Source organism: Aeromonas intestinalis, from assembly GCF_054052485.1.
Map to the genome: position 1 here is coordinate 1 of NZ_JBSTYK010000009.1, position 112,792 is coordinate 112,792.

99 protein-coding genes, 2 tRNA genes and 1 riboswitch (1 of these 102 cut by a window edge) are annotated in these 112,792 nt (G+C 62.3%); of the genes, 42 read left to right on the forward strand and 59 right to left on the reverse strand.

The annotated features are described in order from the left end of the window. Nucleotides 1-115 precede the first annotated feature (115 nt). Complete coding sequence (locus tag ACW5W7_RS12735; RefSeq protein WP_456501951.1) at nucleotides 116-1,255, forward strand: M20 family metallopeptidase; 1,140 nt, start codon at nucleotides 116-118, stop codon at nucleotides 1,253-1,255. A 138-nt stretch (nucleotides 1,256-1,393) separates the two neighbouring features. Here the strand turns inward: ACW5W7_RS12735 and ACW5W7_RS12740 are convergent, their stop codons facing one another. From ACW5W7_RS12740 to ACW5W7_RS12750, 3 genes are all read right to left on the reverse strand, one after another. Beyond that, a complete protein-coding gene (locus ACW5W7_RS12740) occupies nucleotides 1,394-2,065 on the reverse strand; it encodes a Dph6-related ATP pyrophosphatase (protein ID WP_456501952.1) in 672 nt (223 codons plus the stop codon). A gap of 116 nt (nucleotides 2,066-2,181) precedes the next feature. Beyond that, nucleotides 2,182-3,525: an anaerobic C4-dicarboxylate transporter gene (locus ACW5W7_RS12745; RefSeq protein WP_456501953.1), complete on the reverse strand. Its 1,344-nt coding sequence runs from the start codon at nucleotides 3,523-3,525 to the stop codon at nucleotides 2,182-2,184. A gap of 366 nt (nucleotides 3,526-3,891) precedes the next feature. Then, entirely contained in the window at nucleotides 3,892-4,488 is a 597-nt protein-coding gene (locus ACW5W7_RS12750; protein ID WP_456501954.1) for a TetR/AcrR family transcriptional regulator, read from the reverse strand. A 251-nt stretch (nucleotides 4,489-4,739) separates the two neighbouring features. Here ACW5W7_RS12750 and ACW5W7_RS12755 point away from each other — a divergent pair, with 251 nt between their 5' ends. The 3 genes from ACW5W7_RS12755 (at nucleotide 4,740) to ACW5W7_RS12765 (ending at nucleotide 7,834) form a co-directional block, all read left to right on the forward strand. Further along, nucleotides 4,740-5,831, forward strand: coding sequence for an alkene reductase (locus tag ACW5W7_RS12755; RefSeq protein WP_456501955.1), 1,092 nt, complete (start codon nucleotides 4,740-4,742; stop codon nucleotides 5,829-5,831). Nucleotides 5,832-5,926: 95 nt separating this feature from the next. Further along, a complete protein-coding gene (locus ACW5W7_RS12760; RefSeq protein ID WP_456501956.1) occupies nucleotides 5,927-6,712 on the forward strand; it encodes an SDR family NAD(P)-dependent oxidoreductase in 786 nt (261 codons plus the stop codon). Nucleotides 6,713-6,829: 117 nt separating this feature from the next. Further along, nucleotides 6,830-7,834 (forward strand): NADP-dependent oxidoreductase, encoded by a 1,005-nt coding sequence (locus tag ACW5W7_RS12765; RefSeq protein WP_456501957.1) that lies wholly within the window; start codon nucleotides 6,830-6,832, stop codon nucleotides 7,832-7,834. 86 nt (nucleotides 7,835-7,920) lie between these two features. On the opposite strand, the gene asnS is transcribed toward ACW5W7_RS12765, so the two are convergent. Continuing rightward, complete coding sequence (asnS, locus tag ACW5W7_RS12770; protein WP_434666642.1) at nucleotides 7,921-9,321, reverse strand: asparagine--tRNA ligase; 1,401 nt, start codon at nucleotides 9,319-9,321, stop codon at nucleotides 7,921-7,923. A 196-nt stretch (nucleotides 9,322-9,517) separates the two neighbouring features. Between asnS and ACW5W7_RS12775 the strand changes: the two genes are divergently transcribed. After that, entirely contained in the window at nucleotides 9,518-9,862 is a 345-nt protein-coding gene (locus ACW5W7_RS12775) for a hypothetical protein (RefSeq protein ID WP_434666645.1), read from the forward strand. Between the two features lie 29 nt (nucleotides 9,863-9,891). Here the strand turns inward: ACW5W7_RS12775 and ACW5W7_RS12780 are convergent, their stop codons facing one another. Together ACW5W7_RS12780 and bioA are read right to left on the reverse strand one after the other, a co-directional pair. Further along, the gene (locus ACW5W7_RS12780) at nucleotides 9,892-10,737 is read right to left on the reverse strand and encodes a HAMP domain-containing protein (protein ID WP_456501958.1); all 846 of its coding nucleotides are present in this window, start codon (nucleotides 10,735-10,737) and stop codon (nucleotides 9,892-9,894) included. Nucleotides 10,738-10,867: 130 nt separating this feature from the next. Then, nucleotides 10,868-12,142 (reverse strand): adenosylmethionine--8-amino-7-oxononanoate transaminase, encoded by a 1,275-nt coding sequence (bioA, locus tag ACW5W7_RS12785; RefSeq protein ID WP_456501959.1) that lies wholly within the window; start codon nucleotides 12,140-12,142, stop codon nucleotides 10,868-10,870. Between the two features lie 198 nt (nucleotides 12,143-12,340). Here bioA and bioB point away from each other — a divergent pair, with 198 nt between their 5' ends. The 5 genes from bioB to htpX all read left to right on the forward strand — a co-directional run bounded on the left by bioB (nucleotide 12,341) and on the right by htpX (nucleotide 17,450). Further along, on the forward strand, nucleotides 12,341-13,462 hold the full coding sequence (gene bioB, locus ACW5W7_RS12790) for a biotin synthase BioB (protein WP_456501960.1): 1,122 nt from the start codon (nucleotides 12,341-12,343) through the stop codon (nucleotides 13,460-13,462). After that, the gene (bioF, locus tag ACW5W7_RS12795; protein WP_456501961.1) at nucleotides 13,459-14,655 is read left to right on the forward strand and encodes an 8-amino-7-oxononanoate synthase; all 1,197 of its coding nucleotides are present in this window, start codon (nucleotides 13,459-13,461) and stop codon (nucleotides 14,653-14,655) included. The genes bioB and bioF overlap by 4 nt, the downstream gene beginning before the upstream one ends. Further along, a complete protein-coding gene (locus ACW5W7_RS12800) occupies nucleotides 14,648-15,613 on the forward strand; it encodes a methyltransferase domain-containing protein (protein ID WP_456501962.1) in 966 nt (321 codons plus the stop codon). Before bioF ends, ACW5W7_RS12800 begins: the two co-directional genes overlap by 8 nt. 172 nt (nucleotides 15,614-15,785) lie before the next feature. Then, entirely contained in the window at nucleotides 15,786-16,466 is a 681-nt protein-coding gene (gene bioD, locus ACW5W7_RS12805; RefSeq protein ID WP_456501963.1) for a dethiobiotin synthase, read from the forward strand. Between the two features lie 111 nt (nucleotides 16,467-16,577). Next, nucleotides 16,578-17,450, forward strand: coding sequence for a protease HtpX (gene htpX / locus ACW5W7_RS12810; protein ID WP_349921564.1), 873 nt, complete (start codon nucleotides 16,578-16,580; stop codon nucleotides 17,448-17,450). Nucleotides 17,451-17,558: 108 nt separating this feature from the next. Here htpX and ACW5W7_RS12815 read toward each other — a convergent pair whose 3' ends face one another. Further along, a complete protein-coding gene (locus ACW5W7_RS12815; RefSeq protein ID WP_456501964.1) occupies nucleotides 17,559-19,373 on the reverse strand; it encodes an MOSC N-terminal beta barrel domain-containing protein in 1,815 nt (604 codons plus the stop codon). 257 nt (nucleotides 19,374-19,630) lie between these two features. Next, nucleotides 19,631-22,129 carry a penicillin acylase family protein gene (locus ACW5W7_RS12820; protein ID WP_456501965.1) on the reverse strand — a complete coding sequence of 833 codons (2,499 nt, stop codon included), beginning with the start codon at nucleotides 22,127-22,129 and terminating at the stop codon, nucleotides 19,631-19,633. A gap of 184 nt (nucleotides 22,130-22,313) precedes the next feature. On the opposite strand from ACW5W7_RS12820, the gene ACW5W7_RS12825 reads away from it, so the two are divergent. Next, nucleotides 22,314-23,438: a helix-turn-helix domain-containing protein gene (locus ACW5W7_RS12825; RefSeq protein ID WP_456501966.1), complete on the forward strand. Its 1,125-nt coding sequence runs from the start codon at nucleotides 22,314-22,316 to the stop codon at nucleotides 23,436-23,438. A 73-nt stretch (nucleotides 23,439-23,511) separates the two neighbouring features. Here ACW5W7_RS12825 and ACW5W7_RS12830 read toward each other — a convergent pair whose 3' ends face one another. The 6 genes from ACW5W7_RS12830 to ACW5W7_RS12855 form a co-directional block, all read right to left on the reverse strand. Beyond that, the gene (locus tag ACW5W7_RS12830) at nucleotides 23,512-23,727 is read right to left on the reverse strand and encodes a YdcH family protein (RefSeq protein ID WP_108536732.1); all 216 of its coding nucleotides are present in this window, start codon (nucleotides 23,725-23,727) and stop codon (nucleotides 23,512-23,514) included. A gap of 287 nt (nucleotides 23,728-24,014) precedes the next feature. After that, entirely contained in the window at nucleotides 24,015-24,605 is a 591-nt protein-coding gene (locus tag ACW5W7_RS12835; protein ID WP_434668380.1) for a hypothetical protein, read from the reverse strand. Nucleotides 24,606-24,616: 11 nt separating this feature from the next. Then, nucleotides 24,617-25,975, reverse strand: a complete 1,359-nt coding sequence (locus tag ACW5W7_RS12840; protein ID WP_349921568.1) for an MATE family efflux transporter — start codon at nucleotides 25,973-25,975, stop codon at nucleotides 24,617-24,619. Between the two features lie 129 nt (nucleotides 25,976-26,104). Beyond that, the gene (locus ACW5W7_RS12845) at nucleotides 26,105-27,928 is read right to left on the reverse strand and encodes a SulP family inorganic anion transporter (protein WP_456501967.1); all 1,824 of its coding nucleotides are present in this window, start codon (nucleotides 27,926-27,928) and stop codon (nucleotides 26,105-26,107) included. Between the two features lie 70 nt (nucleotides 27,929-27,998). Beyond that, nucleotides 27,999-28,583, reverse strand: coding sequence for a nucleotidyltransferase family protein (locus tag ACW5W7_RS12850; RefSeq protein ID WP_456501968.1), 585 nt, complete (start codon nucleotides 28,581-28,583; stop codon nucleotides 27,999-28,001). Continuing rightward, on the reverse strand, nucleotides 28,573-28,830 hold the full coding sequence (locus ACW5W7_RS12855) for a GNAT family N-acetyltransferase (RefSeq protein WP_349921571.1): 258 nt from the start codon (nucleotides 28,828-28,830) through the stop codon (nucleotides 28,573-28,575). Before ACW5W7_RS12855 ends, ACW5W7_RS12850 begins: the two co-directional genes overlap by 11 nt. A 174-nt stretch (nucleotides 28,831-29,004) precedes the next feature. Between ACW5W7_RS12855 and cysM the strand changes: the two genes are divergently transcribed. After that, nucleotides 29,005-29,901, forward strand: coding sequence for a cysteine synthase CysM (cysM, locus tag ACW5W7_RS12860; RefSeq protein WP_456501969.1), 897 nt, complete (start codon nucleotides 29,005-29,007; stop codon nucleotides 29,899-29,901). A gap of 76 nt (nucleotides 29,902-29,977) precedes the next feature. Here the strand turns inward: cysM and ACW5W7_RS12865 are convergent, their stop codons facing one another. Genes ACW5W7_RS12865 through ACW5W7_RS12880 form a run of 4 tightly spaced genes read right to left on the reverse strand, consistent with a single transcriptional unit; the run spans nucleotide 29,978 to nucleotide 33,730 of the window. Next, on the reverse strand, nucleotides 29,978-31,162 hold the full coding sequence (locus tag ACW5W7_RS12865) for an iron-containing alcohol dehydrogenase (protein ID WP_456501970.1): 1,185 nt from the start codon (nucleotides 31,160-31,162) through the stop codon (nucleotides 29,978-29,980). Nucleotides 31,163-31,216: 54 nt separating this feature from the next. After that, complete coding sequence (locus tag ACW5W7_RS12870) at nucleotides 31,217-31,720, reverse strand: SCP2 sterol-binding domain-containing protein (protein WP_456501971.1); 504 nt, start codon at nucleotides 31,718-31,720, stop codon at nucleotides 31,217-31,219. After that, nucleotides 31,710-32,288 (reverse strand): TetR/AcrR family transcriptional regulator, encoded by a 579-nt coding sequence (locus ACW5W7_RS12875; protein ID WP_456501972.1) that lies wholly within the window; start codon nucleotides 32,286-32,288, stop codon nucleotides 31,710-31,712. The genes ACW5W7_RS12870 and ACW5W7_RS12875 overlap by 11 nt, the downstream gene beginning before the upstream one ends. Nucleotides 32,289-32,296: 8 nt before the next feature. Continuing rightward, nucleotides 32,297-33,730 (reverse strand): coniferyl aldehyde dehydrogenase, encoded by a 1,434-nt coding sequence (locus tag ACW5W7_RS12880; RefSeq protein WP_456501973.1) that lies wholly within the window; start codon nucleotides 33,728-33,730, stop codon nucleotides 32,297-32,299. Nucleotides 33,731-33,941: 211 nt separating this feature from the next. On the opposite strand from ACW5W7_RS12880, the gene ACW5W7_RS12885 reads away from it, so the two are divergent. Beyond that, on the forward strand, nucleotides 33,942-34,235 hold the full coding sequence (locus ACW5W7_RS12885; protein ID WP_456501974.1) for a hypothetical protein: 294 nt from the start codon (nucleotides 33,942-33,944) through the stop codon (nucleotides 34,233-34,235). Nucleotides 34,236-34,284: 49 nt separating this feature from the next. Here ACW5W7_RS12885 and ACW5W7_RS12890 read toward each other — a convergent pair whose 3' ends face one another. The 8 genes from ACW5W7_RS12890 to ACW5W7_RS12925 all read right to left on the reverse strand — a co-directional run bounded on the left by ACW5W7_RS12890 (nucleotide 34,285) and on the right by ACW5W7_RS12925 (nucleotide 42,351). Further along, a complete protein-coding gene (locus tag ACW5W7_RS12890; protein WP_456501975.1) occupies nucleotides 34,285-34,740 on the reverse strand; it encodes a C40 family peptidase in 456 nt (151 codons plus the stop codon). A 129-nt stretch (nucleotides 34,741-34,869) separates the two neighbouring features. Then, entirely contained in the window at nucleotides 34,870-35,790 is a 921-nt protein-coding gene (locus tag ACW5W7_RS12895) for a LysR substrate-binding domain-containing protein (protein WP_434666695.1), read from the reverse strand. A 303-nt stretch (nucleotides 35,791-36,093) separates the two neighbouring features. Next, nucleotides 36,094-37,059, reverse strand: coding sequence for an alpha-L-glutamate ligase-like protein (locus ACW5W7_RS12900; RefSeq protein WP_349921580.1), 966 nt, complete (start codon nucleotides 37,057-37,059; stop codon nucleotides 36,094-36,096). 3 nt (nucleotides 37,060-37,062) lie between these two features. Beyond that, the gene (locus ACW5W7_RS12905) at nucleotides 37,063-38,601 is read right to left on the reverse strand and encodes an inactive transglutaminase family protein (RefSeq protein ID WP_456501976.1); all 1,539 of its coding nucleotides are present in this window, start codon (nucleotides 38,599-38,601) and stop codon (nucleotides 37,063-37,065) included. A gap of 3 nt (nucleotides 38,602-38,604) precedes the next feature. Next, nucleotides 38,605-39,393, reverse strand: a complete 789-nt coding sequence (locus tag ACW5W7_RS12910) for an ATP-dependent zinc protease family protein (protein WP_456501977.1) — start codon at nucleotides 39,391-39,393, stop codon at nucleotides 38,605-38,607. Between the two features lie 52 nt (nucleotides 39,394-39,445). Then, the gene (gene cmoB / locus ACW5W7_RS12915; RefSeq protein ID WP_456501978.1) at nucleotides 39,446-40,423 is read right to left on the reverse strand and encodes a tRNA 5-methoxyuridine(34)/uridine 5-oxyacetic acid(34) synthase CmoB; all 978 of its coding nucleotides are present in this window, start codon (nucleotides 40,421-40,423) and stop codon (nucleotides 39,446-39,448) included. Nucleotides 40,424-40,426: 3 nt separating this feature from the next. Then, entirely contained in the window at nucleotides 40,427-41,164 is a 738-nt protein-coding gene (gene cmoA / locus ACW5W7_RS12920; protein ID WP_456501979.1) for a carboxy-S-adenosyl-L-methionine synthase CmoA, read from the reverse strand. A 326-nt stretch (nucleotides 41,165-41,490) separates the two neighbouring features. Then, entirely contained in the window at nucleotides 41,491-42,351 is an 861-nt protein-coding gene (locus tag ACW5W7_RS12925) for a DUF72 domain-containing protein (protein WP_456501980.1), read from the reverse strand. Between the two features lie 413 nt (nucleotides 42,352-42,764). On the opposite strand from ACW5W7_RS12925, the gene aspS reads away from it, so the two are divergent. The 4 genes from aspS (at nucleotide 42,765) to ACW5W7_RS12945 (ending at nucleotide 47,453) form a co-directional block, all read left to right on the forward strand. Beyond that, nucleotides 42,765-44,549: an aspartate--tRNA ligase gene (aspS, locus tag ACW5W7_RS12930; protein WP_456501981.1), complete on the forward strand. Its 1,785-nt coding sequence runs from the start codon at nucleotides 42,765-42,767 to the stop codon at nucleotides 44,547-44,549. 74 nt (nucleotides 44,550-44,623) lie between these two features. Beyond that, a complete protein-coding gene (locus ACW5W7_RS12935) occupies nucleotides 44,624-45,364 on the forward strand; it encodes a YebC/PmpR family DNA-binding transcriptional regulator (protein WP_434666708.1) in 741 nt (246 codons plus the stop codon). 236 nt (nucleotides 45,365-45,600) lie between these two features. Next, nucleotides 45,601-47,217: a phosphoethanolamine transferase gene (locus ACW5W7_RS12940; RefSeq protein WP_456501982.1), complete on the forward strand. Its 1,617-nt coding sequence runs from the start codon at nucleotides 45,601-45,603 to the stop codon at nucleotides 47,215-47,217. 26 nt (nucleotides 47,218-47,243) lie between these two features. Next, nucleotides 47,244-47,453, forward strand: coding sequence for a hypothetical protein (locus ACW5W7_RS12945; RefSeq protein ID WP_456501983.1), 210 nt, complete (start codon nucleotides 47,244-47,246; stop codon nucleotides 47,451-47,453). Nucleotides 47,454-47,531: 78 nt separating this feature from the next. On the opposite strand, the gene nagC is transcribed toward ACW5W7_RS12945, so the two are convergent. Genes nagC through nagB form a run of 3 tightly spaced genes read right to left on the reverse strand, consistent with a single transcriptional unit; the run spans nucleotide 47,532 to nucleotide 50,706 of the window. Further along, entirely contained in the window at nucleotides 47,532-48,746 is a 1,215-nt protein-coding gene (gene nagC / locus ACW5W7_RS12950; RefSeq protein ID WP_349921588.1) for a DNA-binding transcriptional regulator NagC, read from the reverse strand. Between the two features lie 4 nt (nucleotides 48,747-48,750). After that, complete coding sequence (gene nagA / locus ACW5W7_RS12955) at nucleotides 48,751-49,896, reverse strand: N-acetylglucosamine-6-phosphate deacetylase (protein WP_456501984.1); 1,146 nt, start codon at nucleotides 49,894-49,896, stop codon at nucleotides 48,751-48,753. Between the two features lie 9 nt (nucleotides 49,897-49,905). Further along, the gene (gene nagB / locus ACW5W7_RS12960; protein ID WP_349921590.1) at nucleotides 49,906-50,706 is read right to left on the reverse strand and encodes a glucosamine-6-phosphate deaminase; all 801 of its coding nucleotides are present in this window, start codon (nucleotides 50,704-50,706) and stop codon (nucleotides 49,906-49,908) included. Between the two features lie 268 nt (nucleotides 50,707-50,974). Here nagB and nagE point away from each other — a divergent pair, with 268 nt between their 5' ends. The 3 genes from nagE (at nucleotide 50,975) to glnS (ending at nucleotide 57,213) form a co-directional block, all read left to right on the forward strand. Continuing rightward, a complete protein-coding gene (nagE, locus tag ACW5W7_RS12965; RefSeq protein ID WP_349921591.1) occupies nucleotides 50,975-52,429 on the forward strand; it encodes an N-acetylglucosamine-specific PTS transporter subunit IIBC in 1,455 nt (484 codons plus the stop codon). Nucleotides 52,430-52,550: 121 nt separating this feature from the next. After that, nucleotides 52,551-55,214 (forward strand): beta-N-acetylhexosaminidase, encoded by a 2,664-nt coding sequence (locus ACW5W7_RS12970; RefSeq protein ID WP_456501985.1) that lies wholly within the window; start codon nucleotides 52,551-52,553, stop codon nucleotides 55,212-55,214. Between the two features lie 337 nt (nucleotides 55,215-55,551). After that, a complete protein-coding gene (glnS, locus tag ACW5W7_RS12975) occupies nucleotides 55,552-57,213 on the forward strand; it encodes a glutamine--tRNA ligase (protein WP_456501986.1) in 1,662 nt (553 codons plus the stop codon). A gap of 98 nt (nucleotides 57,214-57,311) precedes the next feature. Here glnS and fur read toward each other — a convergent pair whose 3' ends face one another. Then, nucleotides 57,312-57,740, reverse strand: a complete 429-nt coding sequence (gene fur, locus ACW5W7_RS12980) for a ferric iron uptake transcriptional regulator (protein WP_349921594.1) — start codon at nucleotides 57,738-57,740, stop codon at nucleotides 57,312-57,314. Between the two features lie 244 nt (nucleotides 57,741-57,984). On the opposite strand from fur, the gene ACW5W7_RS12985 reads away from it, so the two are divergent. After that, complete coding sequence (locus ACW5W7_RS12985) at nucleotides 57,985-58,470, forward strand: DUF4442 domain-containing protein (protein WP_456501987.1); 486 nt, start codon at nucleotides 57,985-57,987, stop codon at nucleotides 58,468-58,470. A 58-nt stretch (nucleotides 58,471-58,528) separates the two neighbouring features. Here the strand turns inward: ACW5W7_RS12985 and fldA are convergent, their stop codons facing one another. The 4 genes from fldA to ACW5W7_RS13005 are packed head-to-tail and all read right to left on the reverse strand — an operon-like array spanning nucleotide 58,529 to nucleotide 60,452. Continuing rightward, nucleotides 58,529-59,053, reverse strand: coding sequence for a flavodoxin FldA (gene fldA, locus ACW5W7_RS12990; protein ID WP_349921596.1), 525 nt, complete (start codon nucleotides 59,051-59,053; stop codon nucleotides 58,529-58,531). Between the two features lie 40 nt (nucleotides 59,054-59,093). Then, nucleotides 59,094-59,390: a LexA regulated protein gene (gene ybfE, locus ACW5W7_RS12995; RefSeq protein ID WP_005309699.1), complete on the reverse strand. Its 297-nt coding sequence runs from the start codon at nucleotides 59,388-59,390 to the stop codon at nucleotides 59,094-59,096. Between the two features lie 20 nt (nucleotides 59,391-59,410). Next, nucleotides 59,411-59,632, reverse strand: a complete 222-nt coding sequence (locus tag ACW5W7_RS13000) for a DUF2788 domain-containing protein (RefSeq protein WP_100860450.1) — start codon at nucleotides 59,630-59,632, stop codon at nucleotides 59,411-59,413. A 55-nt stretch (nucleotides 59,633-59,687) separates the two neighbouring features. Continuing rightward, complete coding sequence (locus ACW5W7_RS13005; RefSeq protein WP_456502066.1) at nucleotides 59,688-60,452, reverse strand: alpha/beta fold hydrolase; 765 nt, start codon at nucleotides 60,450-60,452, stop codon at nucleotides 59,688-59,690. Nucleotides 60,453-60,742: 290 nt separating this feature from the next. On the opposite strand from ACW5W7_RS13005, the gene seqA reads away from it, so the two are divergent. After that, nucleotides 60,743-61,255, forward strand: a complete 513-nt coding sequence (seqA, locus tag ACW5W7_RS13010; protein WP_456501988.1) for a replication initiation negative regulator SeqA — start codon at nucleotides 60,743-60,745, stop codon at nucleotides 61,253-61,255. 57 nt (nucleotides 61,256-61,312) lie between these two features. Continuing rightward, complete coding sequence (pgm, locus tag ACW5W7_RS13015) at nucleotides 61,313-62,962, forward strand: phosphoglucomutase (alpha-D-glucose-1,6-bisphosphate-dependent) (protein ID WP_456501989.1); 1,650 nt, start codon at nucleotides 61,313-61,315, stop codon at nucleotides 62,960-62,962. Nucleotides 62,963-63,032: 70 nt separating this feature from the next. Here the strand turns inward: pgm and ACW5W7_RS13020 are convergent, their stop codons facing one another. After that, nucleotides 63,033-63,914, reverse strand: coding sequence for a DMT family transporter (locus ACW5W7_RS13020; RefSeq protein WP_349921599.1), 882 nt, complete (start codon nucleotides 63,912-63,914; stop codon nucleotides 63,033-63,035). A gap of 94 nt (nucleotides 63,915-64,008) precedes the next feature. Here ACW5W7_RS13020 and ACW5W7_RS13025 point away from each other — a divergent pair, with 94 nt between their 5' ends. Beyond that, complete coding sequence (locus ACW5W7_RS13025; protein WP_456502067.1) at nucleotides 64,009-64,491, forward strand: MarR family winged helix-turn-helix transcriptional regulator; 483 nt, start codon at nucleotides 64,009-64,011, stop codon at nucleotides 64,489-64,491. A gap of 40 nt (nucleotides 64,492-64,531) precedes the next feature. On the opposite strand, the gene mltB is transcribed toward ACW5W7_RS13025, so the two are convergent. From mltB to ACW5W7_RS13075, 10 genes are all read right to left on the reverse strand, one after another. Then, nucleotides 64,532-65,635 carry a lytic murein transglycosylase B gene (mltB, locus tag ACW5W7_RS13030; RefSeq protein ID WP_456501990.1) on the reverse strand — a complete coding sequence of 368 codons (1,104 nt, stop codon included), beginning with the start codon at nucleotides 65,633-65,635 and terminating at the stop codon, nucleotides 64,532-64,534. A 95-nt stretch (nucleotides 65,636-65,730) separates the two neighbouring features. Beyond that, nucleotides 65,731-66,336 (reverse strand): CDP-alcohol phosphatidyltransferase family protein, encoded by a 606-nt coding sequence (locus ACW5W7_RS13035; RefSeq protein ID WP_456501991.1) that lies wholly within the window; start codon nucleotides 66,334-66,336, stop codon nucleotides 65,731-65,733. 2 nt (nucleotides 66,337-66,338) lie between these two features. After that, a complete protein-coding gene (locus ACW5W7_RS13040; RefSeq protein WP_456501992.1) occupies nucleotides 66,339-67,004 on the reverse strand; it encodes an ATP-binding cassette domain-containing protein in 666 nt (221 codons plus the stop codon). 2 nt (nucleotides 67,005-67,006) lie between these two features. Then, nucleotides 67,007-68,632: an ABC transporter permease gene (locus ACW5W7_RS13045; RefSeq protein ID WP_456501993.1), complete on the reverse strand. Its 1,626-nt coding sequence runs from the start codon at nucleotides 68,630-68,632 to the stop codon at nucleotides 67,007-67,009. A gap of 43 nt (nucleotides 68,633-68,675) precedes the next feature. Continuing rightward, nucleotides 68,676-69,863: an ABC transporter substrate-binding protein gene (locus tag ACW5W7_RS13050; RefSeq protein WP_456501994.1), complete on the reverse strand. Its 1,188-nt coding sequence runs from the start codon at nucleotides 69,861-69,863 to the stop codon at nucleotides 68,676-68,678. A gap of 21 nt (nucleotides 69,864-69,884) precedes the next feature. Continuing rightward, entirely contained in the window at nucleotides 69,885-72,050 is a 2,166-nt protein-coding gene (locus ACW5W7_RS13055) for an FAD-dependent oxidoreductase (RefSeq protein ID WP_456501995.1), read from the reverse strand. After that, nucleotides 72,047-72,682 (reverse strand): carboxymuconolactone decarboxylase family protein, encoded by a 636-nt coding sequence (locus ACW5W7_RS13060; protein ID WP_456501996.1) that lies wholly within the window; start codon nucleotides 72,680-72,682, stop codon nucleotides 72,047-72,049. Before ACW5W7_RS13060 ends, ACW5W7_RS13055 begins: the two co-directional genes overlap by 4 nt. Nucleotides 72,683-72,689: 7 nt before the next feature. Beyond that, entirely contained in the window at nucleotides 72,690-73,376 is a 687-nt protein-coding gene (locus ACW5W7_RS13065; RefSeq protein ID WP_456501997.1) for a DUF1499 domain-containing protein, read from the reverse strand. Between the two features lie 266 nt (nucleotides 73,377-73,642). Next, entirely contained in the window at nucleotides 73,643-73,921 is a 279-nt protein-coding gene (locus ACW5W7_RS13070; RefSeq protein ID WP_349921608.1) for a peptidylprolyl isomerase, read from the reverse strand. Nucleotides 73,922-74,052: 131 nt separating this feature from the next. After that, nucleotides 74,053-74,427, reverse strand: a complete 375-nt coding sequence (locus tag ACW5W7_RS13075; RefSeq protein WP_456501998.1) for a hypothetical protein — start codon at nucleotides 74,425-74,427, stop codon at nucleotides 74,053-74,055. A 542-nt stretch (nucleotides 74,428-74,969) separates the two neighbouring features. Here ACW5W7_RS13075 and tamA point away from each other — a divergent pair. Both tamA and tamB read left to right on the forward strand, forming a co-directional pair. Then, complete coding sequence (gene tamA, locus ACW5W7_RS13080; RefSeq protein ID WP_456501999.1) at nucleotides 74,970-76,742, forward strand: autotransporter assembly complex protein TamA; 1,773 nt, start codon at nucleotides 74,970-74,972, stop codon at nucleotides 76,740-76,742. Nucleotides 76,743-76,863: 121 nt separating this feature from the next. Further along, nucleotides 76,864-80,706, forward strand: coding sequence for an autotransporter assembly complex protein TamB (gene tamB, locus ACW5W7_RS13085; RefSeq protein ID WP_456502000.1), 3,843 nt, complete (start codon nucleotides 76,864-76,866; stop codon nucleotides 80,704-80,706). Between the two features lie 124 nt (nucleotides 80,707-80,830). On the opposite strand, the gene ACW5W7_RS13090 is transcribed toward tamB, so the two are convergent. Both ACW5W7_RS13090 and ACW5W7_RS13095 read right to left on the reverse strand, forming a co-directional pair. After that, a tRNA-Tyr gene (locus ACW5W7_RS13090) sits at nucleotides 80,831-80,915 on the reverse strand. A 50-nt stretch (nucleotides 80,916-80,965) separates the two neighbouring features. Then, a tRNA-Tyr gene (locus tag ACW5W7_RS13095) sits at nucleotides 80,966-81,050 on the reverse strand. A gap of 126 nt (nucleotides 81,051-81,176) precedes the next feature. Here ACW5W7_RS13095 and ACW5W7_RS13100 point away from each other — a divergent pair. Continuing rightward, on the forward strand, nucleotides 81,177-81,701 hold the full coding sequence (locus ACW5W7_RS13100; protein ID WP_456502001.1) for a VC2046/SO_2500 family protein: 525 nt from the start codon (nucleotides 81,177-81,179) through the stop codon (nucleotides 81,699-81,701). A gap of 76 nt (nucleotides 81,702-81,777) precedes the next feature. On the opposite strand, the gene hpf is transcribed toward ACW5W7_RS13100, so the two are convergent. Next, nucleotides 81,778-82,116, reverse strand: a complete 339-nt coding sequence (hpf, locus tag ACW5W7_RS13105; RefSeq protein ID WP_349921614.1) for a ribosome hibernation-promoting factor, HPF/YfiA family — start codon at nucleotides 82,114-82,116, stop codon at nucleotides 81,778-81,780. Nucleotides 82,117-82,504: 388 nt separating this feature from the next. On the opposite strand from hpf, the gene ACW5W7_RS13110 reads away from it, so the two are divergent. The 5 genes from ACW5W7_RS13110 (at nucleotide 82,505) to yciA (ending at nucleotide 89,862) form a co-directional block, all read left to right on the forward strand. Then, complete coding sequence (locus tag ACW5W7_RS13110) at nucleotides 82,505-85,006, forward strand: putative bifunctional diguanylate cyclase/phosphodiesterase (RefSeq protein ID WP_456502002.1); 2,502 nt, start codon at nucleotides 82,505-82,507, stop codon at nucleotides 85,004-85,006. A gap of 100 nt (nucleotides 85,007-85,106) precedes the next feature. Beyond that, complete coding sequence (locus ACW5W7_RS13115; protein WP_349921616.1) at nucleotides 85,107-87,023, forward strand: transglycosylase SLT domain-containing protein; 1,917 nt, start codon at nucleotides 85,107-85,109, stop codon at nucleotides 87,021-87,023. 179 nt (nucleotides 87,024-87,202) lie between these two features. Continuing rightward, nucleotides 87,203-88,201 (forward strand): LacI family DNA-binding transcriptional regulator, encoded by a 999-nt coding sequence (locus ACW5W7_RS13120; protein ID WP_349921617.1) that lies wholly within the window; start codon nucleotides 87,203-87,205, stop codon nucleotides 88,199-88,201. A 247-nt stretch (nucleotides 88,202-88,448) separates the two neighbouring features. Beyond that, a complete protein-coding gene (locus ACW5W7_RS13125) occupies nucleotides 88,449-89,258 on the forward strand; it encodes an NAD-dependent epimerase/dehydratase family protein (RefSeq protein ID WP_456502003.1) in 810 nt (269 codons plus the stop codon). 205 nt (nucleotides 89,259-89,463) lie between these two features. Continuing rightward, nucleotides 89,464-89,862 carry an acyl-CoA thioester hydrolase YciA gene (gene yciA, locus ACW5W7_RS13130; protein ID WP_349921619.1) on the forward strand — a complete coding sequence of 133 codons (399 nt, stop codon included), beginning with the start codon at nucleotides 89,464-89,466 and terminating at the stop codon, nucleotides 89,860-89,862. Nucleotides 89,863-89,868: 6 nt separating this feature from the next. Here yciA and ACW5W7_RS13135 read toward each other — a convergent pair whose 3' ends face one another. Beyond that, complete coding sequence (locus tag ACW5W7_RS13135) at nucleotides 89,869-90,093, reverse strand: hypothetical protein (RefSeq protein ID WP_349921620.1); 225 nt, start codon at nucleotides 90,091-90,093, stop codon at nucleotides 89,869-89,871. A gap of 111 nt (nucleotides 90,094-90,204) precedes the next feature. Between ACW5W7_RS13135 and ACW5W7_RS13140 the strand changes: the two genes are divergently transcribed. After that, nucleotides 90,205-91,050: an endonuclease/exonuclease/phosphatase family protein gene (locus ACW5W7_RS13140; RefSeq protein WP_349921621.1), complete on the forward strand. Its 846-nt coding sequence runs from the start codon at nucleotides 90,205-90,207 to the stop codon at nucleotides 91,048-91,050. Between the two features lie 69 nt (nucleotides 91,051-91,119). On the opposite strand, the gene ACW5W7_RS13145 is transcribed toward ACW5W7_RS13140, so the two are convergent. Both ACW5W7_RS13145 and gloB read right to left on the reverse strand, forming a co-directional pair. Next, nucleotides 91,120-92,667 (reverse strand): LysM peptidoglycan-binding domain-containing protein, encoded by a 1,548-nt coding sequence (locus ACW5W7_RS13145; protein WP_456502004.1) that lies wholly within the window; start codon nucleotides 92,665-92,667, stop codon nucleotides 91,120-91,122. 68 nt (nucleotides 92,668-92,735) lie between these two features. Next, nucleotides 92,736-93,500, reverse strand: a complete 765-nt coding sequence (gene gloB, locus ACW5W7_RS13150) for a hydroxyacylglutathione hydrolase (protein ID WP_434666780.1) — start codon at nucleotides 93,498-93,500, stop codon at nucleotides 92,736-92,738. Nucleotides 93,501-93,581: 81 nt separating this feature from the next. Here gloB and ACW5W7_RS13155 point away from each other — a divergent pair, with 81 nt between their 5' ends. Continuing rightward, entirely contained in the window at nucleotides 93,582-94,304 is a 723-nt protein-coding gene (locus tag ACW5W7_RS13155; RefSeq protein ID WP_434666783.1) for a methyltransferase domain-containing protein, read from the forward strand. Between the two features lie 46 nt (nucleotides 94,305-94,350). Here the strand turns inward: ACW5W7_RS13155 and rnhA are convergent, their stop codons facing one another. After that, nucleotides 94,351-94,815, reverse strand: coding sequence for a ribonuclease HI (rnhA, locus tag ACW5W7_RS13160; protein WP_349921625.1), 465 nt, complete (start codon nucleotides 94,813-94,815; stop codon nucleotides 94,351-94,353). A 75-nt stretch (nucleotides 94,816-94,890) separates the two neighbouring features. On the opposite strand from rnhA, the gene dnaQ reads away from it, so the two are divergent. Both dnaQ and ACW5W7_RS13170 read left to right on the forward strand, forming a co-directional pair. Then, nucleotides 94,891-95,625 (forward strand): DNA polymerase III subunit epsilon, encoded by a 735-nt coding sequence (gene dnaQ, locus ACW5W7_RS13165; protein ID WP_349921626.1) that lies wholly within the window; start codon nucleotides 94,891-94,893, stop codon nucleotides 95,623-95,625. Next, complete coding sequence (locus tag ACW5W7_RS13170) at nucleotides 95,622-96,866, forward strand: TIGR03503 family protein (protein ID WP_456502005.1); 1,245 nt, start codon at nucleotides 95,622-95,624, stop codon at nucleotides 96,864-96,866. The genes dnaQ and ACW5W7_RS13170 overlap by 4 nt, the downstream gene beginning before the upstream one ends. 60 nt (nucleotides 96,867-96,926) lie before the next feature. On the opposite strand, the gene ACW5W7_RS13175 is transcribed toward ACW5W7_RS13170, so the two are convergent. Both ACW5W7_RS13175 and fadE read right to left on the reverse strand, forming a co-directional pair. Then, nucleotides 96,927-98,444 carry an HD domain-containing phosphohydrolase gene (locus ACW5W7_RS13175; protein ID WP_456502006.1) on the reverse strand — a complete coding sequence of 506 codons (1,518 nt, stop codon included), beginning with the start codon at nucleotides 98,442-98,444 and terminating at the stop codon, nucleotides 96,927-96,929. Between the two features lie 178 nt (nucleotides 98,445-98,622). After that, nucleotides 98,623-101,079: an acyl-CoA dehydrogenase FadE gene (gene fadE / locus ACW5W7_RS13180; RefSeq protein WP_456502007.1), complete on the reverse strand. Its 2,457-nt coding sequence runs from the start codon at nucleotides 101,077-101,079 to the stop codon at nucleotides 98,623-98,625. Between the two features lie 250 nt (nucleotides 101,080-101,329). Between fadE and lpcA the strand changes: the two genes are divergently transcribed. The 3 genes from lpcA to ACW5W7_RS13195 all read left to right on the forward strand — a co-directional run bounded on the left by lpcA (nucleotide 101,330) and on the right by ACW5W7_RS13195 (nucleotide 103,462). Further along, nucleotides 101,330-101,908: a D-sedoheptulose 7-phosphate isomerase gene (gene lpcA, locus ACW5W7_RS13185; RefSeq protein WP_434666881.1), complete on the forward strand. Its 579-nt coding sequence runs from the start codon at nucleotides 101,330-101,332 to the stop codon at nucleotides 101,906-101,908. A 116-nt stretch (nucleotides 101,909-102,024) separates the two neighbouring features. After that, on the forward strand, nucleotides 102,025-102,822 hold the full coding sequence (locus ACW5W7_RS13190; RefSeq protein ID WP_349921631.1) for a class II glutamine amidotransferase: 798 nt from the start codon (nucleotides 102,025-102,027) through the stop codon (nucleotides 102,820-102,822). 304 nt (nucleotides 102,823-103,126) lie between these two features. Further along, on the forward strand, nucleotides 103,127-103,462 hold the full coding sequence (locus ACW5W7_RS13195; RefSeq protein ID WP_456502008.1) for an Hpt domain-containing protein: 336 nt from the start codon (nucleotides 103,127-103,129) through the stop codon (nucleotides 103,460-103,462). 15 nt (nucleotides 103,463-103,477) lie between these two features. Here ACW5W7_RS13195 and ACW5W7_RS13200 read toward each other — a convergent pair whose 3' ends face one another. Then, nucleotides 103,478-104,401: a gluconeogenesis factor YvcK family protein gene (locus ACW5W7_RS13200; protein ID WP_456502009.1), complete on the reverse strand. Its 924-nt coding sequence runs from the start codon at nucleotides 104,399-104,401 to the stop codon at nucleotides 103,478-103,480. 108 nt (nucleotides 104,402-104,509) lie between these two features. Between ACW5W7_RS13200 and ACW5W7_RS13205 the strand changes: the two genes are divergently transcribed. Together ACW5W7_RS13205 and ACW5W7_RS13210 are read left to right on the forward strand one after the other, a co-directional pair. After that, the gene (locus ACW5W7_RS13205) at nucleotides 104,510-105,694 is read left to right on the forward strand and encodes an FIST signal transduction protein (protein ID WP_349922411.1); all 1,185 of its coding nucleotides are present in this window, start codon (nucleotides 104,510-104,512) and stop codon (nucleotides 105,692-105,694) included. Nucleotides 105,695-105,717: 23 nt separating this feature from the next. Beyond that, a complete protein-coding gene (locus ACW5W7_RS13210) occupies nucleotides 105,718-107,799 on the forward strand; it encodes an ATP-binding protein (RefSeq protein WP_456502010.1) in 2,082 nt (693 codons plus the stop codon). A 254-nt stretch (nucleotides 107,800-108,053) separates the two neighbouring features. On the opposite strand, the gene ACW5W7_RS13215 is transcribed toward ACW5W7_RS13210, so the two are convergent. The 4 genes from ACW5W7_RS13215 to narQ form a co-directional block, all read right to left on the reverse strand. Beyond that, the gene (locus ACW5W7_RS13215) at nucleotides 108,054-108,629 is read right to left on the reverse strand and encodes an LON peptidase substrate-binding domain-containing protein (protein ID WP_456502011.1); all 576 of its coding nucleotides are present in this window, start codon (nucleotides 108,627-108,629) and stop codon (nucleotides 108,054-108,056) included. Nucleotides 108,630-108,937: 308 nt separating this feature from the next. Beyond that, on the reverse strand, nucleotides 108,938-109,363 hold the full coding sequence (locus tag ACW5W7_RS13220; RefSeq protein ID WP_456502012.1) for a globin domain-containing protein: 426 nt from the start codon (nucleotides 109,361-109,363) through the stop codon (nucleotides 108,938-108,940). A 216-nt stretch (nucleotides 109,364-109,579) separates the two neighbouring features. Further along, nucleotides 109,580-110,218 (reverse strand): two-component system response regulator NarL, encoded by a 639-nt coding sequence (gene narL / locus ACW5W7_RS13225; RefSeq protein WP_349921637.1) that lies wholly within the window; start codon nucleotides 110,216-110,218, stop codon nucleotides 109,580-109,582. Beyond that, complete coding sequence (gene narQ, locus ACW5W7_RS13230) at nucleotides 110,218-111,930, reverse strand: nitrate/nitrite two-component system sensor histidine kinase NarQ (RefSeq protein ID WP_456502013.1); 1,713 nt, start codon at nucleotides 111,928-111,930, stop codon at nucleotides 110,218-110,220. The genes narL and narQ overlap by 1 nt, the downstream gene beginning before the upstream one ends. 78 nt (nucleotides 111,931-112,008) lie before the next feature. Continuing rightward, nucleotides 112,009-112,149: riboswitch (molybdenum cofactor riboswitch) on the forward strand. Here narQ and moaA point away from each other — a divergent pair. Further along, nucleotides 112,137-112,792: the 5' portion of a GTP 3',8-cyclase MoaA gene (gene moaA, locus ACW5W7_RS13235; RefSeq protein WP_456502014.1), read on the forward strand. Its footprint extends 340 nt past the window's final position; 656 of the gene's 996 nt are visible here — the first part of the coding sequence; it begins with the start codon at nucleotides 112,137-112,139; the stop codon falls past the right edge of the window. Its footprint overlaps the riboswitch before it by 13 nt.

Sequence of the window (112,792 nt, forward strand, 5' to 3'; positions counted from 1 at the left end):
CGGGCAACTAATTTTTCTGTTTTTTTTGAAATCCGGGGGCGGCGGGGGGGGCGGCCCGCTCTTTTCACTCGGCTGTTGGCTGGGGAGCCTGCCTTCCCATCCCATGGAGACGATGATGACAAACATTCACAACGATTTTTCCCTGGACGACTATCTGGCGAACCTTGCGCCGCTGATCAACCTCGATTGCGGCACCCGCACCCCGGCCGGGGTGGCCAGGGTCGCCGACATCATGACGGAGAAGTACCAGGCCATCGGCTGGCAGGTGGTGCGCCACCAGTTTGCCGACGAGTGCGGCCCTTGTCTTGAGATCACCAATGCCCCCGGCGCTACCCTCTATGACGTCATGCTGGTGGGCCACATGGACACCGTCTTCCCGGAAGGCACCGCCGCCAAGCGACCCCTCAAGGTCGAGGGAGATCAGGCCTTCGGCCCCGGCGTGTCGGACATGAAGAGCGGCCTGCTCTCCACCTGGTATGCCTTGCAGAGCATGGATCCCGATGTGCTGGCCAAGTTGAAGGTGCTGGTCTGCTGCAACTGCGACGAGGAGATAGGCTCTCCCTGGTCCAAGGATTGGTTGGTGGAGAAGGCAAAGCAGAGCGCCTGCGTACTGGTGGCCGAGGCGGCCCGCCCGAGCGGGGATCTCATCAGCGCCCGCAAGGGCAACGCCAAGTACCGCATCCGCTTCCACGGCAAGGCCTCCCACGCGGGCTCGGCCCTGGCGGAGGGCGTCTCCGCCATCACCGAGCTGGCTCACTGGGTGCTCGCCATCAACGAGCAGGTGAACATGGAGACGGGCACCACCATGAACGTGGGGGTGATACAGGGCGGGACCGGGGTCAACGTGGTGCCGGACTTTGCCGAGGCCATCGTCGACCTGCGCTTCTGGAGCAATGAAGAGGCCGCCGCCGTGCACGACCGGCTCGGTTTCATGGCCAAGAACCCCTTCCTCGCGGGTTGCCGGGTCGAGGTGGAGCGCCAGACTTTCAAGCCGGCCATGCGCCCGAGCGCGGATACCCAGGCGCTGATGACGCTGGTGGAGGCGGCTGGTCAGGAGGAGGGGATCCCCTTCAACTGGCTGGAGGCCGGTGGCGGCTCGGATGCGAATTTCACCGCCGCGGCCGGGGTGCCCTCCCTTGACGGCTTTGGCCCCATGGGGGGCGGCTTCCACTCACAGAGCGAGTTTCTGCTGCTGGGCAGCATAGAGCCGCGCATTCGTCTGCTTAAGCGCGTACTTGCCAAATTAGCGCGCTAAAAAACAACGTGAAGGCAGTGTAAACGGGAGGCTCAGGCCTCCCGTTTTTTATGTATTCCGGATGGTCCGGCGCTGTGCTCACCGGCCCGGTCACTCGCGCCTGGCTGACCAGATGGCTGACGCCTAACTGACTAATACCTAACTGACTAGATGGCTAGCGCCATCTTCTGCCAGATAGGCGAGATGATCCTGCCTGTGTATCTGCCAACCGTCGAGGGCGAGGGGGGCGGCAAAGCCAGGCCCGTCCGTCACCATGGTGTGATATTCCCCCTGCTCGCCGCAGGCATCGAAACCCTGCGCCGCGGCCAGCTGCTGCAACTCGGTGAGGGTGGCGGCGTCCAGCACGCGCCCCACCCAGGCTGGCGCCAGCACCCTGGTATCGACGCAGGAGAGGTGGGCGCAAATGCCGCGCTCATGCAAGTCCGCCAGCAGGGCCTTTCTGGGCTTTTGCCAGAGCGGGGTATGCACCGCGAGACCGAGCGGCTGGCAACGGGCACGGATCCAGTTCTCGGCGCCATTGACCCGGTCGATATCGCCGGTGACCACGCCTTCTATCGCCCACTCTCGTTGCAAGTCGGCCAGCGCCTGCTCGTAACTCTGCTCGAAGGGGGCCGTGATGGTCACCAGCCGGTGGGGCAGGCCCAGCGCTTCGGCCTGACGGCGCACCAGGGGCAGGGGATGGGCGAGGAACCGGGGATTGGGTGGGCCGAAGGTGATCAGGGCAACCACCTGATGGCCCTGCTCGCGGGCATGGCAGAGCGCCTGCATGGCATCCTTGCCGCCACTCCAGAGTACGATGACGCGGGACATGGGCTCTCCTTGGAAGATGAAAGGAGGGCATGCTAACCCGCCGCGACCCCTTGGCAAAGCGCCGGAAAGCAGACAGGCCCCCGCAATGGGGGCCTGTCTGGTCGAGGGATGCGCGATTACAGCAGCACGCTGGTGAGCAGATAGCCCAGGGTACAGGAGGTGGCGACCCCGATGAGGCCCGGAATGATGAAGCTGTGGTTGATGATGAACTTGCCGATGCGGGTGGTGCCGGAGCGGTCGAAGCCGATGCAGGCCAGATCGCTTGGGTAGGTCGGCAGCACGAAGTAGCCGTAGCTCGCCGGCAGGAAGGCGATCAGCAGCTTGGGCTCGACCCCGAGCGCCAGCCCCATGGGGGCGATGGCGGTGAGGGCGGCGGCCTGGCTGTTCACCAGCTTGGAGATGAGGAACAGCACCAGGGCATAGGTCCAGGGCTGGGCCTGTACCACGTGGGCCAGGGTCTCTTTGAGCAGCGGCATGTGGGCCTGGAAGAAGGTCTCGCTCATCCAGGCGACCCCGAAGACCGAGAAGATGGCGACCATGCCCGCCTTGAACACGGCGCCGTTGGAGATGTCACCGGGCTTGACCTTGCAGCGCATCAGGATGAGGGCGCCGGCGATCAGCATCATCATCTGGATCACCAGGTTCATGGAGAGGGGGCCCGTCTTGCCCTTGATCTCGAACACCGGGCGCAGGGAGGCATCGGCCCCCAGCACCACCACGGCGGCGATGGCGGCGAAGAAGATCCAGGTCGACCAGTAGGCCTCTTTCGGGAACTTGGTGTTGAGCAGGGTCTCGCCGCCACCGTAGATGAACTCACGCTGCTGCGGATCCTTGATCTTGGCCTGGAACTCCTCGTCCTTGTCCAGATCCTTGCCGCGGCGCAGGCTCCAGAGGGCGGCGACGATGACCCCGGCCAGGGAGGAGGGGATGGCGATCATCAGGATGTCCAGCAGACCGTAGGCCTGACCGATGCCATGACCGGCCGCCAGGATGGAGACCATGGAGACCACGGCCACCGACACCGGCGAGGCGCAGATCGCCATCTGGGAGGCAACGGAAGCCACTGCCATGGGGCGCTCCGGCCGGATATTCTTCTGCAGCGCTATGTCGGCGATGATGGGGAACATGGTGTAGACCACGTGGCCGGTACCGCACAGGAAGGTGAGGGTCCAGGTGGTGAGGGGGGCCAAAATGGTGATGTACTGGGGGTGGCGACGCAGCAGCCGCTCGGCCACCTGCATCATCAGGTTGAGGCCGCCTGCGGTCTGCAGGGTGGCGGCGCAGCCGATGACCGCGAGTATGGTCAGCATCACCTGTACCGGCGGCTCACCCGGGGTGAGGCCGAACACGAAGGTCAGCAGGAACAGACCTATGCCACTGATGAGACCTAGTCCCATGCCCCCGAAACGGGTACCCAGCAGCAAACAGCCGAGTACCACCATAAATTCCATGAAGATCATTCCATTACCTCGTGTGATTCAATCCATGCAGGCGCAGCGCCCAGGACGACATTGTCTGTTGTTATTTAGCCCTAAAGGGTTAGTGGTTATTCTGCCTACTCAAAAGGGGTAAAAAATTGAGGTGGTTCAATAACCCATGTTTTTCCGATTTAAGTGCATAAAAACTACGGACAAGGGGTTGGCAGGGGGGTGAAGACTCGGTGGGAAACCGATGCCTGCCCCCGTCAGGCGTGCCTTGTGGCCGCGAGCGGGGCGTCAACCGGAGGAGGTGTGGCTGGGCGGGGTTACTGGGTTCAGTGTGGTGGGGGATTCGCTGGCATCGATGGCAAGGACCATCCCTGGCCCCGCGGATGTGGGTTCTGTGGCCTAGGCGTTGGGATTGGCAGAGGGGTCGTCTTGGGCTATCTGCGACAACAGGGCGGCGGCGCAGGTATCCAGGATCTCGTCGGCCAATGGCGACGCATCCGGGCAGGCTCGTGACAGCACGATGGCGCCGATCATCTGTGTCATCAGGGTTATCCCCCTGGCCCGGCTCGCCTCGGCGTCATGCTCGTCACTCGCATCGCCCAACCCCGCTATGCTGGTCAGCCAGGACTCAATGCCCGACTCGAAGGCCGCCTTGACTTGCGCCGGCTGGCGCGCCGCATCGGCGCACAGGGCGGCCATGATGCAGCCTTCCCCCGGGGTGTCGCGGTGCGCCCGTGAGAGGTAGTGGCTGACAAAGGAGGGGGAGTCCAGGGTACGGGCTTTCTCGGCGCTCTGCTCGAAGGCGCAGCTGGCCGCCTCTGCCATCAGATCCGCCTTGGCGGGGAAATGCTTGTAAAACCCCCCATGGGTAAAACCGGCGGCGGCCATCAGATCCGCAACCCCCACGCCATCGTAACCACGCTCCCGAAACAACCTGGCGGCAGTCTGAACAATGTGTGCCCGGTTCGCCTGTGCCTGTGCCTTGGTGACTCTCATGGCTGCTCATCTCTCTGAATCATGCAACTGGTAAGGCATCCAATATACATTGATGTCGTTCATCATCAAAATGCTTGACTGCAAAGATGATGATCGTCATCTTAAATGCGTTAGGCCTGCCCAAGGAAGAAAGGGGCGAGATAGGGCTCACTGCACCATCATGGATACGGCCTGATCGGTATCTGCGGGACTTGTCCGGGTGCCGACCCCCTTCCACACCCGAGTTTGCGTCCATAAGACAGAGGCGAGACATGACAGACAAGACACTCTTTGAGACTTATCCCCTTGGCCCCATCACCCTCGCCAACCGCATCGTGATGGCGCCGCTGACCCGCAACCGCGCCGGTGCCGGTTTGGTGCCGAGCGAATTTGCCGCTACCTACTACAGCCAGCGGGCCTCGGCGGGCTTGCTGATTGCCGAGGCGACCCAGGTCTCGGCCCAGGCTCAGGGCTACCAGGATACGCCCGGGCTCTACACCCAGGCGCAGATCGCCGGTTGGCGCAAGGTGACCGAGGCGGTGCATGCCAAGGGGGGAAAGATCTTCGTGCAGCTCTGGCACGTCGGCCGTGTCTCCCACGTCGACTTGCAGCCACTGGGAGCAGCCCCTGTGGCCCCTTCGGCCTTGCGTGCCGAGACCAAGACCTTCGTCAACAACGCCTTCGTCGATGTCTCCACTCCAAGGGCGCTGACACTTGAGGAGATCCCCGCCATCGTGGAGGACTTCCGCCAGGCTGCCGCCAACGCCATGGCTGCCGGTTTTGACGGGGTCGAGGTGCATGGCGCCAACGGTTACCTGCTGGAGCAGTTTCTCAAGGACGGTGCCAATCAACGCACCGACGCCTATGGCGGCTCCATCGAGAAGCGAGCGCGTCTGCTGCTCGAGGTCACCGCTGCGGTAGCCAACGAGATAGGGGCGGATCGCACCGGGGTGCGCATCTCCCCCGTGTCGCCCGCCAACGGTATCTCCTGCAGCGAGCCCCAGCCGCAATATGACTATCTGGTGGCGCGACTCAGCGAGCTTGGCATTGTCTATCTGCACGTGATCGAGGGGGCAACCGGTGGTCCCCGCGACATAGCGCCATTCGATTTTGCGGCCCTGCGCCAGCGCTTCAAGCAGACCTATCTGGCCAATAACGGCTATGACCTGACGCTGGCCAACACTCACCTCGCGCATGGCAAGGCGGACTTGTTTGCCTTTGGCCGCCCCTTTATCAGCAATCCGGATCTGGTGGCCCGTTTGCAGGCAGGATCCCCCCTTGCCGAGATAAGACCAGAGACCCTCTATGGCGGTGGCGCCGAGGGGTATATCGATTATCCGGCCCTGACCGGGGTCAGCGTCTGATGACGGGTTGGCGGGGCGGCCGCAACAGGGCGCCTCGCCACTCGTTTGTCTCGCCAGACTCTGGCGGCCATTCCCATTATCAAGAGAGAAATACCATGACTATTCGTCCCACTGTACTGGTTACGGGCGCCTCCAGCGGCATCGGCGCCACCTATGCCGATCGCTTCGCGCAGCGCGGTCACGATCTGGTGCTGGTCGCCCGGGACCAGGCCAGACTGGAAACCCTGGCCGCCCGTTTGCGTCAGGAGTACGGGGTTGTCGTCGATCTGCTGCCCGCCGATCTGACCCAATCATCGCAGTTGGCCATTGTCGAGGCTCGCCTGCGCGACGACCCCCGCATCGGTATCCTGATCAACAATGCCGGGGCTGGCCAGTCCGGCCACTTCCTCGATCAGAGCGCCGAGCGCGTCGAGCAACTGGTGACCCTCAACACGACGGCCCTGGCACGACTGGCCGCCGCCATCGCCCCCAGACTGGCGCAAGCAGGCACGGGGAGCATAGTGAACATCGGCTCCGTGGTCGGGTTGGCGCCGGAGTTTGGCATGACGCTCTATGGGGCGACCAAGGCCTTCGTGCTCTATCTCTCCCAGGGCATGAGTCAGGAGCTTTCCCCCCGCGGCGTCTATGTGCAGGCCGTATTGCCGGCGGCGACACGGACCGAGATCTGGACGCGCTCCGGCATCGATCCCGACACCCTGCCGGAGGTGATGGAGGTGGGTGAGCTGGTCGATGCGGCCTTGGTCGGCTTCGATCGCCGGGAGGTGGTTACCATACCGCCGCTACAGGACGAGAGTCGATGGGAGGCGTTCGAGGGGGTTCGCAAGGGGCTCTTCTCCGGTATTCGCCAGGCGCATGCCGCCGCCCGTTATCAATCAAGTTGACCATGGCAAGTAGTGAGGAGGAGCCAGTCTGCGCTGACGCCTCCCCACCCTGTCTTGTGGTCCTCATGGCACGGTCCGCCCAACATCTGACATGCCCTTCCCCTTTTCGGTAACAAGATGATGAAAGCATTTGTATTCAAGGGTTATGGCCCAGCGGCCCACCCTGACTTTGCGACTCTGCCACGTCCACCTGTCGGCCCGGGCGAGATCCTGGTGCAGGTACATGCCGTGGGCCTGAACCCCATCGACAACATGATCCCGAAAGGGACCTTCAAACCCCTCCTCAAGTTTGAACTACCCGCTGTGTTTGGCAGCGATCTTGCCGGCGTCGTGGTGGAGACCGGTGATCGGGTGACCCGGTTCAAGCCGGGTGACGAGGTCTATGCCAGCCTCTTCGATCTGGGCATGGGGGCGCTGGCCGAGTATGCCCTGGTGCCTGAACATGCCGCGGCCCTGAAGCCGGGCAACCTCGACTTTGTGCAGGCGGCTTCCATCCCCATGGTGGGTCTGACGGCATGGCAGGCCTTCATGGAGCACGAGCAGATCAAGGCGGGCCAGAAGGTATTCATCCCGGCAGGATCGGGAGGGATTGGATCCTTTGCCATCCAGCTGGCCAGGCACCTGGGTGCCAAAATGGGGACGACTACCAGCACGGCGAATGTGGCGTGGGTAAGGGGTCTCGGTGCCGACGAGGTCATCGACTACAGGCAGCAGGCGTTTGACGCCGTGCTGCAGGATTATGACGCTGTGTTGGGAACCCTGAGGGGGGATGTCATCGAGCGCTCGCTCTCCATTTTGAAACCCGGGGGTTGGGTGCCGTCACTGGTTGGCCCGCTCGATGCCGAGTTTGCCAGAGCAAGGGGCATGAATGGGTTGATGAGGGGCTTGTTTGGGCTGATGAGCTGGAAGATAAACCGGTTGGCGAAGCAGAGGGGGGTGACCTACCGGATGAGGTTTGTGCACCCGGACGGCGCCCAGCTGGCGGCGATCGCCGAGCTGCTCGAAACGGGCAGGATCCAGCCTGTTATCGACAGGGTCTTTCCCTTCGAGCAGGCCCCTGAGGCGCTGGCCTATCTGGCGACCGGTCGGGCCAAGGGCAAGGTGGTCGTCAGTCTGATGTAGCGGCCCTTTTTATGAGGCAGAAAAAATGAGGCAGAAAAAAGCCGACCCTGAGGTCGGCTTTTATGATCTTCGCGTGCAGTTTGCGCTTAGAACTCGGCGGTGCGAGGGGTGCGCGGGAAGGGGATGACGTCGCGCACGTTGCCCATGCCGGTCACATAGACCACCAGGCGCTCGAAGCCCAGGCCAAAGCCGGAGTGCGGCACTGTGCCGTAGCGGCGCAGGTCGCGATACCACCAGTAGTCTTCCTTGTTCAGGCCCATCTCGGCCAGGCGGGCGTCCAGCACGTCGAGACGCTCTTCACGCTGGGAGCCTCCGATGATCTCGCCGATGCCCGGGGCCAACACGTCCATGGCGGCGACGGTCTTGCCGTCGTCGTTGAGGCGCATGTAGAAGGCCTTGATGTCTTTGGGGTAGTTCTTGACCACCACCGGGGACTTGAAGTGCTCCTCGGCCAGGTAGCGCTCGTGCTCGGAGGAGAGATCGATGCCCCAGGAGACCGGGAACTCGAAGCTCTTGCCGCAGTTTTTCAGCACTTCGATGGCGTCGGTGTAGTCAATCTGGGCGAAGTCGGAGGCGACGAAGCGCTCCAGACGGCCGATGGCGTCCTTGTCGATGTGCTGGGCGAAGAACTCCAGATCGTCGCGGCGCTCGGCCAATACGGCGTTGAAGACGTACTTCAGCATGGCTTCGGCCAGGGCGGCGTTGTCTTCCAGATCCGCGAAGGCGATCTCCGGCTCCACCATCCAGAACTCCGCCAGGTGGCGGCTGGTGTTGGAGTTTTCGGCGCGGAAGGTCGGCCCGAAGGTGTAAACCTTGGACAGGGCGCAGGCATAGGTTTCGACGTTCAGCTGGCCGGACACGGTCAGGAAGGTCTCCTTGCCGAAGAAGTCCTTGTCGTAGTCCACCTTGCCTTGCGGGGTGCGCGGCAGGTTTTCCAGATCCAGGGTGGAGACGCGGAACATCTCGCCGGCGCCTTCGGTGTCGGAGGCGGTGATGAGCGGCGCGGCGATCCACAGGTAGCCTTCTTCATGGAAGAAGCGATGGATGGCCTGGGCCAGGCAGTTGCGCACGCGGGTCACGGCGCCGACCACGTTGGTACGGGCGCGCAGGTGACCCTGCTCGCGCAGGTACTCGATGCTGTGGCGCTTGGCGGACATGGGATAGGTGTCCGGATCTTCGACCCAGCCCACCACCTTGACCTCGGAGGCTTGCAGCTCGAAGGATTGGCCGCTGCCCTGGGACTCGACCACCTGGCCGGTCACTTCCACGGAGCAGGCGGTGGTCAGACGCAGCACTTCATTCTCGTAATTGGCCAGGGTATTGGGGACGACGGCCTGTACCGGATGGAAACAGGAGCCATCGGATATGGCCAAAAATGAGATCCCCGCCTTGGAATCGCGGCGGGTCCGGATCCACCCTTTGACTGTCTGGGTGGTGCCGACCGCATACTTACCGGTCAGCACATCTACTACGGATGCGTGCGTCATCGAAAATTTGTCTCCAGCTTGTTCTTGCAGCGCTATTTGCAACACTCGGGGTCTGGCCCGGGCACAGGTGGCCCACCATGGCAGACTAAGCCGTTCATCTTACCCGCGCAGGTGTGATAAACAAGCAAAAATGTCTGCTTCCTGCGGGCTTTTCGGCAGCAAGCATGGGGGATTGTGCGATGAAAGGAGAGAGGGCGTGAAGGAGCGAAGATCGGGGCCGGATGGGCTGATAAGGCTGTTGCAGGGGCTGGTCATCCTCTGCTGGGGTGGCTTCATCGCGCTGCTCTCCCTCTATCATCACGCCAGGCCGCCCACCCTCTTTGGCTATCTGGTCTATGGGGGCGTCAAGGTGCGCAAGGAGTGGGATCCCGTCCTTGCGACCTGGTTGCTCTACGGGCTCTGGGGCTGCTGTCTGCTGACCCTGGGGGTCTTGCTGCTGTCGCGCCTGCGCGGCCGACGCCAGGAGGATGCCCGTCAGGTGCATCTGGGGATATTGCTGCTGATCCTGCTGGCCAGCCTGCTGTTTCACTATCTGGCCTAGCGATCCGGCCATCCCTTTGCCGGCTCTGGCTAGCTGGCCTTGTTCTGATGCTCCGGTGAGCTTGGCTGCTCCGGTTCAGGCTCTTCCGGCGCCGCCATGGGGCGCTTGCCGAGCTGGCGCTCCACGCTGTCGAGCATCTGGTTGTAGGCGAGCGCCACCCGGCCAATCTCGTCCCCTTCATCGCCCTCCAACCGGTGACCGAAGTCATGGCGATCGGTGGCCTCTTCCATGGAGCGGGTCAGCTGGTTGAGGGGGCGCACTATCCAGGTGCGGATCACCCAGAGGGTCAGCAGGAGTCCGAGGCCGAAGATGACGGTGAGGCTGAGGGCCGAGGTGAGGATGTTCTTCTCGACCCGGGTGAACAGGGTGTCGAGGGAGTAATCGAAGCGCACCGCTCCCAGCACGGTGTTTTCAGGCACCTGATGGCAACTGGTGCAGTCGGTACCGCGAAAATCCTTCTTGGCCAGCAGCGGGCGGGTCACCACCAGGCGACTGTGCAAGCCGTCGTGAACGACTTCCAGGCTGCCCTTGCCCGACAGTGCCAGGGCATCGAATCTGTCCTTGGGGGCCTCGATGTCGCGTCCTGGGCCATATTGCTTGTTGACCGCCGCGCCGCGCACGATGCGGGCATCCTCCACATGGGCATGGGCGAGGAACTTGTTGCGCAGGGTATCGCGGGCCTCCATCTTGCTGGTCAGCATCAACATGTTGAGGCCATCGAAATAGGCCTCGGTCTGCTCGTGGCTCTGCTCCTTGATGAGGGTCAGGATGAGGTCGCGTTCACGCACCGCCTGATAGGCCGCGGAGAACACCAGCACCATGGAGAAGATGAACAGCAGGAAAAAATTGATCTTGGCAGCGATGGAGAGGCGCATGGGAAAAGGTACATCTGTTGGGTAAAACCCACACAGTCTACACCCCCTTGCTCCCGGGCTTCTGATGGTTTGCTCACATTCTGATAAAAAAGAGCCAAAAGACCCCGCACCATGGCGGGGCCGCCAGGGATCAGAACTCGCCGTCGGCGATGGCCGTTGCGATGGCCTGGGTCAGCACGCGCAGTTCCGCCTCGGTGATGACGAAGGGGGGCATGAGGTAAACCAGCTTGCCGAAGGGGCGGATCCAGGCTCCCAGCTCGACGAACCTGCGCTGGATGCGTGCCACGTCCACCCGCTCCTTCATCTCCACCACGCCGATGGCACCGAGCACCCGCACATCGGCGACCGCCGGGTGCAGGGTCAGCTGGACCAGCGCGCTTTTGAGCTGATGTTCGATGGCCTTGACCCGCTCGGCCCAGGGGGAAGCCAGCAGCAGATCGATGGAGGCGTTGGCGACGGCGCAGGCCAGCGGATTGCCCATGAAGGTGGGCCCGTGCATGAAGACGCCTGCTTTCCCATCGCAAATCGTGCGGGCCACATGCTCCGTGGTCAGGGTCGCCGACAGGGTGAGGTAGCCGCCGGTCAGCGCCTTGCCCAGACACAGGATGTCCGGGCTGATCCCGGCCCAGTCGCAGGCAAACAGCTGGCCGGTGCGGCCAAAGCCGGTGGCGATTTCGTCGGCGATGAGCAGCACCCCGAACTCGTCGCACAGGGCGCGCACCCACTGCAGGTAGCGGGGGTGATAGAAGCGCATGCCACCGGCCCCCTGCACGATGGGCTCCAGCACGATGGCGGCGATCTCCTCGTGCTTGTCCGCCATCAGGGTGGCGAGTTCCACCACGCACTCCTCATCCCACTGCGCATGGAAGCGGCAGCTCGGCGCCTCGACGAAGTGGTGCTCGGGCAAAAAGCCCTTGTAGAGCTCGTGCATGCCGCCGTCGGGATCGCAGACGCTCATGGCGCCGAAGGTGTCGCCGTGATAGCCGCCGCGCAGGGAGACGAACTTGGCGCGCGGCGTCCCCTTGGCGTGCCAGTACTGCTGGGCCATCTTGAGGGCCACCTCCACCGCCACCGAGCCGGAATCCGCCAGGAACACCCGATCCAGCCCGGCCGGGGTGATCTCCACCAGTTTGCGGCACAGCGCGATGGCGGGCTCGTGGGTCAGGCCACCAAACATGACGTGGGACATCTTGCCGAGCTGGGCGGTGGCGGCGGCGTCCAGCTCGGGCACCTGGTAACCGTGCACGCAGGCCCACCAGGAGCTCATGCCATCCACCAACTGACGGCCGTCGCTGAGGGTCAGGGTCACCCCCTGGGCACTGGCCACCTCGTAGCAGGGCAGGGGCTGGGTGAGGGAGGTATAGGGGTGCCAGACGTGGCGCAGGTCAAATTCTTGGTTGGTCATTATCCGTTCTGTTGTCAATTTGTATGATCTGGTCGGTGTTGACAGTCTACGCTGGCTCTTTACACTAGCCAACAATTTCAGCCACTTACTCGGTTGCTGATGCGGCCACCGACGGCAGTCTTCGGGACTGCGTCCTGGCACTGAGGCGATCCGCCCCATCAAGAAGGCGAAGTCCTTCAACATCACTGGAAGCCATTCATGCATTCACTCCCGACGGGCCAGCCGGCCTTGCGTCACGACTGGACCCACGACGAGGTACAGGCCCTGTTTGCCCTGCCGTTCAACGATCTGCTGTTCCGGGCCCAGACGGTGCATCGTGTCCATTTCGATCCCAACGAGGTGCAGGTGAGCACCTTGCTCTCCATCAAGACCGGGGCCTGTCCGGAGGATTGCAAATATTGCCCCCAGAGCGCCCGCTATCATACCGGCCTTGAAGCCGAGCGGCTGATGGAGGTGGAAAAAGTGCTGGAGCGGGCCCGGGAGGCCAGGGCCAACGGCTCGTCGCGCTTCTGCATGGGGGCCGCCTGGCGCAACCCCAAGGAACGGGACATGCCTTATATCCTGCAGATGATCGAGGGGGTGCGCGGCCTCGGCATGGAGACCTGCATGACGCTTGGCATGCTGACCGCGGATCAGGCCGCGCGTCTTGGCGCCGCCGGGCTTGATTACTACAACCATAACCTCGACACCTCGCCGGAGTTCTACGGTGACATCATCACCACCCGTACCTATCAGGACCGCCTCGATACCCTGGAACACGTGCGCGGCGCCGGCATGAAGGTCTGCTCCGGCGGCATCGTCGGCATGGGGGAGCAGGCGCGGGATCGGGCGGGCTTGCTGATTGCGCTCGCCAACCTGCCGCGCCACCCGGAGAGCGTGCCCATCAACATGCTGGTCAAGGTGAAGGGCACGCCGCTCGAGAACGAGGAGAACCTGGATCCGTTCGAATTCATCCGCACCATAGCGGTAGCGCGGATCCTGATGCCGAGCTCCCACGTGCGCCTCTCTGCCGGGCGGGAGAAGATGAACGAGCAGATGCAGGCCATGTGCTTCATGGCGGGGGCAAATTCGATTTTTTATGGCTGCAAGCTGCTGACTACTCCGAATCCGGACGAGAACAGCGACATGCAGCTGTTCAAGCGCCTCGGCATTCGCCCCGCTGAGCGGGCCCAGAAGCCGGACGCGATGCAGACCGAGGAGCTGGAGGCCGAACTGCGGGCCCGTGCCGCCAGCCAGCCGGTGAGTGGCGAGCTGTTCTACGACGCCACCCGCCAGCGCAGGACGCAGTCATTAGCACAATCCACTGCCAAATCGGTATGAAATATGCGCATGTGACTGCCCATCATGGCCCTTTCCCCCTGAGTGAGGCGCTGGCCACCCGGGCGCAGCAGGATTTGCTGCGTCGCCGTGTTCCGACCGAGGGGCCGACCGGGCCAAGGCTGTGGGTGGATGGGCGGGAGTATCTGAATTTTTCTGCCAACGACTACCTGGGGCTGGCGGGGGATGAGGCCATCAAGGCCGCCCTGGTGGCGGGCGTCGAGCAATATGGCGTCGGCGCTGGTGCCTCCCCCCTGGTGACCGGTTACAGCCGGGCCCATCAGCGACTGGAGGAGACCATCGCCGAGTGGTTGGGGCTGGAGGCGGTACTGTTGTTCAACTGCGGTTTTTCGGCCAACCAGGCGGTGCTGGGAGCCCTGATCGGCAAGGAGCACCTGCTGTGGCAAGACAGGCTCAACCATGCCTCCTTGCAGGAGATGGGGAGCCGGCTGCCCTGCAAGATGCGGCGCTTTGCCCACAACGACATGGCGGCGTTGGCGCGGCAGCTGGAACCCGGTCGGGGGCTGATCGTCTCCGAGGGGGTGTTCAGCATGGACGGGGATCAGGGTCCCTGGTCCGAGCTTGCCCGCCTCGCCGCCCAGAGCCACAACTGGCTGATGATCGACGACGCCCACGGCCTCGGCGTGCTGGGGCCAGAGGGGCGCGGCACCCTCGCGGCCCAGGGGGTTAGCCCGGATAGCGTTCACATCCAGATGGGCACCTTTGGCAAGGCGATCGGGGTGGCCGGTGCCTTCGTGGGGGGCAGCCGCGCGCTGGTGGATTATCTGGTCAACTTCGCCCGCCACTATGTCTACAGCACCCACATGCCCGCCGCCCAGGCCTTGGCGGTGAGCGAGAGCATCGCCTTGGTGCGCGGGGCCGATGAGCGTCGTGGCCACTTGAATCAACTGATCGCCCGCTTCCGGCAGGGGGCGGAGCAGCTCGGCTGGACACTGGGTGCGAGCCAGACTCCCATTCAGCCGCTGCTGGTGGGGGAGAGTCGCGCCGCCCTGGCCCTGAGCGAGCGGCTGCGAGAGGCCGGCCTCTGGGTCGGGGCCATCCGCCCCCCGACGGTGCCGACGGGCACGGCGCGCCTTCGCATCACCCTGAGCGCCGCCCATCAGGACGTGCACATCGATCGCTTGCTGGATGGCCTCGGCCTCGCATCCAATGAGGGAGGGCAAGCCCATGGATAAAGCCCCGCTCCACGAGGCCCCGTCGAGCCCCCCCTGTTCGCAAGCCCGGATCATCAACGAGGTCGGCAGCGCGGCCCCCTTCCAGCGAGTGGACAAGGTGCAGCTGGCGCGGCGTTTCGGCGCCGCCGCCCGCCACTATGACGCCCATGCCCGCTTCCAGCAGGAGGTGGGGCAGGCGCTGCTGGAACGCATGTCGGTGGGGGAGTGGGTATCGACCGGACAGGCGCTGGATGCGCACACGGCCCTATGCTTGCCCGAGAGGGGACTGGCTCATGACGTGACCGCGCCCCGGCGCTTGCTCGCGGATCAACCCGAAGCTGGCCTGGATCTCGGCTGTGGCACCGGCTTCTTCCTGCCCGCGCTCGCCGGGCGTTGCCAGCAGCTCTACGGGCTGGATCTCGCCCCCGGCATGCTGCAGGAGGCGGCAAGGCGCCAGAGCGGGGCCCGATTGGTGTGCGGCGATGCGGAGGCACTTCCCTTCGCCGATCAGAGCCTTGACTGGATCTTCTCAAGCCTGGCCCTGCAGTGGTGTGAGCAGCCGGCTCTGGCCTTCGCCGAGCTCCATCGGGTGCTCAAACCCGGCGGCCAGCTGTTCTTCTCGACCCTGCTTGCCGAGTCGCTGTGGCAGCTTCGTGAGGCCTGGCGCACGGTTGACGAGTCTGCCCATGTCAATCGCTTCCTGGGGCTGCCACAATTGCGCAGGGCCGTGGCCGACGGTGGTTTTGCCGATATCCAGCTGGCATCCCTGACCTGGCAGCTGGCCTATGGCGATCTCGGCAGCTTGCTGCGGGATCTCAAGGGGATAGGGGCGAGCCAGGTCAACGACGGGCGCAGCCAGGGCCTTGGCAATCGCCAGCGCCTGCGGCGTCTGGAGGAGGCCTATGAGCGGTATCGCCAGCCAGACGGCCTGCTGGCCGCCAGCTATCAGGTTTGCCTCGGGCGGCTCGTGCGCCAATGATGATCGGCCGGTTTGTCCGCCCATCCAAGACGGGTTAGCGCGCCAGCCTCAGGCTGACACGTTCGCCTGCATTGCCATCAGTCGACCCTGCGGGGTCGGCCTCTTTATCACCCCATATCATGAGTGCGATAGGCGGCCAGAGGGTCGCCCGCCATCACGCCGAGGAGTCATCATGGCCACATCCTTCTTCATCACCGGCACCGACACCGACGTGGGCAAGACTCTGGTCGCCCGCACCCTGCTGCAGGAGTTTTCAGCCCTCGGCCTTCGCTGCGCCGGTTACAAGCCCATCTCGGCGGGTTGCGCCCGCACCCCGGATGGCCTGCGCAATCAGGATGCCCTGCAACTGCAGGCCGCGGCCAGCCTCAAGCTCCCCTACGAGCAGGTCAATCCCTTCGCCTATGAACCGCCCATCGCCCCCCATATCGCCGCCAGGGAGGTGGGAGAGACCATCGAGATGACGGGGCTGAGCGCCGGCCTGCGGGCCATCGAGCAGGCGGGGGCCGAACTGGTGATCGTGGAGGGGGCGGGGGGCTGGTTCCTGCCCCTGGACAGAACCCACCTGTTGTCGGACTGGGTCAAGCAGCAGAATCTGCCGGTGATCCTGGTGGTGGGGGCCAAGCTTGGTTGCCTCAACCACGCTTTGCTGACGGTGGCCGCCATCCGCCATCAGGACTTGCCCATCGCGGGCTGGGTCATCAACCGGCTGGATGAGCACATGAGCCACTATCCGGAGAACCTGGATACCCTGAGGGGCTTGATGCCGGCGCCATTTTTGGGTGAAATACCCTTTGTAAACAATCCACTCGATGCAGATCTGCGCGGTTGTCTCGACGTTTCCCCTCTGCTTTGAGGGGCACATTCAGCAAACATTCATCGCGTCTATCTATTATCTGGGACAGAAGTGGGAGCGGCGCGACGATGGATCGGGCCTGACCACATATCTATCTTTCAAGGAGTCAATATGAAGCGAATTATGCTATTCCTGGTGACCAACCTGGCCGTCATGCTGGTGCTGGGGGTGGTACTCAATATCCTGTTCTCGGTTCTGGGGATCAACAAGTCCAGCATTTCCGGTCTGTTGGTGTTCTGTGCCGTGTTCGGGTTTGGGGGTTCCTTTATCTCCTTGCTGATGTCCAAGTGGATGGCCAAGCGCAGCTATGGCGTCCAGGTCATCGAGCAGCCCCGCAACGAGACCGAGCACTGGCTGGTGAGCACAGTGGCGCGTCAGGCCCGTGAAGCCGGCATCAAGATGCCGGAGGTGGGGATCTATGACTCGCCCGAGATGAACGCCTTCGCCACCGGCGCCCGTCGTGACGACTCGCTGGTCGCGGTGTCGTCCGGCCTGCTCTACAGCATGAGCCGTGACGAGGCGGAAGCCGTGCTGGCCCACGAGGTGAGCCACGTGGCCAATGGCGACATGGTGACTCTGACCCTGATCCAGGGGGTGGTGAACACCTTCGTGATGTTCTTCGCCCGCATCGTGGCCGGCGTCATCAGCAACTTCTTCAGCTCCAACAACGAGGAAGAGAGCAGCAGCACCGGTGGTTTCGCCTATATGATCACCGTCTTCGTGCTGGAGATGATCTTCGGCGTGCTGGCCTCCATCATCGTCATGTGGTTCAGCCGTCAGCGTGAATTCCGCGCCGATGCGGGCGCCGCCAAGCTGGCCGGTCGCGACAAGATGATCGCCGCCCTGCAGCGCCTCTCCCGCGGTGCCGAGCCCCAGATGGAAGGTTCCATGATGGCTTTTGGTATCAACGGCAAGCGCTCCATGAGCGAGCTGTTCATGAGCCACCCGCCCATCGAGCAGCGTATCGCCGCCCTGCGCGGTTAATCCTGCCCCCAATGAAAAATGGCTGCCCTCGGGCAGCCATTTTTGTTTCCGCCTTGGCGATGAACCGGGCGGGATCGTTATCGCGGCGAGGGCAGCCCGCAGGTTGCCCTATTTAATCACCAGATCGGTCAGCGGCACGGCGCAGCAGGTGAGGATCCTGCCCTCGGCCCGCTCGGCGGCGGTGATGGCCGGCGCCTCTGGATGATCCACCTCTCCCGAAAGCAGGGTCTGCTTGCAGCTGCCGCAGATGCCGGCGCGGCAGCTCCAGGGCAGCTCCACTCCTTGCTTGTGGGCCTGATCCAGCACGGTGCCCTGGTTGTTGCCCATGAAGCTCTGCTCGCCGATGCGCAGTTGCACTGCCTGATGGGGCCTTGCCACCGAGAGGATGGCGCCGCCGAAGCTCTCCTGCTTGATGCGATCGGCGGGCACGTCCAGCGCGCGCAACAGCTTGACCGCCTCGCTCATGAAGCCATGAGGGCCGCACAGGAAGACCTCCCGGGTCGCGAGATCCGGCAATCGGGCCAGGTGTTCCTCACTGAGGCGACCGCGCAGCCCCTGCCAATGGCTCCCCGGTTGACTCAGTATCAGGGTGAGGCCCATGCCGGCCTGGCGCATGGCATTGAGTTCGGCGGCGGCCGGGATGTCGGCCTCGCTGCGGCACAGGTGCATGAAATGCACCTCGTCGAGTTCATGGCGCAGTTTCAGGGTGCGGGCGATGGCGAGCATGGGGGTGACGCCGGAACCTGCCGAGAGCAGCAGCAGCCTGCGCTCGCGCCCCAGATGGAAGTCCCCGGCGGGGGGGGAAGCCAGCAGCCGGTCGCCGACCTTGAACTGGCCGTGCAACCAGGGGGAGAGGCGACCATCTCCGATGCGTTTGACGCTGATGCTGTAACGCTCCGGCAGATCCGGCGTGGAGCTCAGGGTGTAGCGCCGTTGCTGCCGCTCTCGCGCCTGCCCCTGACCGATATCCAGGCTGATGGGCAGGTGCTGGCCAGGTAAATAGTCTGGCAGCGGTTCCCCATCGGCGGCCTCGAACCAGAAGGTCTCCAGATCCCGGGCCAGGGGCTCGCGCGCCACGCAGACCAGCTCCCGCTTCTTCGGTGCGCCGTTGGGATAGACGGGGGGACGAGCGCGCTCCAGCACCTCGATCTCGCTGCCCGCTTCAATCCAGCCCTCGTTCAGGGCCACCAGGTTCTGGCCGAAATAGACCTCCCCGTCTTCGCCTCGGCGATAGCGGGTGAGGGTGGCGAGCGGCTCCTTGAGGGCGTTGAATCTGTCGCTGCCGGGCTCCACCGTGGTCATGATGCAGCGGCTGCAGGGCTTGGCCACCAGGAACTCCACCTCACCGATGCGGATCCGCTTCCAGCCATCTTCCTCGAACGGTCGGGTATCGCTCGCCACCAGGTTGGTCCTGAACTGGCTCATCTGGTGCAGGGCTTCGGATCTCAGGTTGAGATCCTCAAGGGAGGCCTGGCTTATCAGCAGCAGGGGATAGCCGTCGGCGAAGCTGACCCGGGTACCGGTCTTGGCGCGAAAACGCTCGGAGCGCTCGCCGAGCCAGAGCAGGCGTACCGGCTCACCGGCCACGCGACTCAACCAGCCATCCGCCTGATCGTGGGTGTGCAGGGCCTGGAAGCTGTCACCCCAGACCCCGGTAGCCTGGAGTGCGCGACTGAAGTCGCTCTCGTGCAGCGCGAGGGGCGTCATGCCCGGGTAGCGCAGCTGCAAGCCGCCCTCCATGGGCGTGGCCACCACCAGTTGCAACTGGGGATGGGTGCGGGCCGTGATGAAGCTGCCGTCCGGCTTGACCACCATGTAGCGGCGATCCCCGAGCAGGCCTTCTTCGGTCACCCGGGCGCGGGAGAGTGGCATGCCTGCCGTCGATTTGATGGGGTAGAGATGAATGCTGTCGAGCCTTGGCATCTGAAATCCTTGTGCGTGGCGGGTTCCGGTGAGGCGGGGGGCGGGCCCCGTGAGCACGACCGCCCCCATGATCAGGCGCGCAGAGAGATGAGAAGGACAGGCCTGGTCGCAGACGGCGGAACGTCATGGGCAGGATGTTACATGCAATGGCGGGGGAGCAGCCACTGCTCATCAAGTGAGGCGGGCAAAAACGTGGCGACAGTTGCAAACCAGCAAGCGGGCCCGTGGGCCCGCGATGGAGGGTTTACACAAGGTGATCAGGGCGTGAGAGGGCGAGGCACCTGGAGTGTCAGCTTGCGCTCCTGATGGGCGGCGATCTCCTCGTCGGTGAAGCGCATGGGCTGCCACTGTTGCCGGGCAAACTGTTCGGTCTGATCGATGAAGTGCGGGCTTTCGGGGTCGTGGGACTGACCATAGCTCAGGAAGCGCTCGGCCTTGGGGCCGTCGGCATCGAACTGCAGGGCCAGCACGAAGCTGGAGCCATAGTTGGCGCGATAGCGCAGATCCGGCTGACCATCCCCATCATCATTCCGGCTGCGCAGCGTGGTGCCCGGTACGGCCTGGCCGGTGATGATGTTGGCCAGATCCGAGGTGCTGCGCGAGGGCATGTTGGTCTGCACCATGTTGAACATGCCTTCGAACGAGTTGCCACCGGGCAGGGCGACAGGAGCCAGGCCGCTGGCCTTCTGCACGAACTGCAACTCGCCGAGGGAGGCATCCAGCGCTATCCGTGCGCCTTGCAGGCGTTGCTGTGCCCCGGCCAGAGCCAGCAGGGCTGGATCCTGATCCGGGTTGCCGGACCAGGGGGCCAACCCGCGAGGCGTCGTGGCGGGGTTGGCCGGATCGAAGGGAAGGGCAAACAGGGCGTCCTTGATGTCCCTGTGACCGCCGGTGCGAAATGCCGTCAACCACTCGCGCATCAGGTGGGCGCCCCGGCTGTCCAGTTGATACTCCCCATCCCAGCCGGCCAGGGCATTGCAGCTCGGGCTCAGATCCAGGGGGCCCGTGGTCAGCTGGATCAGGGGATGAGCTTGGCAGCGGGCCAGCAGGGGCTCTTTGAGCTCGCGGGCAAACAGGGAACCGTTGTGAGTGACCACCCGTTGCAGATCCGAAAGGGTGAAGCGGCGATCCGGGCCGGTCAGTCCCTGGCTGTCCGGATGGGTGATGAGCAGGGCGTTATAGCGGGTGCGCGGGCTGCGTACCGTCTGCTCGGGGCCGTAAAGGATCGAGTAGCCCTCGAGGGGGGCATCGAGGTTGGTGAGCCAGTGACTGCTATTGGCGTTGTAGACATAGTCGCTGCGGGTCTGCCGGGGGGCCTGACTCAGGGGGACCAGGCCGGGGGCCCGGGTCTGGCCGCTGTCGACCCACTCGAAGTCGGGGTCATTGCCAGGCAGCAGCACGCTGCCCTCACCGTCTAGCCAGATGGGGGCGAGCTGCGAGCTCTGGGAGGCCGTGCGCCACCAGGCTTCGGCCTTGGCTCCGAGGCGGGGAACCTGGGTGGCATCCACGTAGCTGGCCTCTCCCTGCTTGTCGACCAGCAGGGTATTGACCCAGGGGATCCCCTGATGCTCAGCAAGGGCGTCAAAGAAGGCCGGGGTGCTCTGGGCTCTGGCCATGGCCAGCCACTGTTCCAGCATCTTGTAGTTGCCGGCATTGGCATCGCGGAAACTGATGGCTGTGCTGCGACTCCAGCCGAGGGCCGGCGAGAGGGAAGCCAGGTTGACCATGGGGCCGAAGTGGCTGGCATAGACGGTCTGGCGGTAGGGTTGCAGGCTGCCGTCGGCCTGGCGTACCTCGAGGGTGACTGTCTTCTGGCTCATCTCCCGCCACTCGTTGCCGTAGCGATAACGCAGGGGATTGTCCGGATCCAGAGTCAGTTGATAGAGGGTGAAGCGCTTGGACTGGGAGACGGTGTGGGTCCAGCCGAGTTGCTCGTTGAAGCCGATGAGCACCGCAGGGAAGCCCATCATGGTCGCCCCGGTCACGTTGAGCTTGCCCGGGATCTGCAGGTGCAGCTCATAGAACCTGAGCTCGCCGTCCCAGGGGAAATGCGGGTTGCCGAGCAGCAGTCCGCTGGCATTGCGGCTGCGATCCGCCCCCAGTGCCCAGCCGTTGCTGCCGATCCCCTCGGAGGTGAGCAGCCACTCGGACTCCAGTGTCGGGGCTGGCAGGGCACGGGCGGCGACCTGAGGACTGGGAGGCTGGGCCGCCGCCATGGCGGAGATGAAACTGCGACCGCTGGCGAGCTGGGCGAGATCCAGGTGATAGGCCAGCAGCTGGGTGGGGGTGATGGGGGCGACCCACTCAGCCCCGCGGCAGGGAGAGGGATAGTCTGCCGGACTGGTTCTGGCCGCGAGTGAATGGTTGAAACCCGCCACATAGCCTTCGATGAGATCCCGGGCATCGGGGGAGAGTTTGTCATAAAGCCCCTTGGCCTCATCGACCAGCGCCAAGGTGCGATAACCCACGTCGGAGAGCAGGTTGCGCTGCTGCTCGCCAGCACCGAACCAGCGAGACTTGTCACCCTGGAGCTTCATGATCTGCTCGCTCAGGGTGCAGAGGTTCTCCTCGGCGTGGGCATAACCGGCGCCAAAACCGAGGCTGGTGTAGTCATCCGCCTTGATGTGGGGAACCCCTTGTTCCGTGTAGGTGATGGCCACCTTGTAGTGGCTGCGGGGATCCGCTTCGCTGCTGTTGTCCTGACAGCCTGCCAATACCAGGCAGCCGAGCAGGGGGAGGGAAAAAGGAGATCGCATGTCAGTTCCTTCTGTGGTCTCTGTTGTTATGAATTTGTTGCTTTTTGCGTAGGGGAGAGGGTATTTAAGTGCAGGGGAACCGGGATGTCGCCCCGTTGGATGGAACCAGCCATCGGTATAAATCGTCAATTAAATCAAGGGTAAACAGGTTCGTCTCGATGGAGCCGTACCTCAAGGAGCGGGTATGCAATGGGAAGGAATGGCGGCGGTGCTCAGTCTGAGCCTGGGATCCATGCTGCTGCTGGCGGTGATCAACTGGTGGCGGGCCCGCTGGGATGGGGCTTCCGGCTACCTGTTAGCCCTGCTGATGCTGAGCAGTCTGCAGGCTCTTGAATATCTCTACCATCAGCAGCAGTGGTTCACGTACTGGCCCCATCTGCTCAAGCTGGCGGATCCCCTGGTGGTGATGATCCCCTTCTGCCTCTATGGCTACATCCGTGCCTTGCAAGGGGAGGCCGTGCTCGGTCGCTGGCGTGAAAAGTTGGGTCACGGCCTGCCGCTGCTGCTGGTTGCCCTGCTGGATCTGCCTTATTGGCTGCTGCCGGCGGAGGAAAAAATCCGCAGGATCTTGCTCGGCACGCAAGATGAGGCGCTCTGGTCCGGGCCGACGCCTTATGGCAATCAATACCTGCTCATCATCGCCCTGCTGGGACTGGGATACTGGTGGCAGCAGCGGCGACTCGGGGTCGTCAGCCGCAAACTGGCGCTACGGGCCTGGGTGATGCAGTTGCAAGGGTTGCAACTGCTGGTGGCCTCGCTGCTGCTGGTGAGGATTGTTGTGAGCTGGCTGGGCTGGTCCTTCTCCACCGCCTACCTGCAGGCCCCGGTCATCGCCTGGCTGCTGTTGCAGATCCTGGCTCATGCCCGTCTGCCACAGCCATCGTCTGTTGTGGCGACCCCCTCTCATGAGACCGCATCGGTGAGCCCAGAACCCGAGGCCCCCCTGCTGGATGAGGGGCTGTCGTGCCTGTTTGCCGAGCTGGAACGCCAACTGAGGAGCGGTGCCTATCGGGATCCGGCCCTGTCGCTTGGCAAGCTGGCGGGGGAGTGTGGGATCAGCACGCATCAGGCTTCCAGCGCCATCAACGCCTGTTCGGGGGGACACTTCTACGACTGGATCAACCGCTACCGGGTGGAGGAGGCCAAGCGATTGCTGCAAGGGAGCGAGGAGACGGTGGCCAGCATCTGTTACCAGGCCGGTTTCAACAGCAAATCGACCTTCAACACCGCGTTTCGGCGCCACACCGGCCTGACCCCCAGCGCGTTCCGTCGCCAGGCTCCCTCCGATGCGCTGGGCGCCGCTTCGTGAGCGAGCAACAAAAAGCCCGGCGCAGAGGCCGGGCTGGGGGATAAGTTGCTTATCCGGGTATTCGTCGAGGCGTCTAGTGTGGATGTTGTTTGAGGATGTCGTATATCTCCTCTTTCAGTTTAAGTTTCTGTTTTTTCAGATCCTTCACCTCGGAGCTGTAATCGCTGGCGTGATGCTTCTCCAGTTTTCTAATCTCCGCATCCAGGTCGTTGTGCAAGTCAAACTTCTTCTGGAAATGGACATCACTGCTCTTCAGTTTCGAGATGAGCTCTCTGTACTCTGGGAACATGTAATGCGGCCTCCTTGTTGCTGTTTGATTGTGCCTTGACCTTCAAACTACCCCTAAGCGGGTCACAGAAACGTGATCCAATTCAAATTCGGGGGCAATGATCGCCGCTCTCGAAATGTCGATGGCTAACTGTTTGAATCACAAGCTGATAAGCAGACTCACCATCCACCGCGAGTCCAAAAACTGCCGCTGGGATCACAACTTGGCAGCCTGATGACGGGGGAAGCGCCGCCGGGCGGGCAGCAAAAAGGGGCCTGAGGCCCCTTTTTAGATAACGACAGCGATGCTTATTCTTTTTTCTTTTTCTTCTCGGGCAGGGGCTTGCCGTCACGGGCGATCACCTTGCCTGCCTCGAAACCGATCTGCGCCGCCAGCTCTTCCAGATCCGGTGCCTTGGCCTCGTTGCCAATGGCGTACTGGTAGTTGGCGATGGTGATCCTCTCCGCCACCGGAGTGCCGGGGACGATGGGTTCACGCCAGCCCTGGCCGATATGGGCCACCAGCGTGCCATTCATGATGAGTTCGCCGACGATCTCCTGGGTGGGGATACCCTTGCCATAGGTCAGGCCCTGGGCGTGCTTCTTGCCCACCAGGGGGTCGGTACTGGCAGGGATCAGCTTGGTGCGGATCAGCCACTTGGGATCCTTGGTCTTGCCCACTGCCTTGCCTGTCTGGTACTCGTTGATCTTGATGGTCTTGATCATCTGAGCCATGAATTCCTTGGTCAGCGCCTTCTGGGCCTCGCTGCTCTCATCGATGGCGATGGGGGCCACATACCAGGTCTGGGGGGCCGGTGCCTTGGGGGCCTTGGGCGCGGTCTGCGCCATGGCCAGCGGGCTGAGCAGCAGGGCTGCCAGCAAGAGTCCGATTTTCTTCATCATGATTCTGCTTATGATTCCACTGATGGTTCAACGAGGATTTTGTTTTGCCAGCGACGGCTGCGCCAGCGCCAGAACATGGCCAGACCGCGCACCCATTCGTCACAGGCGAGCGCGAGCCAGATGCCGACCAGCCCATAGCCCTGCATGATACCAAGGAAATAGGCCAGAGGAACGGCAATTCCCCACATGGAGACCAGCGCCATGTATAGGGGGAAGCGGGCATCCCCGGTGGCGCGCAAGGCGTTGATTACCACCAGGTTGAAGGTGCGGCCGGGTTCGAGGATGAGGCTGATGAGGAACAGCTGGGCCACCTGGGTGATGATGTCGGCATCGTCGGTGAACAGACTGATGATGGCGCGCCCGTTCAGGGCTGCGGCGATGGCGATGAGGGTGGTGACGATGAGACCGAGCTTGAGGCTCTTGAGCAGTTGCTTGTAGGCCTGCTCGAAGCGCCGAGCCCCCGCCAGATGGCCGATGATGATCTCGTTGCCCAGGCCGATGGAGAGGCCGAACAGCAAGATGAACAGGCAGATCTGGAAGAAGTAGGACTGGGTAGCCAGAGCCTTGTCGCCGAGCAGGCCGACGAAGGCGGTCACCACCATGAACTGCAGCATCCAGGAGAGGTTCTCCCCCGCCGCCGGCAGGCCGATGTGCAGCACCTTGTCCAGCATGGCACGGCTCGGCCGAACGATCTCGGGCAGACGCAGGCGGATGCCGGTCTTGCGGGCCACCAGCCACACCAGCAGTACCACGCCGACGATGCGCCCCGCCACCGTGCTGATGGCGACCCCGGCCACCCCGAGCTGGGGCAGGCCGAACCAGCCATAGAGCAGCAACAGGTTGCCGACGAAGGTGATGAGGTTGACGATCAGGGTCACGTACATGGCCTGACGGGTGTGGCCGTGGGCGCGCAGGGTGGCTGCCAGACAGAGCGCCGCCGCCTCCGGCAGCAGACACAGACCGATGATCTGCAAGTAAAGGGTGGCATCCCCCATCAGGTGGGCAGGCAGGTTCATCAGCGCCAGCATGGTGCTGGCGCCGGCCATGACCCCCACCGCCGCCACCAGTCCCACCAGCAGGTTGAAACCGATGGCGGTGTGGATGACTATGCGCGCCTTCTCTTTGTCGCCCGCGCCCAGATACTGGGTGATCACCACGCTGGTGCCGATGCTGACAAAGCTGAACAGGGTGATGGCGAGATCGAACACCTGGTTGCCGACGGCGAGCGCCGCCACCCCCTGATAGGAGACATGGCCCACCATGAAGGTGTTGAGGGCCCCGGTCAAAAAGTGCAGGGCGAGATCGATAAAGAGCGGCCAGGTCAGGGCGAAGAGGGTGCCGGGGCCTGCATGGGATTGAGTCTGCATGGGGTGTCCAAATACTGATGATGGCCCTCGTCAGGGCCATCTGGACGGGCATTTAACACCAAGAGCCTGAGCGGTGCAATGGGGATCCCCTCACCCCTGTCCGTGGGGGAGGGGTGAGGGGAGAACGGATCAGGCCGGGGTGGCACCGGCCTCCTGCTCAGAGGGCAGGGTGTGGCGCGCCGAATCCGGCAGCGTCTCATCTCGCGGCCAGGAGGGCGCCGGGCTGTCCGGGACGGTCTGCTGCGCCTCCTCATCCTTGAATACCGGCTCCCGGTAGCAGCGGGTCAGGCGCAGGGCCTGATACATGTCGGGGCTGAGCAGTATGCCCTCCTCGCCGACCCGGATCCCCGCCTGTTGCAACCAGTGGGTCATCTGGCCGTGACGACCGGCCATCACCATGTGAATGCCGCGCCGTTTCAGTTCCTTGTGCAGTTCCCCCACCATGCTCATCACGCTGATGTCCTGGTGGGTGAAACAGGCGACGGCGTCGATCACCAGACATTTGGGGCTGTGGGGATCCTGCACCAGCAGGGCCAGCACCCGCCGCTTGAAATAGGGGGCGTTGAAGTAGGTCAGCGGCGAGTTGAAGCGATAGACCAGGATGCCGGGGATGGCCTTGGCCTGTTCGTTGTCCCCCAGGGTGCGCACCACCCCTTCATCATCCATGCCGAGCAGCTGATCCGTTGGGCGCATCACGTTGCGCAGGAACTGGAACAGGCCGAGCAAGACCGCGAGGGTGATCCCCGGGATGACCCCCATGGTCAACACGCTGATGAAGGTGATGAGGGCCAGCCAGAAGGCGGCCCGGTCTGAGTTGCGCAGGGCCCAGAGGCCGCGAAAATCGGTCAGCGACAGGGAGGCCATCACCAGCACCACGCCGAGGGCGGCGGTGGGAATGTATTGCAGGGGGGCCGTCAGGTAGAAGGTGACCAGGGCGATGACGATGGCGGCGATGATGGAGACCAGCTGGCTCTTGCCGCCATTGGCGTCGTTGACCGCGGTGCGCGAATCGGCGCCGCTGATGGCAAAACCCTGGGAGGCGGCAGCGGCGAGGTTTGCCATGCCGAGCGCCCGAAACTCCTTGTCCGCGTCAATCTCGTAGCCGTTTTTGGCCGCGAAGCTGCGGGCGGTGAGCATCATGGAGACGAAGCTCACCATGGCGAGGTTGAGGGCGGGCAGCACGAGTTCGCGCATCAGACCGGGGGGGAATTCCGGCATCTGGAAGGCAGGCAGGCCGGAGCCGATGGCCCCCAGGGTCGCGATGTCGAATCGCCCGAGGTCGAAGGCCCATACCAGGGCCGCGGTCACCACCATGGCGACCATGGAGGAGGGCCAGGCCGGCTTGTAGCGCTTGGCCAGCAGCAGGGTTAGCAGGGTGGTCAGACTCATGGCCAGGGTGGGCAGATGGGTCTGGGTGATGTAGTGAGTGCCGTTGAGGATCCGCTCGATAAGGTAGCGTTCGCTGAAGGTGAAGCCGAAGATCTTGGAGAGCTGGCCCACCATGATGGTGATGGCGACCCCGTTGAGCAGGCCCATCAGGATGGGACGGGAGAGAAAATCTGCCAGCACCCCCAGCTTGAAGCGGCTGGCGATGAGGCACCAGAAGCCGGTCATGGCGGTCATGGTCATCACCAGTTGCCAATGACGGGTGGCATCCCCGGCGGCCAGCGGGGTCACCACGGCGGCGATGACGGCGCAGGTGGCGGCGTCCGGCCCGACGATGAGCTGGCGGGAGGTGCCGAACATGGCATAGACCAGCATGGGCAGGATGCAGGAGTAGAGGCCGACGATGGCACCGACGCCGGCGAGCTCCGAATAGGCGATGGCCACGGGCAGTGCCACGGCGGCCACCGACAGGCCAGCGCGAAGGTCCGGCACCAGCCAGGCCCGCTGATATTGCAGCAGGGCGGCAAGGCCCGGCAGCCAGCGTTCGAGAGAGAAGAAGTCGCGCATTAATTAACCCATTGAGTAATAAACAGCTTTTTCGTAGTTTGCCCATGCATGGCGGGGCATTGCAACGGCGTTATGACCAGATCACCTCAAGGTCGGGCCAGATCTGCTGCCAGCGTTTCGTCAGGATGCGCTGCACGAACACCTGGTGATCCTGGCGGCATCTCGGGTTAGCGCTCACTCGCAGTGACCAGTTATGACCAAAGCCATAGGGTGCCAGCCAGGCGAAGGTGTCATCGGCCAGCAAGCGCACCCCGATACAGGTGGGGATCTCTACCCAGTGGCTGAGCGCCTCCTGGCTGCTGTGAAAAGGAGGCACCCGCTGGCGCAGATGCATGCGGGCCTGGTTGCGTACCTCCCAGCGCTGATCCGGCAGACGGGCGTGCAGCCAGGCTTCATGATCCCCCTCTGCCAGCCCTTCCGGATCAGCGGCATCCAGATAGATGAGGTCGATGTCGTTGAGGGGCGTTGGCACTGTCTTGCCGTGCAAATGGTCCCAGACGAGGTTGCGCACAAAACCGGCCCCCAGGGCCCAGTCGGGCAGATCCAGGGTCCGGGCGGTGCGCAGGCAGGCCATCCGCAGCGGATCGGCCCGCAGCAGCGCCTCGGTCTTCACCTGCAAGGCGATCTCCTGGCGAGTAGTGACGTCACTTTGCATTGCGGCGCAGCCAGACCTCGATATAGCTGCAGGTCGGCACTATGGTCAGTCCCTTCTCCTGGCTCCAGTCATAGAAGGCGCGAGCCAGTTTGTCGGCGATCCCTTGTCCCCGCAGCTCACTCGGAACCTGGGTGCTGTATGCCTCGACCGTGCCGGCATCTCGTGGCCGGTAGGCGAGGCGGGAGAGCTGGCCGTCGACAATGCAGACGAATTGGTGCTCATCGCTCTGATGAAGGATCTCGCTCATGATGGCTCCTCGAACTGTGATAGGGGTGATGAGAGCATGATGGGGGTCATTTGCCAACCGCACTTTAGGCCAAGGGCCCGCTTTGCCTATCCATCCCGCTCGCTTACACTGGCCGCCAGCCCCTGGCGCGAGCCTGGGGGCTGATAAGCCAAGGTATAGAACAGTTAACAGAGGATGGATCCCGTCATGGCCTTCGCCACCCTGGAGAGTTTGATCGGCAATACCCCGCTGCTGCGGTTGCAGCGCATCAACCCCCATCCAGAGGTCACCCTGCTGGTGAAGCTGGAGGGCAACAACCCCGCCGGTTCGGTCAAGGACAGACCGGCCCTGAACCTCATCAAGGCGGCAGAGGTGAGCAGTCACTTGCGCCCCGGCGACACCCTGATCGAGGCCACCTCGGGCAACACCGGCATCGCGCTCGCCATGGTGGCGGCCGCCCGGGGCTACCGGATGCGGCTCATCATGCCGCGTACCATGAGCCAGGAGCGGCGCGACGCCATGCAGGCCTATGGCGCCGAACTGGTGCTGGTGGACGATGGCATGGAAGGGGCGCGGGATCTCGCCCTGGCCATGCAGGCGCGGGGGGAGGGGCTGGTGCTCGATCAGTTCAACAATCCGGCCAACCCGGATGCCCACTATCAGTCGACCGGCCCCGAGATCTGGCAGCAGAGCGAGGGGGCGGTTACTCACTTCGTCTCCGCCATGGGGACCACGGGCACCATCATGGGGGTCTCCCGCTATCTCAAGGAGCGTAACTCCGCCATCGAGATCGTCGGCCTGCAGCCCGCTGAGGGGAGCCAGATCCCCGGCATCCGGCGCTGGCCCGCTGCCTATCTGCCCACCATTTTCGAACCCGCAAGGGTCGATCGGGTGCTGGATGTGACGCTGGATGAGTCGCTCGCCATGATGCGCCGTCTGGCCCGTGAAGAGGGGATCTGCTGCGGGGTCAGCTCCGGTGGGGCCGTGGCGGGGGCCCTGCGGGTGGCGGCGAGCCTCGAGCGCGGGGTCGTGGTCGCCATCATCTGTGACAGGGGGGATCGCTACCTCTCCACCGGGGTGTTCGGCAACTGATCCCCATTCGTCCGGGTGGCGCACAAGGCGGGATCAGAAAAATCTGATCCCGCAGATCATCGCGAACGTCTCCCCACTACTCCCACACCCGCTCCAGCAGGGCCAGCAACTGCTCCCTGTCGGCATCCTTGCGGTTATAGAGCAGGGCCCCGTCGTTGATGGCGAGATCCCGTATCTCCTCCAGCAGGGCGCGGTCTGTCACCCCGGCCTCCGCCAGAGTGCGCGGCAGGCGCACTGCCTCCCACAGCGTGTCTCGCAGGCTATTGATGGCATCCAGGGTGGCCTGTGGCCGCAGGGAGGGAGGCGTGGCGGCGAAGCGCTCGGCCCCCGCCAGCGGCAGCAGCAGGCGGGCGAGCTCCTCATCGATCTGGGGCCTGTTGTAGTCGAGCACGGCGGGCAGGAAGAGGTTCATGCACAGGCCATGAGGCAGATGACAGCGGGCCCCCAGGCTGTGACCGAGGGCATGCACCAGCCCCACCATGGAGTTGGAAAACGCCATGCCCGCCAGAGTCGACCCTTCCGCCAGTTGCAGCCGCAGCCCCTTGTCCTGCGGGGAGCCCAATACTTTCGGCAGGGCGTTCGCTATCTTCTCCACAGCCCCCAGAGCCAGGGCGTCACTCACCGGATTCTTGCCGTTGCCGATGAAGGATTCGATGGCATGGGTCATGGCATCCATGGCGGTGGCGGCCGTGATGGGCAGGGGCAGCCCCTGGGTGAGGCGCGGATCCAGCACCGCCAGCTGAGGCAGCAGGAAGGGGGAGGTGAAGGGCACCTTGCGACCGCTGTGCTCGTCCCGGATCACCGCCACCAAGGTCACCTCCGAACCGGTGCCCGCCGTGGTCGGTATCACGGCCAGAGGATTGAGCGGGCGGGTGAGGCTGCCGGCACCGGCATGATCCATCAGGTTGTTGCCGCCCAGAGTGGCGAGGATGTTGACCGCCTTGGCGGTATCGATGACGGAGCCACCCCCCAGGGCCACCAGGCTGTCACAGTCGAGGGTGCGATAGCGCACGGCTATCTGCTCTACCACGGCGGTGGAGGAATCGGCCGGGATCTCGTCCCAGCAGGCCACCGCCGGCAGGCCTCCCTCGGCCAGCATCTCCTGTACCAGGGTCGCCAGGCCGCTGCCACTGACCCCCTTGTCGGTGAGCAGCAGGGGGCGGCTCGCCCCCAGTGCCATCAATTCGCTGGCAACTTGCTCCAGCGCCTGCTCCCCTGCCAGCAGTTTGACCGGGCAGAAGAAATCGTAGTATCGGCTCATCGCGAGACTCCCTGTGTGCGAGTGATTGAAAGATCGGTATGAAAGAGGCCGAGGTCAGCCCGTCAGCAGCCCCAGATAGATGCGACCTGCCCGCACGCCCTTGCTGGCGGGGGCCGGATAGTGGCGCATCAGGGGCCTGGCGATGAAGGCGGGCAGGATCAGGGCCTGCAGTTGCTCGATGGCCCGCACCAGGTGCATGGCGGTGGTGAGATCCCCCTCCACCTGCAACCGGTTCTCGCAGAAGGCCTGGTTGATCCCGAGGCGAAAGCTTAGGGCCCGAAAGGCGATGGCCGGGTGCTTGAAGCGTACCCGCAGCGGATGCGGCGCAGCCTGGGCAGGGGCGCCGCAGTGCCAGCGGCCGTCCTGCTTGTACAGGTCGAGCCCGTGCCGGTAGCCGCTGATCTCCAGCCGGATGCAGGTGCCGTCGGCCAGGGGGGAGAGCTCGCGGCGCACCGACTCATCGATGCGGGCGGCCCGGCACAGGGTTCGCCCCAGTACCCAGAGCAGGCTGAGATTCCAGAGGCGGTGGCCAGTTTGGCGCAGGTGTTCAAGTGTCATGGGGGCTCCTTGCGATGGTGGACCAGAACAGGGTGAAGGCGCCTTCTTGCCAGTCGGCATCTTGCCCAAGTGCCGGCTTGTCGACGAAGAGGGAGGCGCAGGCGAGAAACTGGCTCTGGCATACCTCCAGCATCAATTCGGGCGGCACGGGGTGCAGCGCTCCGCTGGCCTGGCCCTGGGCCAGCAGCTGGGGCAGGAAGCGCAGGGTGTCGCTCAAGATCTGGCTGCGCAATGGGCGAGCCAGCAGGGGAGAGTGGAAGAAATCCAGCACGAACTTGAGCTCATATGGATGTTCGATCATCCAGACCATGGCCTGGCCCCAGTAGTGGCGAACCTGCTCCTTCAGCGTCAGAGCCGGGTCCGCCTCGCTGATGGCGGCGCCGAGACGCTGTTTGATGTCCTGATAAAGCTGCTGGATCAGCACCTCCTTGCTCGGAAAATGGTGAAACAGGGTGCCGTTGGCGACACCGGCGGCCTTGGCGATGCGGGCGGTCGCGGCCCCCTGCAGGCCATCTTCTGCGCACAGGGTGAGAGCGGCTTCCAGGATCTGGCGGCGTTTGTCGGTCATGGGAGCTCCTAGCGCAGAAACAGGGCCATCATCAGCCGCTGATACCAGCGACCATAAGGGGGGTGAACCAGGGTGCCCGGGTTGAACTTGCCCCGGCGCAGCACGGTTTTGGCCTTGGAGAAGGTGAGGAATCCCTCGCGGCCATGATAGTGGCCCATGCCGGAGGGGCCGATGCCGCCAAAGGGGGCATCGTCCGCCGCCACCTGGAACAGGCTCTCGTTGATGGCCATGCCACCGGCATGGGTTTCCCCAATGACGCGGGCTTGCAGCGCCGGATCCAGGGTCATCAGATAGAAGGCCAGCGGACGGGGGCGGGCGGCGACATAAGCCTGGGCCTCGTCCAGCTCATCGTAGGGGATGAGGGGCAGCAGGGGGCCGAAGATCTCCTGCTGCATCAGCTGGCAGTGCTCGGGCACCTCGGTCAGCAGATGGGGGGCCAGCCGCCGGCTGGTATCATCCCTGGCCGGTGAGGCACAGGGGTGCAACTGGGCGCCCGCCTGCTCGGCTTCCGCCAGCCAGGCGGTGAGCCGTTGATACTGGCGCTCGTTGATGATGGCGCCATAGTCCGGACTCACCACCCCCTTGGGGTAGAGGCGGCCGAAGTGGTCTCGATAGGCATCGATGAAGGCCTGCTCCTGGCCGCGAGGCAGCAGCACATAGTCGGGGGCCACGCAGATCTGGCCGGCGTTGAGACTCTTGCCAAAGATCATCCGCTCCACCGCCAGGGCCATGGGCATGTCGGGGGCGATGAGACAGGGACTCTTGCCTCCCAGTTCCAGAGTCAGCGGCGTGAGCTGAGGTGCCGCTGCCGCCATCACCTGTCTCCCCACGGCGGTCGAGCCGGTGAACAACAGGTGATCGAAGGGCAGGGTGCTGAAGGCAGCGGCCACTTCGGCATCCCCCTCGATGACGCACACCTGGTTCTCATCGAACACCTCGGCCAGCAGGGCGCGCAGGGCGGCATTGGTGTGGGGGGTGAACTCGGAGAGCTTGAGCATGGCCCGGTTGCCGGCGGCGATGGCGCTGATGAGGGGGCCGAGGCTCAGCATCACCGGGAAGTTCCAGGGCACCATGATGCCCACCACGCCGAGGGGCTGATAGTGCACTTCGATGGAGGCCGGCGCCAGCAGCAGGCCGGCGTGGCGACGCTCCGGTCTCATCCAGCGGCGAAGGCGCTTGTGGCAGTAGTTGATCTGCATGACGCAGGGCAGGATGTCGGCGATCAAGGAGTCATGGGCACTGCGCTGGCCATAGTCGCGGGTCAGGGCCTGGCAGAGCCTCTGCTTGTGGGAGAGCAGGGCTTGCTTGAGTCGCAGCAACTGATCCTTGCGGCTATCCAGATTCGGCATGGGCTCGGTCTGATAGGCCTGTTTGAGGCGAAGCAGCCGATCTGGCAGGGCAAATTTGTCGGTCTCTGTGGACTGCAGCGGTGTGGCTTCCATGAAAGGCTCCGTTCGAAAAATAGCCGACTGATTAGTCGGTCTGAATCTACCCTGATGTTGATATTTTGTAAACATCCGATGGCGTTCATGCTGTCGGAGGGAGGAATGGGAGGCGGGAACTGTGTCCTGAGCCACAGTTTTTGGGCGCACGGATTGGGTTTATATCCAATAGTGGGTAGTTTTGTGGTGTCTATTTTTATGGAGAGCAGCGATGACCAAGGAACTGCACAGCCTGTTGAGCAGGCTCGACGATGTGATTGAACGCATGCCCGAGAGTTTCAATACCTACGAGTTTGCCCAGAAGCTGGCGCTGAAACATCAGCGGGAATATTTCGCCGCCGGTCACTCACTCGCCGGGCAGGAGGGGTGCCTGCTGGGGGCGCTGCATCAGAGGATTGCCGAGGCGCTGGCGGGCAACGACGGGGTGATAGAGGGGGCCCTGCTGCCTTGCACGACTCCCTGGGGAGAGCGCGCCACCTCGCCCCGCTGGCACCGCAAGCACTGAATCGATCGATAAAAAAACAGGGCCCGGCGGGCCCTGTTTTTTGGTGCCGTTACTGGGTGAGGCGACGGGCCTGCCAGTAGCGACTGTTCCAGTAGACGTTGTCGAGACGGGAGCGGATCACCCCCTTGCTGGTGGAGGCGTGGATGAACTCCCCCGCCCCGGTGTAGACACCGACGTGATACTGCTGCCAGCCGGTCTTGAAGAACACCAGATCGCCGTATTGCAGGCGGTAGCGATCCACCGGTCGACCCAGGCTGGCCTGGGATTCCGTGGTTCTGGGCAGGTTGAATCCCAGCACCTGGCTGTAGGCGAGCTGGGTGAAGGCGGAGCAGTCGAGACCGGCGCGATCCTCGCCCCCCATACGATAGGGAACGCCGCGCCACTGCTGATAGAAGCCGTCGAAGGCTCCGCTCTGACGAGGAGCCGCGGGTTGTGGCTCCGGCGTGCTGGAGCAGGCCGTCAGCAGCAAGGCCAAGAGGGGAGGTAGCAGCGAGGTGCGAAGCATCCAGACTCCTTCATGGGATACGAGACTCATCATAGCCGCGTGATTCTGCCTGTAACCTGAATATCGATAGCATAAAGTGCTGCATTGTGCAGATATTTTGCTAGCGGCAAGCTGCCATTCAGCCCATTCCTACTCGGTTTTCTCCCTGGCGGGGGCGATCAACGGTGTCAGCAGCTCCGACAGCTTGTAGAAGGTCTGTACCCGGGTGGTGCTGGGGCGCCACACCAGACCGATTTCCCGATAGGGCTTCTCCCCTGGCAGGGGAATGGCCACCAGATCCGAGTTGTCCAGGATGCCGGCATCTATGGCCATCTGGGGCAGGAAGGTGGTGCCAAGGCCAGCCCCGACCATCTGCACCAGGGTGTGCAGGCTGGTGGCGGCGAAGGGGTTGATCTTGCTCTTGTCCCGCAGCCGGCAGGCACTGACCGCATGCTCGGTGAGGCAATGTTCCCGCTCCAGCAGGAAGATGCTCTGGTTGGGCAGCTCCTTGTAATCGAACGGCATGTGCAGACCCGCCGCCATGTGGGAGGGCATCACCATGTGGAAGGGATCCATACCCACCACCTTGCTGTGGAAACCGCCGATCTCGACCGGCAGCGCCAGGATCAGCAGATCCAGCTGCCCCTGTTCCAGTTGCTTAAGCAAATTGGTGGTCGTGTCCTCCCGCAGCAGCAGCTCCAGCTCCGGATAGGCCTTGCCGCACACCTGCAACAGCTTGCTCAGCAGGAAGGGGGCTATGGTGGGAATGCAGCCGAGGCGCACCGTGCCGTGCATGACCCCGCCCTGCTGCTGGCCGAGTTCCATCAGATCCCGGGCGTCGGAGAGCAGGTGGCGGGCGCGGGTGACGATCTCCATGCCGACCGGCGTCATGATGAAGCTCTTGTGATCCCGCTCCACCAGTTGCAGTCCCATCATGTCCTCCAGGGTCTGGATCCCGGTACTCAAGGTGGACTGGCTGACATGGCAGGCCTTGGCGGCGCGATTGAAGTTCTTGTGCTCATCCAGAGCGACCAGATATTGCAGCTGTTTCAGGCTGGGCCAACGTTGCATAAAGAAACCCGATAGTTGCTATCTATTTGATTTAATTAATCTACCATCGGCAAACGGGTTTGTCGCCGGGATTAGGCGCCAATCTGGTTGCAGGCAGGGCGTGAAGCGCATCCCTGGCAGAGCCGCCGTGGCGGGCAGACGCAGGGGCTCTGGCAGCTTATCTTCTTCGCTTGTGCCGTTGAAGCGCCCAGGCGAGGGGATGTGATGGGGATCCGCATCAGAGGTGCATCCCCGCCTGCTCATGGCGGGAAACCATAAAAAAACGCGCCTATGGGCGCGTTTTTGTGAGGGGCAGCATCCTGACTACTCGTCGAAGATCCCGAAGTGATCCTTGGCGAAGTTGACCCGCTGATCCACCGTCATCTTGACCTGACCCAGCTTCTCGATGGTCTTGAGGTTGGGCACCAGGCCGCGGCCGTTGGCGATCTGGATGGCAAGGCCGGGACGGGCGTTGAGCTCCAGCAGCATGGGGCCGCGGAACTTGTCGAGCACCATGTCGGTGCCGATGTAGCCAAGGCCCGACATCTCGTAGCAGGAGGCGGCCAGTGTCAGCAGGGTATCCCAGTGGGGCACCTTGAGATCGTAGAGATCGAGGCCGGTATCCGGGTGGTGACGCAGGGGGCTGCCAAACTGTACCGCCCGCAGGGCACGGCCGGTACGCAGGCACAGACCCACCCCCACGGCGCCCTGGTGCAGGTTCGCCTTGCCGTCGGAGGCCGAGGTGGAGAGGCGCATCATGGCCATCACCGGGAAGCCCTTGAAGATGATCACCCGGGCATCGGGCACCCCTTCAAACGAGTAGCCGTCGAACACGTCATCGAAGTTGATGAGGCCTTCCACCAGCGCCACGTCGGGCTTGCCGCCCAGCGAATAGAGCCCTGCCAGGATGTTGGAAACATGACGCTCCAGATCCTGGCCATTGCTGGCGCTGCCGTTTGGCTTGTAGAAGAGGCCGTCTTCCTGGCGCAGGATCACCAGGATCCCCTTGCCCCCCGAGCCGCGGGCCGGCTTGATGCAGAAGCCCGGCCACTCCTTGACCAGCGCGGTGATCCGGCCCACATCGTGCTGCTCGCGGATGGTGCCGATGAGCTCGGGCACCGTCACTCCCGCATCCAGCGCGATGCGCTTGGTCTTGAGCTTGTCATCCACCAGCGGGTAGAGACTGCGCGGGTTGTAGCGGCTGATGTAGGAGTGGTTGCGCTTGTTCATGCCGAGGATGCCTGCCTGGGACAGGCTCCACGGACTGGTGTATTTCTGCCAGAACCACATCTGTTACTTGTCCTTACCCGGGGTACCGCCGGACTTCATCTCGTCGACCAGCGGCTTGAAGCGCTTGAGCTCGCTCAGCTTGTAGCCGGTGTAGTTACCCATCAGCAGCACGGTCGCCATCAGCACCAGCTGCAGGCCGAGGAAGTTGAAGGTCAGGTGACGAATGAGCTCGTTATCCATGGCCAGGTAGGCGATGACCGCTACCAGCAGGGAGCCGCCACCCTGGCGTACCACCTCTTTCGGACCCTCTTCTTCCCACAGGATGGACATCCGTTCGATGGTCCAGGAGAGGATGATCATCGGGAAGAAGGTGATCTTCATGCCATCGGTCAGCCCCAGTTTGAAGGCCAGCGCGGAGAAGATGCCGATCATCGAGATCACCATGATGATGATCGCCGATATTCGGGCCACCAGCAGCAGGTTGAGCCGCGACAGATAGGACCGGATGATGAGGCCGGTGCCGACGATGAGCAGGAAGCCCACCAGACCCGTGATGAGGGAGGTCTGGATGAAGGCCACCGCGATCAGCACCGGCATGAAGGTCCCCGAGGTCTTGATACCCACGATGACCCGCAGGAACACCACCATCAGCACGCCGATGGGGATCAGCAGCAGCCCCTTGAACAGGGCTTGCTCTTCCAGCGGCAGGCTGTGGATGGAGAAGTTCATCATCTCGGATTTTTCAAACTTCTGCGCCAGCGCCACGTTCACCGGCTGCTCCTGCTCGATCATCGAGAAGGTGACGCGGGAGTTGTGACCGCCGGTCACGTCCAGCAGGGCGCCGGAATTGTATTCCCACAGCAGCAGGTTGGCCGGATGGCCCTGCTCGCCGGTTTGCGGGTTGAACAGCTTGTAGTCGGTCGGGCTGTTGAACACCTGCAGGTAGTCCACCAGCTCCTGACGGCGACGGCCATCTTCCAGATTCAGCGCATGCACCACCCGGGCCGGGACATCGGCGTTGTTGAGCAGCTCGGCGATGAGATTGGCGCGGGTCTTGTGGGATTTCAACAGCTCGGCGTTCTGCTCCTGCTTCTCGATCTCCTTGATGATCTCGCGGGTCAGGGTGTAACCGTCGGCAGAACGCTCCTGCGCCCGCTCCAGGATCTGCTTCATCGCGGTGGCATAAGGCTCACTCTCGATCTGCTTCTCGATGGTAGGGGGCTGGGGATTGGCGGCCGGCTTGGCATGGGCGTCCGCCATCATGTCGACCCGGTAGTAGAGCTCCTGACGGCCGGAGGCGGTGCGGATGGACCACTCGGCGCGGGCGTCTCCGTCCTTCTCGACGAACGACAGGCCGTAGCCCGGGCTCGCGGCGTTTTCATTCATCAGGGTGAAGCCGGGCTGGGTGCCCGGGATGGCGAGGGAGGCGATGACCGGCTCGCCGGTGGCCTCGAATTCCAGCTTGGCTTCGATGGACCAGATCTGACGTTTTTCACCGGGCGTCAGCGGGACATCCAACGCGGCATGGTGATAGATAGTCATACCCAGGCCGACAATGTACAGCAGGGCAACCAGCAGATAGAACGGCTTGCGGGAGACCATGGATTATTTCACATCCTTGAGCTTGGGTTTGGGTTGGATATATTCGCGGGCCACATCGACCACGGCGATGTCTTTGAGGAATTCACGGCCCAGCAGCACGGGGAAAGTCATGTCGCTGCGATCTTTCAGGGTAAATTCGGCCTTCTCGGTCATGTCGCCGATACGCACGGCGAGGCGCACCACGGGACGACGGTCGAGGTCATCGGCGGAGGCCTGACGCACCCGGACGTGACGCACCAGGGGCGCTTCAATCTGGATCTTGTCATCCATCTCCTGGTGGCTCAGGAAGAAGCGCACCCAGTTCTTGCCGTTGCGCTCGAAGATGGTGATCTCCTGGGCGCTGATGGAGGAGGTGGTGGCGCCGGTATCGACCCGCGCCTGGAAGGCGTCGTTGGCCGCATCGACCCAGATCCACTCCGCTTCACCCACCAGCAGCTTGCCATCGACGGTGTGACCCTGGCTCGGGGCCGGGCACTTCTCGGTCGGGATGGGCATGGCCTTGGGCGGCTCTGGCGGCAATGTCGCCAGTTTGCTGTCGACTTTATTCACGGACTCTTTCATGTTGGTGACATCGGTGTTGAGCTGAACCAGCAGGTGCTGCTGCTGCACATACTGTTTCTGTTGCTGTTCCATGGCGGTCTGCAGGCGCTGTTCGCTGAGGCTTATCTCGGTGCGAAGATCGGCCAGCGTCAGGGTCGGAACCGGCGGTGCTTTCTCCATACTGACACACCCGCCAAGGCTGAGCAGGGAGAGCAGGGTCATTCCTTTTAATTTGCTTTTCATGTCATTCATTTAACTGTGCTTCCTGGAATTGGGTCAGTGTAACTTCCACAGGCGCCATCGGCTAGTCTTTGGCCTTTCTGGCAATCAGTACGGCACGTTTGGGTGCCGGATATCCTTCTACCGTGAGCGCCGGATCGGCGGGATCCAGGTAGTCGCTCAGGGATTCATTGATCATCCAGTCGGTACGACGCTGTTCGTCGGTGCTGGTCATATTCTCGTCCACGATCCGCACATCCTTGAATCCACAGCGCTCGACCCAGAGTTTGAGGGCCGCGCTCGAGGGGATGAACCAGACGTTGCGCATCTTGCCGTAGCGATCGGTCGGCACCAGGACGTCATTGACGCCGCCGTCGATCACCAGGGTCTCCAGCACCAGCTCACCATCATCCTTCAACTGGTTGCGCAGCTGCTCGATGTGCTCGATGGGGGACTTGCGGTGATAGAGCACCCCCATGGAGAAGACGGTGTCGAACGCCCGCAGCTCCGGCAGCTCCTGGATGCCGAGCGGCAGCAGGTGGGCGCGCTGATCCCCCCCCGTGAAGTGGCGGATGGCCTCGAACTGGCACAGGAACAGGGGGCTGGGATCGATGCCGACCGCGAGTCTGGCGCCTTCGCCGACCATGCGCCACAGGTGATAACCACTGCCACAGCCCACGTCAAGCACATAACGCCCTGCCAACGGGCTGATATGTGGCAGTACCCGCTGCCATTTCCAGTCGGATCGCCATTCGGTATCGATGTGGATGCCGTGGACATGGAAGGGCCCCTTGCGCCAGGGCATGAATTGGCGCAGCAGGCTCTCGGTCTTCTTGCGCTCCCCTTCGCTCAGGCTGTGCTCATCCCCGATCGCGACCCTGTCACGCAGTTCGATGTGGCCGGGGGCGATGGCGGACAACTTGTTGAGGGCACGATTCCAGCGCGGCAGATCCCCGTGCAGGTTGTCGTGCTGCCAGACGTGCAACTGGGCGGGCAGGGTGTGCAGCCAGTGGCTCAGCCGGTTCTTGGCAATGAGTTGATAAAAATTGGCAAAGTCGATCATGGCTTAGTTGGCGTCGCTGGCTTTGATGGCAATCATGGAACCGAAGTTGAAGCACTGGAACCAGAGATCCTGATGGACGAAACCGGCCTCGTGCAGGCGGGCCTGATGAATGGCCAGGGTATCGGTGCGCATCACGTTTTCGAGGGCGGTGCGCTTCTGGCTTATCTCCAGCTCGCTGTAACCGTTGGCTCGCTTGAAGTCGAGATGCAGGTCGATGAGCAATTCACTGACCTGGGCATCCTCGAAGCGGAATTTCTCGCTCAGGATCAGGATGCCGCCGGGGCGCAGACCATCATGAATGCGCTGGATAAGCGCGGCCCGTTTCTCGGGGTCGACGAACTGCAGGGTAAAGTTGAGCACCACCACGGAGGCATTCTCGATGGCGATGTCGCAGATATCCGCCTCGATGAGCGTCACCGGCACCTCGGATTTGAAACCGGAGAGGTGGGCGCGGGCCCGTTCTATCATGGGGTGGGAGAGATCGACGGCGGTGATGGTGCAACCGGACTGGGTCAGGTTGCGGCGCATGGCCTGGGTGGCGGCCCCGAGGGAGCAGCCGAGATCATAGAGACGGCTGTCTGGCTGGGCGTAGCGGGCGGCCATCATGCCGATGGCGGAGATGATGTTGCTGTAGCCCGGTACCGAGCGCTGGATCATGTCGGGGAAGACATCGACGACCTGCTCGTCAAAACAAAAATCCCCCAGGCGGGCGATGGGGGCGGCAAAAATCTGATCGTGCATGTTGGCGCAACCTGACAGTCGGGACAGAACCCGGCTGTGTTATTCAATGGGGTGTTGGCGCGACGCTCCGGCGTCATCACCGGTTGACGGACGGAGTCGCGGCCTTGGGATCCCTGGCGCCGCTTCCGTTCGCAACGGGCCATCATCCTGGCCCTTCGTGAGACCAGACCGATTGTTGCACACTGTTGCAAGAAACGGAGGGCTGGCCCTGTTGTATGGGGCGCTAGTGTAGTGGATTGGCTGGCGTTTGTCTTGACGGCGCACCCCTTGGCGCCACAAAAAATCGGCTTTTTTTACCCCCTGTGGGTGGGGAATGAAGGGATGTATTAGAAGTGGAGTTCTCCCTGGCGGGCGCGATCGTTTTCCCCCGGCCAGGGCGCCATCTCCTGACCGAGCAACTGGCTGATCTGGCGAGCCAGTACCGGTGCCTCGGCATTGTCGGCGGTATGGATGAAGAGGTAGAGATCCTTGCCCTCTGCCAGCCACTGTTGCCAGCGGGGCAGCCAGGGTGGCAGGAAAGGGTGATTGGCCGCCGGATCCGGCAGGCCGATCAGGCGCACCACGGGCGCCCGGGCGGTGGCGAGCAGGTGCACCGGGAGCCTCGGCTTCTTGCCCTGGGCATCCACCATGGCCGCACTCTTTGCCGCGATCGTGGCGGGCACCGAGAAGAGCGGCCGGGAATCAAGCATGATGCGGTTGATGCCCTGCTCCATCAATAGCCGGTTCAGGGCGCGCTCTGCCTCACCCTTGGCGAAAAAATCCGGGTGGCGCACCTCGAGGGCATAGGTGAAGTCTTGCGGCAGACGGCGGAAGAATTCCGCGAGGCGCGTCAGGCCGGCGGGGCCGAAGCGGGCGGGCAGTTGCAGCTTGAGCAGCCCGAGCTTGGGGTGCAGGGGTTCCAGCAGGCGAATAAAGCTCGTCACCTCCTTGTCCACACTCACCAGATCGCTCTGGTGGCTGATGGTCTGCGGGAACTTGAAACCGAAACGAAAGTGCGCGGGCACCGCATCGGCCCAGCGCCGCACCGTGTCAGGTGTCGGCAGGGCGTAGAAGGTGGTGTTGCCTTCCACGGTATTGAACACCCGGGCGTAGTCGGCAAGGTGCTCGGCGGGCCTGGCATGGAGGCCCAGCAGTTGGCCGGGCCAGGCCGGATGGGACCATTGGGGCAGGCCCAGATAGAGGCTCATAAGGGATCCTGTCTGCAGGTTTGTCTCATTTCGTCCCTGTTTTTGCGCCAGGACAAGAAAAAACAGGGCAAAGGTGGCTGCGGGCTATTTTACCCAAATGGGGGTTTTCCTCTATAATGCCAGCCCTTTTGTTTGCCAATTCGTTGTGACTCATGCGCACATGTCCCCAGGGGGAGCATGATGGCGCCCACGAATTGAGCAGGCACGACGCTGCCGATGCCATCGCAGACCCCAACGGGGAGTGTGCTCGCGTATGCTCGGCAGTACTGATCCGGCTCGGGGGAGCCGGATGATATGAGACTGATTTCAAACCGGGTAAGAATCCGAATCTGGCCAGCTATGAGACAGACGGTGCTTGCCAGTCGTGCCCGGCGACCCAAACCGTCTCTCTACTATTTCGAAGGAAGAAGTCCATGCGCTCTATCTATTGCGGACAGGTCAATGAGGCCCATGCAGGGCAGACCATTACATTGTGCGGTTGGGTCCATCGTCGTCGTGATCTCGGTGGTCTGATCTTTATCGACATGCGTGACCGGGAAGGGATCGTGCAAGTGTTCTTCGATCCGGACAAGCCGGATGCCTTCGCCCTGGCCTCTGAACTGCGCGGTGAATTCTGCATCCAGGTGACCGGCGTGGTGCGCACTCGTCCCGAGTCCCAGCGCAACAAGGAGATGGCCACCGGTGCCATCGAGGTGTTCGCCCACGAGTTGACCATCATCAACCGCTCCGAACCCCTGCCCATCGACTTCAACCAGGTCAACAGCGAAGAGGTCAGCCTCAAGTACCGCTACCTGGATCTGCGCCGTCCCGAGATGGCCAAGTACCTGAAGACCCGTGCCAAGGCCAGCGCCTTCGTGCGTCGCTTCATGGACGAGCAGGGCTTCCTCGACATCGAGACCCCCATGCTGACCAAGGCAACCCCGGAAGGGGCGCGCGACTACCTGGTGCCGAGCCGCGTCCACAAGGGCAAGTTCTACGCGCTGCCCCAGTCTCCGCAGCTGTTCAAGCAGTTGCTGATGATGTCCGGCTTCGACCGTTACTACCAGATCGTCAAGTGCTTCCGCGACGAAGACTTGCGTGCCGACCGTCAGCCTGAATTCACCCAGATCGACGTGGAGACCTCCTTCATGACCGCGCCGCAAGTGCGCGAGCTGATGGAAGAGATGATCCGCCAGCTGTGGCAACACGTGCTGGCCGTGGATCTCGGCAACTTCCCGGTGATGACCTTCGATGAGGCCATGCGCCGCTTCGGCTCCGACAAGCCGGATCTTCGCCTGCCCATGGAGCTGGTGGACGTGGCCGATCTGCTGGCCGAGGTGGAGTTTGCCGTGTTCGCCGGTCCCGCCAAGGATCCGAAAGGCCGTGTGGCGGCTCTGAAGGTGCCGGGCGGCGCCGAGCTCTCTCGCAAGCAGATCGACGAATACACCAAGTTCGTCGGCATCTATGGTGCCAAGGGCCTGGCCTGGATGAAGGTCAACGACGCCGCGAACGGCCTCGAAGGCGTGCAGTCCCCGGTGGCCAAGTTCCTCTCCGACGCCATCGTGCGCGAGATCCTGGCCCGTACCGGTGCCGCCAATGGCGACATCATCTTCTTCGGCGCCGACAGCAAGAAGGTGGTCTGTGACGCCATGGGTGCCCTGCGCCTGAAGGTGGGTCGCGATCTGGGCCTGGTGGAGAACGTCTGGAAACCGCTCTGGGTCATCGACTTCCCCATGTTCGAGGAAGATGGCGAAGGCGGTCTGGCAGCCATGCACCACCCCTTCACCGCACCGAGCAAGCTGAGCCCGGCCGAGCTGAAGGCCAATCCGGTCAGTGCCTATGCCAACGCCTACGACATGGTGATCAATGGCTACGAAGTGGGTGGCGGCTCCGTTCGTATCCACAACAGCGAGATGCAGTCCACCGTGTTCGACATCCTGGGGATCGCCCCGGACGAGCAGCGCCTGAAGTTCGGCTTCCTGCTGGATGCCCTGAAATACGGCACCCCGCCCCATGCCGGCCTGGCCTTCGGCCTGGACCGCCTGAGTATGCTGCTGACCGGCACCGACAACATCCGTGACGTCATCGCCTTCCCGAAAACCACGGCGGCAGCCTGCCTGATGACCGATGCCCCGAGCTTCGCCAACCAGGCTCAGCTGACCGAGCTGGCCATTGCCACCGTCGCCAAGGCAGATGCCAAGGCCGAAGGGGCTGAATAACTTGTTCGGGCCGCACTTGCGGCCCGATTATTTCCATGTATCTGATTGATTTATAAGTATAACGGAGAGTTTTTATGGCAGGTCACAGCAAGTGGGCCAACATCAAACACCGCAAGGCGGCGCAAGACGCCAAGCGCGGCAAGATCTTCACCAAGCTGATCCGTGAAATCACCACGGCCGCCCGTCTGGGTGATGCGGATCCCGCCAACAACCCGCGTCTGCGCGCGGCCGTGGCCGCCGCCCTGACCGGCAACATGACCCGTGACACCATCAACCGCGCCATCGCCCGTGGGGCCGGTGGCGGTGACGGCGAGCAGCTCGAAACCATCGTTTACGAGGGCTACGGCCCGGCGGGCTCTGCCGTCATGGTGGAGTGCCTGACCGACAACCGCAACCGCACCGTGGCCGAAGTGCGTCACGCCTTCAGCAAGTGCGGCGGCAACCTGGGCACCGATGGCTCCGTTGCCTACCTGTTCAGCAAGAAGGGTCTGCTGACCTTCGTGGGCGTCGATGAAGATGCCCTGATGGATGCCGCCCTGGAAGCGGGGGCCGATGACGTGGTCACCGAAGAAGATGGTTCCATCGAGGTCTACACCAGCCCGAACGACTTCGGTACCGTGCTGGACGGTCTGGAAGCCGCCGGCTTCAAGCCCGAGAGCGCGGAAGTGACCATGATCCCCTCCACCGAGGCGGAGCTGGACGCGGAGACCGCCCCCAAGCTGATGCGTCTCATCGACATGCTCGAAGATCTGGACGATGTGCAGGAGGTGTACCACAACGGTTCCATCTCCGACGAGGTCGCGGCGACCCTCTGATCCCGCATCCTGATTAAAACGGCAGCCATCGGCTGCCGTTTTTTTTGTCTTGAAAATGTAATCAGGACTCAATCTTCTACCGCCTTAATTTCCGCTTAAGTCTGCCTCCCTAGGCTTGTCCAGTATCCGGGCTGCTCTGCCCGTCACCTTTGTCTGCTCGGGATGAGAGACAGGTGACAGGCGTGCCCAACGCCCCTTGAAGGGCTTCAGATTTACTGGCTTGTCGGAGTATCGTTATGCGTTTCACCCTCGGCGTGATGAAGGTCAACCTGTTGCTGGTGCTGCTGTTTGCACTGGTGTTCAACTGGCCCATCTTCCTGCACTTTTATCGGATCCTCACCGCACTGGAGCATGTCAAGGCGGGCTTCGCGCTCTCCATCCCCTTCGTGCTGATGGCGGCCCTCAATGCGGTCTTTTTGCCGTTTACCTTCAAATATGTGCTCAAGCCCTTTTTCACCCTGATGATCCTGACCGGCTCCATCGCCAGCTACGCCATGCTGAAATACGGCGTCATCTTCGATGTGGGCATGGTGCAGAACATCATCGAGACCAACAGGGGGGAGGCGACCTCCTACCTCAATGCCTCGGTGGCGCTCTGGTTCCTGCTGACCGGCGTGTTGCCGGTGATCTGCCTGCTGGCCATCAAGATTGACTACCCCAGCCCCTGGTACAAGGGGCTTGGCATGCGCCTTGGCAGCATCGCCCTCTCGCTGCTGTTCCTCGGTGGGGTCGCGGCGCTCTACTACCAGGATTACGCCTCGGTGGGCCGCAACAATCACACCATCGTCAAGGAGATAGTGCCCTCCAACTATGTGCGCGGGGTCTATCGCTACTTCCGTGACATCGTCTTCGCGACGCCCATCCCGTACGAGCAGATAGGGACGGATGCCAAGATAGCGGGCAAGCGCGACAAGCCGACCCTGATGTTCCTGGTGGTGGGGGAGACGGCGCGCAGCAAGAACTACTCCCTCAATGGCTACGAGAAAGAGACCAACGGCTTCACCGCGAAGGAGTCCGAGGTCGTCTCCTTCAAGGATGTGCGCTCCTGCGGCACCGCCACCGCGGTCTCCGTGCCCTGCATGTTCTCCAACCTGACCCGGCGCAGCTATGACGAGACGCTGGCCAAGTCCCGGGACGGCTTGCTGGACGTGCTGCAACACGCCGGTGTTTCCGTGTTGTGGAAGGAGAACGACGGCGGCTGCAAGGACGTGTGCAAGAACGTGCCCACCATAGAAATCGAACCCAAGCAGTACCCCGATTTCTGCAAGGGTGGCTCCTGCTACGACGCCGTGCTGCTGCAGGGGCTGGACAAGCAGATCGCCGACATGAAGGAAGGCAACAAGGTAGTGGCCTTCCACCTGATGGGCAGCCATGGCCCGACCTACTATCGCCGCTACCCGGCCGAGGATCGCTTCTTCCTGCCGGACTGCCCGCGCAGCGACATCGAGAACTGCAGCAACGAGGAGCTGGTGAATACCTATGACAACACCATCCGTTACACCGACAAGGTGCTGGCCCAGCTCATCGCCAAACTCAAGACCCTGGAGAGCAGCTACAACGTAGGCCTGATCTATCTGTCGGATCACGGGGAATCCCTCGGTGCCCTGGGCCTCTATCTGCACGGCACCCCCTACAAGTTTGCGCCGGATGATCAGACCCGGGTGCCCCTGCTGACCTGGTTCTCCCCCCAGTTGCAGCAGGATCGCCAGCTGAACCAGGATTGCCTGCGCCAGGAGGCCGCCACCAGGCGCTTCTCCCACGACAACCTGTTCCACTCCATGCTCGGCATCATGGATGTGCAGACCAAGGTGTATGACGGGGCGCTGGACATGTTCAAACCTTGCCGGGCGTGATGCCTGAACAGGCGACATGTACCAAAATGGCAGCCAAGGGGCTGCCATTTTTTATGGGCAAGAGTCACCGCCGGGTGCGGGCGGCCTTCGGGCTGGCGCGCCGGGTGTGCCTGCTGCGGGCTCGGATCGCGGTGACCGTGGCGGCGTCAATTGCCTGGATGGCCACCTTCGGGCCGGGAAATCTCGGGGAAGAGATGAAATGCATCCTGTTCAGCAGCTTTGGCCACTTAATTTGATATTGGTAGATGATTGGCGAGGTTAAATGCAATAAAGGCAGCCGAGGCTGCCTTTATTGTTTGATGGGGTAGGGGAAGCTACTTCTGCTCCATGATGATCTGCAAGAGATCACCCTCCAGCAGGGAGCGCTTGACCAGGGCGAAGCCACCTATGGTGGGTTGGTTCTGGAAGCGCGCTTTCACGATGGGCAGACCACGGTGGAAGCTCGGCAGGGATTGATGCTCGACGCATCGACGGATGGCCGGGATCAGGATCTCTTCGGCGGCGGTGATTTCGCCGGCGATCAGCACCTTCTGCGGATTGAACAGGTTGACCGTGATGGCGATGGCTCGGCCCAGATGTTCCCCCACGTTCTCGATCACGCTGCGAGCGAGTTCATCCCCCGCCACGGCGGCCTTGCACACCTCGGCAATGGTGATGTGCTTTTCCTGCAGCGAGCTCAGGTGGCCGCGGCTGATGAGTTCCTTGACCTTGTCGACGATGGCCTCGTTGGAGGCGATGGTCTCGAGGCAACCGAAGTTGCCGCAGTGGCAGCGCTTGCCAAGCGGTTCGACCTGGATGTGACCGATTTCGCCGACGTTGCGGTTCTGACCGAGGAACACCTTGCCCTTGGTGATGATGCCCGAGCCCGCCCCCTGGTGAACGCTCACCAGGATGGAGTCCATGCAGTCGCGGGATTCGCCGAAGAAGTGCTCGGCGAGCGCGAGGGAACGGGTGTCGTTGCCCACGTAGCAGGGCAGGTTGAAGTGGTGTTCCAGCAACTTGGCCAGACCCAGATTGCGGATCTGGTAGGTCGGGGTATAGATGACCATGCCGGATTCCGGGTTGACCAGCCCCGGCATGGTGAGGGCGACACTGATGAGGTTGCGGCTGCGATCCGTGTTGGCATCGATGAAGGCGCCAATCTCCCGCAGCAGCATGTCGACCACGGGTTGTTGCTCGATCTCGGTCACCTGGGTGACGTGTTGATCGAGCTCCTTGCCGTCGAGGTCATAGAGGCTCAGCTGCAGATAGCCGCGGCCCAGCTTGGCGGAGACAAACTGAAAGCGATGCTTGATGGTGGTCAGGGAGATGGCGCGCCGTCCGCCGGTGGAGGCCTGCGGTGAGGTCTCCCTGATCAGCCCATGCTCGATCAATTGCCGGGTTATCTTGGTCACGCTGGCCGGGGCCAGCTGACTCAATTCGGCAATCTTGACCCGGGAGATGGGCCCTTGCAGGTCAATGAGCCGATAGACGACCGCACTGTTCACCTGCTTGATAAGATCTACGTTTGCTATTTGTCCGCCAGTCATAGTGTCACTGTTGTGTGTAGTGTCCGTTAACCACGGTCCCGCAGACCGCGAAGGCCTGATCAAAGACGGTGAGGTTGGCAATTTTTCCGACCTGGATACTACCGAGACGTGAGTCCCATCCAATGGCGCGAGCGGGGTAAAGGGTGGCCATTCTCAGTGCTTCATCGAGCGGTAAACCGACCTGTTTGACCAGATTCTCCACCCCTTCGATCATGGTGAGGGCAGAACCGCCGAGTGTACCATTCTCGTCGATGCACTGACCATCGCGGAAATAGACGGTTGCCCCACAAAAATCAAATTTCTCAAAGCCTTCCGGCGCACCGGCCGCGGCGGTCGCGTCGGTGACCAGCACCAGCTTCTCCCCCAGTATCTTGTGCGCCAGGCGTACGTTGGCCCAGTGCACATGGTGGCCATCGACGATGATGCCGGCATAGACATCCTTGCGATCATAGATGGCACCGACCACGCCGGGCTCGCGCCCGTTCACGGTGGGGGTCATGGCGTTGTAGAGGTGGGTGGCGAACTGGATACCGTTGTCGAACCCGGCCATGGCCTGCTCGTAGTTGGCGGCAGTGTGGCCGGCGGAGACCAGAATGCCGGCCTCGACCAGGCGACGGATGTGTTCCGGCTTGTTGCGCTCCGGTGCCAAGGTGATCTTGGCGATGGCATCGCTGTTGGCGCAGAAGAAGTCGATCATCTCGTCGGCAGGCTGGCGGATCTGCTCGGCCGGGTGGATCCCCTTGCGCTTGAGGTTGGTGTAAGGCCCTTCCAGATGGACGCCGAGCACCTCGTTCGGGTGGGCGGCCATGTAGTCGCGGGTCACCGCCACCGCCTGCTTCATGTCCGCGTCCGGACTGGTGATCAGGGTCGGCAGGAAGCTGGTGGTACCGGACTTGAGGTTGGCCGCCTGCATGATGGCCAGGGTCTCGGTGGTGATGTGACCGTTGAACATGACGCCGCCGCAGCCGTTGAGCTGGACGTCGATGAAGCCGGCGCTGAGGTTGGCACCCTGCAGATCATGCTGTTTGACACCGGCAGGCAACTCGTCCTGGCGCAGGATGGCGACGATGCTGTCGCCATCGATGAGGACGCCATGACCGGTCAGCACGCAGCTGCCGGTGTAGAGGGTGCAATTAGTCAGTGCGTACATGGGGACTCCTTACAGGTGCTTGATGTTGTCGACTTCCAGTTGTTGGAAGTAGCGCACTGTCTTGACCTTCAGCTCCATGGTAGAGGGTTCGTCACACACGACGATGCCTTTCGGATGCAGCTGCAGGGTGGAGATGGTCCACATGTGGTTGACGCTGCCCTCGACCGTGGCCTGCAGGGCCTGGGCCTTGGCGTGACCGATCACCAGGATCAGGATCTCTTCGGCATCCATCAGGGTGCCCACGCCCACGGTCAGCGCCAGCTTGGGCACCTGATCCATGTCGCCGCCAAAGAAGCGGGAGTTGGCGATGCGGGTATCTTCGGTCAGGGTCTTGACCCGGGTACGGGAGGCCAGGGAGGAGGCCGGCTCGTTGAAGGCGATGTGACCGTCGTTGCCGACGCCACCCATGAACAGGTTGATCTTGCCGTAGGATTTGATCTTGTCCTCGTAACGCTGGCACTCGGCCACCAGATCCGGCGCATTGCCGTTGAGGATGTTGATGTTTTCCGGACGGATGTTCACGTGGTTGAAGAAGTTGTTGTGCATGAAGCTGTGGTAGCTCTCGGGATGCTCCTTCGGCAGGCCCACGTATTCGTCCATGTTGAAGGTGACCACGTGCTCGAAGCTCACTTCACCGGCCTGGTACAGCTCGATCAGACGCTTGTAGGTTGCCAGCGGGGTACCGCCGGTGGGCAGACCCAGTACAAAGGGGCGGTCGCTGGTGGGCTTGAACGCATTGATGCGGTCAACGATATAACGGGCAGACCAGAGACCCACTTGGCTGGCTGACTTCAACGGGATCAGGCGCATTTCTATACCTCTGTACGGGTTGCGGCAGTCTATCGACGGCAAGGACTAAACATTTTTAAGTTGTTTTATAGCGTAAATAAAGATTGCGGACTAAGCCACATCAATCGACTACTTTTATCTCTGTTGAGTGATAATGATCACGAATGCTGGTTTATTAATTTGCGCAGCGAAATAAAACCCATAGACTGCCAATCAAGCCTTGATGGCTTATGCGTCGAACGTGATAAGCACTTAATTTCTAGAAAAACATCAACTAAGGAGAGGAACCGTGAACATTCTCGGTTATTTACAAAAGATCGGCCGCGCCCTGATGGTGCCGGTGGCGGTATTGCCTGCCGCAGCGATCCTGATGGGGATTGGCTATTGGATTGACCCGAACGGTTGGGGCGGTGGCAGTCCACTGGCCGCGTTCCTGATCAAAGCCGGCGCCGCCATCATCGATAGCATGCCCATCCTGTTTGCCGTCGGTGTTGCCTACGGCATGTCCAAAGATAAAGACGGTTCCGCCGCACTGGCCGGTCTGGTCGGTTTCCTGGTAGTAACCACTCTGCTGAGCCCGGGCGCCGTTGCCCAGATCAAGGGTATCCCGGCCGATCAGGTTCCGGCTGCCTTTGCCAAGATCAGCAACCAGTTCGTCGGTATCCTCTGTGGTGTCATCGCCGCCGAGCTGTATAACCGTTTCAGCAGCGTCGAGCTGCACAAGGCGCTGGCTTTCTTCTCCGGCCGTCGTCTGGTGCCGATTGTGACCTCCGTGGTGATGATCGTGGTCTCCTTCATCCTGATGGCCGTCTGGCCGGTCATCTACGGTGGCCTGGTCTCCTTCGGTGAATCCATCGTCAGCATGGGCTCCACCGGTGCCGGTATCTACGCCTTCTTCAACCGTCTGCTGATCCCCGTGGGTCTGCACCACGCCCTGAACTCCGTGTTCTGGTTCGACGTGGCCGGCATCAACGACATCCCGAACTTCCTGGGTGGTCAGAGCTCCATCGATGCAGGTAAAGCGGTGGTTGGTGTGACTGGTATGTACCAGGCTGGCTTCTTCCCCATCATGATGTTCGGTCTGCCGGGCGCCGCCCTGGCCATCTATCACTCCGCCAAGAAAGAGAACAAAGAGAAAGTTGCGTCCATCATGATCGCAGCCGCCTTTGCCGCCTTCTTCACCGGTGTGACCGAGCCGCTCGAGTTCTCCTTCATGTTCGTGGCGCCGGTGCTGTACGTCATCCATGCGCTGCTGACCGGTGTCTCCGTGTTCATCGCCTCCAGCATGCACTGGATCGCTGGCTTCGGCTTCAGCGCCGGTCTGGTGGATATGGTGCTCTCCAGCCGCAACCCGCTGGCGACCCAGTGGTACATGCTGCTGGTACAAGGCCTGGTGTTCTTCGGTCTGTACTACGTCATCTTCCGTGCCGTGATCGTCAAGTTCAACCTGAAGACCCCGGGTCGTGAAGACGACGAAGCCGTACCGGTACAGGCTCAGACCACTGACCGCACCGAGCTGGCCAAGCAGTATCTGGAAGTGCTGGGTGGTCAAGACAACCTGGTCACCATCGATGCCTGCATCACCCGTCTGCGTCTGACCCTGAAAGATCGCAGCATCGTCGACGAGCGCAAGCTCAAAGCCCTGGGCGCGGCCGGTGTGGTCAAGCTCGGTGAGCAGAACCTGCAGGTGATTCTGGGCCCCTTGGCCGAAATCATCGCCGGTGAGATGAAAGCCCTGCGTTAATCGAGCACGAGCTCACCTCAAGACTAAGTCCATTGTTGACATAAATAAGGGCCCCGCCCAGGGGCCCCACATAAAAAAAGCCAAGAAAATCCAACCTTTACTTCAAATGAGAGCAGCAGTTATGAACTTGAAACATTCTCTGTTAGCCATTGCCATGTCTACCGTTTTTACCGCCCAGGTACAGGCAGCCGATACCGCCAAGCAAGCCGTGGTCGATTCCATCGCCAATAACCTCGTCGTCAAGTACGAAGTGGTGACCAACGATGGTGCCGGCGCCGGTCTGGATTGCCAGGCGCTCGGCTCCGAGTGGGCGAGCTGCGGGGTGGCCAAGCTGCACCTGACCAATACGGGTGCGGATGTGACCTCCAAGGACTGGAGCATCTATGTCTCCTCCATCCGCCGCATTCAGCGCGTCGACAACGATCAGTTCACCATCACCCACCTGACCGGCGACCTCTATCGCCTCTCGCCGACCGACAAGTTCCAGGGCTTTGCCAAGGATGCGACGGTCGAAGTGCCCATGGTGGTTGAGTACTGGGTACTGTTCGAAACCGACATCATGCCGAGCTGGTACGTGACTGCCGAGGGCGCCGAACCCAAGGTGATCGCCAGCATGAGCAACATCAACGACGCCACCACCTACGAAAAACCGATGCCGGCGGATGGCTGGAAGCGTACCAAGGATGACAACAACATCCTGATGAACAGCGAGACCCGTTTCGCCGCGAACCAGACCAGCACCCTGCTGCCCGCCAGCAAGATCGATGATCGCATCCTGCCGACCCCGCACAAGCAGGTGGTCAAGGCCGGCCCTCAGGTCGATCTCTCCACCATCAAGCTCAATGCGCTGGACTTGCCGTCCGACCGCGCCGACGTCATCAAGGCTCAACTGACCAAGCTGGGTGTTACCCTCTCCGACACCGGCTATCCAGTGACCGTCAAGCTCGGCAGCAAGAACAAGCAGGCCGAAGGGTATGACATGACCATCGGCCAGAAGGGCGCCGTGATCCAGGGGCACGATGTCCAGGGGGCCTTCTGGGGGGCGCAGTCCCTCATCTCCCTGCTCGGGGTGGATGACAAGAAGGTCAGCCAGATGGTGGTCGAGGATGCACCGCGCTTCGAATATCGTGGCATGCAGACCGACGTGGCTCGCCACTTCCGCGACCCGGCAACCCTGAAGAAGCTGATCGACCAGATGTCCGCCACCAAGCTCAACACCCTGCACCTGGGTCTGACCAATGATGAAGGCTGGCGCATCGAGATCCCGGGTCTGCCGGAGCTGACCGACGTCGGCGGCGAGCGTTGCCACGATCTCACCGAGACCCAGTGCATCCTGCCGCAGCTGGGCTCAGGCCCCGGCAGCGACAACCAGGGTACCGGCTTCTACAGCAAGGCCGATTACATCGAGCTGGTGCGCTATGCCAAGGCGCGCGGCGTGACCGTGATCCCCGAGATTAACATGCCGGCCCACGCCCGTGCCGCCGTGGTCTCCATGGAAGCCCGCTACAAGCGTCTGATGGCGGAGGGCAAGGAGGTCGAGGCGAACCAGTACCGCCTGACCGATCCGGCGGATACCTCCAACATCACCTCGGTCCAGTTCTACGATAAGATGTCCTTCATCAACCCCTGCCAGCCGGGTGCCGCCACCTTCGTGGCCAAGGTGATGGACGAAGTGGCCAAGATGCACCAGGACGCCGGTCAGCCGCTGACTGCCTGGCACTACGGTGGTGACGAGGCGAAGAACATCATGCTGGGTGGTGGCTATCAGGATCCCAACACCACCAAGAAGGAAGAGCTGGTGGCCTGGAAGGGCAACACCGACTGGAGCAAGCAGGACAAGCCGTTCGGCAAGTCCCCCCTGTGCCAGAAGATGATCGATGACGGCAAGATCAAGGACGTGGCCGAGCTGCCTGTCTACTTCGCCAAGGAAGTGAGCGAGATGGTCAAGGGCCACGGCTTCTCCACCCTGCAGGCGTGGGAAGATGGCCTCAAGTACGCCAAGGATGCCAGCGTCTTCGCCACCGAGAAGACCCGGGTCAACTTCTGGGAAACCCTCTACTGGGGTGGCTTCAACGAGGCGATGAAGTGGGCGCACAACGGCTATGACGTGGTGCTCTCCAACCCGGATTACCTCTACTTCGACTTCCCGAACGAGGTACACCCGGCCGAGCGTGGCTACTACTGGGCCACCCGCTTCAACGATACCCGCAAGGTGTTCGCCTTCGCGCCGGAAAACCTGCCGCAGAACGCCGAGACCTCGGTGGACCGCGATGGCAACGCCTTCGTCGCCAAGGGTGATCAGGAGCCGGTCAAGTTCAAGGGGATCTCCGGTCAGCTGTGGAGCGAGACGGTGCGTACCGATGCCCAGTACGAATACATGGTCTACCCGCGCATCTTCTCCGTGGCCGAGCGTGCCTGGCACAAGGGCAGCTTCGAGCTGGACTATGTGAAGGGTCGTGAGTTCTCCGGTGCCACCAAGTTCGTCAACAAGGCGACCTTGAACAAAGAGTGGAACCAGTTCGCGAACCTGCTGGGTCAGCGCCAGTTGCCGAAACTGGATCAGGCCGGGGTGGAATACCGCCTCTCCGTACCGGGTGCCAAGGTCGTCAACGGCGTGCTGGAAGCCAACGTGGATCTGCCGGGTCTGCCCATCCAGTACAGCCTGGATGGCAAGAGCTGGAGCGCCTATGACGCCGCGGCCAAGCCGAGCGTGACAGGCAAGGTCTACCTGCGTACCACCAGCTTCGATGGCAAGCGTACCAGCCGCGTCACCGAGCTGAACTGATAGCCTTTAATCCATAACGCAAGGTGGGTCGCAAGACCCGCCTTTCCCAAGGGCGATGGCCATCGAGCTTGGGAAAGGTTGACTGTGCGTGTGAGCCTTTGTTGTGTGTGTATTGTCTGTTTTTCATCACTTGTGACCCCGCCTCGTGCGGGGCTTTTTTTCGCCTGTGCCTGCCATGACTCGCCTCGCCTTCGGTTTTAACGCGCCAATACCCCGGAATGGCCAAATTCAGGTTGAGACAGGGCGCGTTATGAGGGATCATATCCGGCTTGACGGCGGGGGGATGAGGGTGCCAGCCGGCACAACTTCCGCCAGTGACGCATTTTTGAGGTGAGCCATGAGCGAGGCGAGCAGCCCAACCAACTTTATTCGTCAGATCATTGATGAAGATCTGGCCAGCGGTAAGCACAAGAGCGTGCATACCCGTTTTCCGCCCGAGCCGAACGGTTATCTTCACATCGGCCACGCCAAGTCCATCTGCCTGAACTTCGGCATCGCCCGCGACTATCAGGGCCAGTGCAATCTGCGCTTCGATGACACCAACCCGGCGAAGGAAGACATCGAGTTCGTGGAGTCCATCAAGCAGGACGTGCAATGGCTCGGCTTCCAGTGGAATGGCGAGATCTGCTACTCCTCCGACTATTTCGACAAGCTGCACGGCTATGCCGTCGAGCTCATCGAGAAGGGGCTGGCCTATGTGGACGAGCTCACGGCCGAGCAGATGCGCGAATACCGTGGCACCCTGACCAGCCCGGGCAAGAACAGCCCGTTCCGTGACCGCAGTGTCGAAGAGAACCTGGCCCTGTTTGCCAAGATGAAGAACGGCGAGATGGCCGAGGGCAGCGCCTGCCTGCGCGCCAAGATCGACATGGCATCCCCTTTCATCGTGATGCGCGATCCCGTTATCTACCGTATCAAGTTTGCTCACCACCACCAGACCGGTGACAAGTGGTGCATCTACCCGATGTATGACTTCACTCACTGCATCTCGGACGCCCTGGAGGGGATCACCCACTCCCTGTGCACCCTGGAGTTCCAGGACAACCGCCGTCTGTATGACTGGGTGCTGGACAACATCAGCATCGACTGCCACCCCCGTCAGTACGAGTTCTCTCGTCTGAACCTCGAATACACCGTCATGTCCAAGCGCAAGCTGAACCTGCTGGTGACCGAGGGGCACGTGAGCGGTTGGGACGATCCGCGCATGCTGACCGTCTCCGGCCTGCGTCGCCGTGGCTACACTCCGGCCTCCATCCGCGAGTTCTGCAAGCGCATCGGCGTGACCAAGCAGGACAACATCGTCGAGATGGGCATGCTGGAAGCCTGCATCCGTGAGGATCTCAACGAGAACGCCCCGCGCGCCATGGCCGTGCTGCACCCGTTGAAAGTGGTGATCGAGAATCTGCCCGCCGATGAGGTGCTCATTGCACCGGCTCACCCGAGCAATGCCGAGATGGGCACGCGTGAACTGACCTTCAGCCGCGAGATCTTCATCGATGAAGCGGACTTCAAGGAAGAGGCCAACAAGCAGTTCAAGCGTCTGGTACTGGGCAAGGAAGTTCGCCTGCGCAACGCCTACGTGGTCAAGGCTGAGCGGGTCGAGAAGGATGCGGATGGCAAGGTGACCTGCGTCTACTGCTCCTATGACCCCGAAACGCTCGGCAAGGATCCGGCCGATGGCCGCAAGGTGAAGGGGGTGATCCACTGGGTCAGCGCCACGCACTCTCTGCCGGCAGAGATCCGCCTCTACGATCGTCTGTTCAAGGTCCCGAACCCGGGCGCCGAGGAGGACTTCGAGGCCGCCCTGAACCCGGACTCTCTGGTCGTCATCGAGGGGGCCCGTGTCGAGGCTTCCCTGAAAGATGCCAAGCCGGAGTTTGCCTACCAGTTCGAGCGTGAAGGTTACTTCTGCGCCGACAACAAGCTCTCCAGCCCGGAGCACCTGGTGTTCAACCGTACCGTGGCCCTGCGGGACGTCTGGGGCAAGGCCGAAGGCTGATCGTCAAAGGGCAGGGGAGACCTTGCCCTTTTGACTGGATGACGGATGCAAAAAAGCCAGCGCTAAGCTGGCTTTTTTTATGGGGGGTGGCGAGAGGATCACTCCTCGTGCTTGCACTCACCGGAGGCGCAGTGGCCGTACAGATAGAGGCTGTGGTTGGTCAGCCGGATGTTGTGGGCCTTGGCGATGTCCCGTTGACGCTGCTCGATGACCTCGTCGGAGAACTCGATCACCTTGCCGCAATCGAGGCAGACCAGGTGGTCGTGGTGCTCCTGGGTTGCCAGCTCGAACACCGACTTGCCGCCTTCGAAGTGGTGACGGGTGACGATGCCGGCATCATCAAACTGGTTGAGGACGCGATAGACGGTGGCGAGACCGATCTCTTCACCCTGATCGATCAGTCGCTTGTACAGATCTTCCGCACTGGTGTGCTGGCAGTCCGGCTGTTGCAGGATTTCCAGGATTTTGACGCGGGGCAAGGTGATCTTGAGCCCGGCCTTTTTCAATGCTTGGTTGTTGTCAGGCATGTTCTATTTATTCGCATTCTCGAAGGTGTGGTTATTCTGATTGACTGCCGCTGGAATGGCAACCACGAACTCGCTTGGCCTGTCATTATAGGTCGTAGCGAGGGGAAAAATAAACCCAGTGAATCAAGGGCTTTAGCCATCCTTTTCCCATCATGGATAAATCTTGCCCGGTGAGGGCCGGGCTTGCTCATGAAGGAAATGTTGATAAGATGTAACTTCTTCATTGTCTGGTCGGATGAGATCCATGGATTGGCTTTTTGGCAACGCTGCCTGGGTGCGTCGCGCCCTCAACGCCTGGCCCCCCTTCTGGGGCGCGGGGATCAAGATAGAGACCCTCAGCGATGACTTTCGTTTCTGTCGTGTCACCCTCAAATCCCGTTGGTGGAACAAGAACGCGAACCGGACCCAGTTTGGTGGCAGCATGTTTGCCATGACGGACCCCATCTACCCGCTGATGCTGATGGGGCATTTCAAGAACCGTTACTACGTCTGGGACAAGGCGGGCAGCATCAACTATATCAAGCCGGGCAAGGGGATGCTGGTGGCCGAGTTCAACCTGACCGATGCCAAACTGGCTTCCATCGTGGCGGCGACCGAGGGGGGCGACAAACACTTCCCCGAGTTCGAGGTTCAGGTGCAGGACAGGAAGGGCGAGCTGGTGGCCCAGGTTCAACGCGTCCTCTATGTCAGATCCAAGCCGGAGTACAGGACGGTCAGTCAGGATTTGTGATAAATGGCATACAAACAACAAGGGCCCCGATGGGGCCCTTGTTGTGGGAGGAGATGGATCAGGCCAGTTCGCCCAGATTCAGCTCGTCGTGCAGTTGCTTGCACCAGCCCTTGACGCGCTCGGCGGTCAGCTCGGGTTGGCGATCCTCGTCGATACCCAGGCCGACGAAGTGCTTGTCGTCCACCAGGGCCTTGGAGGCTTCAAATTCGTAGCTCGCGGTTGGCCAGTTGCCGATGACGATGGCGCCCTTGGCTTCGACGATGTCGCGCAGGGTGCCCATGGCGTCGAGGAAGTACTCGGCATAGTCTTCCTGATCGCCGCAGCCGAAGATGGCTACCAGCTTGTTGGTGAAGTCGATCTCTTCCAGTTCGGGGAAGAAGTCATCCCAGTCGGCCTGGGCTTCGCCGTAGTACCAAGTCGGGATACCGAACATCAGCAGATCGAAGCTGTCGATGTCGGCCTTGCTGCTCTTGGCAATGTCACGGACTTCAATCAGTTGTTTGCCCAGTTCTTTCTGGATCATCTTGGCGACAGCTTCGGTATTACCGGTATCGCTGCCGAAAAACAGACCTACACTAGCCATAGTGTTTAGTTACCCGTATTTGGTGTTGATGCTTAACGGTTCAGATTGCGATGCCTGCTGCAAAAGCAGACTCAATCTGTTGCTTCAGGATAGATTGGATCAGCTCGGCTCGGCTGACGTTCTGTTGCAGCGCAAGTTGGTTCAGGCGCTCCAGCAATTCGGCCTCCACCTTTAACTCAACCCGTTTCAGACCGTTCTCCCGATCGCGCTTGAGCTGGTTGCGCTTGTTGATCTTGAGCTGGGTCTCACGGGGGAGTGGATTGGTCTTCGGCCTGCCGGGGCGCTTCTCATTGGCGAACAGATCCAGTGTTGTTCGATCAGTTTGCTGTTTGGCCATACATCACAGATGAAAAGTAGTTAGCCGATCCCTGAGCCTTCCCAGCCCATTTCGATCAGCCCCTTGGCGACAAAACCCGCGCAACCCAGAAATAGAACCAGCCAGACGATGAGACGCCCGAAACGGGGCACGTTGCCGCGTTTGAGCACGTCTTGAATGGCCAGACCAATCAGCAGGAAGATGGCCACGAAGAACAGCTTCAGGCCCAGACTCTCGATGAGATCGATATGTTCACTCAGCATGGATTGCGCACACTCCTTATGACGGGCGCACTATATCACAAAGGATTTGAAACTGTTAACCGCCTGTGGACAGGAAATCCACAACCAATTTATTGAACAAAACCGGTTTTTCGGCGTGCAGCCAATGGCCGGTGCCGGCGATGACCCGGGCCTTGGCGGCCGGGAATTGGGCGGTCACCGTGTCCGTGTATTCGGGCAGCACATAGTCAGACTCCCCCCCCTTGATGAACAGGGTCGGCCCCTCGAAGCGGGTCTCGCTGTCCGGCCAGCCCATGATGTTGGCGTAGTTGTGCTCGAGCGCCGGCACGTTGAAACGCCATCCCCAGCCAGCGTCCTTCTTGGCAAAGGATTTGAGCAGGAACTGGCGCACCCCGGGGATCTCGATGTGCCGGGCCAGCATGGCCTCGGCCTCGCCGCGGCTCTGGGGGGGATTGGCCAGGGTGGCGTTCAGACCGGCAAACACGTTTTTGTGGCGAGCATGGGGATAGGCGACCGGGGCTATATCGGCCACCACCAGCTTATTGACGCGCGTCGGCGCCTGCTTGGCGACCTGCATGGCGACCTTGCCGCCCATGGAGTGGCCCACGATGGCCACCTGCGCCAGATCCAGATGGTCCAGCAGGGCGAGCACGTCGGCGGCCTGCTGGGGGTAGGTCATCTCGTCTGAATGGAAGGAGGCGCCGTGGTTGCGCAGATCGATACTGATGACGCGCAACTGTTCACTCAAGGGGCGCGCCAGCAGGCCCAGGTTGTCCAGGCTGCCGAACAGGCCGTGGATCAGTACGACCGGAGCGCCCTGGCCCTGATCCTTGAAATTCAAATATGGATTCTGTTGCAAAATGACATCCTCTCGGTCGATGGCGCTATCGCCAGATTTTTAATGCGTTGAAAGAAAAGGATTTCACTCTTTCGTGGGGATTTTTTTTGTGGTTTTTTTTCAAAAAAATCGCCCCGGGATCGGTTATCAGTGCGGGGGATCACACATCTGGTTGCGCATTATGCCGTATTCTCCATGAGATTCATGCACATCTGCCAGCCCCTTGCTTGGGCTGCCGGGTTTGCCTATGTATAATCGCCGCATCCGAACTTCGACGAGCCCAGCGCATCCCTATGAAAACCATCGAGCTTGATGACGATCTCTACTTCTTTATCGCGAGCCAGACCCGGCACATCGGCGAGAGTGCGTCCGATATTCTGCGTCGCCTGCTGGAGCAACCCGGTGAACGGGCACCGGCTCCCAAGGCCGTGGCAGCGGCCCAGCCTCTGCCCCAACCGGTGGCGGATGCGCAAGGATTGCAGGCCCTGCTCGATGCCGGAGCCTTGCAACAGGAAGAGAAGTCCATCAACCGCTTCATGCTGGTGCTGAGTACCCTCTATCGGGACAACCCGGAAGGCTTTACCCAGGCCACCGAGATCAAGGGGCGCAAGCGCGTCTATTTCTCCCGGGATCCGGAAGCGCTGCGGGCCAGTGGCAGCACCACCAAGCCCAAGCAGGTACCGGATACCCCGTTCTGGGTCATCACCAATACCAACACCAGCCGCAAACAGAACATGGTGGCCCAGCTGATGAACAGCATGGGATATGACGAGAGTCTGACGGCTCGGGTGTGCGCAGCGGTTTAACGGTTCACTGATTCCAGGCCTTGCCCGGCAAGGCCGCCATCTTGCAAGGAAAACGCCATGGCACAGCATCCTCACGCCGGCAAACCGGCTCGTCTCAGCGATCTGACCAACATTCCCCGTCTGGTCAGCGCCTACTACCTGAACAAGCCGGACATGAGCCGCCCCGAGCAGCGGGTAGCCTTCGGCACCTCCGGCCATCGCGGCAGCGCCCTGCACGGCGCCTTCACCGAATCCCACATTCTGGCGGTGACCCAGGCACTGGTAGAGTATCGCCAGCAGGCCGGCATCACTGGCCCCTTGTTCGTTGGCATGGATACCCACGCCCTGTCCGAGTCCGCATTTGCCAGCGCGGTGGAAGTGCTGGCGGCCAATGGCGTTGAAACCCGCATCCAGGCTGGCCTTGGCTTCACGCCGACCCCGGTCATCTCCCACGCCATCCTGCGTCACAATGCCAGCAAGCCGGCGGCGCTGGCGGACGGCGTGGTGATCACCCCGTCTCACAACCCGCCGGAAGACGGTGGCTTCAAGTACAACCCGCCCCACGGCGGCCCCGCCGAGGGGGAGATCACCAAGTGGGTGGAAGACAGGGCCAACGCGATTTTGGAAGCGGGCCTGGCCGATGTGAAGCGGATGCCCTTTGCCGAGGCGCTCAAGAGCGCTCTGGTGGTTGAGCACGACTACGTCACTCCCTATGTGGACGACTTGGAAAACGTGCTGGATCTGGCCGCCATCAAACGGGCTGGCATCAAGATTGGGGTGGATCCCCTCGGTGGCTCCGGCGTCGCCTACTGGGACGTCATCGCCAAGCGTTACGACCTCGACATCGAGGTGGTCAACTACCGTGTCGATCCGACCTTCTCCTTCATGACCCTGGACAAGGACGGCAAGATCCGGATGGACTGCTCCAGTCCCTTCGCCATGGCGAGCCTCATTGCGCTGAAAGACAAATTCGACATCGCTCTTGGCAACGATCCTGACTACGACCGTCACGGCATCGTCACCAAGGCCGGCCTGATGAACCCGAACCACTACCTGGCGGTGGCCATCCAGTACCTGTTTACCCACAGAACCGGCTGGGCCAAGGAAGCCGCCGTCGGCAAGACCCTGGTCTCTTCTTCGATGATTGACCGGGTCGCCGGCGAGATTGGCCGCACCCTGAAAGAGGTGCCGGTCGGCTTCAAGTGGTTTGTTGACGGCCTCTATAGCGGTGAGTTCGGCTTCGGCGGCGAGGAGAGTGCGGGCGCCTCCTTCTTGCGCAAGGACGGCACCGTCTGGACCACCGACAAGGACGGTTTCATCCTGGCCCTGCTGGCCGCCGAGATCCTGGCCGTCACCGGCAAGGATCCCCAGGCCCACTACGATGCCCTGGAGGCCAAGTTCGGCCGCTCCAGCTATCGCCGCATCGACGCCCCGGCCAATGGCGCGCAAAAAGCCGTGCTCTCCAAGCTGGATCCGGCGCTGGTGGAAGCCTCCACCCTGGCAGGCGACCCCATCCTCGCCAAGCTGACCCGTGCCCCCGGCAACGACGCCGCCATCGGTGGCTTGAAGGTGGTGACCGAGCACGGCTGGTTCGCGGCGCGCCCCTCCGGCACCGAGTCTATCTACAAGATCTACATGGAGAGCTTCAAGGGCGAGGCACACCTGGACCTTATTCAGCAGGAGGCCCAGCAGATCGTCTCCGCCGCCCTGGCCAAGGCCGGCGTCTAAATCGTCGGAGTCATACCATGCAAAAGAGGAGCCCTGGTGGCTCCTCTTTTTTATGCGGCGTTGGCACGGATTAACCGTTATCCACCTTGCCGGTGACGGCCTTGCGGGTCTGCCAGCGCTTGAAGAAAGGACGGGACGGCAGCTTCATCAGGAACAGGGAGAGCAGGATCACCCCGATGCCGAGCCACTGGCGACCGTCCAGGCTCTCTCCCACCATCAGCACCCCGAGGGACACCGCCACCATGGGGTTGGTGAGGGCCAGCATGCCCATCACCTCGGGACCATGGCGTTTGAGACCCCACAGCCAGGCCCAGTAGGCGAGCGCCGTGTTGAGCAGGATGAGCCAGCCAAAGGCGGGGGCACTCGCCAGGTGCGGTATCGGCATGGGCCCCGCCAGCCACCAGGCGAGCGGGATCAGCATCAGGCCGCCGAGCAACAGCTGCCAGGCGGTGAGGGCCAGCAGATCGCTCACCGGCCAGCGCTGCATCCAGCGGCTGGATTGACCGATGAGCACGGTGGCGAGCAGGGCGCAGGCGACCCCGACGGGATCCAGATTGGCGGAGGGGTTGAGCAGCAGCAGGACACCGGCGAGCCCCATCAACCCCAGCAGCAGCCACTTGAGGGTCGGCCGCTTGCCATCCTGCAACCAGGCGAGCGCCATCAGGATGAGCGGCAGGGTGGCACCCAGGGTGCCCGCCACGGCGCCCGGCAGGCGGAAGGCCGCCACGAACAGCAGGGCGAAGAAGGCGGTGATGTTGCAAAACGCCAGCAGGAACTGGCGGCTCCAGGTGAGCGGCGGCCAGCGCGGATGCAGCAGCAACAGCAGCACGCCGGCGGGGAGGGCTCGCCACACCGCCACCCAGTAAGGGGAGTAGTCGGTCAGGTAGAGGCTGACGAGGGCATAGGTGCTGCCCCATAGCAGGGGGGCGAGCAGGGCGATCAGCAGCGGCATGGTTATCTCATGAGAAAGTATCTTTAAGTGAAGATACATTAGCCGCGAGTTGGTTTACTATCAAGTATCTTTACGAAAAGATATTGGAGTCATGATGGAGACAGATCACGTGGATCTGCTGCTGGCGCAGTGGGCCAGGGAGAGACCGGATCTCGACTGTAGCCCCATGGGGGTGTTTGGGCGGGTTGCGCGTATGGCGGCCATCGCCGGGCGCGAGATCAATGAGGAGCTGAAAGAGTGCGGTTTGCTGGGATCGGATTTCGACATCCTGGCGACCTTGCGCCGCGCCGGCGAGCCGCTCACTCCCACGGCCCTCTACCAGTCCGCCATGCTCACCTCGGGGGCCATGACCGCGCGTCTGGACAAGCTGGCGGAGCGGGGCCTCATCGAGCGTCAGGCCGCCCCGAGTGACAGGCGCAGCCTGCTGGTCTACCTGACCGAGGCGGGACGGGCGCAGATCGATCTGGCGGTGGAGCGGCACGTGGCGAACGAGCGGCGCCTGCTGGCGCCACTGACCGGCGCCGAGCAGGCCCAGCTGGCGGCCCTGCTCAAACGCTGGTTGCTGGAGAACGAATAGCAAAACGGGCCAGATGGCCCGTTTTTACACTCGGTCAGCATTAATAACTGCCTTTGGCATCTTTCACCGCAAGACCCAGCTGCCATACCGCCATGGCGTAGTGAGTGCTGTGGTTGTAGCGGGTGATGGCGTAGAAGTTTGGCAGGCCATACCAGTATTGATAGCCGATCCCCACGTCCAGGCGCAGCAGGCTCGCTTCCTTGTGATTGCCGAGAGAGGCGATGGGGGCGAGTCCGGCGCCGCGCAGGGTGGCGACCGGGTAGCGGGTCTGGAAGCCATGCTCGTAGCCGGGCAGCTGGCCCTGGCCGCGCACCGCCACCGGTTGTCCCTTCTCCCAGCCGTGAGCCTTGAAGTAGTTGGCCACGCTGCCGATGGCATCCACCGGATCCCAGAGGTTGGTGTGACCGTTGCCGTTGAAGTCCACCGCATAGCTGCGGAAGCTCGACGGCATGAATTGACCGTAGCCCATGGCGCCGGCGTAGGAGCCCTGCGGCTGGGTGGGATCCATGCCCTCGTCCCGGGTCATTACCAGGAAGGCTTCCAGCTCGCCGGTGAAGAACTCGGCCCGGCGTGGGTAGTCGAACGCCAGGGTCGCCAGCGCATCCAGGATGCGGGTCTTGCCCATCACCCGGCCCCAGCGGGTCTCCACCCCGATGATGCCGACGATGATCTCAGGCGGCACCCCGTAGATCTGCTGCGCCCGATTGAGTTCGCTCTCGTATTCGCGCCAGAAGTTGACGCCGTTCTGGACGTTGTCCGGGGTGATGAACTTGGCACGGTAGCGATTCCAGGCCCCGGTCGGCCCGGTGGGCGGCGTGCTGGTGGGCGCCTGGGCGTCCATCAGCCGGATGATCCAGTCATAGCGCTGGGCCTGGGCCAGCACCTGGTGCAGCTCGGCATCGTTGAAGCCGTGTTTTTGCACCATGCGCCGCACGAAGTTGTCCACGTTGGGGCGATTGGCGAAATCCCCCTTGCTGACCCCCTGACCGGTTCCCTGCCCGTAGAAGGGCTTGCTCGGCGGCGTCTGGTTGATGAAGGCGCTGTTGGGCTGTGGCTTGACCACGGGCTTGGGGGCCGGTGTGCTGCTGCAGCTCTGGAGCAGCGGCAGGGCAGAGAGGGTGAGAAGGCAGACAAGGCGACGCATAGGGATCTCGAAAGGCCTGAAACTGAGTGTCGTCATGGTAGAGCATTGGCGCCCGCGCGCAAGTGCAGCGTCGCTTTGTCCTCTCTCAAATGAATCTAATCCCGCAGGGTGTGATAGCCGCTCCAGAGCCGGGTCATCGTGGTCATGAAGCAGAGCAGGGCAAAGCCGTAGGCCAGTGCCGGGAAGGCGGCGGGCCAGAGGCACATCAGCACGAACAGGGTGATGGTCTCGCTCCCCTCGGTGAGCCCGCCGAGGTAGTAGAGGGACTTGTGTTGATAGACGGGATTCTCGATGCCCCGCTTGCCCGCCATGATGGCAAAGGCCAGGAAGCTCGATCCCGTCCCCATGAAGGCAAACAGCAGGGTGGCGGCGGGCAGGGCGTTGGCGGGGGCTGCGAGGGCAAAGCCCAGCACCACGGCGGCGTAGAAAATGAAGTCGAGCGTGATGTCGAGAAAGCCGCCGCAGTCGGTGATGCCGTTTTGGCGCGCCACGGCGCCGTCCAGCCCGTCCAGCAGCCGATTGGTGAGGATGGCGAGCAGGGCCCAGCCGTGCAGCTCCAGCGCCAGCAGCGGCAAGGCCAGCATGCCGATGGCAAAGCCGGCGAGGCTTATCTGGTTGGCGCTGACTCCGGCCCGGCACAGAGGAGTAGCCATGCGCGCCAGAGGGCGACGTATCAGGGGAATGATGCGGCTATCGAACACGGTCAGATCTCCTCGCGTGTGTGGGAAGTGGAAGGCATAAGGTCAAGAATGGCGCCCGGCGCATCTTCCGCGTCGTGGGTGACCAGGATGGCCGGGATCCGGCGCGCGGCGATGCGTTCGAACACCAGGGTGCGAAAAGCCGATCGCAGGGGCTTGTCGAGGCGGGAGAAGGGCTCGTCCAGCAGCAGGGCTGCGGGCTCGGCGAGCAGGGTGCGCAGCAGGCTGACCCTGGCCTTCTGGCCGCCGGAGAGCTGACTCGGCAGCTTGTCGGCCTCGGCGGCCAGCCCCACTTCGTGCAAGGCGGCCAGCGCGGCCTCCCGCCTGGCGGCCATTCCTTTCATGTGGGCAGGCAGGCCGAACATCAGATTCTCGGTGGCATTGAGGTGTGCAAACAGCAGATCCTCCTGAAACAGCATGCCGATCTGGCGCTGTTGGGGGGGGAGTGCCGTGAGTCGCCGCTCATTGAGATAGATATCTCCCGCCAATCCGAATGGGCCGCGCCCCAGCGTGCCGGGCAACCCCCCCGCCAGGGCCGCCAGCAGGGAGCTCTTGCCGCAGCCGCTCGGCCCCATCAGGGTCAGCACCTCGCCGGGCGCCACCGCCAGGGGCGGCAGCTGGAGCAGGGGCGTGTGGTGCAGGCAGAGGGTGAGGGAAGTGGTGCGCAGCATGGTCAGGGCCTCAGGGCGGGGTTGATGCGGGGGGGCAGCCAGAGTACCAGTCCATAGAGGCAGAGCGGCAGCAATAGCTGCAACTGGCCATAGAGCCCCGCCAGCCGCCGGTTGAGGCCGCTGCCGATGGCTACCGCCTCGGTGGTGATGGTGACGATGCGCCCTGCGCCAAACAGCAGGGTGGGCAGATACTGGGCCAGGCTCACCGCCGCCCCGACCCCGAAGGCAAACAGCAAGGGGCGGGCCAGCAGCGGCGCCTTCACCTGCCACCAGGTACGCCAGGGGCTGGCACCGAGCAGCAGGGCCGCCTGGGTGAGGCGGCCGTCAAACTGGCGATAGGGGCCGTGCAGACAGAGATAGACATAGGGCGCCACGAACAGCAGCTGGCACCAGAGCACCCAGCCCCAGCCGATCCCCCCGCCCAGCAGGTTCACCTGTAGCCGCAGGCCGAACAGCAGGCTGGCCTGTGGCAGCAGCAGGGGCAGGCAGATGAGCCAGAGTGGCCAGGGGCGTTTGCCTTGCTGCGCCTCCAGGCTCAGGATCACCAGCAGCAGGGCGATGGCGGCGCAGGCGAGGGAGAGCAGCAGGCTCTGGCCGAGCAGGGGCCCGAGGGCTGGCAGCAGATCCTGCCAATATTGGGCACTCCACTGCGCAGGCCAGAGCGCCGGAAAGGGCCAGCGCCGGGTCAGGGACCAGAGCAGCAAGCTCGCCAGTACCAGCAGGTTGACGGCGAGCAGGCCCCACACCAGCACGCCGGTCCAATGGCGGTGAAAGGGGGGACTTGTGCGCCGCACGCCATCGAGCTGCAGCGCCTTGCCTCCCTGCCGATGACCCCACTCCAGCAGCCGCAGGGCGGCGAGCAACAGCAGATTGGCGGCAAGCAGCAGCAGGGCGCCGCTGGCGCTCACGCCGCGCCAATGCAGATCCGGGTCCTGATACCAGAGCCAGAGCCGCACCGCCAGAGGGGGCGGGGCATCTGGCCCCAGCAGCTGGGCGAGATCCACCACCGCCAGGCCGTAGGCCGCCACCGCATAGAGGGGCAGGCGCAGGGCGGGCCAGAGGGCGGGCAGCAGCAACCGCCACCAGATCTGGGGCGGGCTGAACCCCATGGTCTGGCCGAGCCACTGCTGACGGGCCATCCTGGCGGGATCTTGCGCCGACAGCGCCATCAGCAGCAGAAACGGCGTCTCCTTGAGGATGAGGGCGGCGATGAGGCCGAGTCCGAGGGGGTCGCGCACGCTCTGCCAATCCGGCGGCAGCTCGAAACCGGTGAGCGTGGGAGAGATCAGGCGCAGCAGCCAGCCGGAGGGGGCGAGCAGGAAGGCAAAGCCGATGGCAAAAGCCACGTGGGGCATGGCCAGCAGGGGGGAGAGCAGGCGCTGCAAGATCCCAAACCAGCGGCTCCCGTCCCCATGGGCGAGCACCAGGGCGGTGAGTAGCAGGGCCCCCAGGGTGGAGGCGCCCGCAATCCAGAGGCTGAGCATGAGAGAGTGCCAGAGTCCGGGTTGGCTCAGCAGCAGACCGAGGTTGTCGGCCGCCATGCCATCAACCAGCAGCAGGATCAGACCGCCAAGGAGCGGGGCCCCGAACAGCAGGACACAGAGCAGGATGAACAGGGTGCGCCCCATGCTCAGCGGATTGCCATCTTAAGGGTGATCGCCATGACTCAGCTCACTGGCCATAACGCTCGGCCCAGGCCGCTTCCAGTCGCAGTTGCCAGCTGGGGTGGGGTTCGGCCTGCGCCTTGAAGCGCAAGGCCGGGGCCGTGCCCTGGGGCAGGGCATCCCTTCGCAAGACGCTGGGATCTCCCCAGAATGCGGGATCGGCCTTGCGGGCCTGGGCGGCGGGGCTCAGCAGGAAGTTGGCCACCACCTTGGCCCCGGCACGGGCGTTGGCGTTGAACGGGATGGCGAGGAAGTGGCTGTTGGTGAGGGCCCCTTTCTCCATGGCCAGGGCCCTGACGCTGGCGGGCAGGGTGCCGTTTTGCACCGAACTCTGCGCCTCCTGGGGGTTGAAGCTGATGGCCATGGCGAGCTCACCATCGTCCAGCAACTGCTTGGTCTCGGCGGCGCCGGTGGGGAACAGCTTGCCCTTGCGCCAGAGCGTGGAGTGCAGTGCGTCGAGCCAGGCCCAGAGTGGGACCGTCTGGCGTTGGAATTCGGCATCGGTCGCCTCCCGATACAGCGGCGCAGGATCGGGCGTCAGCTCCAGCAACATCTGTTTGAGGAAGCTCGAGCCATGAAACTGGGGTGGTTTGGGATAGGTGAAGCGGCCGGGGTGAGCCTTGGCCCAGGCGAGCAGGGCCGCCGCCGAGGTGGGCGGCGTCTTGACCTCGTCTTCATTGACCATGAGGTTGAGCTGACCTATGCCCCAGGGGGCTTCCAGCCCCTCCACCGGCACGGTGAAGTCTTCGCTCACCGGCAACTGCCCATCCACCAGCGCCATGTTCGGCAGCTCCTGGGTAAACGGTGCCCCCAGCAGCCCCTGCTCCTTGAGGGCCTTGAAGTTCTCGCCGTTGACCCAGAGCAGGTCGATGGGGCCACCGCTCTGCTTGCCCGCCTGCCGGTCGGCGAGCAACTGGCTCACGCTCTGGGCGATGTCGTCCACCTTCACCTGCACCAGCTTGACGCCGTACTGGCGAAGCACCTCGCCGCTCGCCCACTGCAAATAGGCGTTGATCTCGGGGCTGCCGCCCCAGGCGTTGAAATAGACGCTCTGCCCCTTCGCCTCCGTGAGGGTTTGCTGCCATTGGGGATCGCTCGCGGGGGCTGCCTGCAGGGGGCCCGCCATCAGCAGGGGCAGGGCGGCCAGTTGCAGGGGGCGCAGCAAGGTGCGAAGCAAGGCGGAAATCTTGGGCATGATGATGACCTCTGGATAGATTCAGGCGCCGCGGCGCCAACCGTGATAGCGGTTGAGCCAGGGCAGCAGGCGGTGCAGCTGGTGGGCCCGTTGCCACTCCCCGGCCAGGTATTTGTTCCCCTCCACCAGGGTGGGATAGGGATGAATGGTGGCCAGTATCTTGCGAAGGCCGAGCCCCTGCTTCATGGCCAGCACGAACTCCGCCAGGCGCTCCCCCGCCCCCTCGCCGACGATGGTGGCGCCGAGGATCCTGTCCTTGCCGGGTGCCGTCAGCACCTCCACGAACCCTGAACGCTCCCCGTCGACGATGGATCGGTCGAGCTCTGCCATCTCGAAGCGGGTCAGCTCGAAGGGGATGGCGCGGGCGCGGGCCTCCCCCTGATTGAGGCCCACTCTGGCGATTTCCGGGCTGGTGAAGGTGACGGTCGGGATCACGTGATAGTCAGCCTTGAAGCGCTTGAAGGGGCTGAACAGCGCGTTGACGGCGGCGTACCAGCCCTGGTGGGCCGCCACGTGGGTGAACTGATAGGGGCCGACCACGTCCCCCACCGCCAGCAGGCTGGGGTAATTGGTCGTCAGATACTCATCCACCGCGACGGTGCCGCCGGGCGAGAGGGTCACGCCCAGCGCCTCCAGCCCGAAGCCGCTGACGTTGGCGACCCGGCCGAGGGCCAGCAGCAGCTGATCCCCGTCCAGCATCAGGCTCTCGTCATCACGGCGCAGGTGTAATCGAATGGGTTGCGACTCGGTTTGCGAGCCTTCGGCTGATGGCCGGTAGTCGACCCGCTCGGCGCGCCAGCCGATCAGCACCCGCACGCCGTCGGCTTCCATCCGGGCCTGCAACAGGGCCGCGACGTCGGGTTCTTCCCTTGGCAACAACTGGGGAGCCAGCTCCACCAGGGTGACGGGGACCCCGAGCTGGGCCAGGCTCTGGGCCAGCTCGCAGCCGATGGGGCCGCCCCCCAGCACCAGCAGGTGGCGCGGCGCTTCGCGCAGCTGCCAGAGGTTGTTCGAGGTGAGGTAGGGAACCTCTGCCAGCCCCGGCAGATCCGGAATGCGGGGCCGGGCGCCGGTGGCGATGACGATGTGACGGGCAGAGAGGCGCTGGCCGTCCACCTCCAGCTCCCAGGGAGAGACGAGGTGGGCGGTGCCTTCAATGCACTCCACCCCCAACCCCTGATAGCGCGCCACCGAGTCATGGGGCTCGACGCTCTTGATAACCTCAGCCACCCGGGCCATCACGGCGGCAAAATCGGCCCGTGAGCGAGCCGGCGTGAAGCCGAGTTCGGCCGCCCGGCGCTGCTCGGCAGCGAAGCGAGCGCTTCGGATCAGCGCCTTGGAGGGGACACAGCCGGTATAGAGGCAATCTCCCCCCATCCGGTGGCGTTCGATGAGTCCGACCCTGGCCTTGACGGCGGCGGCGATGTAGCTGGTGACCAGACCACCGGCGCCGGCGCCGATGACCAGCAGGTTGTAGTCAAAGCGGGCGGGCTTCTGATAAGGGGCGTGCAGACGGCGCAATGCGAGGCGCGCCATCAGCAACTTCATCAACCAGGGCATGAGCCCCAGCAGGGTCAGCGCCAGGATGAGGCCGGGGGAGAGGATGTTGCCGGTGCTGGTGAGGGTCGCGAGCTCGGAGCCCGCCAGCACGTAGACGAAGGTGCCGGGCAGCATGCCAAGCTGGCTCACCCAGAAGTAGGTGCTGACTCTGATGGGGGTGAGCCCCATCAGCAGGTTGACCAGAAAGAAGGGGAAGAGGGGGATGAGGCGCAGGGTCAGCAGGTAGCTGGCGCCATCTTTTGCCATCCCCTGCTCGAACTGGGCCAACCTGTCGCCAAAGCGCGCCTTGACCCAGTCGCGCAGCAGGAAGCGGGCGCTGAGAAAGGCGAGGGTCGCGCCGAGGGTGCTGGCAAACGACACCAGCAGCAGCCCCCAACCGATGCCGAAGACGGCGCTGCCGGCGAGCGTCAGCAGGCTGGCCCCCGGCAGGGAGAGGGCGGTGCTGAGCACATAGACGGCGAGGAACAGCAGGGCGGCCTGGCCGAAGTGGGCCTCGACCCAGGTGGCGGCCGCGGTCTGGCGGGCCTGCAACTCGGGCAGGCTCAGGTAGCGGCCGAGATCCAGGGCGAAGAAGGTACCGACCAACCCGAGGATAAGCAGCAGCAACAGCAGGCGAGAGCGGCTCATGGCTGCGGTTTATCCTGCTGGGAAGGGGAAGTGTCACTCTTTATCGGGTCGGCGGCGACGCGGGTTGTGGACGCGGTGCCGCGCTCGGGTTGCACCGGCAACTGGCAGAAGCCCTGGGGGGCGATGTCGAGGGCGGCATTGAACTTGGCGGACATATTCTGGAAGGCGATGAGGCCGGTCAGCTCCACCATGGCATCGTCGTCGAACCAGGGCCTGAGCCGGGCGACCTGCTCGTCGCTGACGCCATCCAGTCCCGTCATGGCCTCGGCGTAGTCGAGCACGGCCCGCTCCTGCTCATCGAACAGGGGGCTGGTGCGCCATTGGGCAAGGGCCTCGACTTTCTCGCTGGAGCCCGCCCGCTTGATGAGGGTCATGGCGTTGATGTCGACGCAAAAACGGCACCAGTTGAGCTGGGAGACCCGTACCGTGACCAGGGAGCGCAGCACGGGCGTGATGGGAGAGCGCTTGCGGTTGATCACCCCATACAGGGTCGCCACGGCGGCGAACAGGCGCGGGGATCGGCCCCAGCACTTGCCGGGGATCAGCACCTGGCCGTAGTTGCGTTTTTGCAGCCAGAAGAAGGGGCGGATAAACCAGGCATAGTCATGGTCGGGTTTCACCTCGATGCGCATCTTGACCTCAATCTTTCATCTTGGGTTTATAGGCCTGGCCGAGACGCTCGTTCAGACGCTCCTTGAAGTCCAGGATCCGGGCGCGGTTGGCCCCGAGATCGCTGCGGCCCTGGCGGGAGGCGGAGCGCATGTCGACACGGGTCTCCTGGGGGCCTTTGAAGATCCTCAGCGCCACGTCGTCCTTAAAGCCGAACCAGGGGCTGGTGACCACGGCGTCGAGCCCGCTCTGTGTCTCCCTGACGCGCCAGCCGAGCTCGGTCATCAACTCCTCGGCCTCGGCCAGCACCTCGGCCGGGGAGGCCTGGGTATAGAGAGGACCGGGGTTGCCGGTAAATGCTTGCAAGGGGGCGGCATTTATTGGCAGATCCTGCGCCGTTCTGAGCTCTTCGGCCCAGGTGAGGCGGGGAGGGTTGTAGGGATCCGTGCTGACGTCGTTGGTCAGCGGCGCTCGCAATGCCTGCACCAGAAACAGCAGGGGCAGCAGCAGGGGCGCTATGCCCCAGATATCCGGCCAGAGATTGGTGGTGCGGCGACGGCGCCAGGGCAGGCGCAGCAGCAGACAGAGGCTGAGGAGGGCCCCTCCCAGACAGAGGATGAAGCCAGCCCACCAGGGCCAGAGATGAATGCGACTGCCAAGGGCCCCCCCGAGGGGCAGCAACCAGGCCAGCAGGGGCCACCACAAAAAGCTGGGCATATCAGGGATCCACGGATTTTGATGGGCAATGCTCAGAAGGATAAACTTAATTAACTGATAACGTTAGTAAATTCATCCATATTACATAGCCTTGGCCTCGGTGGAGAGCCAGATGCCAGCAAGGGTGGAGAGAGGGCGGGACTTCGGCAGAGACAGCAGGGACGGGAAGGAAGAGGCCGGGCCATTGCGGGAGGGGCGAGATGCAGAGGGAATGGCGAGAGCAAGCAGGGGCGACGGGCGGTCGCCCCTGCTACCGAGCGCGGGGCTCAGCTGCGGTAGAGCACCTTGATGAGGTGAAAGCCGAACTTGGTGCGCACCGGCCCCAGCACGGTCAGCAGCTCTCCCTTGAACACGGCGTCGTCAAAGGCCTTGACCATGTCCCCCTTGGAAAATTCCCCCAGATCCCCGGAGCGCTTGCCGGACGGGCAGGTGGAGAAGCGCTTGGCCATCTGGCCGAAGTCGGCACCCTTCTCGATCTTCTCCTTGATCTCGAGGCACTGCTTCTCGGTCTTGACCAGGATGTGCTGGGCACAGGCTTTCTTCATGGGGGGCTCCTCGGCGGATCGCAAATGACTGAAACGGACGGCTGAACAGGGCTGGCTAAAAACCAGGGGCGCAAGATTACCCCAAATCTGCTCAGGCGTCAGCCGCCGGCTTGCGCTGGGAGGCGCCTCTTTCAGCCTCGGGCATCGGCGGTCAGCCGTGCCCGGGGGCGAGCCTGCCAGAGGATCTCCAGCCCCAGCAGGGCATAAAGGCTCCAGATGGCCAGCGGGTTGAGCCACTCTCCCCCGAGTTGCAGGGTAAGCAGGGCGCCACCGGCGAGCAGCAGGGTGACGCCGGGCAGGCGCCAATGGACGGGCAGGGGGGCCAGCATGGCCAACCCCAGCAGCAGGGCGAGGCCGAAGGGCAGATTGAGGGCGGTGAAGGCCAGTGCCTGTTGGCCGTTCATGCCGGTCAGCAGGGCGAGCAGGGCACTGCAACAGGCCAGGAAGGTGATGAATTCGAGTCGGTCGGCGATGTAGTCCGCCATCTGTTCGCTACGCATGGGCATGGAGTCTCTTCTTGCATCGGATGGGAGAAGTGTGGGGCAGGGGAGCGGCCAGTGGCAGCGGGATAAATCGATTGGATTGAACGAGGCTTTCACTTTTTCGGTTCAAGTTGTTGATTTAAACTTGTTTTCTCGCCCATTCGCGGCTGGTCAAGCCCCCGGGATGCAGGCATGATGTCAAGTAACGCTTGACGCCCATGGGGGCCGGAACATCGCGGCTCCGACAGAGATTGTCGCGCGGCGCCTGCGAAGGGGCTGTCAGACTTGCCGGGGGGGAGAAACGGCCCCGGCGCCGGTTTTTTACCCATGAGTGTCCAGAGAGTGTCCAGTTTTACCCGTCGAGGGCCAGGTTTTCGCGGGCAGACCCTGCGAGGCGACCCGGGACGGGGAAAGGCGGTGCCAGAATAGAGGGGACTGTGTGGGGGGCAGGCGCTGCGACCCCGGACGAGGTTATGCTAGGATGAGCGGCGCTTGTCAGGGGCCAGTCCCCATTATCATTCTAATTAATACAGCAATTTAATCACGTTATGCGGGGAAACCGACGTTTGACAGGATGCTATCCTCTCCTGCCTGCAGGGACCAGAACGCCTGGACGATATTTTCGCCCTGGGCTCGGCACACTGCTCGCCCTCTGCCTCTTGTTGCTGGCGATGCCCGCCATGGCCGCCAAGCTGACCTATCAGGTCAAAGGGGTGAAGGGGGAACAGAAAGACAACGTCGAGGCTTATCTCAACGCCCTGCCCGTCTATCAGGAACGCCAATACCGCACGGCGCGCACCCGGATCACCGAGGAAGTGCAAAAGGCGCTGCAGGTCTATGGCTACTACCAGCCCAAGATCACCCTGACCCGTGACAAGAAGGCCCCCGCCAAGGTCGGCATAGAGATTGACAGAGGCAAGCCCGTGCTGGTCTCCCGCCTCGACATCCTGCTGGAAGGGGAGGCGGGCAACGACGAGATCTACAGCGCCCTGCTGGACAAGCTGCCTCTCAAGGAAGGGGATCCCCTCAATCACGGCATGTACGAGTCCATCAAGGCGGATCTCGGCAGCCTGGGGCTGGCCCGCGGCTACTTCGACGCCAGGATCAGCAAGAGTCAGGTCAAGGTCTTCCCGGATCAGGGCAAGGCGGAGATCTATATCGTGTTCCGCTCCGGCCCCCGCTATCGCTTCGGTGACATCCACTACGATGCGACCCCGGAAGCCCTGCGCCTCATCAAGCCCCTCATCAACATCCAGAGCGGTGAGCCCTATCTCGCCATCCGCCTTGCCGAGATGTCCCAGGATGTCTCCTCCACCAAGCTGTTCAAGCAGGTGGATATCAAACCCATGATCAGCCAGGCCAAGGATCACCGGGTGCCGGTACAGGTGACCCTCTCCAATCGGGTCGATCACGAGATCGAGGTCGGTGTCGGCTACGCCACCGACGTGGGGCCGCGCATGAGCGCCACCTGGGAGAAGCCCTGGGTCAACCGTTACGGTCACAGCCTCTCCAGCACTGCCAAGGTCTCGGCGCCGGAAGCCGAGCTCAGCTTCGACTACCAGATCCCGGTGGGCAACCCGCTGCGGGATTACTACTCCCTGCAGGCGGGCTACCAGTACACCAACAACAACGATACCCGTTCCGATCTCACCAGCATCGGGGTGCACCGCTGGAAGCGGCGGCCGGAGAGCTGGGACAGAGACGTCTTCTTGCGTCTGGAGAACGAGCGCTACGTGCAGGGCAACGACGAAGGCAACAGCCTCTTGCTGATCCCCGGGGTCTCCTGGTCACGACTGCGGGTACGCGGCGGCCTGGTGCCGGAGTGGGGGGATCGCCAGCAGCTGACCTTCGAGTTTTCCAGCCCCTACTGGGGATCGGACATCAACTTCATGCGGGTGTGGGGACGCAGCAAGTGGCTGCGCACCCTGGGGGAGGATCACCGCTTCCTGATGAGGGTCGAGCAGGGTGCCATCGTCGGGGATGACTTCTCCCTGGTGCCGCCCTCCCTGCGTTTCTTCACCGGTGGCGATCAGACGGTGCGTGGCTATGGCTACGAGACCATCTCGCCACGGGATGAGGACGGCAAGCTCACCGGCGGTCGTTACACCAGCGTGGGCAGTCTGGAGTACAACTACCGCATCAGCGAGAAGTGGCTGGGGGCCCTGTTCGTGGATGCGGGCACCGCCACCGTCGATTACAGCGAGGCCTGGAAGATAGGGACGGGCTTCGGGGTGCGTTGGGTGACCCCCATCGGGCAGGTCAGACTGGATCTGGCGGTCGGCATCTCCGAGGAAGACAAGCCGCTGCGGTTGCATTTCGCGTTGGGGCCGGAGCTATGATGCCGAGACTTCCACTGTTTGTTGAAAATCCTGCGACATTACACGCTGCAAAAGTCGCGATTGAAAGCGTGATTCATCTTCATTGGCCGCTGCGGCTGCATTTCTCGCTGGGGTCTGCATCGTGATCTGGGTAAAACGCATTTTCTTGTGGTTGATGGGCATCATCTTCCTGCTGCTCATCGGCGTCAGCCTGCTGGGCTTCACCCATCAGGGCAACAAATGGCTGTGGCAACAGGCAAAATCCGCCCTTCCCGCCCTGAAAGGGGAGCTGGTGGCGGGTCAGCTTGGCTACGGCTGGACCCTGGAAGGGGTCGGTTGGCAGGATGGGCTGGTGGATGTCACCGTCGAGCGAGCCGTGCTGGACTGGGATCTCGGCAAGTTGCTGCAGGGCAAGCTCTGGATAAAGTCCCTGGACGTGACCCATCCCGTGGTGCGGGTCGCGGAATCGGAACCCGCGGTGGAAGAACCGTCAGAGCCCTTCGTCTGGCATCCCTTGCCCCTGCGCATCCAGTTCGACAGCCTGAAGGTGGCGGATCTGGATCTGGTGGTGCCCGGGGTGGCGGTGACCTTGAAGGATCTCGACATCGGCGCCACCTTGAACCGGCAGGGGCTCGTCGTGCGCGGCCCCGTGTTCGACGGGCTGACCATCACCCTGGCGGATGCCAAGGAGGCCAAGCCTGCCGACGGCAAGGGGCCGGCAAAAGCCAACACTCCCCCCTCCGGCGCCGCCGCCACCCAGTCAGCCAAGGATGAGTCCCGTGTCGTGGTGAGCCTGCCCGCCGAGCAGAAGAGCAAGTCGACAGGCAACACCAGGAAGAGCACGGCCGACAAGGTGGCGCCCGGCAAGCCGGAGCCCATCGTGCTGCCCGCCATTCGTCTGCCATTCCCCATCGAGCTGCAAGGGCTGAACGCCACCCGGGTGCGCTACCAGCAGGGTGAGCTCATCGAAGGGCTCGACAGTCTGCTGCTGACCGTCTCGGCCAAGGAGGAGCGCATCGATGTTCGCGAACTCTTCCTGCGCCACGACATGGCGGATCTCGCCCTGCACGGTCATGTGCGCCTGGTGGATGACTATCCCCTCGACCTGACCCTGGATGCCAAGGCCCGCAAGGGGCTCAAACAGTGGGAGCTCGACAGCGAGCAGGCCAGCCTCAAACTGGACGGTTCAGTGGGCAAGCTGGCGCTGGCGCTGCAAGCCAAGGGGCCGGTCGCCGCCAACCTCAAGGGCACCCTGGCGGCCCTGGATCCCGACTTGCCGTTCGATCTGGCGCTGGACTGGAAGCGTCTGGGCTGGCCGCTGCACAAACCGGCAAAAGAGGAGCCGAGCTATCAGCTGGACAAGGGCAGCCTGAGTGCCAAGGGCAAGCTCTCCGGCTATCAGTTTGCCTTGAACACGGGGGGCAAGGGGACGGACGTGCCTCCCTTCAAGTTGGCGATCGATGGCAAGGGGGATCTGACCCAGCTCGGCCGCATCGAGCTGCTGCTCAATGCCCTGAGCGGTGAACTCAAGCTCGATGGCAAGCTGGCTTGGAGCAAGGGCGTCCAGTGGCAGGGCACAACAGAATTCAAGGGGATCAACCCGGCAGAGCTGGTACCCGAGATCAAGGGCAAGCTGGCGGGCAAGATTGCCAGCCGCTTCGAGATGACAGAGGCGGGGCACTGGCAGTTGGCGCTGCCTGAACTCAACATCGAAGGCAAGCTGAACCAGTATCCGTTGGCCCTGAAGGGGAACCTCAGCGGTAACGACAAGATGGAGTGGACCATCCCCTCTCTGGCGCTGCAAAGCGGCCCGAACCGGCTGCAGGCCAAGGGGGCGCTGACCCAGCAGGCCTGGAAGCTGGATGCGGATCTCGATGCCCCCCAGCTGGGCGGCCTCTATCCCGCCCTCAAGGGGGACATCAAGGGTCAGGTGCGCGTCACCGGCAACCAGCAGGCCCCCAGGGTGAATGCGGATCTGGCTGCTGGCCGCCTCGCCTATGACGGCATGGTGCTCAAGGGGATCGCCATCAAGGGCAATGTGCTGGCGTCCGACAAGCCGGCCGGCGAGCTGTCGCTGACGGTGGCAAGCCTGGCGCAGGGGGCGAACAAGCTCTCCGATCTCGCCCTAAACGCCAGCGGCGATCTCAATCGCCATGGGTTGACGCTGACCGTGAAGGGGGAGCCGGTGGCGGCGGATCTCAGCATCAACGGCAGCCTGCGCGGGGATCACTGGCGTGGTGCCCTGTCCGAATTGAAGTTGAAGACACCGCTCAAACGCTGGGCCCTGACGGCTCCCTGGGCGCTGGATGTGGACTTGCCCAAGCAGCAACTGACCATGGGGGATCTCTGTCTCGCCTCGCAGGGCGCCAGCCTCTGCGTCAAGGGCAGCCGCCTCTCGGCAGCCCAGGGCAGCCTGGAGTTTGCCCTGAGCCAGTTTGATCTCAAGCGCCTGCGCCCCTGGATGCCGGACAACTTCCGCTGGCAGGCGGTGCTGTCGGCCGATGGCCGGGCAAGCTGGCGTGGTTCTCAGCCGACCCTGCACGCCACCGTGCGCACCACCCCGGGCACCCTGGTGGCCGATGAGCTGAAGACCGACTACCAGCGTCTGGAGCTCGGGGTCGACTTCGAGCGTCAGCAGGCCGCCATTCGTCTCGATTTCGCCTCCCAGAAGATAGGGAACATCGATACGGATCTACTCATCCGGGAACCCGCCGGACGAGGCCAGCTGTCGGGTCAGCTCAAGTTCGACGATCTCAAGCTCACCGCCTTTGCCCCCCTCATTCCCGAGGTGCGTTCCCTGCAGGGAATAATCTCCGCCAATGCCCGCTTCGATGGCACCTTGGCAGCGCCTCTGCTGTATGGGGAGCTCGCCCTCAGGGATGGGGAGGTGCAGACCCACTCCGACATGGTGACCCTCTCCAAGCTGGTGACGCGCCTCAAGATAGATGGCAACCGGGCAGAGCTTGATGGCTCCATGCTGGTGGGCAAGGGGCCGCTGGCACTGGGGGGCTGGATGAGCTGGGCCAGGCAGCCTCTCACCGGCAGCCTCACCATTCAGGGCAAGGATCTGGAAGCCCAGTATCCCGGCATGGGACGGGTGCGGGTGACGCCGGACATCGCCATTTCCCTCGGGGAAGAGACCAAGGTCAGTGGCAAGGTGGATATCCCCTGGTCACGGATCCTGGTCAAGAGTCTGCCCGATAGCGCCGTGGCGGTGTCGGATGATGTGACCGTGATCTACGACGACATCCCCCCCGTACCCAAGGCCGAACCCCTGCCGATGGAGATCAACCTCGCCATCCGGATGGGGGATGACGTACGCCTTGAGGCCATGGGGCTCAAGACCAAGGTGGCCGGCGGGCTCAACATCCGCCAGGATCCCGCCAAGCCCCTGTCGGGCAACGGTCAGCTGGAGTTGAAGGATGGGCGCTTCAAGGCCTATGGTCAGAACCTCATCATCAAGGAGGGGCGGATCATCTTCTCCGGCCCCATCGATCAGCCTTACCTCAATATCGAGACCTATCGGGATCCCGATACCATGGAGGACAACGTGACCGTCGGGGTGCGGGTGACGGGTCCGGCCACCAAGCCGAAGATCTCCGTCTACTCCGAGCCGCAGATGGCACAGTCCGAGCAGCTCTCCTATCTGCTCCGGGGCAAGGGGTTGCAGACCGGGGGTGAGGATGGCGGTTTCAACGGCCTGCTGGTGGCGGGAGCCGTCAGCCAGGCCAACGGGGTGGTCTCCGGACTTGGCGAGTCCCTTGGCATGAGCGATATGGCCCTGGACACCGCCGGCAGCGGAGACGATACCCAGGTCACCCTGTCGGCCTATCTGCTGCCCGGCCTGCAGTTCCAGTACGGGGTAGGGGTGTTCAGCCCCATCGCCGAGTTCAAGCTGCGCTACGAGGTGATGCCGAGGCTCTATCTGCAGGCCATGAGTGGGGTAGCCCAGGCGGTGGACATCTTCTATCGCTTCACCCTGTAAGGGGAGGGCATGACTTGGGAACGGGAGGCGCTGGCCTCCCGTTCTTATTTTGGGCAGCCGGTGGCGGCAGGATCTGGGAGGCAAAAAAGCGAAAACCCGGCGCAAGGCCGGGTTGTCTGAAGAGTGGTGGAGGGAGAAGGATTCGAACCTTCGAAGGCAGAGCCGTCAGATTTACAGTCTGATCCCTTTGGCCGCTCGGGAACCCCTCCACAGGGCCTTGCTGGTTTTGATGCATCCCTTGCGAGACACGGCACTTGAATGGTGGAGGGAGAAGGATTCGAACCTTCGAAGGCAGAGCCGTCAGATTTACAGTCTGATCCCTTTGGCCGCTCGGGAACCCCTCCCCAAGTGCGAGGCGCATACTAACAGATCCCTCACCGTTGTGAACCCCTTGCCCAGGATTTTTAATGCTTAAAGGATCGGGTTGACGGCCGATAAGCAATGAAACCCCTATTTATAAGATTTATCTCATGCTACCCAACGCCATTCGCGATCGCCTGCTCGTCGATGAAGCCCAGCTGGGTCAGCGCTTAAACCAGGATCTGCGCCAGGGGGACAGGGCCGACTTCCGGCTACACCTGGCACTGCTGACCGATGCCGTCGACGAGCAGCCCTGGTTCGAGGGGCGTTCTCCTGCGACCACCGAGACCCGTGAATGGCGCCAGCACTTAGGCCTGCCGGCGCAGACGGCCTTGCAGGGGAGTGTGGAGGAGGGGGATGCCAGCGGCATCAACGAGCACCTGCAGCAGGGGGGTTGCGCGCTGGATCTGCAGCTCTGGCTGGCACTGCGCTCCCCCCCCATAGTGGCGAAGACGCCGGTGCTGGCTCCCGCCGTCTACGACAACCTGTCGGCACTCGGGCGCGAACGCTGGCAAGCGAGGCAGGTGTCTGATGCCGTGGTGTCTGCACCCAGAGGAGAAGATCCCCTGTTGATGCTGCCCCTGCTCGATAGATTGAAGGGCGGGGTGGAGGCTGGCCTGCACTGGCTGAGCTGATGGCGGAAAGAGAGGCAGCAAAAAGGCGGGTTACCCCGCCTCTCTCGTCAATGATGTGATCTGTACCGGACTAGGCTCAGACATCGGCCTCGTCGGGTTCCAGTTGTGGTGCTTCCTTGGTCGAAGCACGGCGCGCGATGGGCTTCTCGGTGTGACGATTTAGCTGGCGTTCCAGCTTCTGACCCAGTTCGGTGACGGCGGCGTAGAGATCCTCGTGTTCTGCCTGTGCAAACAGCTTGCCGTTGGGAACGCCGGCCTTGGCCTCGACGATATACATCAAACGCTCTTTCGAGATGATCACATGCGGTGTGATAAGAGGCACCTGAAGACGCTCGAGCTTTTCAAACCGGGATTCGATGCGCTCGCGGATAGCCGGGGTAATCTCAATGATTTTACTGGTAATTTCAATTTTCATATTGGCCCCCTTCGGGTCGTCTTGCTTGTGTCTTCACCTCCAGATTACCCATGTAGCGGGATGAATGTGTGATCTGGATCACGAAATGTCCTCTCGATTATTTAGCGAATTATAAATTGTGACCTTTTCCGGTTTCGTGCCAAAAACCGCTTGAGCTCAGCGAAACCGGCAGGCAGTATGGCGGAAGTAGAATCGTTTCTGTCCCCCCTTGGCAGCGCCTCGTGCCGACCTGATGTCTGGTCTCTGCCCCCTGGTTTCGGATTTAATTGCCCATATCTCTCCCACCCCATCGCAGACGGCATGCCGTGTGCCGGTGAAGATATGCGTTGATAGTTATCGGCTCGCAGATGTGCGGGTCGGTAACGTGGTTGTCGTGTTGGAGTCGTCAATGAAGCAGCAAGCCACTCAGCTGATGTGGTTTTATGATCGGCCACTCGGGAAATGGAGTTTGTCCGATCATCTCACCTGCCAGCCCTGGCAGGGAGAGGGGACTCACCCTTGGGCCGCAAGGCTGGCACAGGAAGATGAAGCCGGTTTCGCCGAGTTTCTCTCCCGGCTCCATGACTCGGATCAGCCCGGCCAGTTCATCGGACATCTGCAGGGTGAAGACGGCGTCATGCATCACATGCTCTGGTGCGGCCAGTATGTGCCCGCCCAGGGTCTCTGCTGTGGCTGGGTGGCGCCTCTGGACATGACGTCCCGCCTCCAGGGCACCAGCGATCCGCTGGGCACTGTCTCCCCGCGACTTCCCCTGCTGCAAGAACCCTTGCTGGCCCAGCTGGCGCAGGCGCTCTCCGCCAAGACGGGGCTCGACTTCTGCCATACCCTGGTCAACGAGCTCGCCCATATTCTGGGTGCCAGCGCGGTCTGGCTGACGGAGTGCCTCGCACGGGATCGGCTCAGGGTGTTGGCGAGCCACGGCATCGAGCTCAAGGAGTACTCCCCGGCGCAGATGCCCTGCCAGCGCCTCTATGAGCAGCATGCCGCCGGCATGGCGCCGGTGAGCGGGCGACTGCTGGAGGAGGCGGGATCCCTGCCGGGCCAATACTACTATGCCCAGCCGCTGCGGGATCGCGGCGGCCAGCTGCTGGGTCATCTGGCCCTGCTGTTCCCCGGCGAGATCCAGACCGCCGATCTGGACGCCGTGCTGACCCTCTTCTCGGCTCGCATGGCTGCCGAGTTGGAACGCCTGCACAGCGATGCCCAGCTGCGACTCTCTGCGGTTGCCTTCGAGACCCACGAAGGGATCATCATCACTGACCCTGCGTTCAAGATCCTGCGGGTCAATCATGCCTTCGGCCAGATCACCGGTTTTGACAACCAGGGCGTGATAGGCCTGCATCTGGGGGACGATCTCTGGTCCGGTCTGGGGGGGCTGGGTTACGAGCTCAGCGACCTCACGCGCTGGCAGGGGGAAACCCAGCGCCAGCACGCCGATGGCCGCGCCTATCCCCAGTGGGAAATCGTCACGCCGGTGCAGGACGACAAGGGGGAGATCAGCCACTACGTCATCTTCTTCGAGGACATTTCCGAGCGCAAGGCGGCGGAGCGCCGCATCCAGGATCTCGCCTATTACGACGAGCTGACCGGCCTGCCCAATCGCCGTCAGCTCCATGAAACCCTGGCCCAGGCCTTCATCGAGGCGAGCCGCGAGCATCTGGTCGGGGCCCTGCTGTTCATCGATCTCGATCACTTCAAGACCATCAACGACTCCCTTGGCCACGCCACCGGTGATTGGTTGCTCAAGGAGGTGGCGAGCCGCCTCAAGCGACTGGTTCGGCAGGGGGATTGCCTTGCCCGACTCGGGGGGGATGAGTTCGTCTTGCTGCTGCCGTCGCTCTCGGCCAGCCCGCCCCAGGCGGAGATGCAGGCCGACATGATTGCCGAGCGCCTGATCGGGGAGATTGCCGCTCCCTACAGCCATGGGGGTCAGGTGCTGCATATCGGGGCCAGCGTCGGCATCACCCTCTTCCCCGGTCGGGAGCAGGAGGCGGGGGACTTGCTCAAGCAGGCGGATACCGCCATGTATCAGGCGAAATCCGCGGGACGCAAGACCCGGCGCTTCTTCGACGCCTCCATGCAGTTGCAGGCCGATCGGCGCCTGCTCATTCACAACGAGCTGCGCAGTGCCCTCAACAACCAGGAATTGACGCTTCACTATCAGCCCCAGCACATGGTGGAGGGCGGGGAGTTCATCGGGGTGGAGGCGCTGATCCGCTGGCAGCCTCCCGGCCGCGCCCTGGTGTCCCCCGGTGAATTCATCCCCATCGCCGAGGAGACGGATCTCATCGTCGACATCGGCAACTGGGTATTGCACGAAGCCTGCACCCAGTACGTCTCCTGGGAGGAAAATGGCATTCACGTGCCCCAGCTGTCGGTCAATGTCAGTGCCAAGCAGTTCCATGCCCACGACTTCGTCGATCGCATTCACGACGTCCTGGCCGCGACCGGCATGGATCCTGGCTGTCTGAATCTGGAGATCACCGAATCCGTGGTGCTCGGCCACGCAGAAGACACCATCAGCAAGATGGCCGAGCTCAAGACACTCGGCATCAGCTTCGCCATCGATGACTTTGGTGCCGGTTACTCCTCCTTGAGCTACCTCAAGCGGTTGCCGGCGGATGAGCTCAAGATAGACAGATCCTTCATCCAGGACATTCCCAGGGATGGCGACAACATGGCCATCGTCGAGGCGGTGATCGCCATGGCGCGTCACATGGGCTTCAACGTGACGGCGGAGGGGGTGGAGTCGCGCCAGCAGCTGGAATTCCTGCAGGCGCAGGGCTGTCATTTCTTCCAGGGATACCTCGCCTCCAAGCCGCTGCCCGTGCCCTATCTGGAGCGTTATATCGAGCGTCTGCCGCGGCGAACGGCCTCCCTCTGCGGATAAAAATAGTGTGGCGTCGCCCCCCTGATTAGCGGGTAGAATGAGAACCATATCACCACCGCCAGCGGGCGGTGGTTCTGCCTCTCAAGGGAGTACGCTATTCGTGAAAGCCGTCTGGGGAATCATCGTATCGGCGCTGTGCGCATCGGGGCCGGTGGCACCGGTCTTCGCGCAAACCATGGAACAGTCCCTCTACCGTCAGGCCTATGATGCGGTGCGCGCCGATGATCAGGCCCGTTTCCAGCAAATTCGTTCCCGCCTGACCCACTATCCTCTGCTGCCCTACCTGGATTACTACCAGCTGGCTTTCCGGCCAGGGGCGGCGGACTATGACGATGTGACCCGCTTCATCCGCCAGCACGGGGATACTCCCCAGTCCAACCGGCTGGAGCGCAGTTATCTCACCTATCTGGCCCAGAGCCAGCAGTGGTCCCAATTCCTGCGTTTCTATCCAACTAAGCCCAGCTCCACCGATCTGCTCTGCCAGCACTATCAGGCCCGCTATTACACCGGGCAGCGGCAAGAGGCGCTGCGGGAGGCGGGCAAGCTCTGGCTGAGCGGGCAATCCAGGCCGGATGCGTGTGATCCCCTGTTCGATCTCTGGCAACAGGCGGGGTTGCGCACCCAGGACAAGATCTGGCAGCGCATGCAGCTCGCGTTCGAGGCGCAGAACCCCAACCTCATCCGCCACCTCGGTGCCCAGCTGGGGGGGAACCTGAAACCCTATGGGGATCAGATGATCGCCCTCTATGAGCAGCCGGCCCGGGCGATGAATCCGGCCTATTTCACGACGGCATCCCAATCCAGGCATCTGCTCGCCCTCGGCCTTGCGCGTTACGCCAACCAGGAACCCGAGGCGGTGCTGCGCCAGCTGGGGGAGATGAAGCGCCGCTTTGGTCTCAACCAGACCGAGGTCAGCAGCGTGGAGCGGGCCGCCGCCCGTCGCCTGTTGCTGGACAGATCCACCGCCCAGCGTGGCTGGCTGGATGCGACCCTGGTGCGGATGAAGGATGCGGAGCTGCTGGAACTCAGAGCCCGTCTCGCCATCTGGGAGCTGGATTGGCGTGGCCTCTCGGGCTGGGTCAAGAAGATGCCCATGGGCTCACAGAAGGAGGACCGCTGGCGCTACTGGATGGCTCGTTCGCTGGAAGTGCAGGGTCAGCAGAAGGCGGCGAGGGATCTCTATCTCGAGACCGCCAATCTGCGCGGCTTCTACGGCTTCATGGCGGCCCAGCGCACCGGTGTGCCCTATCGCATGAAAAACCAGAGTTCGGGGCTCAAGGTACCGGACTGGCGTACGGCGAGCAGTCGCTGGCCCTTCCTGCTGCGGGTGCGCGAGCTGCTGGCCATGAACGAGATCACGGCGGCACGTTCTGAGTGGATCCACAACATGGATCGCAACACGGTGGCCCAGCGCATCGAATTTGGTCACATCGCCCTCAATCAGGGTTGGCATGAGCTGGCGATCCTCTCCAGCATCCGGGCCGAGGCCTGGGATGCGCTGGACTTGCGCTTCCCCTTGCCACTCAAGCGCACCTTCTCCCAGATGGCCCAGGAGCGCACCATGAACACCAGCCTGCTCTACGCCATCTCCCGTCAGGAGAGCGCGCTCTACCCGCTGGCGCAGTCTCCCGTGGGTGCACGAGGCCTGATGCAACTGATGCCGGCCACCGCGAAGGAGACCGCCAGCAAGCTGGGGGTGCCTTATCGCAACGAGCAGCAGCTGTTCGATCCGACCATGAACATCCGCCTTGGCAGCGCCTATCTCAAGCGCCTGCTGGATGTCTATGACGGCAACCGGATCCTGGCGGCCGCCGCCTACAATGCGGGTCCTGGCCGGGTCAAACGCTGGCGGGAGCAGAGTGCGGACAAACCGATGGATGTCTGGGTGGAGAGCATTCCCTACCGGGAGACGCGCAACTACGTCCAGAACGTGCTCTCCTTCGATCTCATCTATCAGCACAAGCTGCAGCAGCCTCTGCGCTTCATGTCCGAGCGGGAGCTGAATCACACCTACTGACACGAGGAGGCCGTCGCCGTGGCGGCTGCCTCCCATTGTTCCCCCAAAATGGTTATCATCCCTTAAGATTTTGTTACAAAAGGAAACCTGCCAGGTGATCGGGCGCCACGTCTTGGTCTGACAGGTTCGATATAATGCCCCGATCAACACCTACAGGCTTCACAACCAAGGAATTGAGAGTGGCAACGATCAAAGACGTTTCTCAGCTGGCTAATGTGTCCATTTCGACGGTGTCGCGCGTCATCAACAACACGGCGCAGGTCGCCCCCGAGAAGCGTGAGGCCGTGCTGGCGGCCATGAAGGAGCTGAGTTTCCGCCCCAACAGCTTCGCTCAGGCACTGGTGAGCAAACGTTCCAATTGCATCGGCGTGCTGGTGGGGGATCTCTGCGGGGGCCCCTTCTTCGCCCAGATGATGCGCGGTATCGAGAGCGTGGTCGATCAGGCCAACAAGTTCACCATCGTTGTCTCCGGCAACCACGATGCGGCCCGTGAGCGCCACGCTATCCAGGCCCTGTTGCAGCGCCAGTGCGATGCCCTGATCCTGCACAGCAAGGCGCTGCCGGACGAAGAGCTGAGCGAGCTGGCGGCGGGGTCCACCCCCATCGTCTTCATCAACCGCCAGGTGCCGGGCTGCGAGGATCGCTGTGTCTGGCTGGACAACCAGGCGGGGATCACCACGGCGTGCCAGCATCTGCTGGATGCGGGACACCGCAAGATTGCCTTTGTCACCTCGGACGATGAAGACTTCGTCGACGGTCAGCAGCGGATGGCGGGCTATCGCGTCGCTCTGCAGCGGGCGGGCATCGAGCTGGATCCTTCTCTCATCGGTCGCGCCTTTGCCGACGAGAAGGGCGGTTATGTGGCCATGGGCGAACTGCTGGAGCGGGGTGTCGAATTCAGCGCCGTGCTCGGCTTCAACGATGCCATGGTGGCGGGGGCCATCTCCTGTCTGCTGGAGCGGGGCTACAAGATACCGCAGCAGGTGTCCGTGGTCGGTTTCGATGACATTCCCTATGCCCGCTACATCTACCCCAAGCTCACCACGGTGCGCTATCCCATCGAGGAGATGGGGGAGCGGGCCGCCGAGCTCGCGTTGCGGCTGCTCGATCACAAACCCGCAGACGGCTTGGTCCTGAAGTTTGAAGCCGAGCTGGTGAGTCGGGAGTCCGTCGCCTGAGAGAAGGTTGGCCCCAACTGGGCCGACTTTTTTGCATCGAATTGAAAGCGCTTTCAGAAATCCTTTTCAACTGTGATCGGCTTCAAAGCTTTTTGCCCGCGCTGCCACTAGCATAGGCCCCACGAATTAGGAGCGTGCGCTCCCGATTTTCCCGCTGTGGGAGGTAACTGGTTAATCCAGCTATTTCCTTCGTTACTTTCGACGGTCATCATACGATGGCCGTTTTTTTTTTGCCGAGATGTTAGCGATGACGACAAAGCCTGAATATCAGACGGGGATAGTGGGAGCGGGTTGGCTGGGATGGCCGCTGGCGAAGACGCTGCAGGAGCGGGGTCAATCGGTCGCGGTGACGGTAAGCTCGGCCGAGAAGGCCGCGCGGCTATGCGCCGAGGGCATCGACGCCTGGTCCGTGCGACTGGCCCCCGACATGGCGGAACCCTTGCCCTTTCGCTGTCATGAGCTGGTGGTCTGCGTGCCACCGAGCAAGACCGAGGATTACCCGGCCGCGCTGACCAGACTCTGCCAGCTGGCCCTGGAGGCGGGCACGCAAAGGGTGCTGTTCATCGGCGCCACCTCGGTGTGGCGTCCAGGACAGACGGAAGCAGAGTCGCCGCGTCCGCTCCATGAGCGGGGGGAGCGGATGCTGGCCGCCGAGCGAGCCGTGCTGGCCGCCGGGTTTGAGTGCGCCATGGTGCTGCGCCCCGCCGGCCTCTATGGGCCGGACAGGCATCCCGGTCGCTTCCTCGCGGGCAAGACGTTGGCGGGGGGAGGGCAGGCAGTGAACCTGGTGCATCTGGACGACGTCATCGCCGCCTGTGTGCTGATGCTGGACAAGGGAGAGGATGGGGATGCCTACAACCTGAGCGCCCCCGTCCACCCGCGCCGGGAACAGCTCTATCCCTTCGCGTCCCGCCTGCTCGGGCTGACGCCGCCGCTCTTTACCGAGCCTCGCGGCGACTTTGCTCCCATCGAGGGGCAGCGGATCTGCGAGCGGCTCGGCTTCGTCTATCGCTGGCCCGATCCCGCCCACTGGTTTGCGGATCCGGCAGCACAATAAGGAGGGGAATCGGTGGGGCTCAATATTATCTGCTATGCCCCATCTGCCCGGCGCGCGTCCGCTTCGGGGCAATCGCGATTTGCCAAGGGCAGGCTCCCCCCCTATCATGCCGCATCCATAGTGAGTGTGTGGCCATGATGCGGGCCGGATGACGTCAATAACATCCTGCATCGTGGCACCTTTCCCCACATCATAGAGAGCCGTAATGATGGTCGATACCCTGCGTCACCCCGATGGTGAACTGTTGCTGAGAACCCTGGCGATGCCAGCCGATACCAACCCCAATGGCGATATCTTCGGGGGCTGGATCATGTCCCAGATGGATATAGGTGGGGGCATCATGGCCAAGGAGCTGGCAAAGGGGCGCATCTGTACCGTCTCGGTCGAGGGCATGACCTTCCACAGCCCTGTCAAGGTCGGAGACGTGGTGTGCTGCTACGGGCGTTGCCTGAAGGTGGGACGCAGCTCCATGCGGCTGAAGCTGGAGGTCTGGGTCAAACCGGTGCTGCGGGAGAACGAAGCCCAGCGTTACTGCGTGACCGAAGGGGTATTTACCTATGTCGCCATCGACGATCAGGGGAAATCCCGGCCCGTGCCGGTCTGATCCGGTTCAGGCAAGCCGGGCGCTGATAATGGATATTTCCTGCTCAAGCCCGGTTTTTTGCCGTATCATGCGCTCCAGCATCTCTTCCGAGCCGACGCACTGGAAGGTGTCGAACAGGCAGAGATCGCACTGGGGATCCCGCCTGATCTGATAGATGGTGGAAAGCTCCACTTGATGACAAGTTCCTTGTTGATCGTAAAATGTCACGCAGTACTGGTGCTGTCTCGCCATTGCGGGATCCCTCATGGATGAGTCGGGCCGGACACGAATAATGAGACTAGTCGGCGTTCATGACATTTGTGATGGTCGTGGCGCCTTGCAGAGGCAGGTGGTTGTTAGCCAATGAAAAATAGTTATCGCATTCTGGGGACCTCCCTGCTGACGCTGGGGCTGGTCGGCTGTTTCGAGGTGCCGGATCAGGATCATCTGGTGACGGCGGCGGGCATAGTGCCCGGCATGAGCTGTAACAAACCACCGCTGGTGGCACTGGCATCCACTGCTTTACCTCGAGAATTTGGCATTACCGTCTGGAATCTGTACAAAGGGCAGCGTAAAAACTGGCAGGAAGGGCTGGATGAGTATGCCAAATCCCAGGATCTGGTGCTACTGCAAGAGTCCGCCACCCGGCCCGAGATGCTGGACTGGCTGAAGCGCGGGGACTTCCAGTGGCAACAGCTGCAGGCCTTCACCCAGGGCGGTGTCTCCTTCGGGGTGATGACGGTGGCCAAGACGCCCCAGGCCTTCGTCTGCGGCGTGCGCTCCCCCGAGCCCCTGCTGCGCATCCCCAAGTCCGGTCTGGTGAGCCTCTATCCCCTGCAGGGGGATCCGGATGGCGTACTGGTGGTGAACCTGCATGCGGTCAACTTCGAACTCGGCATGGCGACCTTCCGCGAGCAGATCAACGACCTGACCGCGCTGGTCCATCGCCACCAAGGGCCGGTGATCCTGGCCGGGGATTTCAACACCTGGAGCGACAAGCGGGAATACTGGCTGAACAAGCTGGTGGGCGAACTCGGTCTGCAGGAGGCCATCCCGGTGCCGGACTTGCGCCGTACCGCCTTCGGCCGCCCGCTGGATCACCTCTACTACCGCAATCTGGATCTGGTGGAGGTGAGCTCGCCGGCTACCGATGCCTCGGATCACAATCCCATCATGGCGCGCTTCGCGGCCCAGGCCATTACACCCTAAGGCTCGCCGGATGGCAGACAAAAAAATACCCCGCACCAGGCGGGGTATTTTTTTATCCGGCTTCAGCCATCAGCTGTTGTTCTTCACGAACAGGGTCAGCTCCTGGCCCGGCTTGAGGTAGTCGCTCTTGCCAAGCTGGTTCCAGCGCATCACATCGTTGACGGCGACCTGGAAGCGGGCTGCGATGGAGGAGAGCGAGTCTCCGCGGCGCACCTGATAGACCATGGACTTGTTGCTGCCCTTGCCCTGCTTCGGCCAGACCACCAGCTTCATGCCAGGCTTCAGGGCCGACTTGGCGTTCAGGCCGTTCCACTTGGCCAGATCGGCGTGGGTGACCCCGTGCGCTTGGCTGATGCTCCACAGGTTGTCGCCGGAGCGCACCTGATACTGGATCTTGTTGCCACCGGTGCTGGCGAGCTGCTGCGGCTTGCTCTGGGCGGCCTGGCTCACCATGGCCTTGCCGCCATTGGGGATGATCAGGCTCTGGCCACGGCGCAGGTTGTTGCTGCGCAGGTTGTTGGCCAGCTTGAGCTGCTGCACGCTCACCCCGTGATTCTGGGCGATGCGGGACAGGGTATCCCCGCTGGTAACCTGATAGGAGCGCACGCCACGGCTGCGTTCACGCTGGGGCAGATCGGCCAGGGCCAGCTCCAGGGTGTCGGCATACTCGACGGGCACCAACAGGTTGTAGGGGCCGCGGGGCGAGGTCATGCCACGCTTGAGCGCGGGATTGAGTGCCTTCAGCTGGGAGGCCGAAACCCCTGCCAGTTGCGCCGCCACGTTCAGATCGATCTGGCCACCGGTGTTGATGGTCCGCAGTTGCGGCTTGTTGGCCAGCACCGGCAGGGTGACATCGTACTTGTCCGCGTTGCGGATCATGTCGGCCATGGCCAAGATCTTGGGCACATACATCCGGGTCTCGCGGGGCAAGTCCAGGGACCAGTAGTCGGTCGGTCGACCGGCCTTCTGGTTGCGGATGATGGCGTTGCGCACCCGGCCTTCACCTGCGTTGTAGGCGGCCATGGTCTGTAGCCAGTCACCGTCGAAGAAACGGTTCAGGTACTCCAGATAGTCCAGCGCGGCGTTGGTGGACGCAATCACATCGCGACGACCGTCATACCAGTTGTCGTGGCGCAGGCCAAAGTTCTTGCCGGTCGCAGGAACGAACTGCCAAAGACCGACCGCATTGCTGCGGGAGCGGGCATTGGGATCGAACATGCTCTCGATCATGGGGATGGTAATAAGCTCCATTGGCAGCTCACGCCGTTCGATTTCCTCTACCATCAGATACAGGTAGGGCTCAGCCCGGCTGGCAATGGTCGCCATATGCTTATCATTACGCAGTAACCAATCACGCTGCTGGCGGACTCGGGCATTATCGTGCGAGTCCAGCTGCATATCGTCGCTGATACGCACCCACAGGTTATCGGTGTCATCCATCTCTTCTAACTGCTCGTCGCCGAACAGCATTCTGGAAGAGTGTTTCTTGTACGTTTTCTTGCTGACTTGGGGGGATTTGATCGGCTCGATTGCCGTTACCGCCCGGTCATCCTGATGGCTCAGGTTTTGACAGCCGCTGAGAAACAGCGCCGCCAATAAGGCCGTTCGTAGCTTCATCTCGCTCAGGTCATATTGGAAAAACAGCCCGCATCATAAGGGGCAACCGCCCCCTGATCAAGGTTTGTTCAAAAAACGTCCTTCCAGCGACGCAAGGTGGCGAAGGTATCCTCTGGATTTTCCAAGCATTTCAGGGCGTATTTTTCAGCAGAAAATTTCACTGAGTCCTGCTCGCAGCGGATAAATACGTTGAAATGGCGTTCATCTCCCAGACGGGAGGGGAGACTCGGCAGACCCTGTTGGCGCAGCTTGCTGATCAGCCCGATCTGGCGCTGGATCGCCGGGTTGTCCGGCTCCACTGCGTGAGCGAAACGCAGGTTGGAGAGGGTGTACTCGTGGGCACAGTAGAGGAGGGTGTCGTCGGGCAGGGCCGCCAGCCGTTGCAAGGAGGCGTACATCTGGGCCGGGGTGCCTTCAAACAGACGGCCGCAACCGGCGGAGAACAGGGTATCGCCGCAAAACAGCATGCCGTTGCCGTAATAGGCGATGTGACCAAGGGTGTGGCCGGGGACGTGCATGACCTCCAGGCTCAGGCCATGCCAGCCGATCTGGTCGCCATCTTCCAGCCACTGACCCTGATGATCCGGCATGGGATCATGTTTGGGGCCATACAGGCGGGCGTGGGGGAATTGGCCGAGCAGTTCGCCCACGCCACCCACATGATCTTTGTGATGGTGAGTCAGCAGGATGGCATCGAGCTCCAGCCCCAGGGCCTCGAGCCGTGCCAGCACGGGCGCAGCCTCGCCCGGATCGACAACCAGGCAGTGATTTTCGTGTCGGATCAACCAGATGTAGTTGTCGTTGAAAGCGGGAATTGTGATGACGCTATACATGGGTCGGTGTCTCTTGCTGTTCTCTTTGTGGAAGGGATCTTATATAACAGGATGGCATTCGCACCCCGGATTGGTCCCATTATGCAGCTGGCTCGTACCGAACAACAGATCGCGATCCCGACCAGCTGGTCGATGCTGCCCATGGGCGACTGGGTGGCCGCCGAACTGCAGGAGCGCCTCGATAACTGGTGCCCGCATCTGTTTGGCTATCACCTGCTGAAAATTGGCGCCCTGAGCGCCGAACTCTCCTGCGGCAACTCCTCCATTCGCCACCAGGTAGGCATCGCCCCCGAAGGGAGGGCGCTGGACATGGTGGGGGATCCTCTCGCCCTGCCGGTGCGCAGTGCCAGCGTGGATGCCTGCCTGCTCGCCCACTGTCTCGATTTTTCCCAGGATCCCCATCAGGTGTTGCGCGAGGCCGAGCGGGTGCTGACCGACGATGGCTGGCTCATCGTCAGCGGCTACAACCCCGCGAGTCTGGTGGGGCTCGGCCATTATGTGCCCTTCATGCGCCAGCACCTGCCCTGGTCGGCACGGATGTTTACCCCGGCCCGGGTGACGGACTGGTTGCAACTGCTGGGGTGTGAGGTGATGTTCGACGAGCGTTTCGGCTTCTCCTTCATGGGCAGGCAGAGCCGGGTAGCTTGGTGGCGGGAGAGCCTGGGGCGGGACTATTGCCGTTCCCTGGCGTCTGTCTATGTCATCGCCGCCCGCAAGCGGCGCTTCCCCATCACGCCGGTACGCCGCCGTTGGCGTCTGCCAAACTCGATGGCGGCACCGGGGATGGCGCGCCAGGGCGGATAAGCCGCCACTCAGGTCGAGTCGCGGCAGGGGATCTTTGCCCTGATGCTCAGGGCTGATAGCCGGTGTCTTCGGCCAGCTGCTTGCCGCTCGCCGCATCCCGGGCCAGTTCGTCGCAGCGTTCGTTCTCCGGGTGGCCGGAGTGACCCTTGACCCAGAGCCATTCGATCTGGTGGCGTGCCACTTCCGCATCCAGCGCCTGCCAGAGATCGACGTTCTTGACCGGTTGACGGTTGGCCGTCATCCAGCCTTTCTTCTTCCAGCCGATGATCCATTGGGTGATCCCCTGGCGCACATACTGGCTGTCGGTGGTGAGTCTGACCTGGCAGGGCTCATTGAGGGCACGCAGCCCCATGATGGCCGCCATCAGCTCCATCCGGTTGTTGGTGGTGAGGCGGTAACCCCCCGCCAGCTCCTTGCGATGCTTGCCATAGACCATGACGGCGCCATAACCGCCGGGGCCCGGGTTGCCGAGGCAGGAACCATCCGTAAATAAATCAATCTGTTTTAACATGAGCAATCAATCTGTTTTAGGCAGAGCCTTGGGGTAAACTAGCGAGCAAAGCTGAAGTTTGACATAGATTGGATCATGAGCACACCCCAACTGAATCGCCAGATCATTCTGGATACTGAAACCACAGGTATGAACACGGCAGGCGGTCCCGTCTACCTCGGCCACCGCATCATCGAGATCGGCTGTGTGGAGGTGATCAACCGCAAGCTGACCGGCAACCATTTCCATGTCTATATCAAACCGGATCGGCTGGTGGACCCCGAGGCCATCGCGGTGCACGGCATCACGGATGCCTTCCTGGCGGACAAACCCGCGTTCAGCCAGATAGCGGACGACTTCATCGCGTTCATTCGCGGCGCCGAGCTCATCGCCCACAATGCGCCTTTCGACGTGAGCTTCATGGACTACGAGTTCAGCAAGCTCGGCCTGGGTTTCAAGACGGCGGACATCTGCGGCATCACGGATACCCTGGCGATGGCGCGGGATCTCTTCCCCGGCAAGCGCAACAACCTGGACGTCCTGTGCGATCGCTACGGCATCGACAACTCTCACCGTACCCTGCACGGGGCCTTGTTGGATGCGGAGATCCTGGCGGACGTCTACCTGCTGATGACCGGTGGCCAGACCAAGCTCAATCTGGCCAGCGAGAGCAGTGAAAGCGACAGCAATCAAGACACCAGCATTCGCCGACTGGCGGACGATAGAGCCCCTCTGCGGGTGATCCGCGCCAGCGACGAGGTGGTCGCGACCCATGAGTCGCGCCTCGATCTGGTGCAAAAAAAGGGAGGAGCCTGCCTGTGGCGGCAATGAGCAGATTCTGGGGCAGCCTGCTGTTGCTGGCTTCGTGCGGAGTAGCGGCCAACGAGGTGTTTGCCCCTTCCGATGTCCCCTTGCTCGACAACCGGTTTCGCATCGATTACGGGGTGAAGGAGATTACCTTCATCATCAAACGTCAGCCGGGTACCCCCTCGGTGATCCTGGTGCGGCCCGATGGCAGCAAGCTCTACGCGGGCAAGGTGGCCCCTCCCGATGTGGGCTGGCTGGCACTGCCACAGCAGGATCTCGTCACCGTGCGTGATCCCATGCCGGGCCCCTGGCAGGCCATCGGCGCGGTGGATCCGGACAACCGGGTACGCCTGTTGACCGATATCCGGCTTGAGAGCAAGCCGCTGCCGGCCCGTCTCTATCAGGGGGAGCGCATCAAGCTCGAATCCCGCCTGCTGATCGATGGCGCGGCTCCCGATGCTGGCTACTACCTCACGGATCTCGGCATGACGGTGCGGCTGCAGCAATTTGGCGACGACAGCCAGAGCGGGGAACCCGTGCTGGAGGAGACGCTCGGACACTATCTCGATGACGGCAAGGGGCTCGATGAGCGGCCAGGGGACGGTATCCTGACCGCCGAGGCGGTGGTGGAGGTGCCGGCGGGCAAGTACCGTGCGCTCTACAGCACGGGCAATCAGGTGTTCACCCGCGCCCAGTCACAGCAGGTTCTGCTTTATCCCATGCCGGTGAGCTATACCCTGACGACGCCCTCGGGTGAGGCGGGGGCCAGTATCGCCCTGCACATCGACGGGGAGGAGCTGGATCCTGCGTCCGTGGTCATCCAGGGCAAGGCGGCGAGCGCGACCGGGGAGCGACAGGTTTTCAATGCCGTGGCGAGCGGCCCTGACGTGCGCATCGATCTGTCCGGGCTCAAGGCGATGGGACAATACAAGGTGGAGACCACTCTGTTTGGTACGACCCGCCTCGGACGCGAGATCCAGCTGCAGCTGCCGGTCAAGTCGTTCAACATCTTGCCGGTGCTGGCCCCCACGCCTTCTGCCGCGCCGGCGCCCAAGCCGGTCAAGTTCGAGGAGCGAGAGAGCCGTGCCTGGCTGCCCTGGGCCCTCGGTGGCGGGGCCGTGCTCCTGCTTCTGCTGGGAGGCGCCGGTTTCCTGTTGCTGCAAAAACGTCGCACCCTGCACAAGGCGATGGCCGCGCAGAAGGCGCAAAGCGACAATGCCGCCCCCCCTGTGCCCAAGCTGGATCTGAACCTGCCGCAGCAGTAAGGTCTGTTTGCGAAAAAGCCGCCCGATGGGCGGCTTTTTCATTGCGCGTTTCAGAAGGTCTCAATGTTCCCCGAGGTAGGTGTCCTTGTATTGATCGCGGATCTCGAGGAACTTGTCCAGGTTGGCCAGCATCAGATCCACCAGCTGGGGGTCGAAGTGCTGACCACGCTCGGCTTCGATCAGCGCCAGCACCTGATCCTGTGGCCAGGCTTTCTTGTAGCAGCGATCCGATCCCAGGGCGTCGAACACATCGGCCAGAGCGACGATGCGCCCCTCCAGCGGGATGGCCTCGCCGCCGAGCCCACGGGGGTAGCCGCTGCCGTTCCATTTCTCGTGGTGGCTGCCGGCGATGGTGGCACCTATCTGGAACAGCGCCAGATCGCTGCCGGAGAGCATGTCCTGCCCGAGCTGGGCATGGGTCTTCATGATCTCCCACTCCTCGGGGGTGAGTTTGCCCGGTTTGTGCAAGATGGCGTCGGGAATGCCCACCTTGCCGATGTCGTGCAGGGGGGAGGCGCGCTTGATGAGCTCGCAGCGCTCCTCCTGCATGCCGAGCAACTGGCAGAACAGCTCGGTATAGAGCGCCACCCGCTTGACGTGCAGGCCGGACTCCTTGGAGCGGGTCTCCACCAGCTCGCCGATGCGATAGATGATCTCCCGCTGGTTGTCGCCGATCACCTCGTTGAGCCGGATGTTCTCCAGCGCCACTATGATGTTTTCGGTGAACAGGCTCAGCAGGCCGGTATCCATCTGGTTGAGGGGGCGGCTGGTCTCGATGTGGAACAGGAGGTGGTGGCGGGCATTCTGGCAGTAGAGCACCAGCTGGTTGCCGTCGTAGACGTTGGCTCCCTTGGTCATGGCGTGACGCAGTATGGCCGGCGCCTCGCTAAGACGCAGGGCGGGGCCGTCGCTGAGCAGGGGCTCGAGCACCTGATCCCGCACCTCGTAGGCCAGATGCTTCACGTCGTAGATCTGGGACTCTTCCAGATTGAGCAGGGCGCTGAGCTGGGTCTGGGCGCCCTCGACAAACTGGCGCAGGGCTCGCTGCTCGAAGATCCCCTTGGAGGCCTCGATCACCTTCTCCAGTCCCTGGCGGTTGCTCTCCAGCGCACGAATGTCCCGATAGGAGCGCAGGCTGGCCCGCAGCAAGGTGCGCAGCTTCTGGGAGGTGAGCTCGGTCTTGTCCTTGTAATCGTTGATATCGTAGTTGGCGACGACGTCATCTTCCGGCGCCTGCCCGGGCTGACCGGTACGCAGCACGATGCGCACCATCTTGTTTTGCAGCTCCCCCCGCACGAACTTCACCACCTCCAGACCGGCATGGTCGGCCTCCATGACCACGTCCAGCAGCAGGAGGGCGAGATCCGGGGTGTTGGCGAGCAGGGCTTTGGCCTCGGCGGCCGAGTAGGCATGCAAGAAGTCGATGGGTTTGCCGTCGAATTCGAACTTGCTCAGGGTGATCTTGGTGATGCGATGCACTTCGGGCTCATCGTCCACGATCATCACCTTCCAGCCGGGAAGGGGGGGACTGGGCTGCTCCAGATCGTCGTCATCAATAATCAGGATTTGATCATCCATTATGCAATCCTGTCTTGGGTTCTGTGCTTACCTTAACTGCTTCACTCAGGATAGGAAACGGATTGATAAACAAATTATGATCCCGCTTCCTTCTCTTTATTCCAGCGGTTGTTGCGCCGCTGGCCCGCCATGAAAAACGCCTCCACGAAGGGAGGCGTTGTGAGGTTCAACTTCGGGCTCAGGCCGCTCTGTGATAGGCAGAAGGCTCAAACAGTGCCTTGTTGGCGACCAGATCGACGGGGTCGAAGTCGTCGACGTTGATGGTGCGCAGACGGCTCTGTTCGGCGCGGCGCAGCAGTTCGGCTTCGCTCTGGTTGATGACGCCGAGTGCAAGACCCGCCTCGGCGACCTTGTCCAGCTGGGTGAAGGGGCGTTTGGCACCTTCCGCCTTGCAGATCTTGTCGAACAGAGGCTCCGCCGCCAGCACGTCATCCAGCGCCTGCTCCAGCAGGCCGAAGGGGTTGCCCTCCTCGCGGGTGAGGTACTGCCCCTCGGCCAGACGGTCACGGGTGGCACTCGGGGTTTGCAGCAAGCGGGCAACCTGCTGGTCCAGCTTGTCGGACGGGCGCTTCAGATCGCGGCCGAGCGGCAGCACGACTGCGCGAAGGGCCAATCCAATCCAGCGATTCGGGAAGTTGCGCAGCAACTCATCGATCGCCTCCTGTGCCTTGAACATGGCGTCTTGCAGCGCCCAGTGCAGCAGCGGCAGATCCGCCTGCTGACGGCCCTCGTCCTGGAAGCGCTTGAGGGCGCTGGAGGCGAGGTAGAGCTGGCTCAGTACATCGCCGAGACGAGCGGAGACGCGCTCCTTGCGCTTGAGTTCGCCCCCCAGGGTGCCCATGGCCATGTCGGACAGGAAGGCCAGGTTGGCGGACAGGCGGGAGAGCTGCTGGTAGTAGCCCTTGGTCTGATCCTTGTACGGCGCGCCGGCGAAGCGGGCACCGGTGAGACCCAGCCAGAAGCTGCGTACCAGGTTGCTGATGGCGAAGCCCACGTGGCTGAACACCGCCTTGTCGAAGGCTTTGAGCGCCACGTCCTGATCCGGGTGGCTGGCTGCCAGCATCTCCGGCAGCACATAGGGATGGCAGCGGATGGCCCCCTGACCGTAGATGATCATGCTGCGGGTCAGGATGTTGGCCCCTTCCACCGTGACGGCGATGGGGGCGCCTTGATAGCCACGCGCCAGATAGTTGTTCGGCCCCATGCAGATGGCCTTGCCGCCGTGGATGTCCATGGCATCGATGATGCACTTCTGGGCACGGTCGGTGAGGTGGTACTTGACGATGGCGGAGATGACCGAGGGCTTCTCCCCCAGATCGATGCCGGTCACCGTCAACTTGGCGGCGGCGCCCATGATGTAGGCGTTGCCGCCGAGGCGTGCCAGGGGCTCCTCGATGCCTTCCATCTTGCCGATGGGCAGCTTGAACTGACGACGGATACGGCTGTAGGCGCCGGTGGCCAGGGCCAGCATCTTGACGCCGCCGGTGCTGTTGGAGGGCAGGGTGATGCCGCGGCCGACGGAGAGGCACTCCACCAGCATGCGCCAGCCCTGGCCGGCCATGGCCGGGCCGCCGATGATGAAGTCCAGCGGCACGAACACCTCCTCGCCGCGGGTCGGGCCGTTCTGGAACGGCACGTTCAGCGGGAAGTGGCGGCGACCGATCTCGACGCCCTCGATGTGGGTCGGGATCAGGGCGCAGGTGATGCCGAGCTCCTCTTCTTCACCCAGCAAATGGTCGGGGTCACGCAGCTTGAAGGCGAGACCGAGCACGGTGGCGATGGGGGCCAGGGTGATGTAGCGCTTGTTCCAGGTCAGGCGCATGCCGAGCACCTCTTCCCCTTCCCATTCGCCCTTGCAGACGATGCCAAAATCGGGGATGGAACCGGCGTCGGAGCCTGCTTCCGGGCTGGTCAGGGCGAAGCAGGGGATCTCCTTGCCGATGGCCAGACGGGGCAGGTAGTGGTCTTTCTGCTCCTCGGTGCCGTAGTGCTGCAGCAACTCACCCGGGCCGAGGGAGTTGGGCACACCGACGGTGGAGGCGAGCACGGCACTGGCGCCACAGAGTTTCTGCAGCACGCAGGACTGGGCATAGGCGGAGAATTCCAGCCCGCCGTACTTCTTCTTGATGATCATGGCGAAGAACTTGTGATCCTTCAGGTACTGCCACACCTCGGGGGAGAGGTCCGCGCGCTCGTGGGTCACTTCCCAGTCATTGACCATGCGGCACACGTCTTCCACCGGGCCGTCCATGAAGGCCTGCTCCTCGGCACTGAGGGTGGCGACCGGAATGGCGTGCAGCTTCTTCCAGTTTGGATTGCCGGCAAACAGGTCCGCTTCCCACCAGGTGGTGCCAGCCTCGATGGCTTCCTTCTCGGTGCGGGACATCTCCGGCATGATGGATTTGTAGATCTTGAACAGGGGTTTGGTCAGCTGGTTGCGGCGAAACTCCACCAGGTTGAGCGGGATGGCGACTACCGCAAACAGTGCCCACACCAGCAAGGGGACATGGCCATAGAAGGTGCCGATAACCAGGGCTACCGCCGTGGCCAGCGTGGCGGTGAACAGGGACGCACGGCGATAAGCCATGGCGCCGATCACCAGGATCACTCCGAGCAGAGTGAGGGTCGTCGTCATTTTTCGCTCCTTGAATGAGTTGCCAGGTTGATTGAACTGATCCAGAGGTCTGACCTGTTGGATGTGGCCTCTGTTGTAATTCATGGGCACAAAATTATCAAGCTGTTTACAAGCTGGTTACCTTCCGGGTGTGAGCCAGCTAACGCTCTGCTTTCCTGCGCGCTTGCCAGGGCAGGGGGGCGACGGCGGGATCAGCTTGTGCGACAATGGGGCAACCCTATGTTGGACGATACAAAGAGAGTTCAGACCCATGTACCAAGAACTTATCCGCAATGAATTGACCGAAGCTGCCAGTGTGCTCCAGGCCTTTCTGGCCGATGAGCAGAATCTGAAGAACATCGAGGCCGCCGCCACCCTGCTGGCTGACTCCTTCAAGCAGGAAGGCAAGGTACTCTCCTGCGGCAATGGTGGTTCCCACTGCGATGCCATGCATTTTGCAGAGGAACTGACTGGTCGTTACCGGGAGAACCGCCCTGGTTATGCTGGCATCGCCATCTCGGATCCGAGCCATCTATCCTGCGTCTCCAATGACTTTGGCTACGACTATGTCTTCTCCCGCTATGTGGAAGCCGTCGGTCGCCGTGGTGACGTGCTGCTCGGCATCTCCACCAGTGGCAACTCCGGCAACATCCTCAAAGCCATCGAGGCCGCCCGTGCCAAGGGCATGAAGGTGATCGCCCTGACCGGCAAGGACGGCGGCAAGATGGCCGGCCTCGCGGACGTCGAGATCCGGGTGCCCCATTTCGGTTATGCCGACCGCATTCAGGAAGTGCACATCAAGGTGATCCACATCCTGATCCAGCTGGTTGAAAAAGAGATGGCCAAATAAGCGGACGGGCCCATCGAATGGGGAGCCTTGCGGTCGGTATCGACCCATGATGTCGCTTCCCATGCTGGCGGAGTACCCAGAGGGGATCCGCCATTGATCCAGGTTGTGGAGGGGATATGTGTGAACTGCTCGGCATGAGCGCCAATGTGCCGACCGACATCTGCTTCAGCTTTACCGGGCTGATGCTGCGGGGTGGCAAGACGGGGCCCCACAAGGATGGCTGGGGGATCACCTTCTATGAGGGGCGCGGTTTTCGCACCTTCAAGGATCCCGAACCCAGCGCCCAGTCGCCCATTGCCAAACTGGTACAGGCGCTGCCCATCAAGAGCCGCGCCGTGGTCAGCCATATCCGGCAGGCCAACCGGGGCTGTGTCTCCTTGGAGAACACGCACCCCTTCACCCGGGAATTGTGGGGACGTTACTGGACCTTCGCCCATAACGGCCAGCTGACGGGCTACAAGAAGTTGCCGACCGGGCGCCATCGTCCGGTGGGCGATACCGACAGCGAGCATGCCTTCTGCTGGCTGCTTGGCAAGTTGGAGCAGAAATACCCCAAGCGCCCCGCCAACTTCCCCGCCATGTTCCGCTACCTGGGCACGCTTTGCGACGAGTTGCGCACCCTGGGGGTGTTCAACATGCTGCTCTCGGACGGCGAATTTGTGATGACCTATTGCAGCAACAACCTCTACTGGCTGACTCGCAGGGCCCCCTTCGGGGAGGCGCGTCTGCTCGATGAGGATGTGGCCATCGATTTTCAGAGCGAGACCACGCCCAATGACGTGGTGACCCTGATCGCGACCCGGCCGCTGACCGGCAATGAAAACTGGGTGAAGATGGCCGCCGGAGAGTCCTGTCTGTTTCGGCTGGGTGAGCGGGTGGAAGGCAAGGGTCTTGGTGCAGACTCTCAGGCATAAAAAAATACCAGGGTAGAATCCTACCCTGGTTCTTCGCAGCAGCCATACAGGCAAAAAGGGATGAGAGAGGTGTTGCTGAGTCGCATCGTTCTCATGACTCACATTGTTATTTTGTTGTTAATTTTGTTGCAACATTAATTTTCATCTCATGATGTCAGCATCACGATAACTTGAGCTGGTTCACATTATGGCGGGGGAGGTCAGTCGCGGACTGGGACTCATTCTTCCGTTGCCCACAGATGACAGCCGATTTCAGGATCGACTATATTGTGGTCTGTTTGGATACCATCAAAGGAATGGCAAGATGGAATGGCTGGATCAGAAGGTACTGCGACAACTGGCGGAAGACATCGGACAGGAGATGATGCCCGTGGTCATCTCCGTGTTTGTCGAGGAGGTGGGTGAGCAACTGGCCCAGCTCAGGCCGCTGTACGAGCAGCGGGACTGGCCCGCCATGGCGCGCATTGCCCATAGCATGAAGTCCTCCTGCGGCAGTTATGGTGCCGAACCCAGCTATCGGCAAGTGATGGCGCTGGAGCTCGCCTGCCGCCAGGAGGATGCGCAGACCGCAGGGCAGCTATTGACCCAGCTGGAGCACTCCCTGCCACAGGTATTCTCCCACCTGGCGCGCTATCACTGAGCCTGGCAGCCGGGCTCAGCCCAGCTTGTCATGGGCGAGGTGCCAACCCTGGATCACCCCGTCCAGCGCCAGCCTGAGCTTGCGGCGATCATGGCGATGGGGCAGTGCCGCCTCGCCGAGATCCGCCAGGATGAGGCGATGGGCCAGTTCGGGAACCGACTGCTCTTCGGGGGCCAGGATGGCATCGATACGGCCGCTCCCAATTCTCTCCTCCAGCCAGCGATATTGATTGAGCAGCGTGAGCTGACCGGCGGGCCCCTCTTCGGCCACCAGATTGCTGATGAAGACGACGATGGCCTGGCTGCTCCGGATGGCATCTGCCAGCTCGTCGAGCAGCAGCGGGGGCATGACGGAGGTGAGGAAGCTGCCGGGCCCCAGGATGATCATGTCGGCCCGGGTCAGGGACTGCACCGCTTCCCGGGTGGCCGGCACCATGGGGCTCAGCCCCAGTGACAGGGGGGGGGTCGTGAGCTGATCGATGGACACCTCCCCCAGGATCTGATCGCCACAGCGGGTGTGGGCACAGAGATCCGTGGGTTGCTCGGACATGGGGAGCAACTGGGGCTCGATTTTCAGCATGTCGCTGATGAGGCGAATGGCGTCGAGGGGGCGGATGCAGAGATTGTCCAGGGCCAGCAGCATCAGATTGCCAAGGTTGTGGCCCGCGAGTTCCCCCTTGCCGGTGAAGCGGTATTCGAACAACAGGCTGCCGATGCCGGGTTCGGTCACCAACTGATTGAGGCAGTTGCGCAAGTCTCCCCAGGCGATGCACTCCTGATTCTTGCGCAGGCGACCGGTGGAACCACCGTTGTCCGTGGTGGTGACGATACCGGTGAGACGAGGCCCCAGAAACGAGAGGGAAGAGAGCACCCGACCCATGCCGTGGCCACCACCTATGGCGACGACTCGTTCAAAGTCATTGATATTGTTCTGCCACATGTCTTTATCCTGCGGGGGCGGTGAACATCATTGTAGCCAAGGTGGCCAGTTAATTAATTGATTAGGGTATGATTTTTGCTTGCCTTGTGCATCGCATACCACGAGGAGATGGTGTTGAACTTCCTGACAGCTCACTCTATTGCACAGACGACCCCGCTGGCCGCCGAGCAGATAGCGGATAGGCTGTTCGATCAGATACCCCACCCCCCTTCACTCTTGCTGGTCTATTTTACTCAAGCCCACGATGTTGCGGTACTGCGCCAGACCCTCAAAAAACGCTTTCCTGAAAGTCGCCTCATCGGTTGCAGCTCCTGCTGCGGGATCCTGACCCAGGCTGGCCACCATGCCGAGCAGGGATGGAGCCTGGCGGTGGCCGCCTTCTATGACGACAAGGGAGCCTATGGCGTGGCGGGCCAGGCCGGAGAAACGCTGGATGCCCGCCAACTGCTGCGCAGAGCCATCGCCGATGGGGGACGTCCCGGAGAGCTGCCGCAACTCATTTTGCTCCACACCAGCCCCGGGCTGGAAGAGGTGATGCTGGCAGGGATCGAAGCGGAGTTTGGCACGACGGTTCCCGTCGTGGGAGGGTCGGCGGCAGATGATGGTGTGAGGGGCCAGTGGCAACTGTGCTGGGACGAGGGCGACAGCCCGCAGGGCTGTGTGTTGGCGGTGCTTTATCCCGATTGCCAGCTCGCCTTCCAGTTCCATTCCGGCTATGTGCCGACCGAACGACATGGCATCATCACCGCCCTGGATGGACGGGAGGTACTGACCATCGATCATGAGCCGGCTGCCCGGGTTTATGCCCGCTGGGTGGAGCGTGAGGAGCCCTGGCAGACAGGCCCCATATTGCGGGAGACGACGCTCTCCCCGCTGGCCCGCCAAGTTGGCCTGCTCGATGATCTGCCCTATTACAAGCTTTCCCACCCCGAGGCCGTGACCCCGAGGGAGGGGCTTCGCCTCTTCACCGAGACCCGGGTGGGGGAGCGCTTGCAATTGATGTACAGCAGTCAGGAAGGACTGCTGCAACGCAGCCTGAATGCGGTGCGCATCGAACCCGAGTACGGGATGGCCGGCACCCTGCAACCCTTCGGGGCCCTGGTCATCTTCTGCGCCGGCTGCCGTCTGGCGCTCGGGGATGAGCTGAAGGACGTGGTCAGCCAGTTCCGCAATCAGTTGGGAGAGATCCCCTTCGTCACTCCGTTTACCTTCGGCGAGCAGGGGCGTTTGCCCCATGGCGAGCTGGCTCATGGCAACCTCATGGTATCGAGCGTCATTTTCCTCGATAGCTGAGCTGATACAGTGTTGGACACAAGATGATAGGCAATAGCGAACTCGAGGCTCTGGGTGACAAGCTACAGACCACCCTGGTGGAACTGGTGCGCTGTCGGGAGCGAGAGGCCAAATATCGCCAGGAGTCACAGGCGCTGCTGTGCGGGGTGGCCACACTGGCAGATGCCCAGAGCCTGGAGCAGGTGCTGGACAGCCTCATCCTCGCGCTCAAGCCCTTTATCGGCTTCGAACAGGCGGATGTGATTGCCTGGACCCCGTCGAGTGGTACGACGCACCTCAGCACGCAGCCGGCGGAGGTGGGCCGCCCCTGGCCCCTGACTCCCCTTTTCTCACGTGCACTCGCAGGGGAAACCCTGGTGATCTACGACCCGACCCAGCTGCCTGAACTCGCCCCTCTGGTGGGCGTGACCGGGTGGGCGAGTGTGATGATGACCGGATTGCAGGCGCCGGGGTTTACCGGAGTCCTCGTCTGTCGGCACAGCGTGGCCGGCACCTTCGATCTCAAGAGCAAGGCGGCCATGCAGCGCTGCCGGCCGCTCATCTCCCAGGCACTGGTCAACATCGCCTACCGGGCTCGGCTGCAAGAGCAGGTCGAGCTCAAGACCCTGGCGCTGCAAGCGAGCGAGCAGCGTTTTCGCAGTTTTGCTGCCATGGCCTCCGACTGGTTCTGGGAGACGGATCCCGAGCACAGGCTCAGCTATGTGTCGGCTCCCGGTTATCAGGGGGAGCTGATCAGCCGCCAGACGGGTCGCAGCCTCTATGATTTTGCCCATGACAAGGGGGATCCCGAGTGGTGCAAGTACCGACGGCTCATCACACATCACCTCCCTGTGCGGGGGATACGGGCCCAGGTCGCCCTGGCCAGTGGTCCCTGCTGGATGGAGATCAACGCCGAGCCCTGTTTCGATGGGGCCGGCGCCTTCGTGGGGTATAGGGGGACGGCGCGGGACATCGGTATCCAGATCCGCCGCGAGCAGGAACTGGCGCGGGCAAGAGATGATGCGGAGAGTGCCAACCGGGCCAAATCGCAATTCCTCGCCATGATGACCCATGAGATCCGTTCCCCCATGAATGCGGTGCTGGGGATGCTGGATCTGTTGCAGCACGGGGAGCTGGCGACATCGCAGCAGGCGCTGCTTGGCCATGCGACCCACTCGGCGCACCTGTTGCAGACCATCATCGATGATGTGCTCGACTTCTCGAAGATTGAATCCCATACCCTGGCGTTGCATTGCGAGCGCTTTGAACCTGTTCGGCTCTGCCAGGCCCTGGTGGAGCCCTTGCAAGCCGAAGCCGATGGCAAGGGGGTACGCCTGCACTGGCTGCTGCACGAGGCCCTGCCCACCCATCTGCTGGGGGATCCGGTTCGCCTCTCCCAGGTGATAGGCAACCTGCTTGGCAATGCGCTGAAGTTCACCGCCAGCGGGGATGTGGAGCTGCGGCTGGAGTGGCGCAGCGAGCGATTGAGGGTCTCGGTGACGGATACCGGCATCGGCATCTCCCCCGAGGATCAGGCCCTGTTGTTTGAGCCTTTTTATCAGGTCGACAGCTCCGCCAGCCGCCGTTTCTGTGGCTCCGGTCTGGGGCTCGCCATCAGTCGACGCCTGGTGCAGCTGATGGGGGGAGAGATAGGTCTGCAAAGTACGGTGGGGCAAGGCAGCTGTTTCTGGTTCGAACTGCCCGGCATGGCGGCACCTGGATCCGCTGTCGCCCAGCCACCGAGGGATGAAGGCGGGATCCTGGATCTGGATGTGCTGGTGGTGGAAGACAGCCCGGTCAATCAGCTGGTGGTCTCACTCATGCTGCAAAAACTGGTGTGTCGGGTAAGGGTGGCCAGCAATGGGCTGGAGGCGTTGACACTGGTCGACGAGTTGTTGCCAGACCTCATCCTGATGGACATGCGGATGCCGCAGATGGATGGATTGGAGGCGACTAGGCGGCTGCGTGCCATGGGGTGCGAGGTGCCGATCGTGGCGCTGACAGCCAATGCCATGGCCGAAGACAGGGTACGCTGCCTCGCTCAGGGGATGAACGATTTCCTGGCCAAGCCCATCAGCCTGAGCCGACTGCGGAGCTGTCTGCTGCGCCATTGCCGGGAGCTTTGAGCGAATTTTGGATAAAAAAATGGTCAACCTGTTGGTTGACCAATTCTTCAGCAAATACTGAAGAGAGCACGGGATAAATCGGGTTGTACGATCCTATATGAAAAAGTCGTGCCAACTTTTACGGACCTGTTATTGCAGCTTGCAGCACGGTTTTGATGGTTTTATGGCTGCATGCGAGTCGCAAAATGCGAATGCTGTGTTTTCATTGTAAGAATATTCGCATTCTGCGACACCCGGCTTGACTCACTACTGACTCACTGCGCGATCAGTCGGCGCAAGAATTGACGCGCCGCTTCACTGTTCTGTTTGGCAATCAACATCTGTTTCTCATAGATGGGCATGGGCAGGATCTCCAGCCAGCGCTGGCAGAGCCAGGCGGCATCGTCAAACTGCTTGTCCGGGTAGAGCTCATCCAGTTCCGGGTACTGTTCAAACACCTCCCGCAGACGGCTCACCAGTTGCTTGTCGCTGAAATCTGAGTGTGCGCTCGGCCAGTTGGGCAGGGTTTCTACCTGGGCATGGCGCAAACCCGATGCGTCGGTCTCCATTTCATGGATGCAGAAGCGTTCCAGACCCAATACGGTGACGCCGAGCAGGCCATCATTGAGGGTATAAAAATCCGTCACTCTGACCCGGGTGCCAACCGGGAGGATCCGCCCGCTGGCACCTTCATTGGTGGCTTCTTCCATCACGATGCCAAAACCCCGATCGTCGATGAACGACGCCTTGAGCATCTCTATGTGGCGTGGCTCGAACAGACGCAGGGGAAGCTTGCCGCCCGGCAGTATGTGCGAAGGCAAGGGGAACAGTGCCAAGGGTTGAAGTCTCATGTTCCATCCTCCGAGTAGTCATGTCTGAATGTGACAATGCAGTGACTGTGCCAGAGAGCGAGAAATCAGGGCTGCGCGGTAGAGATTGAGCAGTAGCTAACTAATAACCATGTTAAATCATATGGTTATGTGGCTTGTTGAATCTGGCTGGGGGCCGAGGCTGGATGGGATGCAGATGGATTGGCAGGGGCTCGAACATGACCCATCTGCAGAACGGGAGAGATGTCGCATATTGCAAATGGTTATCATGCAGAATGCATGTCTCCAATGAGTCGCAATGCGCTCACTGTGCCGTCGGTACGAGGGACTCAGGCCAGGGTATCCGTGGGTTGTCTGAGCCCTTCTTGCATCAGGGCCGCGACCTCATCGTACATCTGCGACCAGGCCGCTGCCAACTCGGGGGTGAAACGCCCTTCCAGCCGTCTTGCGAGCACCACTGTCATCGCCTGTTTCAGCAGGTCGAACTGATGGGATTGCACATTGAACTTCTGATGCCGGCGGCCGAGATCCCGGATGATGAATCCCAGGGCATCGAGCTGCTCCAGGCTGGTGATGACGGTGTTCAGGGTTTCGGACACCTTGGCGACCGGCAACTGGGGGTGGTCGGGGAAGAGGGTGCTGAGCTCCGGCGAGAGGCGAAACAGCTCCTCATACACCTCCATCACATAGGAGTTGTTCAGCGCGGTGACCTTGCCCCATGCCTTTTGTACCAGTTCGATCTGTGTGGGAGTCATGTTGCCCATCCTTTCGTTGTGATCGCCTGAAAATAATAATGCATTAACTCAATAGAGGTTTGAGAGAGATAAAAAGTGGTTAAACGGCTCGTCCATGGCCAGGAATGGGGGAGTAACCGGTCAGCAAAAGGCCCCGTCATGACGGGGCCTTTTGCGTGGGGGCTGGGCGCAGGTTGCTTGCCTGGGGCCGACTTGCGAAGACCGCCAGGCTTAGAGTCAGTTGCGCTGTTCCAGATACATGACGGCCGCTTCCACCCGACTCTGGGCCTCGAGCTTTTTCAGCAGGCTCTTCACGTGAACCTTGACCGTGCCTTCGGAGATGTGGAGCACGGAGGCGACCTGTTTGTTGGAGAGGCCCTTGGCTATCTCGCGCAGGATCTGCATCTCGCGGCGGGTCAGGCTCTCGAGTTTCTGTTGCAGGTGATCCAGCTCATAGATGTTCTCGAGATAGGGGCGCAGCGGTTCGCTCAGGATCTGCTTGCCGGTCATGACATCCGCCAGCTGGCCGAGCAGCATGTCGGGCTCGGTATCCTTGAGCAGATAGCCATCGGCACCGGCCTTGAGCAGGGCCACCACGTCCTGGCGTGCGTCGGAAACGGTCAGGATCACCACCCGGGAGGTGACCTCTTCGGCCCGCAGCGCCTTGAGGGTATCGAGACCGGACAGTCCCTTCATGTTGAGGTCGAGCAGGATCAGGTCCGGCTCAGATTCTTTGGCAATGGCAACGGCATCGGTCCCGTTGGACGCTTCACCGACGACCTCGATGTTCTCTTCCAGGGCCAGCAATTGCACAATTCCCTTGCGCATGAGGGGATGGTCATCCACGACCAGAACACTGTATTTCATCTCGTCCATCAGGCATCTCTTGTTAGGCTGGTGGGGAAGGTCAGGTGCACACGGGTACCACCGGAGGGCGGCTCGCTGATGGTCAACTGACCGTGCAACTTGCTGGCGCGCTCGTTCATGATGCTAAGTCCGTAGTGATTGACCGCGGAGTTTGCACCCCCGATCCCGACACCATCATCTGAAATCTGAACCTGAATGTTACCATCAGTCAGGGTCTCACAGCTAACCTCGATGCGTTGCGCACCGGCATGTTTGATGGCATTGAGGACTGCCTCACGAATTAGCTGCAAAATGTGAATATGCTGCCCCGCCTCCAGATCCGTGTCTGCCAGACCGTATTGAAGCCCTATCTCGGCCTTGGTCTGCGGTTTGAGCTGTTCCAGCATGACGCCGATGGCTTCCCCCAGATTGGCATCGCCGATGCTGAGGCGGAAGGTGCCGAGCAGCTCGCGCAACTGGATATAGGCACTGCTGAGCCCTTCGTCGATCTGCTGCATGGCCGCTTCCGCCTTGGCGCTCTCTCCTTTGGCGACGGAACGCTTGAGCAGGGTGGACTGGATCTTGAGGTAGGAGAGGGCTTGGGCCAGGGAGTCATGCAGCTCGCGGGCGATGACGGCTCGCTCTTCCATCAGCAGCAGGCGCTGGTGTTGCAGCAGGGTCTGATCCTTGTGCAGCACCTGGGCCAGCAGCATGGAGAAGTTCTTCATCAGCCGCTCGTCTATGGGGTGGTCGCTTATCATGTCGAGGCGGCCATACTCCTGCTCGTCCATCTGCAGGTAGAAACTCACCACCGCCTCCAGATCGCCGGGCCAGCCGTTGCGCCCCGTAATGTAGACCGGCATGGCGTTGTGCTCGAAACGGGTCAGCCGGATGTAGTCGATATGTTGATGGGCGGCGGCCCGCTCCAGCAGCTTCTGCAGGGTTCGCCGGCTGAGCGGCGCCGCGTGCAGTTTCTGGGCCGTGGAGTAGAGGAAAGAGAGCGTGTCGTTGGCTTGCTGCAGCTTGGCGGTTTTCTCTTCCACCTTGCTCTCCAGATCCCGGTAGAGTTTGCCGAGATCGTCCGCCATGGTCGAGAAGGCTCCCGACAGCTCCCCGAGCTCATTCTCGCAATGAGGAGGCAGGGCCAAGTTGAACTCCTGGCGTTGGATCTGGCGGGCGCAAAGCACCAGCTGGTTGAGGGGGGCCACTACCTGCTGACGGGTGAATCGCACGGTGAACCAGGCGATGGTGATGATGGAGAGCAGCCCCAGCCCTTCGGCCAGCGCCAGCATGCGCACCTTGAACTCCACGTGATACTGCATCTGGTTGACGAAATCGTCGATGGCGGCGACAAACTGCTCCGTGTTGTCGGTATAGCGTTTGGGGGTGGCATTCTCGATGTGCTCGCGCATCACCTGCCACTGCAGCAAGACTTCGCCGTAGGTGCGGCGTAAGGAGGCAGGGGTGATCCAGCGCTGGGTCTCCTGCAACTCGGGGGCGCGCAGAGTCTGCTCGAACTGTGCGAGCCGCCCGAGCACGGGTTGATCTTTTTCTATTTCATAGGCCATCCGATAGGCCTGCATCCGCAGGGATCCCGACAGATTGATGGCCTTGGCATCGGGCACCGAGTAGAAGAGGGTGACCATGGCGACGACGGCGATCAGGCTGGCCATGAACAGGATGAGCAGCATGGAGCGACCGATGGCGCTGCTGACCGAATGTACTTTGAACCACTTTCCCATGTCGCTGTTCTTCCCCGGATCCGGCAATAACCCCACAAAGTAGCATGGGAGTGTACTCCAACTTGTGCTAGCATCGAAAAACTAGATGAACTCCGAGCTGTTTTCGCCTAAGTCATTGAGATAAGGGGAAACCGCCGTCAGCCGCCGTTTGAGCTGTAAGGGTCAGGAAAGAAATGCCCTGGCCTCCCGTATTTGGAAAGGTGTTTATGTTGCCACTTGAAGATGGGTTCTCCCGTCGTTTTTACTATCTGCGTTTGTCGATTACCGACGTCTGCAATTTTCGTTGTACCTACTGTTTGCCCGATGGCTATCGTCCCGCACACGGAAACGGAGAGGCGCGCAAGTCGTTCCTCTCGCTTGACGAGATCCGCCGCACCGTCTCCGGCTTCGCCGCCATGGGGACCCGCAAGGTGCGCCTGACTGGCGGCGAGCCTTCCCTGCGCCGTGACTTCACCGCCATCATCGACACCGTGGCCACGACCCCCGGCATCGAGAAGGTGGCCATGACCACCAACGGTTATCGTCTGAAAGAGCGGGCCAGGGAGTGGTTCGATGCGGGCCTGACCGCCATCAATGTCAGCGTCGACAGCCTGGATCCCCGCCAGTTTCACCAGATCACCGGCGAAAACAAGCTGGTCGAGGTGATGGAGGGGATAGAGGCCGCCCTGGCCGCCGGTTTCAAATCGGTGAAGATCAATGCGGTGCTGCTCAAGGGGCTGAACGATCATCAGCTGGGAGCGTTTCTCGCCTGGATAAAAGACAAGCCCATCGAACTGCGCTTCATCGAGCTGATGCAGACCGGCGAAATGGACAGCCTGTTTCGCGATCATCACGCCAGCGGTGAGCTCATCAAGCAGCAGCT

Excerpts from the sequence above, each read along its gene's own strand:
- ACW5W7_RS12735 (WP_456501951.1), top strand. The coding sequence starts at position 116 with ATGACAAACATTCACAACGATTTTTCCCTGGACGACTATCTGGCGAAC.
- ACW5W7_RS12740 (WP_456501952.1), bottom strand. The coding sequence starts at position 2,065 with ATGTCCCGCGTCATCGTACTCTGGAGTGGCGGCAAGGATGCCATGCAG.
- ACW5W7_RS12745 (WP_456501953.1), bottom strand. The coding sequence starts at position 3,525 with ATGATCTTCATGGAATTTATGGTGGTACTCGGCTGTTTGCTGCTGGGT.
- ACW5W7_RS12750 (WP_456501954.1), bottom strand. The coding sequence starts at position 4,488 with ATGAGAGTCACCAAGGCACAGGCACAGGCGAACCGGGCACACATTGTT.
- ACW5W7_RS12755 (WP_456501955.1), top strand. The coding sequence starts at position 4,740 with ATGACAGACAAGACACTCTTTGAGACTTATCCCCTTGGCCCCATCACC.
- ACW5W7_RS12760 (WP_456501956.1), top strand. The coding sequence starts at position 5,927 with ATGACTATTCGTCCCACTGTACTGGTTACGGGCGCCTCCAGCGGCATC.
- ACW5W7_RS12765 (WP_456501957.1), top strand. The coding sequence starts at position 6,830 with ATGATGAAAGCATTTGTATTCAAGGGTTATGGCCCAGCGGCCCACCCT.
- asnS (WP_434666642.1), bottom strand. The coding sequence starts at position 9,321 with ATGACGCACGCATCCGTAGTAGATGTGCTGACCGGTAAGTATGCGGTC.
- ACW5W7_RS12780 (WP_456501958.1), bottom strand. The coding sequence starts at position 10,737 with ATGCGCCTCTCCATCGCTGCCAAGATCAATTTTTTCCTGCTGTTCATC.
- bioA (WP_456501959.1), bottom strand. The coding sequence starts at position 12,142 with ATGACCAACCAAGAATTTGACCTGCGCCACGTCTGGCACCCCTATACC.
- bioB (WP_456501960.1), top strand. The coding sequence starts at position 12,341 with ATGCATTCACTCCCGACGGGCCAGCCGGCCTTGCGTCACGACTGGACC.
- bioF (WP_456501961.1), top strand. The coding sequence starts at position 13,459 with ATGAAATATGCGCATGTGACTGCCCATCATGGCCCTTTCCCCCTGAGT.
- ACW5W7_RS12800 (WP_456501962.1), top strand. The coding sequence starts at position 14,648 with ATGGATAAAGCCCCGCTCCACGAGGCCCCGTCGAGCCCCCCCTGTTCG.
- bioD (WP_456501963.1), top strand. The coding sequence starts at position 15,786 with ATGGCCACATCCTTCTTCATCACCGGCACCGACACCGACGTGGGCAAG.
- htpX (WP_349921564.1), top strand. The coding sequence starts at position 16,578 with ATGAAGCGAATTATGCTATTCCTGGTGACCAACCTGGCCGTCATGCTG.
- ACW5W7_RS12815 (WP_456501964.1), bottom strand. The coding sequence starts at position 19,373 with ATGCCAAGGCTCGACAGCATTCATCTCTACCCCATCAAATCGACGGCA.
- ACW5W7_RS12820 (WP_456501965.1), bottom strand. The coding sequence starts at position 22,129 with ATGCGATCTCCTTTTTCCCTCCCCCTGCTCGGCTGCCTGGTATTGGCA.
- ACW5W7_RS12825 (WP_456501966.1), top strand. The coding sequence starts at position 22,314 with ATGCAATGGGAAGGAATGGCGGCGGTGCTCAGTCTGAGCCTGGGATCC.
- ACW5W7_RS12830 (WP_108536732.1), bottom strand. The coding sequence starts at position 23,727 with ATGTTCCCAGAGTACAGAGAGCTCATCTCGAAACTGAAGAGCAGTGAT.
- ACW5W7_RS12835 (WP_434668380.1), bottom strand. The coding sequence starts at position 24,605 with ATGAAGAAAATCGGACTCTTGCTGGCAGCCCTGCTGCTCAGCCCGCTG.
- ACW5W7_RS12840 (WP_349921568.1), bottom strand. The coding sequence starts at position 25,975 with ATGCAGACTCAATCCCATGCAGGCCCCGGCACCCTCTTCGCCCTGACC.
- ACW5W7_RS12845 (WP_456501967.1), bottom strand. The coding sequence starts at position 27,928 with ATGCGCGACTTCTTCTCTCTCGAACGCTGGCTGCCGGGCCTTGCCGCC.
- ACW5W7_RS12850 (WP_456501968.1), bottom strand. The coding sequence starts at position 28,583 with ATGCAAAGTGACGTCACTACTCGCCAGGAGATCGCCTTGCAGGTGAAG.
- ACW5W7_RS12855 (WP_349921571.1), bottom strand. The coding sequence starts at position 28,830 with ATGAGCGAGATCCTTCATCAGAGCGATGAGCACCAATTCGTCTGCATT.
- cysM (WP_456501969.1), top strand. The coding sequence starts at position 29,005 with ATGGATCCCGTCATGGCCTTCGCCACCCTGGAGAGTTTGATCGGCAAT.
- ACW5W7_RS12865 (WP_456501970.1), bottom strand. The coding sequence starts at position 31,162 with ATGAGCCGATACTACGATTTCTTCTGCCCGGTCAAACTGCTGGCAGGG.
- ACW5W7_RS12870 (WP_456501971.1), bottom strand. The coding sequence starts at position 31,720 with ATGACACTTGAACACCTGCGCCAAACTGGCCACCGCCTCTGGAATCTC.
- ACW5W7_RS12875 (WP_456501972.1), bottom strand. The coding sequence starts at position 32,288 with ATGACCGACAAACGCCGCCAGATCCTGGAAGCCGCTCTCACCCTGTGC.
- ACW5W7_RS12880 (WP_456501973.1), bottom strand. The coding sequence starts at position 33,730 with ATGGAAGCCACACCGCTGCAGTCCACAGAGACCGACAAATTTGCCCTG.
- ACW5W7_RS12885 (WP_456501974.1), top strand. The coding sequence starts at position 33,942 with ATGACCAAGGAACTGCACAGCCTGTTGAGCAGGCTCGACGATGTGATT.
- ACW5W7_RS12890 (WP_456501975.1), bottom strand. The coding sequence starts at position 34,740 with ATGCTTCGCACCTCGCTGCTACCTCCCCTCTTGGCCTTGCTGCTGACG.
- ACW5W7_RS12895 (WP_434666695.1), bottom strand. The coding sequence starts at position 35,790 with ATGCAACGTTGGCCCAGCCTGAAACAGCTGCAATATCTGGTCGCTCTG.
- ACW5W7_RS12900 (WP_349921580.1), bottom strand. The coding sequence starts at position 37,059 with ATGTGGTTCTGGCAGAAATACACCAGTCCGTGGAGCCTGTCCCAGGCA.
- ACW5W7_RS12905 (WP_456501976.1), bottom strand. The coding sequence starts at position 38,601 with ATGGTCTCCCGCAAGCCGTTCTATCTGCTGGTTGCCCTGCTGTACATT.
- ACW5W7_RS12910 (WP_456501977.1), bottom strand. The coding sequence starts at position 39,393 with ATGAATGACATGAAAAGCAAATTAAAAGGAATGACCCTGCTCTCCCTG.
- cmoB (WP_456501978.1), bottom strand. The coding sequence starts at position 40,423 with ATGATCGACTTTGCCAATTTTTATCAACTCATTGCCAAGAACCGGCTG.
- cmoA (WP_456501979.1), bottom strand. The coding sequence starts at position 41,164 with ATGCACGATCAGATTTTTGCCGCCCCCATCGCCCGCCTGGGGGATTTT.
- ACW5W7_RS12925 (WP_456501980.1), bottom strand. The coding sequence starts at position 42,351 with ATGAGCCTCTATCTGGGCCTGCCCCAATGGTCCCATCCGGCCTGGCCC.
- aspS (WP_456501981.1), top strand. The coding sequence starts at position 42,765 with ATGCGCTCTATCTATTGCGGACAGGTCAATGAGGCCCATGCAGGGCAG.
- ACW5W7_RS12935 (WP_434666708.1), top strand. The coding sequence starts at position 44,624 with ATGGCAGGTCACAGCAAGTGGGCCAACATCAAACACCGCAAGGCGGCG.
- ACW5W7_RS12940 (WP_456501982.1), top strand. The coding sequence starts at position 45,601 with ATGCGTTTCACCCTCGGCGTGATGAAGGTCAACCTGTTGCTGGTGCTG.
- ACW5W7_RS12945 (WP_456501983.1), top strand. The coding sequence starts at position 47,244 with ATGGCAGCCAAGGGGCTGCCATTTTTTATGGGCAAGAGTCACCGCCGG.
- nagC (WP_349921588.1), bottom strand. The coding sequence starts at position 48,746 with ATGACTGGCGGACAAATAGCAAACGTAGATCTTATCAAGCAGGTGAAC.
- nagA (WP_456501984.1), bottom strand. The coding sequence starts at position 49,896 with ATGTACGCACTGACTAATTGCACCCTCTACACCGGCAGCTGCGTGCTG.
- nagB (WP_349921590.1), bottom strand. The coding sequence starts at position 50,706 with ATGCGCCTGATCCCGTTGAAGTCAGCCAGCCAAGTGGGTCTCTGGTCT.
- ACW5W7_RS12970 (WP_456501985.1), top strand. The coding sequence starts at position 52,551 with ATGAACTTGAAACATTCTCTGTTAGCCATTGCCATGTCTACCGTTTTT.
- glnS (WP_456501986.1), top strand. The coding sequence starts at position 55,552 with ATGAGCGAGGCGAGCAGCCCAACCAACTTTATTCGTCAGATCATTGAT.
- fur (WP_349921594.1), bottom strand. The coding sequence starts at position 57,740 with ATGCCTGACAACAACCAAGCATTGAAAAAGGCCGGGCTCAAGATCACC.
- ACW5W7_RS12985 (WP_456501987.1), top strand. The coding sequence starts at position 57,985 with ATGGATTGGCTTTTTGGCAACGCTGCCTGGGTGCGTCGCGCCCTCAAC.
- fldA (WP_349921596.1), bottom strand. The coding sequence starts at position 59,053 with ATGGCTAGTGTAGGTCTGTTTTTCGGCAGCGATACCGGTAATACCGAA.
- ybfE (WP_005309699.1), bottom strand. The coding sequence starts at position 59,390 with ATGGCCAAACAGCAAACTGATCGAACAACACTGGATCTGTTCGCCAAT.
- ACW5W7_RS13000 (WP_100860450.1), bottom strand. The coding sequence starts at position 59,632 with ATGCTGAGTGAACATATCGATCTCATCGAGAGTCTGGGCCTGAAGCTG.
- seqA (WP_456501988.1), top strand. The coding sequence starts at position 60,743 with ATGAAAACCATCGAGCTTGATGACGATCTCTACTTCTTTATCGCGAGC.
- pgm (WP_456501989.1), top strand. The coding sequence starts at position 61,313 with ATGGCACAGCATCCTCACGCCGGCAAACCGGCTCGTCTCAGCGATCTG.
- ACW5W7_RS13020 (WP_349921599.1), bottom strand. The coding sequence starts at position 63,914 with ATGCCGCTGCTGATCGCCCTGCTCGCCCCCCTGCTATGGGGCAGCACC.
- ACW5W7_RS13025 (WP_456502067.1), top strand. The coding sequence starts at position 64,009 with ATGGAGACAGATCACGTGGATCTGCTGCTGGCGCAGTGGGCCAGGGAG.
- mltB (WP_456501990.1), bottom strand. The coding sequence starts at position 65,635 with ATGCGTCGCCTTGTCTGCCTTCTCACCCTCTCTGCCCTGCCGCTGCTC.
- ACW5W7_RS13040 (WP_456501992.1), bottom strand. The coding sequence starts at position 67,004 with ATGCTGCGCACCACTTCCCTCACCCTCTGCCTGCACCACACGCCCCTG.
- ACW5W7_RS13045 (WP_456501993.1), bottom strand. The coding sequence starts at position 68,632 with ATGGGGCGCACCCTGTTCATCCTGCTCTGTGTCCTGCTGTTCGGGGCC.
- ACW5W7_RS13050 (WP_456501994.1), bottom strand. The coding sequence starts at position 69,863 with ATGCCCAAGATTTCCGCCTTGCTTCGCACCTTGCTGCGCCCCCTGCAA.
- ACW5W7_RS13055 (WP_456501995.1), bottom strand. The coding sequence starts at position 72,050 with ATGAGCCGCTCTCGCCTGCTGTTGCTGCTGCTTATCCTCGGGTTGGTC.
- ACW5W7_RS13060 (WP_456501996.1), bottom strand. The coding sequence starts at position 72,682 with ATGCGCATCGAGGTGAAACCCGACCATGACTATGCCTGGTTTATCCGC.
- ACW5W7_RS13065 (WP_456501997.1), bottom strand. The coding sequence starts at position 73,376 with ATGCCCAGCTTTTTGTGGTGGCCCCTGCTGGCCTGGTTGCTGCCCCTC.
- ACW5W7_RS13070 (WP_349921608.1), bottom strand. The coding sequence starts at position 73,921 with ATGAAGAAAGCCTGTGCCCAGCACATCCTGGTCAAGACCGAGAAGCAG.
- ACW5W7_RS13075 (WP_456501998.1), bottom strand. The coding sequence starts at position 74,427 with ATGCCCATGCGTAGCGAACAGATGGCGGACTACATCGCCGACCGACTC.
- ACW5W7_RS13100 (WP_456502001.1), top strand. The coding sequence starts at position 81,177 with ATGCTACCCAACGCCATTCGCGATCGCCTGCTCGTCGATGAAGCCCAG.
- hpf (WP_349921614.1), bottom strand. The coding sequence starts at position 82,116 with ATGAAAATTGAAATTACCAGTAAAATCATTGAGATTACCCCGGCTATC.
- ACW5W7_RS13110 (WP_456502002.1), top strand. The coding sequence starts at position 82,505 with ATGAAGCAGCAAGCCACTCAGCTGATGTGGTTTTATGATCGGCCACTC.
- ACW5W7_RS13125 (WP_456502003.1), top strand. The coding sequence starts at position 88,449 with ATGACGACAAAGCCTGAATATCAGACGGGGATAGTGGGAGCGGGTTGG.
- yciA (WP_349921619.1), top strand. The coding sequence starts at position 89,464 with ATGATGGTCGATACCCTGCGTCACCCCGATGGTGAACTGTTGCTGAGA.
- ACW5W7_RS13135 (WP_349921620.1), bottom strand. The coding sequence starts at position 90,093 with ATGGCGAGACAGCACCAGTACTGCGTGACATTTTACGATCAACAAGGA.
- ACW5W7_RS13140 (WP_349921621.1), top strand. The coding sequence starts at position 90,205 with ATGAAAAATAGTTATCGCATTCTGGGGACCTCCCTGCTGACGCTGGGG.
- ACW5W7_RS13145 (WP_456502004.1), bottom strand. The coding sequence starts at position 92,667 with ATGAAGCTACGAACGGCCTTATTGGCGGCGCTGTTTCTCAGCGGCTGT.
- gloB (WP_434666780.1), bottom strand. The coding sequence starts at position 93,500 with ATGTATAGCGTCATCACAATTCCCGCTTTCAACGACAACTACATCTGG.
- ACW5W7_RS13155 (WP_434666783.1), top strand. The coding sequence starts at position 93,582 with ATGCAGCTGGCTCGTACCGAACAACAGATCGCGATCCCGACCAGCTGG.
- rnhA (WP_349921625.1), bottom strand. The coding sequence starts at position 94,815 with ATGTTAAAACAGATTGATTTATTTACGGATGGTTCCTGCCTCGGCAAC.
- dnaQ (WP_349921626.1), top strand. The coding sequence starts at position 94,891 with ATGAGCACACCCCAACTGAATCGCCAGATCATTCTGGATACTGAAACC.
- ACW5W7_RS13170 (WP_456502005.1), top strand. The coding sequence starts at position 95,622 with ATGAGCAGATTCTGGGGCAGCCTGCTGTTGCTGGCTTCGTGCGGAGTA.
- ACW5W7_RS13175 (WP_456502006.1), bottom strand. The coding sequence starts at position 98,444 with ATGGATGATCAAATCCTGATTATTGATGACGACGATCTGGAGCAGCCC.
- fadE (WP_456502007.1), bottom strand. The coding sequence starts at position 101,079 with ATGACGACGACCCTCACTCTGCTCGGAGTGATCCTGGTGATCGGCGCC.
- lpcA (WP_434666881.1), top strand. The coding sequence starts at position 101,330 with ATGTACCAAGAACTTATCCGCAATGAATTGACCGAAGCTGCCAGTGTG.
- ACW5W7_RS13190 (WP_349921631.1), top strand. The coding sequence starts at position 102,025 with ATGTGTGAACTGCTCGGCATGAGCGCCAATGTGCCGACCGACATCTGC.
- ACW5W7_RS13195 (WP_456502008.1), top strand. The coding sequence starts at position 103,127 with ATGGAATGGCTGGATCAGAAGGTACTGCGACAACTGGCGGAAGACATC.
- ACW5W7_RS13200 (WP_456502009.1), bottom strand. The coding sequence starts at position 104,401 with ATGTGGCAGAACAATATCAATGACTTTGAACGAGTCGTCGCCATAGGT.
- ACW5W7_RS13205 (WP_349922411.1), top strand. The coding sequence starts at position 104,510 with ATGGTGTTGAACTTCCTGACAGCTCACTCTATTGCACAGACGACCCCG.
- ACW5W7_RS13210 (WP_456502010.1), top strand. The coding sequence starts at position 105,718 with ATGATAGGCAATAGCGAACTCGAGGCTCTGGGTGACAAGCTACAGACC.
- ACW5W7_RS13215 (WP_456502011.1), bottom strand. The coding sequence starts at position 108,629 with ATGAGACTTCAACCCTTGGCACTGTTCCCCTTGCCTTCGCACATACTG.
- ACW5W7_RS13220 (WP_456502012.1), bottom strand. The coding sequence starts at position 109,363 with ATGACTCCCACACAGATCGAACTGGTACAAAAGGCATGGGGCAAGGTC.
- narL (WP_349921637.1), bottom strand. The coding sequence starts at position 110,218 with ATGGACGAGATGAAATACAGTGTTCTGGTCGTGGATGACCATCCCCTC.
- narQ (WP_456502013.1), bottom strand. The coding sequence starts at position 111,930 with ATGGGAAAGTGGTTCAAAGTACATTCGGTCAGCAGCGCCATCGGTCGC.